The sequence below is a fragment of the Parendozoicomonas haliclonae genome (assembly GCF_900174585.1).
Classification (GTDB): Bacteria; Pseudomonadota; Gammaproteobacteria; order Pseudomonadales; family Endozoicomonadaceae; genus Sansalvadorimonas; species Sansalvadorimonas haliclonae.
Genome location: NZ_FWPT01000001.1, coordinates 345644 through 460986, shown reverse-complemented (window position 1 = coordinate 460986; position 115343 = coordinate 345644). Strand labels below are relative to the sequence as shown.

Annotated in this window: 105 protein-coding genes, 8 tRNA genes, 1 other RNA gene and 1 riboswitch (1 of these 115 cut by a window edge); of the genes, 52 read left to right on the top strand and 62 right to left on the bottom strand. The window is 51.7% G+C overall.

The annotated features are described in order from the left end of the window. A protein-coding gene (locus EHSB41UT_RS02255; protein ID WP_133060362.1) for an alpha/beta hydrolase crosses the window boundary here: on the top strand, positions 1–416 show its end. The gene continues 1861 nt to the left of window position 1, outside the view; the window shows 416 of its 2277 coding nt (coding positions 1862–2277); its start codon lies off the left edge, out of view; its stop codon occupies positions 414–416. 2 nt (positions 417–418) lie between these two features. Here the strand turns inward: EHSB41UT_RS02255 and gloA2 are convergent, their stop codons facing one another. Continuing rightward, positions 419–805 carry an SMU1112c/YaeR family gloxylase I-like metalloprotein gene (gene gloA2, locus EHSB41UT_RS02250; protein WP_087106460.1) on the bottom strand — a complete coding sequence of 129 codons (387 nt, stop codon included), beginning with the start codon at positions 803–805 and terminating at the stop codon, positions 419–421. A 303-nt stretch (positions 806–1108) separates the two neighbouring features. Here gloA2 and EHSB41UT_RS02245 point away from each other — a divergent pair, with 303 nt between their 5' ends. Continuing rightward, on the top strand, positions 1109–1543 hold the full coding sequence (locus EHSB41UT_RS02245) for a GNAT family N-acetyltransferase (RefSeq protein ID WP_087106458.1): 435 nt from the start codon (positions 1109–1111) through the stop codon (positions 1541–1543). A 36-nt stretch (positions 1544–1579) separates the two neighbouring features. Here EHSB41UT_RS02245 and EHSB41UT_RS02240 read toward each other — a convergent pair whose 3' ends face one another. Beyond that, positions 1580–2740, bottom strand: coding sequence for a hypothetical protein (locus EHSB41UT_RS02240; RefSeq protein WP_133060361.1), 1161 nt, complete (start codon positions 2738–2740; stop codon positions 1580–1582). 137 nt (positions 2741–2877) lie between these two features. On the opposite strand from EHSB41UT_RS02240, the gene EHSB41UT_RS02235 reads away from it, so the two are divergent. The 4 genes from EHSB41UT_RS02235 (at position 2878) to EHSB41UT_RS02220 (ending at position 5100) form a co-directional block, all read left to right on the top strand. Then, the gene (locus EHSB41UT_RS02235) at positions 2878–3216 is read left to right on the top strand and encodes an SH3 domain-containing protein (RefSeq protein ID WP_087106454.1); all 339 of its coding nucleotides are present in this window, start codon (positions 2878–2880) and stop codon (positions 3214–3216) included. A 57-nt stretch (positions 3217–3273) separates the two neighbouring features. Further along, positions 3274–3549 carry a superinfection immunity protein gene (locus tag EHSB41UT_RS02230; protein ID WP_207626539.1) on the top strand — a complete coding sequence of 92 codons (276 nt, stop codon included), beginning with the start codon at positions 3274–3276 and terminating at the stop codon, positions 3547–3549. Between the two features lie 119 nt (positions 3550–3668). Beyond that, positions 3669–4109, top strand: coding sequence for an NUDIX hydrolase (locus tag EHSB41UT_RS02225; protein ID WP_087106883.1), 441 nt, complete (start codon positions 3669–3671; stop codon positions 4107–4109). 100 nt (positions 4110–4209) lie between these two features. Further along, positions 4210–5100, top strand: a complete 891-nt coding sequence (locus EHSB41UT_RS02220) for a peptidoglycan DD-metalloendopeptidase family protein (protein ID WP_087106452.1) — start codon at positions 4210–4212, stop codon at positions 5098–5100. A gap of 6 nt (positions 5101–5106) precedes the next feature. Here EHSB41UT_RS02220 and EHSB41UT_RS02215 read toward each other — a convergent pair whose 3' ends face one another. Beyond that, complete coding sequence (locus tag EHSB41UT_RS02215; RefSeq protein ID WP_087106450.1) at positions 5107–5940, bottom strand: amidohydrolase family protein; 834 nt, start codon at positions 5938–5940, stop codon at positions 5107–5109. Positions 5941–6089: 149 nt separating this feature from the next. Between EHSB41UT_RS02215 and EHSB41UT_RS02210 the strand changes: the two genes are divergently transcribed. The 6 genes from EHSB41UT_RS02210 to EHSB41UT_RS02185 all read left to right on the top strand — a co-directional run bounded on the left by EHSB41UT_RS02210 (position 6090) and on the right by EHSB41UT_RS02185 (position 9779). Further along, complete coding sequence (locus EHSB41UT_RS02210) at positions 6090–6689, top strand: glutathione S-transferase family protein (protein WP_087106448.1); 600 nt, start codon at positions 6090–6092, stop codon at positions 6687–6689. A gap of 112 nt (positions 6690–6801) precedes the next feature. Next, entirely contained in the window at positions 6802–7599 is a 798-nt protein-coding gene (locus tag EHSB41UT_RS02205; protein ID WP_087106446.1) for a hypothetical protein, read from the top strand. Positions 7600–7612: 13 nt separating this feature from the next. After that, entirely contained in the window at positions 7613–8110 is a 498-nt protein-coding gene (locus tag EHSB41UT_RS02200) for a GNAT family N-acetyltransferase (protein ID WP_165767122.1), read from the top strand. Between the two features lie 119 nt (positions 8111–8229). Further along, positions 8230–8688 (top strand): hypothetical protein, encoded by a 459-nt coding sequence (locus tag EHSB41UT_RS02195; RefSeq protein WP_087106442.1) that lies wholly within the window; start codon positions 8230–8232, stop codon positions 8686–8688. 75 nt (positions 8689–8763) lie between these two features. Next, positions 8764–9252, top strand: a complete 489-nt coding sequence (locus tag EHSB41UT_RS02190) for a hypothetical protein (RefSeq protein WP_087106441.1) — start codon at positions 8764–8766, stop codon at positions 9250–9252. A 41-nt stretch (positions 9253–9293) separates the two neighbouring features. Next, entirely contained in the window at positions 9294–9779 is a 486-nt protein-coding gene (locus EHSB41UT_RS02185) for an NUDIX hydrolase (protein WP_087106439.1), read from the top strand. Between the two features lie 53 nt (positions 9780–9832). Here EHSB41UT_RS02185 and dgt read toward each other — a convergent pair whose 3' ends face one another. Then, the gene (gene dgt, locus EHSB41UT_RS02180; protein ID WP_133060360.1) at positions 9833–11314 is read right to left on the bottom strand and encodes a dGTPase; all 1482 of its coding nucleotides are present in this window, start codon (positions 11312–11314) and stop codon (positions 9833–9835) included. Between the two features lie 289 nt (positions 11315–11603). Between dgt and gad the strand changes: the two genes are divergently transcribed. The 3 genes from gad to glsA all read left to right on the top strand — a co-directional run bounded on the left by gad (position 11604) and on the right by glsA (position 15595). Next, positions 11604–12983 (top strand): glutamate decarboxylase, encoded by a 1380-nt coding sequence (gene gad / locus EHSB41UT_RS02175; RefSeq protein ID WP_087106435.1) that lies wholly within the window; start codon positions 11604–11606, stop codon positions 12981–12983. Positions 12984–13070: 87 nt separating this feature from the next. After that, positions 13071–14660, top strand: a complete 1590-nt coding sequence (gadC, locus tag EHSB41UT_RS02170) for a glutamine/gamma-aminobutyrate antiporter GadC (protein ID WP_087106433.1) — start codon at positions 13071–13073, stop codon at positions 14658–14660. Beyond that, a complete protein-coding gene (glsA, locus tag EHSB41UT_RS02165) occupies positions 14657–15595 on the top strand; it encodes a glutaminase A (protein ID WP_087106431.1) in 939 nt (312 codons plus the stop codon). Before gadC ends, glsA begins: the two co-directional genes overlap by 4 nt. A 9-nt stretch (positions 15596–15604) precedes the next feature. On the opposite strand, the gene modC is transcribed toward glsA, so the two are convergent. Genes modC through moaE form a run of 4 tightly spaced genes read right to left on the bottom strand, consistent with a single transcriptional unit; the run spans position 15605 to position 18708 of the window. Beyond that, a complete protein-coding gene (modC, locus tag EHSB41UT_RS02160; RefSeq protein WP_087106430.1) occupies positions 15605–16666 on the bottom strand; it encodes a molybdenum ABC transporter ATP-binding protein in 1062 nt (353 codons plus the stop codon). Beyond that, positions 16666–17349: a molybdate ABC transporter permease subunit gene (gene modB / locus EHSB41UT_RS02155; RefSeq protein WP_087106428.1), complete on the bottom strand. Its 684-nt coding sequence runs from the start codon at positions 17347–17349 to the stop codon at positions 16666–16668. Before modB ends, modC begins: the two co-directional genes overlap by 1 nt. Before the next feature lie 3 nt (positions 17350–17352). Continuing rightward, on the bottom strand, positions 17353–18216 hold the full coding sequence (gene modA, locus EHSB41UT_RS02150) for a molybdate ABC transporter substrate-binding protein (RefSeq protein ID WP_087106426.1): 864 nt from the start codon (positions 18214–18216) through the stop codon (positions 17353–17355). Positions 18217–18219: 3 nt separating this feature from the next. Next, positions 18220–18708, bottom strand: a complete 489-nt coding sequence (gene moaE / locus EHSB41UT_RS02145; RefSeq protein ID WP_207626538.1) for a molybdopterin synthase catalytic subunit MoaE — start codon at positions 18706–18708, stop codon at positions 18220–18222. Between the two features lie 162 nt (positions 18709–18870). Between moaE and EHSB41UT_RS02140 the strand changes: the two genes are divergently transcribed. The 4 genes from EHSB41UT_RS02140 to mobB all read left to right on the top strand — a co-directional run bounded on the left by EHSB41UT_RS02140 (position 18871) and on the right by mobB (position 23409). Continuing rightward, positions 18871–19878 carry a hypothetical protein gene (locus EHSB41UT_RS02140; RefSeq protein ID WP_133060359.1) on the top strand — a complete coding sequence of 336 codons (1008 nt, stop codon included), beginning with the start codon at positions 18871–18873 and terminating at the stop codon, positions 19876–19878. Positions 19879–19915: 37 nt separating this feature from the next. Next, positions 19916–21628 (top strand): SufS family cysteine desulfurase, encoded by a 1713-nt coding sequence (locus tag EHSB41UT_RS02135; RefSeq protein ID WP_087106422.1) that lies wholly within the window; start codon positions 19916–19918, stop codon positions 21626–21628. Between the two features lie 108 nt (positions 21629–21736). Next, positions 21737–21887, top strand: a riboswitch (molybdenum cofactor riboswitch). Next, positions 21876–22856, top strand: a complete 981-nt coding sequence (gene moaA, locus EHSB41UT_RS02130) for a GTP 3',8-cyclase MoaA (RefSeq protein ID WP_087106421.1) — start codon at positions 21876–21878, stop codon at positions 22854–22856. It overlaps the preceding riboswitch by 12 nt. Positions 22857–22863: 7 nt before the next feature. Beyond that, positions 22864–23409: a molybdopterin-guanine dinucleotide biosynthesis protein B gene (gene mobB / locus EHSB41UT_RS02125; protein ID WP_087106879.1), complete on the top strand. Its 546-nt coding sequence runs from the start codon at positions 22864–22866 to the stop codon at positions 23407–23409. Here the strand turns inward: mobB and EHSB41UT_RS02120 are convergent. Beyond that, on the bottom strand, positions 23374–24279 hold the full coding sequence (locus EHSB41UT_RS02120) for a TLC domain-containing protein (protein WP_133060358.1): 906 nt from the start codon (positions 24277–24279) through the stop codon (positions 23374–23376). The genes mobB and EHSB41UT_RS02120 overlap by 36 nt on opposite strands. Positions 24280–24386: 107 nt before the next feature. Here EHSB41UT_RS02120 and moeA point away from each other — a divergent pair, with 107 nt between their 5' ends. Continuing rightward, positions 24387–25622, top strand: a complete 1236-nt coding sequence (gene moeA / locus EHSB41UT_RS02115; protein WP_087106417.1) for a molybdopterin molybdotransferase MoeA — start codon at positions 24387–24389, stop codon at positions 25620–25622. Between the two features lie 59 nt (positions 25623–25681). On the opposite strand, the gene EHSB41UT_RS02110 is transcribed toward moeA, so the two are convergent. Next, entirely contained in the window at positions 25682–26311 is a 630-nt protein-coding gene (locus EHSB41UT_RS02110) for a GNAT family N-acetyltransferase (protein ID WP_087106414.1), read from the bottom strand. 337 nt (positions 26312–26648) lie between these two features. On the opposite strand from EHSB41UT_RS02110, the gene EHSB41UT_RS02105 reads away from it, so the two are divergent. After that, on the top strand, positions 26649–28403 hold the full coding sequence (locus tag EHSB41UT_RS02105; RefSeq protein ID WP_087106412.1) for a formate--tetrahydrofolate ligase: 1755 nt from the start codon (positions 26649–26651) through the stop codon (positions 28401–28403). A 57-nt stretch (positions 28404–28460) separates the two neighbouring features. Here EHSB41UT_RS02105 and EHSB41UT_RS02100 read toward each other — a convergent pair whose 3' ends face one another. After that, positions 28461–29444 carry a hypothetical protein gene (locus EHSB41UT_RS02100; RefSeq protein ID WP_133060357.1) on the bottom strand — a complete coding sequence of 328 codons (984 nt, stop codon included), beginning with the start codon at positions 29442–29444 and terminating at the stop codon, positions 28461–28463. 196 nt (positions 29445–29640) lie between these two features. On the opposite strand from EHSB41UT_RS02100, the gene EHSB41UT_RS02095 reads away from it, so the two are divergent. Then, entirely contained in the window at positions 29641–31554 is a 1914-nt protein-coding gene (locus tag EHSB41UT_RS02095) for a hypothetical protein (protein ID WP_087106408.1), read from the top strand. 8 nt (positions 31555–31562) lie between these two features. Here the strand turns inward: EHSB41UT_RS02095 and EHSB41UT_RS02090 are convergent, their stop codons facing one another. Further along, positions 31563–32051, bottom strand: a complete 489-nt coding sequence (locus EHSB41UT_RS02090; RefSeq protein ID WP_087106406.1) for a methylated-DNA--[protein]-cysteine S-methyltransferase — start codon at positions 32049–32051, stop codon at positions 31563–31565. A 54-nt stretch (positions 32052–32105) separates the two neighbouring features. Next, complete coding sequence (locus EHSB41UT_RS02085; RefSeq protein ID WP_087106404.1) at positions 32106–33893, bottom strand: glutamine amidotransferase-related protein; 1788 nt, start codon at positions 33891–33893, stop codon at positions 32106–32108. 223 nt (positions 33894–34116) lie between these two features. Between EHSB41UT_RS02085 and EHSB41UT_RS02080 the strand changes: the two genes are divergently transcribed. Further along, entirely contained in the window at positions 34117–34467 is a 351-nt protein-coding gene (locus EHSB41UT_RS02080) for an STAS domain-containing protein (RefSeq protein WP_087106401.1), read from the top strand. A gap of 24 nt (positions 34468–34491) precedes the next feature. After that, the gene (locus EHSB41UT_RS02075; RefSeq protein WP_133060356.1) at positions 34492–35295 is read left to right on the top strand and encodes a hypothetical protein; all 804 of its coding nucleotides are present in this window, start codon (positions 34492–34494) and stop codon (positions 35293–35295) included. Positions 35296–35364: 69 nt separating this feature from the next. Here EHSB41UT_RS02075 and upp read toward each other — a convergent pair whose 3' ends face one another. Next, a complete protein-coding gene (upp, locus tag EHSB41UT_RS02070) occupies positions 35365–35991 on the bottom strand; it encodes a uracil phosphoribosyltransferase (protein ID WP_087106397.1) in 627 nt (208 codons plus the stop codon). Positions 35992–36209: 218 nt separating this feature from the next. Between upp and EHSB41UT_RS02065 the strand changes: the two genes are divergently transcribed. Beyond that, positions 36210–36767: a hypoxanthine-guanine phosphoribosyltransferase gene (locus EHSB41UT_RS02065; protein WP_087106395.1), complete on the top strand. Its 558-nt coding sequence runs from the start codon at positions 36210–36212 to the stop codon at positions 36765–36767. A 49-nt stretch (positions 36768–36816) separates the two neighbouring features. On the opposite strand, the gene EHSB41UT_RS02060 is transcribed toward EHSB41UT_RS02065, so the two are convergent. Then, positions 36817–38526 carry a hypothetical protein gene (locus EHSB41UT_RS02060; RefSeq protein ID WP_087106392.1) on the bottom strand — a complete coding sequence of 570 codons (1710 nt, stop codon included), beginning with the start codon at positions 38524–38526 and terminating at the stop codon, positions 36817–36819. A 159-nt stretch (positions 38527–38685) separates the two neighbouring features. Here EHSB41UT_RS02060 and EHSB41UT_RS02055 point away from each other — a divergent pair, with 159 nt between their 5' ends. Next, positions 38686–38973, top strand: a complete 288-nt coding sequence (locus tag EHSB41UT_RS02055; protein ID WP_087106390.1) for a PA4642 family protein — start codon at positions 38686–38688, stop codon at positions 38971–38973. A gap of 27 nt (positions 38974–39000) precedes the next feature. Here EHSB41UT_RS02055 and EHSB41UT_RS02050 read toward each other — a convergent pair whose 3' ends face one another. From EHSB41UT_RS02050 to EHSB41UT_RS02030, 5 genes are all read right to left on the bottom strand, one after another. After that, positions 39001–40356, bottom strand: coding sequence for an FAD-dependent oxidoreductase (locus EHSB41UT_RS02050; protein WP_087106388.1), 1356 nt, complete (start codon positions 40354–40356; stop codon positions 39001–39003). 309 nt (positions 40357–40665) lie between these two features. Continuing rightward, a tRNA-Gln gene (locus EHSB41UT_RS02045) sits at positions 40666–40740 on the bottom strand. Positions 40741–40760: 20 nt separating this feature from the next. Continuing rightward, positions 40761–40837: transfer RNA gene (locus EHSB41UT_RS02040), tRNA-Met, on the bottom strand. 50 nt (positions 40838–40887) lie between these two features. Continuing rightward, a tRNA-Gln gene (locus tag EHSB41UT_RS02035) sits at positions 40888–40962 on the bottom strand. Between the two features lie 13 nt (positions 40963–40975). Further along, positions 40976–41052: transfer RNA gene (locus EHSB41UT_RS02030), tRNA-Met, on the bottom strand. Positions 41053–41522: 470 nt separating this feature from the next. Here EHSB41UT_RS02030 and EHSB41UT_RS02025 point away from each other — a divergent pair. Together EHSB41UT_RS02025 and EHSB41UT_RS02020 are read left to right on the top strand one after the other, a co-directional pair. Continuing rightward, positions 41523–42473 (top strand): hypothetical protein, encoded by a 951-nt coding sequence (locus EHSB41UT_RS02025; RefSeq protein ID WP_087106387.1) that lies wholly within the window; start codon positions 41523–41525, stop codon positions 42471–42473. 113 nt (positions 42474–42586) lie between these two features. Next, positions 42587–43768, top strand: a complete 1182-nt coding sequence (locus EHSB41UT_RS02020; RefSeq protein WP_087106385.1) for an acetyl-CoA C-acyltransferase — start codon at positions 42587–42589, stop codon at positions 43766–43768. A 54-nt stretch (positions 43769–43822) separates the two neighbouring features. On the opposite strand, the gene EHSB41UT_RS02015 is transcribed toward EHSB41UT_RS02020, so the two are convergent. Then, on the bottom strand, positions 43823–44116 hold the full coding sequence (locus tag EHSB41UT_RS02015) for a hypothetical protein (RefSeq protein WP_087106383.1): 294 nt from the start codon (positions 44114–44116) through the stop codon (positions 43823–43825). A gap of 36 nt (positions 44117–44152) precedes the next feature. Beyond that, positions 44153–44890 carry a class I SAM-dependent methyltransferase gene (locus EHSB41UT_RS02010; RefSeq protein WP_087106382.1) on the bottom strand — a complete coding sequence of 246 codons (738 nt, stop codon included), beginning with the start codon at positions 44888–44890 and terminating at the stop codon, positions 44153–44155. A gap of 147 nt (positions 44891–45037) precedes the next feature. On the opposite strand from EHSB41UT_RS02010, the gene EHSB41UT_RS02005 reads away from it, so the two are divergent. Next, positions 45038–45238, top strand: a complete 201-nt coding sequence (locus EHSB41UT_RS02005; RefSeq protein WP_087106380.1) for a DUF3094 family protein — start codon at positions 45038–45040, stop codon at positions 45236–45238. Between the two features lie 42 nt (positions 45239–45280). Continuing rightward, a complete protein-coding gene (locus EHSB41UT_RS02000; protein ID WP_087106378.1) occupies positions 45281–46597 on the top strand; it encodes an NAD(P)/FAD-dependent oxidoreductase in 1317 nt (438 codons plus the stop codon). Between the two features lie 68 nt (positions 46598–46665). On the opposite strand, the gene EHSB41UT_RS01995 is transcribed toward EHSB41UT_RS02000, so the two are convergent. From EHSB41UT_RS01995 to EHSB41UT_RS01980, 4 genes are all read right to left on the bottom strand, one after another. Then, positions 46666–46741, bottom strand: a tRNA-Lys gene (locus EHSB41UT_RS01995). Between the two features lie 38 nt (positions 46742–46779). Beyond that, positions 46780–46855: transfer RNA gene (locus EHSB41UT_RS01990), tRNA-Asn, on the bottom strand. Between the two features lie 30 nt (positions 46856–46885). Next, positions 46886–46961, bottom strand: a tRNA-Lys gene (locus EHSB41UT_RS01985). Positions 46962–47015: 54 nt separating this feature from the next. Continuing rightward, positions 47016–47091, bottom strand: a tRNA-Asn gene (locus EHSB41UT_RS01980). Between the two features lie 285 nt (positions 47092–47376). Between EHSB41UT_RS01980 and EHSB41UT_RS01975 the strand changes: the two genes are divergently transcribed. The 3 genes from EHSB41UT_RS01975 (at position 47377) to EHSB41UT_RS01965 (ending at position 55051) form a co-directional block, all read left to right on the top strand. Then, complete coding sequence (locus EHSB41UT_RS01975) at positions 47377–49617, top strand: DUF1631 family protein (protein WP_165767121.1); 2241 nt, start codon at positions 47377–47379, stop codon at positions 49615–49617. Next, on the top strand, positions 49614–49997 hold the full coding sequence (locus EHSB41UT_RS01970; RefSeq protein WP_087106374.1) for a PilZ domain-containing protein: 384 nt from the start codon (positions 49614–49616) through the stop codon (positions 49995–49997). Before EHSB41UT_RS01975 ends, EHSB41UT_RS01970 begins: the two co-directional genes overlap by 4 nt. Positions 49998–50071: 74 nt before the next feature. Continuing rightward, positions 50072–55051 (top strand): hypothetical protein, encoded by a 4980-nt coding sequence (locus EHSB41UT_RS01965; RefSeq protein WP_087106372.1) that lies wholly within the window; start codon positions 50072–50074, stop codon positions 55049–55051. Here EHSB41UT_RS01965 and clpB read toward each other — a convergent pair. Beyond that, positions 55048–57612, bottom strand: coding sequence for an ATP-dependent chaperone ClpB (gene clpB, locus EHSB41UT_RS01960; RefSeq protein WP_087106370.1), 2565 nt, complete (start codon positions 57610–57612; stop codon positions 55048–55050). The genes EHSB41UT_RS01965 and clpB overlap by 4 nt on opposite strands. Positions 57613–57709: 97 nt before the next feature. After that, entirely contained in the window at positions 57710–58624 is a 915-nt protein-coding gene (locus tag EHSB41UT_RS01955) for a LysR family transcriptional regulator (RefSeq protein ID WP_087106369.1), read from the bottom strand. 142 nt (positions 58625–58766) lie between these two features. On the opposite strand from EHSB41UT_RS01955, the gene EHSB41UT_RS01950 reads away from it, so the two are divergent. Next, positions 58767–59723 (top strand): NAD(P)H-dependent oxidoreductase, encoded by a 957-nt coding sequence (locus EHSB41UT_RS01950; protein WP_087106367.1) that lies wholly within the window; start codon positions 58767–58769, stop codon positions 59721–59723. 94 nt (positions 59724–59817) lie between these two features. Here the strand turns inward: EHSB41UT_RS01950 and pgeF are convergent, their stop codons facing one another. After that, positions 59818–60561, bottom strand: coding sequence for a peptidoglycan editing factor PgeF (gene pgeF, locus EHSB41UT_RS01945; protein ID WP_087106365.1), 744 nt, complete (start codon positions 60559–60561; stop codon positions 59818–59820). 32 nt (positions 60562–60593) lie between these two features. Beyond that, complete coding sequence (rluD, locus tag EHSB41UT_RS01940) at positions 60594–61565, bottom strand: 23S rRNA pseudouridine(1911/1915/1917) synthase RluD (protein ID WP_087106363.1); 972 nt, start codon at positions 61563–61565, stop codon at positions 60594–60596. A 290-nt stretch (positions 61566–61855) separates the two neighbouring features. On the opposite strand from rluD, the gene EHSB41UT_RS01935 reads away from it, so the two are divergent. After that, positions 61856–62833, top strand: a complete 978-nt coding sequence (locus EHSB41UT_RS01935) for an outer membrane protein assembly factor BamD (protein WP_087106360.1) — start codon at positions 61856–61858, stop codon at positions 62831–62833. A 100-nt stretch (positions 62834–62933) separates the two neighbouring features. After that, positions 62934–63122: a DNA gyrase inhibitor YacG gene (gene yacG, locus EHSB41UT_RS01930; RefSeq protein ID WP_087106358.1), complete on the top strand. Its 189-nt coding sequence runs from the start codon at positions 62934–62936 to the stop codon at positions 63120–63122. A gap of 27 nt (positions 63123–63149) precedes the next feature. Here the strand turns inward: yacG and EHSB41UT_RS01925 are convergent, their stop codons facing one another. Continuing rightward, entirely contained in the window at positions 63150–63725 is a 576-nt protein-coding gene (locus EHSB41UT_RS01925; RefSeq protein WP_087106356.1) for a cysteine hydrolase family protein, read from the bottom strand. 368 nt (positions 63726–64093) lie between these two features. On the opposite strand from EHSB41UT_RS01925, the gene EHSB41UT_RS01920 reads away from it, so the two are divergent. From EHSB41UT_RS01920 to EHSB41UT_RS01905, 4 genes are all read left to right on the top strand, one after another. Further along, a complete protein-coding gene (locus EHSB41UT_RS01920; protein ID WP_087106354.1) occupies positions 64094–66529 on the top strand; it encodes a DMSO/selenate family reductase complex A subunit in 2436 nt (811 codons plus the stop codon). A 27-nt stretch (positions 66530–66556) separates the two neighbouring features. Beyond that, a complete protein-coding gene (locus EHSB41UT_RS01915) occupies positions 66557–67183 on the top strand; it encodes a DMSO/selenate family reductase complex B subunit (RefSeq protein ID WP_087106352.1) in 627 nt (208 codons plus the stop codon). 21 nt (positions 67184–67204) lie between these two features. Continuing rightward, a complete protein-coding gene (locus EHSB41UT_RS01910) occupies positions 67205–68050 on the top strand; it encodes a dimethyl sulfoxide reductase anchor subunit family protein (RefSeq protein WP_087106350.1) in 846 nt (281 codons plus the stop codon). A gap of 142 nt (positions 68051–68192) precedes the next feature. Then, a complete protein-coding gene (locus tag EHSB41UT_RS01905; protein ID WP_087106348.1) occupies positions 68193–68885 on the top strand; it encodes a 16S rRNA pseudouridine(516) synthase in 693 nt (230 codons plus the stop codon). 7 nt (positions 68886–68892) lie between these two features. Here EHSB41UT_RS01905 and EHSB41UT_RS01900 read toward each other — a convergent pair whose 3' ends face one another. From EHSB41UT_RS01900 to rnpB, 21 genes are all read right to left on the bottom strand, one after another. Next, complete coding sequence (locus EHSB41UT_RS01900) at positions 68893–69852, bottom strand: Nudix family hydrolase (protein ID WP_087106346.1); 960 nt, start codon at positions 69850–69852, stop codon at positions 68893–68895. A gap of 20 nt (positions 69853–69872) precedes the next feature. Next, positions 69873–71090 (bottom strand): bifunctional glutamate N-acetyltransferase/amino-acid acetyltransferase ArgJ, encoded by a 1218-nt coding sequence (gene argJ / locus EHSB41UT_RS01895; protein ID WP_087106344.1) that lies wholly within the window; start codon positions 71088–71090, stop codon positions 69873–69875. Between the two features lie 163 nt (positions 71091–71253). Continuing rightward, positions 71254–73977 carry a preprotein translocase subunit SecA gene (gene secA, locus EHSB41UT_RS01890; RefSeq protein ID WP_087106342.1) on the bottom strand — a complete coding sequence of 908 codons (2724 nt, stop codon included), beginning with the start codon at positions 73975–73977 and terminating at the stop codon, positions 71254–71256. Between the two features lie 37 nt (positions 73978–74014). Beyond that, a complete protein-coding gene (locus EHSB41UT_RS01885; protein WP_087106340.1) occupies positions 74015–74950 on the bottom strand; it encodes a M23 family metallopeptidase in 936 nt (311 codons plus the stop codon). Positions 74951–75217: 267 nt separating this feature from the next. Further along, positions 75218–76132 (bottom strand): UDP-3-O-acyl-N-acetylglucosamine deacetylase, encoded by a 915-nt coding sequence (gene lpxC / locus EHSB41UT_RS01880; protein ID WP_087106338.1) that lies wholly within the window; start codon positions 76130–76132, stop codon positions 75218–75220. Between the two features lie 193 nt (positions 76133–76325). Further along, on the bottom strand, positions 76326–77531 hold the full coding sequence (gene ftsZ / locus EHSB41UT_RS01875; protein WP_087106336.1) for a cell division protein FtsZ: 1206 nt from the start codon (positions 77529–77531) through the stop codon (positions 76326–76328). Positions 77532–77587: 56 nt separating this feature from the next. Beyond that, complete coding sequence (gene ftsA, locus EHSB41UT_RS01870) at positions 77588–78838, bottom strand: cell division protein FtsA (protein WP_087106334.1); 1251 nt, start codon at positions 78836–78838, stop codon at positions 77588–77590. Positions 78839–78920: 82 nt separating this feature from the next. Then, positions 78921–79814 (bottom strand): cell division protein FtsQ/DivIB, encoded by an 894-nt coding sequence (locus EHSB41UT_RS01865; protein WP_087106332.1) that lies wholly within the window; start codon positions 79812–79814, stop codon positions 78921–78923. Continuing rightward, positions 79769–80773: a D-alanine--D-alanine ligase gene (locus EHSB41UT_RS01860; protein ID WP_087106330.1), complete on the bottom strand. Its 1005-nt coding sequence runs from the start codon at positions 80771–80773 to the stop codon at positions 79769–79771. The genes EHSB41UT_RS01865 and EHSB41UT_RS01860 overlap by 46 nt, the downstream gene beginning before the upstream one ends. A gap of 17 nt (positions 80774–80790) precedes the next feature. Continuing rightward, on the bottom strand, positions 80791–82260 hold the full coding sequence (gene murC / locus EHSB41UT_RS01855) for a UDP-N-acetylmuramate--L-alanine ligase (RefSeq protein ID WP_087106328.1): 1470 nt from the start codon (positions 82258–82260) through the stop codon (positions 80791–80793). Next, positions 82253–83365: an undecaprenyldiphospho-muramoylpentapeptide beta-N-acetylglucosaminyltransferase gene (gene murG, locus EHSB41UT_RS01850; protein ID WP_087106326.1), complete on the bottom strand. Its 1113-nt coding sequence runs from the start codon at positions 83363–83365 to the stop codon at positions 82253–82255. The genes murC and murG overlap by 8 nt, the downstream gene beginning before the upstream one ends. Further along, positions 83358–84557, bottom strand: a complete 1200-nt coding sequence (gene ftsW / locus EHSB41UT_RS01845) for a putative lipid II flippase FtsW (RefSeq protein WP_087106324.1) — start codon at positions 84555–84557, stop codon at positions 83358–83360. Before ftsW ends, murG begins: the two co-directional genes overlap by 8 nt. Next, a complete protein-coding gene (gene murD / locus EHSB41UT_RS01840) occupies positions 84550–85911 on the bottom strand; it encodes a UDP-N-acetylmuramoyl-L-alanine--D-glutamate ligase (protein ID WP_242667215.1) in 1362 nt (453 codons plus the stop codon). The genes ftsW and murD overlap by 8 nt, the downstream gene beginning before the upstream one ends. 13 nt (positions 85912–85924) lie before the next feature. Further along, positions 85925–87007: a phospho-N-acetylmuramoyl-pentapeptide-transferase gene (gene mraY, locus EHSB41UT_RS01835; RefSeq protein ID WP_087106322.1), complete on the bottom strand. Its 1083-nt coding sequence runs from the start codon at positions 87005–87007 to the stop codon at positions 85925–85927. After that, positions 87007–88452, bottom strand: a complete 1446-nt coding sequence (locus tag EHSB41UT_RS01830; RefSeq protein WP_087106320.1) for a UDP-N-acetylmuramoyl-tripeptide--D-alanyl-D-alanine ligase — start codon at positions 88450–88452, stop codon at positions 87007–87009. Before EHSB41UT_RS01830 ends, mraY begins: the two co-directional genes overlap by 1 nt. Next, positions 88449–89957, bottom strand: a complete 1509-nt coding sequence (locus tag EHSB41UT_RS01825; protein WP_087106318.1) for a UDP-N-acetylmuramoyl-L-alanyl-D-glutamate--2,6-diaminopimelate ligase — start codon at positions 89955–89957, stop codon at positions 88449–88451. The genes EHSB41UT_RS01830 and EHSB41UT_RS01825 overlap by 4 nt, the downstream gene beginning before the upstream one ends. After that, positions 89957–91717, bottom strand: coding sequence for a peptidoglycan D,D-transpeptidase FtsI family protein (locus EHSB41UT_RS01820; RefSeq protein ID WP_087106315.1), 1761 nt, complete (start codon positions 91715–91717; stop codon positions 89957–89959). The genes EHSB41UT_RS01825 and EHSB41UT_RS01820 overlap by 1 nt, the downstream gene beginning before the upstream one ends. After that, positions 91714–92031 carry a cell division protein FtsL gene (ftsL, locus tag EHSB41UT_RS01815; RefSeq protein WP_165767120.1) on the bottom strand — a complete coding sequence of 106 codons (318 nt, stop codon included), beginning with the start codon at positions 92029–92031 and terminating at the stop codon, positions 91714–91716. The genes EHSB41UT_RS01820 and ftsL overlap by 4 nt, the downstream gene beginning before the upstream one ends. A gap of 5 nt (positions 92032–92036) precedes the next feature. Then, positions 92037–92975 (bottom strand): 16S rRNA (cytosine(1402)-N(4))-methyltransferase RsmH, encoded by a 939-nt coding sequence (gene rsmH / locus EHSB41UT_RS01810; RefSeq protein WP_087106311.1) that lies wholly within the window; start codon positions 92973–92975, stop codon positions 92037–92039. A gap of 75 nt (positions 92976–93050) precedes the next feature. Next, positions 93051–93506 carry a division/cell wall cluster transcriptional repressor MraZ gene (gene mraZ / locus EHSB41UT_RS01805; RefSeq protein ID WP_087106309.1) on the bottom strand — a complete coding sequence of 152 codons (456 nt, stop codon included), beginning with the start codon at positions 93504–93506 and terminating at the stop codon, positions 93051–93053. A 405-nt stretch (positions 93507–93911) separates the two neighbouring features. Then, positions 93912–94292, bottom strand: an RNA gene (gene rnpB / locus EHSB41UT_RS01800) — RNase P RNA component class A. A gap of 94 nt (positions 94293–94386) precedes the next feature. Here rnpB and EHSB41UT_RS01795 point away from each other — a divergent pair. Continuing rightward, entirely contained in the window at positions 94387–95013 is a 627-nt protein-coding gene (locus EHSB41UT_RS01795; RefSeq protein ID WP_087106307.1) for a MarC family protein, read from the top strand. 15 nt (positions 95014–95028) lie between these two features. Here EHSB41UT_RS01795 and rsmI read toward each other — a convergent pair whose 3' ends face one another. Continuing rightward, complete coding sequence (gene rsmI, locus EHSB41UT_RS01790; protein WP_087106305.1) at positions 95029–95889, bottom strand: 16S rRNA (cytidine(1402)-2'-O)-methyltransferase; 861 nt, start codon at positions 95887–95889, stop codon at positions 95029–95031. Positions 95890–96032: 143 nt separating this feature from the next. On the opposite strand from rsmI, the gene EHSB41UT_RS01785 reads away from it, so the two are divergent. From EHSB41UT_RS01785 to EHSB41UT_RS01770, 4 genes are all read left to right on the top strand, one after another. Continuing rightward, complete coding sequence (locus tag EHSB41UT_RS01785) at positions 96033–97913, top strand: penicillin-binding protein activator (RefSeq protein WP_165767119.1); 1881 nt, start codon at positions 96033–96035, stop codon at positions 97911–97913. Continuing rightward, complete coding sequence (locus EHSB41UT_RS01780) at positions 97873–98256, top strand: YraN family protein (RefSeq protein ID WP_087106301.1); 384 nt, start codon at positions 97873–97875, stop codon at positions 98254–98256. Before EHSB41UT_RS01785 ends, EHSB41UT_RS01780 begins: the two co-directional genes overlap by 41 nt. A 100-nt stretch (positions 98257–98356) precedes the next feature. Further along, positions 98357–98944 carry a phosphoheptose isomerase gene (locus EHSB41UT_RS01775; protein WP_087106299.1) on the top strand — a complete coding sequence of 196 codons (588 nt, stop codon included), beginning with the start codon at positions 98357–98359 and terminating at the stop codon, positions 98942–98944. A gap of 34 nt (positions 98945–98978) precedes the next feature. Then, positions 98979–99548 (top strand): BON domain-containing protein, encoded by a 570-nt coding sequence (locus EHSB41UT_RS01770; RefSeq protein ID WP_087106297.1) that lies wholly within the window; start codon positions 98979–98981, stop codon positions 99546–99548. A 43-nt stretch (positions 99549–99591) separates the two neighbouring features. On the opposite strand, the gene EHSB41UT_RS01765 is transcribed toward EHSB41UT_RS01770, so the two are convergent. The 7 genes from EHSB41UT_RS01765 to rplM form a co-directional block, all read right to left on the bottom strand. Further along, entirely contained in the window at positions 99592–100068 is a 477-nt protein-coding gene (locus EHSB41UT_RS01765; protein ID WP_207626537.1) for a ClpXP protease specificity-enhancing factor, read from the bottom strand. A gap of 113 nt (positions 100069–100181) precedes the next feature. After that, a complete protein-coding gene (locus EHSB41UT_RS01760; RefSeq protein ID WP_087106295.1) occupies positions 100182–100811 on the bottom strand; it encodes a glutathione S-transferase N-terminal domain-containing protein in 630 nt (209 codons plus the stop codon). A gap of 181 nt (positions 100812–100992) precedes the next feature. Further along, the gene (locus tag EHSB41UT_RS01755; RefSeq protein ID WP_087106293.1) at positions 100993–101760 is read right to left on the bottom strand and encodes a cytochrome c1; all 768 of its coding nucleotides are present in this window, start codon (positions 101758–101760) and stop codon (positions 100993–100995) included. Further along, on the bottom strand, positions 101760–102974 hold the full coding sequence (locus EHSB41UT_RS01750; protein ID WP_087106291.1) for a cytochrome b: 1215 nt from the start codon (positions 102972–102974) through the stop codon (positions 101760–101762). Before EHSB41UT_RS01750 ends, EHSB41UT_RS01755 begins: the two co-directional genes overlap by 1 nt. Continuing rightward, positions 102974–103570: a ubiquinol-cytochrome c reductase iron-sulfur subunit gene (petA, locus tag EHSB41UT_RS01745; RefSeq protein ID WP_087106289.1), complete on the bottom strand. Its 597-nt coding sequence runs from the start codon at positions 103568–103570 to the stop codon at positions 102974–102976. The genes EHSB41UT_RS01750 and petA overlap by 1 nt, the downstream gene beginning before the upstream one ends. Positions 103571–103903: 333 nt before the next feature. Next, a complete protein-coding gene (rpsI, locus tag EHSB41UT_RS01740; protein ID WP_087106288.1) occupies positions 103904–104296 on the bottom strand; it encodes a 30S ribosomal protein S9 in 393 nt (130 codons plus the stop codon). An 11-nt stretch (positions 104297–104307) separates the two neighbouring features. After that, positions 104308–104736, bottom strand: a complete 429-nt coding sequence (gene rplM, locus EHSB41UT_RS01735; protein ID WP_087106286.1) for a 50S ribosomal protein L13 — start codon at positions 104734–104736, stop codon at positions 104308–104310. Positions 104737–105039: 303 nt separating this feature from the next. On the opposite strand from rplM, the gene EHSB41UT_RS01730 reads away from it, so the two are divergent. From EHSB41UT_RS01730 to EHSB41UT_RS01710, 5 genes are all read left to right on the top strand, one after another. Next, positions 105040–106071 carry an NADP(H)-dependent aldo-keto reductase gene (locus tag EHSB41UT_RS01730; protein ID WP_087106284.1) on the top strand — a complete coding sequence of 344 codons (1032 nt, stop codon included), beginning with the start codon at positions 105040–105042 and terminating at the stop codon, positions 106069–106071. A 146-nt stretch (positions 106072–106217) separates the two neighbouring features. Beyond that, the gene (gene glpT / locus EHSB41UT_RS01725; protein ID WP_087106282.1) at positions 106218–107585 is read left to right on the top strand and encodes a glycerol-3-phosphate transporter; all 1368 of its coding nucleotides are present in this window, start codon (positions 106218–106220) and stop codon (positions 107583–107585) included. Between the two features lie 82 nt (positions 107586–107667). After that, positions 107668–109050: a glycerol-3-phosphate transporter gene (gene glpT / locus EHSB41UT_RS01720; protein ID WP_087106280.1), complete on the top strand. Its 1383-nt coding sequence runs from the start codon at positions 107668–107670 to the stop codon at positions 109048–109050. 26 nt (positions 109051–109076) lie between these two features. Continuing rightward, on the top strand, positions 109077–109649 hold the full coding sequence (locus tag EHSB41UT_RS01715; protein ID WP_087106278.1) for a DJ-1 family glyoxalase III: 573 nt from the start codon (positions 109077–109079) through the stop codon (positions 109647–109649). A 171-nt stretch (positions 109650–109820) separates the two neighbouring features. After that, positions 109821–110231 (top strand): hypothetical protein, encoded by a 411-nt coding sequence (locus EHSB41UT_RS01710; protein WP_087106276.1) that lies wholly within the window; start codon positions 109821–109823, stop codon positions 110229–110231. Positions 110232–110238: 7 nt separating this feature from the next. Here EHSB41UT_RS01710 and EHSB41UT_RS01705 read toward each other — a convergent pair whose 3' ends face one another. Both EHSB41UT_RS01705 and EHSB41UT_RS01700 read right to left on the bottom strand, forming a co-directional pair. After that, positions 110239–110586 carry a hypothetical protein gene (locus tag EHSB41UT_RS01705; protein WP_133060355.1) on the bottom strand — a complete coding sequence of 116 codons (348 nt, stop codon included), beginning with the start codon at positions 110584–110586 and terminating at the stop codon, positions 110239–110241. Positions 110587–110734: 148 nt separating this feature from the next. Next, positions 110735–112444: an AMP-binding protein gene (locus EHSB41UT_RS01700; RefSeq protein WP_087106272.1), complete on the bottom strand. Its 1710-nt coding sequence runs from the start codon at positions 112442–112444 to the stop codon at positions 110735–110737. 373 nt (positions 112445–112817) lie between these two features. On the opposite strand from EHSB41UT_RS01700, the gene EHSB41UT_RS01695 reads away from it, so the two are divergent. Then, positions 112818–114119 carry an acyl-CoA dehydrogenase family protein gene (locus tag EHSB41UT_RS01695; RefSeq protein WP_087106271.1) on the top strand — a complete coding sequence of 434 codons (1302 nt, stop codon included), beginning with the start codon at positions 112818–112820 and terminating at the stop codon, positions 114117–114119. 23 nt (positions 114120–114142) lie between these two features. Next, positions 114143–115336, top strand: coding sequence for an acyl-CoA dehydrogenase family protein (locus EHSB41UT_RS01690; protein ID WP_087106269.1), 1194 nt, complete (start codon positions 114143–114145; stop codon positions 115334–115336). Positions 115337–115343 lie beyond the last annotated feature (7 nt).

The window sequence follows — 115343 nt, the reverse complement described above, 5'->3', positions numbered from 1 at the left end:
CAGACTATGACCGCATCAGTGTGATTGGCTACTCCATTGGCACAGGTGCAGCCAGCCACGTGGCGCATGTACGTGGAGAAGCTATTGAACGGTTGATTCTTCTGGCTCCGTTTCAGGAGCTTCGCGATGTCGGCAGGCAATTGATTGGTATCGTGCCACCCAACTGGTGTTTACGATTCAATATGAATAATCGGGCTGAGTTGATGAAAACAGAGATTCCTGTGCATATTTTTCATGGCAGTCGGGACCGCTTGATACCCGCCCGAAGCAGTCAGCACATGTTCGACTATCTAAGAGAGAACAGCACCAACAAAGCCCTGAACTATCACCTGATTGAAGGTCAGGGGCACAATAAAATTCTTACGGACCCGAGCCTGATGAGTCGAATCATGGATATCTTTTCTGCTCAAAGGTGAACTCAGGACTGCTCGTACAGCTCCAGAGGCAACCCATCCGGATCAGCAAAGAAGGTAAACCGGCAGCCGGTTAACTCGTCCACCCTGACCGGCTCACAGATCACTCCTCGTTTCGCAAGTGTAGCGATAAGCTGATCGATTTCTTCAACCTGAAAGGCCAGATGACGAAGCCCACAGGCTTCAGGATAACTGGGTCGTACAGGGCTATTGGGGAAAGAAAACAGTTCAATCTGCCGCCCATCCGGCAGTTCGAGATCCAGCTTCCAGGAATCCCGCTCAGCCCGATAGGTTTCTCGAATAATGGAAAGCCCGAGTGTGGAGACATAGAACGCACGGGAACGCTGATAGTCTGAGCAGATAATCGCAATATGATGTACGCCTTTCAGCATGGTGCTATTCCTGCCAGCCTGTTATGTAATCTGATTAGCGAATCTACATTTCTCAGTCAGATACGTACACTCTGAAAAAGGCATTTCATCAAGCAAATACCATAAACAAGCTGCTCTTGTGTTTTCATGGAAATACACGACGACACACTTACATAACGCTAAAAACCTCGGCATACTGACCAAACCAATTGAGCATCATTAACACATCGATCATTTGATGGCAGAAATCAAAGGGCGGTAGCGTTCTCTTCGTTTCGTAATGCCTGAAAATCTTCTAATTGAAAACAGCCCACTCTTGAAACAATGGTAATCAGAAAAATAACTCTCGATGAAATTCAGGGTGTTTTCCAATTGATTGGAGAGTTCAACCGTAAGCCCGCCCCTGATCCCTCGACAGAGAAGGTAGAACAGATTTTCCATCAGCTCACCCAGAGTGGAGGTTTTGTTGTCGGCGCATTTGATAATGACAGGATGATTGGCACCTGCACATTCAATCTGTGTCATAACTTCAGCTGGTCCGGAGCACCTTTTGCCATGCTGGAGAATATGGTCATCACTGAAGCTTACCGCAACAAAGGCATAGGCAAGGCGATGATGGCGTTTATCGATCAGGAGTGTCTTCGGTTGGGATGCTACAAGGTTATGGTAACAACCGGAGTGCAGCGTGAAGCTGCGATAAGGTTCTATCAATCGGCTGGATACCAAGCCAATAAAGCCGGACTGCAAAAGCGATTTTAGAACCGTAGGCCAAGTGTGCCTGACAAGCAGGAATGGTTACATCACACTGCAGCCATTGACTACGAGAAACTTTTCTTCATTGCTCATCATTTTATGATTATCTATTGCCTCCCAGTAAGAATCTCTCGACAGAAAGCAGCGCGTTCTTTTTCTTTCATAGGAAAGAAGCAGTGAGTCTGCACATAAAGCATCCTTGGCTAAGGGAAGCAGCTTGAGGCTAGACAACACATCAGCTGCCCTGCTGATTGGAAATTCAAGACATTTTTCAAGCGCATTACTCATATTTAAAAAATGAATTTGAGCATTCCAGGAACTCAGCACTCCGCTGAACGTGGATATTGAATGCTTGCTTAGAAGGTTGAGACACACAGGCACAACAACTGTTCTATTCAGCGAATCCTTAACCTGTTTCAGCCGGTCATCACTACTGAATGGGTGATAGTCTCCAAGAAATTGTTTGGATAATTGATACGCACTGACGAAGGCATTAATTTCTGTACCTATGGATGATCGCTTATTTTTACAATACGCCTTGGTTAATTGCTTCATTTCCTGAAGATACTTCCCTGCCTCTTTAATTGAGCTCACCCCTTTCAAGAAGTGCATTGTATACATCATGGAATGCAGGAGTATCGGATCGTAATCCGTTAGCAATACAACATCTATACCCTCCATTTCAGGCAGGATGGAAGTGAGGGATGACTCACCAACCACCATGGCAGCTTTGATACCGCTCCCGATAGAAAAGTTATGCGCCTTTATCTGTTCAATGGTGTTCCGGAAATCGAGATCAAATGTCCCACTGCCGCAATTGGGGAACTCATTACTAAACCAGAAATGACACTCAGATTTATGCCCCCCCGCACGTTGCATATCTGTAATGCTATGGATCATCGGCACAGGGAAGGTTTCGAGTAGCTTATGCGTCAGTCCGGTAAGAGCCTGCCTTTCACTCCGAGATTCCAAATTGCCATTACGGTCTGATGTTTGAGTGCTCAGCGCAGATGCTGCTTTGCGTGACTGGAGACTCTTTTCTGACACGTCTTTGCGGGGTGTGACGGCTTCTTCTAAGGGCAGGTATTTTGCACATTGGCTATCGGGCAACATAACAACCGGTGATGTTGTGTTGTGTGACGTATTTCCAGTTCCGAATCCAGTGGGATTAGGGTTTGAATTTAACTCGATTTGCCGTTCCATCGTTGCATGCTCTGAGTGAATGAAATAGTGATGACACGCGAGGGAAGTGACTGGTTCTTTAGTTAGTCAGATTTCCTGACAGGCTTGTTATTGCCCGAAAAGAGCAATAGTGTGAAGAAAAAACTGAAAGAAAATATATGAAGTACAAGGTAATTGAAGCCTACACCTCAGCCTACCCTGATCCTATTTCGTTCAAGGCTGGCGAAGAGTTAACCACTGGCAGGCTTGATGATGAATATCCAGGCTGGATTCGTATCACCACGCAGTGTGGCAACGAGGGCTGGGCGCCGGTGCAATATATTAATGCAACGGTAAAACCGGCCTTGGGGCTGTGTGATTACGAGGCCACCGAGCTGACCACTCAGACGGACCTGGTTCTTTCGGTTATGAAAACACTGAATGAGTGGGCCTGGGCTGAAACACCACAGGGAGAGAAAGGCTGGGTTCCGCTTTCAACACTTGCAGCGTTGGAGTAGGTAAGCCGTCCCACAAATAATCAAAGCCAAAAGAATAAAAACGAGTGTGAGAATTATATGGATTTTGATATTACCAATCTGATCAATGAATATATGACAGAACTGGAGTCGATGCCCTTACCGGTACTTCTCATCATTATTGCCGTTAGTATTGTTTTCGTTTTCATCCCTTCTCTTCTAGCTCTGTTATTTAATAGAAGACACTTCAAGCTGATTTTGGCAGCGAATATCCCGGCAGCATTTTCCACCGTTGCCTGGTTCGGCCTTATCGTCTGGGCAGTAACGGGCAAAGTCTGGGAACGAAAGCCAAAGCAGGCTGCACCAGAGAGTTGAAATATGACGTGTAACCATGGCATGGCTTTAACATGACAATGCCAATAAGCTGTTCAGGGGTTCAGGCCAGCAATAATGACAAGATATAAAATGGTATCGTGATCTTCTGCACCAATGTTATGAATAGTAGAAAGCCGCCCGTAAAAGTCTGTCCGGTTGTTATCCGCAAGAGAAACGACACTTTCGAGATACTGGCATTTAGGCATCCACTTGCTGGTACCCAGCTGGTTAAAGGCACTCTTGAGCCTAATGAGGACATCATCCCCGCCGCCTATCGTGAACTGTGGGAAGAGTCGGGCATCAACGAAGTTACCAACAGCAAGTACCTTGGCTCCTGTTATATGCCAGCAAAGGATCAGTTCTGGCACTTTATTCTTTGCCATGTTGCACCGCAGCCTAATCACTGGAATCACTACTGCCTTGATGATGGCGGCCATGATTTCGCCTTCTTCTGGCACCCTCTTGATCAGGCAGCAGATAACAGCTGGCATCCGGTTTTTATTCAGGCGCTGAGCTGGATACGCCAGCATATTCTCGCTACAGAACCAGAACTCAGTTAGCTCAAAAGGATAAGGCCATGGATTCAATCACCGCCGCTCAGGCTGATATGCGAAAAGCCTACGAACAAAGCACCAAGCCTGTTAATGCCGAGCCTGCAGCATGAACAGACTGTGCTTTGTTTCTTTATTGCTTATAGCTTTCACTCTGCCGACGACGGCGGGTGAAATATACAAATACAAGAATCCCGATGGTAGCTTTACCTTTACGGACAAAAAAGCCTCCGGAAAACTCTTGGAAACCCGCAAGGCTTCCGAACCAGAATCCCCCGAACATACGGTGAGAGCCTGGCGAACAACAACCGAGGCAGGCCATGGCCTCGCGGTGTACAACAGCTTTTACGCCCCCGTAAGCCTGACCATTACCAGCAAGGCCGGCTTGATTTTATACAGCGGAGTGATTGCCCCTCAGCAACAGGCGGTTGTTGAGGAAAGACCGGAACCGTATCCGTCTTTTCGCTACTACTGGATCATGGGGGATACCGATAGCGAACCAGACGGTACACTCTATGGCATCCCTTTCTCGTCCCCCTATAAACACAGAGTGTCGCAGGGTTTTAACGGCAGCTTTACCCACAACACGCCATCCTCACAGCATGCTATCGATATTGCTCTACCAATTGGCACCAATATTGTTGCTGCCAGAGAAGGCGTGGTTGTTTATACCCAGAACGATTATGTCTTTTCTGGGCAGAGCAGTTACTTTCTTGATAAGGCCAATCAGGTCGTCATTCTTCATCAAGATGGCACCCTCGCAACCTATGCTCATCTGCTGCAGGGTTCTCTGAAGGTGAAACCGGGTGATCTGGTGAAACAGGGGGAACTGCTTGGCCGCTCCGGCACCTCCGGCTATTCCACCGGCCCGCATCTGCACTTTGTGATCCGCCGGAACAAGGATGACCAACAAGTGTCGGTGCCATTCCAGTTTGCAGGAAAAGACGGAGCGCAATTTACGCCCCGTTATAAAAATATGCTCTGTTCTGTATGCGAGTGAGCGAAATTAGATGCCAAACACCCGCTTGGCATTGCCACTCAGGAACAGGGCTTTCCGCTCATCATCCAGCTCCAGCTTATCCAGGCTTTCCAGAGCCTTACCCGGCAGAATCATCGGGTAGTTGGTGCCAAACAACACCTTGTACTTCCCGTTAGTCTTCATATAACGAATGATCTCGGGCGGATAACGGTCCACGGTATACGCCGAAGTATCGATAAAGACATTCTCATGCTTGGTAGCAACGGCAATGGCTTCTTCCGTCCATGGGTAGCCGATATGTCCGGCGACAATTTTCAGTTCCGGGAAGTCCAGTGCCACCTGATCAAGATAGATTGGACGGCCAACCTCCGAAGGCATCAGCGGGCCAGTATGACCAATCTGGGTGCAGAACGGCACATCCAACTCACAACAGGCGGCATAGATCGGGTAAAACAGACAATCTGTAGGCGGCAGGCTCGCCAGCCAGGGCAGAACCCGAATACCTTTAAAACCCAGCTCCTGCACACAACGACGAATCTCCTTCACCGCCTGCATCGGTTTGGAGATATCGACAGAACCAATACCCACCAGACGATCAGGCGCCTGAGCGACAAAGCTGGCAACCTCATCATTGGTGATCAAATCCTTGCCCGGAGCCTGCCATGCTGAGATCAGGCTGCGGGAAACATTCCCAGCATCCATGGCCGCGATTGTGACCGGCACAGGAATCTCTGTGGTCGGTGTTACCATCTTGGTCCAGCGCTTCAGAGAATCAAATATGGGATCCGAGATATGACGCAGGGTGGGATGCTGCGCCCAGACATCAATAATTTCAGGCTGTGTTGCGGACTGCTCACTCATAAGCTGCACCTGGCTGATATTTTTATTGTTGATAGCAACGTTACCCTATCAACAACGTGGTGAAACCAACATTGTAAAAATAAACAGAATCACTGTTGTTTTCCGACACCTGTTACCATGGCCCAGTAAAGAATAAGAAGAGGCATATCATGAAGATTTACGGAGATATCCAGTCCGGCAACTGCTACAAAATCAAACTACTGCTGACTCTGCTTGATGTTGCCCATGAGTGGGTACACGTCGATATTCTGCAGGGCGATACCCGCACCGCTGCGTTTCTGGACAAAAATCCGAACGGCAAGATCCCGGTACTGGAGCTGGATGATGGCCGCTGCCTGACCGAGTCCAATGCCATTATTAACTATCTGGCGTCTGGCTCATCACTGATGCCAAAAGACGCTTTTGACTGTGCCAAGGTGCAGCAATGGCAGTTCTTTGAGCAATACAGCCACGAACCTTATATTGCCGTCGCCCGGTTTATTGCCAAATATCTTGGCCTTCCTGATGACCGTAAAGATGAGTACCAACAGAAGCAGACAGGAGGCCATAAAGCCCTGGCAGTGATGGAAGAACAGCTGAGCAGAACGCCTTATCTTACCGGCCAGCAGCTCACTACTGCTGATATATCCCTGTATGGTTACACCCATGTTGCTGATGAGGGCGGATTCGATTTGCAGGGCTATCCGGCAATTCAGCAATGGATTGATCGTATTCACTCTCAAAAAGGCTATATCGGTATGAGTGCCTGAAGGCACAATACACCCTGAAAAATAACAACAAAGGTAAAGCTTTATAGATACGCAGAAGTTTATTAATGCCGCCAGAGAGTCCATCTTCGCACTCGATGATTTCCCACAGCTGGTGGTAGAAGACCAGATCCGCACGGAGCTGGATGAGGTTCTGGAGCTCAACAATCCTGAAACCCTGCTCAGCCGTGCGACGCACTTTGGTACAGGTACACCCGATGGCTATCTGAACAGACAGATTGAAACCAGCGAAGGCGCAGTGATTGCCGGTATTCGTCACCTTGGCGGAGATAAAGACAAACCATTTATCTTTATCTGGCCCTCATTTGATACGCGGCTGATTAAAAACGTCATTGATGAGATCACGCCACACTTCAGCCTGTTTCAGCCGCTTTATTACAACTACTGGTGTAGACCGGAAAAGAACCTTAAAAACGAACAAGTCTTTCAACAGCGCTTTATCGGCTCCATTATTGAAATGACGAAGGCGGATACAACGCCTCTGGTGCCTGCTGATGACTACTGGAACTGGTACGAAGCTGAGTATCGGGACTTCCATCAGCAAAACCCGGAATACAAATATCGCATCCCCATTAATGATCGGGAAACCATGGAGCAAAGCCGGCAGGAAGGTCTGCTGTATTTCTTTATGCACAATAACCAGAAAGCAGGGCTGATTGCCGGTGAGCAGGAGATATTTCTGGGTAAACCATCGGTTTATCTCAATGAGATTCTGATCAGTAGCTCTTTCAAAGGGCAAGGGTTGGCTAACCGTATGCTGGCCAGCTTTGTTGCCACACTGGAAGCGGATTACTTCAACTGCAATATTGATGTGGAGAACATTCCCTCCACCCGTACCGCCTTGCGATCAGGGCAAAAGATATTCAGCCAGGAAGTTTTCGTGTCGTTCTAAGGCATTACACGTTATGAAAATAAGAAGAATCAAAAGCGCTGATAAAGAGAGTTTTATCAAGCTATGGGACACAATCTATGCGGAGGGCTGTTATCTCCAAAAGCCACCGCCTTCCGATGACATTATCGAACGTGTTATCCACAAAGTAGAAGAACGGACGCTGCCCAACTTTGTTGCGGTTGATAATCACAGGGTCGTTGCCAATGTTGAGGTTTTTCCTGGTTCCATGTCCGGAATTGAAAGAGAGCATGCTGACCAGATTGGCATTCTGGGAATCCAGATACACCAAAACTACCGCGAGCAGGGACTTGGTCGCAAACTGATGCGAATGGCTCTGGACGATAGTCGCCGCCATGGGTTCAAGGAGATCGAACTTCATGTTTTCTCCTCCAACCAAAGGGCTATCAACCTGTATCAAAGTCTGGGCTTCATCTATCAACACGACAGTGGTGAAGAACAGCTCCCCAATGGGGAGAAGGTTATATCGCAATGTATGCGGTTAAGCCTTTAGAAAATTATATTACGGAACAAAGGATAGTGAGGGGTAGCTTTTAGCAATCGTAAAATGTTTTCATACAATACGACACCTCTCATATTTTGACTTATAGAATAACCATAAGAGAAATAAGCATGCTTAGCCGTCTGATCTTATTGATAGCACTCTTTGTTACACCTCTCGCTTCGGCAAGCGATATCTTTATGATCGCCCGAGCCAAGGTTAATGATTCGACACTTACCTCCGTCGTTTTCTTTAACAGCCACGAAATTACAACTCTGAAGGAGTGTGAAACCGAACGCCGCTACGGCAGCCGCAATAACTGGCGCGTGTTTACCCATGTCCTGAATACCGGTGGCGTAAGTTATGGCACCCAGTACCGCTGCGCGACCAGCCCTCAAAAGGTCAGCAAGTGGTTTGATACTGACCCTTATACCCGCAAGTATCTGGTGCGCTATGACCAAAACAAAAATATGACCGTAACCCCTTACGACTCCATCGCTGATTGCCGACGTCAGGTAATGAAGGAACAGGATGAAGAGAATATCAATCTGTTCTGTGCCAGCAGTAATCAGGATTTGATTAAGTCCTGATTCAATAGCTATCACTACGGCAATAGTTTTACGTAAATCATCTCCCAAAACCAATAATAAGAATTGCAGTTATAAATGAGCACTAACAGAAAAATTCATAATATTCTGAGCAAACTGACCAGTGAAATTATTGCAGAAGGCTGGAAGCCAAAAGACGTTAATGCAAAGCTGAAATCTCGACTCTCTGAAGAGTTTCGAGATCTGAAGGACGAATACACTTACATGCCAAACTCTTCGGATGAAAAGGAAAGCTCACACAAAGAGTGGCTCTATGACCTCACCATCCGTCGCTACAAAAATGGACGATTCGTCGGCGTCGAAATTGCTGCAGAATTTGAACTCTCAAGCACCTGTGAAGGTGGTATTCGTCGAGACTTTTTTAAACTCTTGCAAGCAGATGCCGCAAACAAGCTCTTTATTTATAAGCACGACGAACGAGATAGTCTTAAAAATCTAGGCTCCATTATGAGGGATAGCGCCAACGTCTATGAAAATGATTATCCGCCAGAGAAGCTGATCATCGCCTCCTGGTCCACAACTGATCAGTGCTTCACCTTTTATTGAGGTTACTGCAGCAATTCTAAAGAGCCCTAAATAACATAACTATGTTGAACAAAGATCTGGAAATTGTGAAAGGTGACTGTCGCCTCAAAATTCGTTGTTGCGCCGTCATTATTCATAACAATGCGATTCTGCTGCATCAGTTCGAGAAAGATGGTTACTGGGCACTACCCGGTGGCAAGATGCATTTTGGAGAGCTATCCGAGGAAGGTGTCAGGAGGGAGGTTCAGGAAGAGATTGGCTATACCGTCGCCTCTGCCCGTCCTTTATGGATTGCCGAGCAACTTTACAAAGAAAGCCATCTGTTTCACGAGCTGGGGTTCTTTTACCTGATATCCGTTGAGAATCAGGATGAGCTCTACCGTAAGGGCGAGTTTACCGTTGAAGATGAAGGCGCAACTCTGCGCTTCAAATGGTTCCCGCTGGATCAGCTGTCCGAGACAGACGTAAGACCGGCGTTCCTCAAAGAAAGACTGCTTGCCATACCCAACCATCCTGAACTGATTCCCGCCAGAGAGTACAGCCTCTAAGCTATGGGGTTAGGAACTCTGTGCAGTGCTACACATCCTGCACAGAGTTCCGGTTAAATGGCAGACAAACACTGATACTCTTCCAGCACATAGTTATCAGTCATGCCCGACATATAATCGATCAGCAGCCTGACTCGATAATACCACTCCAGCGCAGCCTGCTCTTCAACACTGCCTTTCAGACCCGCCACCGCTTCACAATAAGCCTCTTTATGCTTGCCCGACATCCGGTGATAGAGTCGTTGGGCGATAAAGTGCCGGGTTGGGCGCTGTTCAACAATCTCCCTGAACTCGTCTCCCGGAATTTCCAGCAGTGGCTGGTAGATCACCATCAACCCCATCAACGCGGCATAACCGCGCAGCTCAGGTGTTTCCACTTCCGGCTGGCTGAACACATGCTTGCGGGCGACCCACTTCAGTGTCAACAAGGCAAGATGCTGCTCCGAGCCGCCATCAATAAGCGGCTCATCGAGAGAGCCATCAAAAATCGCCTGATGATGTTCGCTGTAACGGGCAGTGGCGTAGGCCACAAGATCTTTTACCAATCGTGTTCTCAACCGGGTGATAAACAAATGCGCTGTCGCATTGTTGCCAAGGGCGTTGGCGACAATATCAGGCAAGTACTCACTCTCACCAAAATCCTTTCTCTGGCACTGCTCCTGCCACTCTTCCTGCAAAAGCTGTTGTAGCTGCCTCAGGTTCAGAATGCCTTTATCCACAGCATCTTCGATATCGGCAATACAATAGGCAATATCATCTGCCGCCTCCATGATGTAAACCAATGGAAAACGATGGCCGGGGGCAATATCCAGATGCTGCCAGATCATATGGATCAGCGGCTCTTCGCTGTAATAACAGCCGGGCTTTTTATGGCGATAGCGGTAGCCTTCATCGGCTTCTGTCTGCCAGGCCGGACGCGTGTACTTCACCAATGCTGCGACCTGGGATGTGGTCAGGTTCAGCTTTTGCAGACTATGAATGATACGCAGCCCCTGTGCGTTTCCCTCAAAGTGCAGAAGATCCGGTAATAATTTATCGGTATACAAAGCCGGAATCGAAAACGACTCGCCGACCGTTTTCAGGAAGCAGGCATGACCATGTTTCTCCATCCAGTCATTAATGGCGGCTTCCCCAAAGTGACCAAATGGTGGGTTGCCAACATCGTGCATCAGGCATGCCATCTCGACCAGATTGGTAAAGGCTGTTTCAATCCCTTCCAACCCCAGCTCGGCCAACTGCCCCTGATCAGCAAAATGCTTCAAGATACTGCGGGAGATAAAGCGCCCGGTCTGCTGCACTTCCAGTGAGTGCGTCAGGCGGCTTCTTACGGCTGCGTTACTTTCCAGTGGGTACACCTGGGTTTTCTGCTGAAGCCGTCGTATGGCGGCCGATTGAATAATCCGCCCACGATTACTTTCCGTCTCTTCAACAATATCCCGCCCCTCGACAGTCGTCGGACGTTGTCGCCGGCAAGTGATCTTGGTCTTGTAATCCATGTTGATCTTACCCGGTAGATATTCTCTTACAGTAAGCACACGCTTACCGCCTGTAAACCTGAATACCGCTATTGCGCTGATAAATGTTCTGCATCTTCAAGCAGAATTCCAGACAAACGACCAACCAGCATGATTTTTTTTGATAGCTAACCAGAAAGCCTAAAAGAAAATTCAATACAGTAGGCGCCACGCCACTTGCAGCCCTCACCTCTGTAAACCGATCCCAGCAATATTCCCTTTTTTGCAGTGCTACTCAGCAGTATCCGGAGTCATCGACTATTTATTCAACAAACTGTCCGGCATTCACTGAGAAGAGGATAAAGCTGTTATGGCGCTTCATATCACGAAGTCTGATATACCCGATGCGGATATTTTCGAGCAGCCTATCTCTGAACTATCTCTGCCGAAATATCAGTTACCGGAAAAAAGCCACTCTCCTGATGTTATTCATCAGCTGTTAAAAGACGAACTTCTTCTTGATGGTAATGCACGACAGAATCTTGCCACCTTCTGCTCAACCTGGATGGAGCCTCAGGTTCATGACTTGATGGATACCTGTGTCGACAAGAACATGATCGACAAAGATGAATATCCTCAGACTGCAGAAATGGAATCCCGCTGCGTTCATATTCTGGCCAAACTCTGGAATAGCCCTTCCTCCAAACAAACCATTGGCTGCTCAACCACCGGCTCTTCAGAAGCCGCCATGCTGGGCGGACTGGCACTGAAGTGGCGGTGGCGCAAAAAGCGTGAAGCGGAGGGTAAAGACGCTTCCAAGCCGAATATTATTTTTGGCCCGGTACAGATCTGCTGGCATAAGTTTGCCCGCTACTTTGATGTAGAAGTGCGCCAGATCCCGCTGGATGGTGATGAGGTCGGCATGAACCCTGACAAGATCAAGGATTATGTCGATGAAAACACCATCGGTGTCGTCCCGACTCTGGGCATTACCTACACCTGTGCCTATGAAGATGTCTTGGCTGTGTCCAAGGCTTTAGACAAGATCCAGCAGGACACAGGCCTTGATATTCCCATTCATGTAGATGCTGCGTCAGGTGCGTTTATCGCTCCTTTTTTACAACCAGAACTTCTCTGGGATTTCCGCATCGAGCGGGTGAAATCCATTAACGCTTCCGGTCACAAATACGGCATGGCGCCACTTGGAGTGGGCTGGGTGGTCTGGAGAGAAAAAAGCGATCTGCCAGACGATTTGATCTTTTATGTCGATTATCTCGGCGGCAATATGCCGACCTTTGCGCTCAACTTCTCTCGCCCCGGCGGTCAGATTGTTGCCCAGTATTACAATCTTATGCGGCTGGGCTTTGAGGGGTATAAAGGTATCCAGCATGCCTGTATGGATACGGCTCAGTGGATTGCCAAACAGATTGAGGATATGGAACCGTTCAAGGTTCTGTACGACGGTGTTGGAGGATTACCCGGCCTTAGCTACACCCTGAAACCTGGAGACTGGGGCTTCACGCTTTACGATCTATCCGACCGTGTACGTATGCGTGGCTGGCAGATAGCATCCTACCCTCTGCCTGCGCATCGTGATGGCACAGTTATCCAGCGTATTATGATTCGCCACGGTGTCAGTCGGGATCTGGCCAGCCTGCTGGTGAACGACATCAAGCGCTCAGTGGAGTACCTCCAGAAACATCCGGTTGATACCACCATGTCTCATCAACCTGGGTTCAGTCATACCTGATATTGAAGAGGGAGCCGGTCTTATTAGCAGGGCTCCCCATTTCTTTTTTTATCTATCAGGGTCATTTCGCAGCAAGAGGTAAATGTTATGGCTGAAACACCCCAATCAAAAGGTGGTGTAGCAAAGCTGACAGTGTTCACTTTCGCCATTATGAATGTGGTGGCGGTCGTCAGCTTGCGAGGACTTCCTGCGGAGGCTGAATATGGGTTGAGTTCCATATTCTTTTATATTTTCGCGGCGGTCTTTTTCCTCATCCCCGTATCCCTTGTTGCTGCCGAGTTAGCCACGGGCTGGCCTGAGAAAGGTGGAGTCTTTCGCTGGGTTGGTGAAGCCTTTGGGCCAGAGTGGGCTTTTCTGGCTATGTTCATGCTGTTTACCGAGGTGAGTGTCTGGTTTCCCACAGCCCTGACTTTTGGTGCCGTCTCCCTTGCCTTTATCGGGCCTGATCAAACCTATGATCAGGCGTTGTCGTCCAATAAGATTTTTGTTCTGTGTATTGTGCTGGCTATCTACTGGCTGGCAACCATTATTGCCTTCAGAGGTGTTGAAGCCTTTTCAAAGGTATCGAAATGGGGCGGCATGATCGGGACGATTATCCCAGCCATTATTTTGATTATTCTTGGTTTCTGTTATCTCTTCAGTGGCCAACCTGTACATATAGAGTTGAGCTGGGGTGATGTGCTTCCGGACTTTACCAACTTCAGTAATATTGTTCTGGCCGCCAGTATTTTCCTGTTCTACGCCGGTATGGAGATGAATGCCATCCATGTGAAAGAGCTGGATAATGCCTCCAAATCCTACCCCATGGCGATTGCTATTGCTTCCATTGGAACCGTTGTTATTTTTGTACTGGGCACACTGGCGATAGGCTTTGTTATTCCCCAGTCAGAGATTAACCTGACTCAATCTCTCCTTGTCGCCTACTTCGATATGTTTGAATGGGCCGGTATCGGTTTCCTTGCTCCGGTCATGGCGATCTGTCTCGCGATTGGCGTACTCGCCGGTATTATTACCTGGGTTAGCGGACCATCGTCTGGTTTGCTGGTTGTCGCTAAAGCCGGTTACCTGCCTCGTTTCTGGCAGTACACCAACAAGCATGGCATGGCGACCCATATCATGCTGGTTCAGGGTGGCATAGTTACGGTTCTCTCGGTTCTGTTTGTGGTTATGCCCTCTGTGCAGGCAACCTACCAGATACTCAGCCAGTTGACTGTTATCCTCTATCTGATTATGTATCTGCTGATGTTCGCGGCAGGTATTTATCTGCGCTTCTCCCAACCCAATCGTCCACGCCCTTACCGTATACCCGGCGGAAAATACGGTATGTTTGTGGTGGCCGGGATTGGCTTTATCGGTTCACTTCTGGCGTTTTTATTCAGCTTTATTCCACCAGGCCAGATCGAAATTGGCAGCCCGACTGAATACGTGCTGATTTTGATTGCGCTGACGATCTTCTTCGTCATTCTCCCTTTTGTGATCTACCACAACCGCAAACCGCACTGGAAGGCTGACGATACGGATTTCGCGCCGTTTACCTGGGAACTTGAAAATACTCACCCCGGTATTCAAAACGATTCCGATACCCATACCCATAAACTGTCAACCAAACATTTCCAGTGGTTGCATAAGAAAAAAGCCGCCGATACCTCGACTCCACCAACTGAGGATAAGTCATGAACTATTCCATAGATCAGTTACAGACTCTGGCCGATGAGGCCGTGTCTATGGGGCGCAAATGTTCCGACGGTGCCAATGCCGACTACATCCCATTTCTCGCCAGTGTGCCCTCACACTTATGTGCCCTGTCGATAGTCACCTGTGATGGCAATGTCGTGCACAGTGGTGATGCCGACTATCGCTTTGCTATCGAGTCCATCAGCAAGGTACCTTCTCTTGCTCTGGCCATGGAGCAGAAAGGCGCCGAGATGGTGCGCACAAAGATTGGCGCAGAACCCACAGGTCTACCCTTTAATTCTGTTCTGGCTTTGGTAGCTCACAAAGACAAACCTCTCTCCCCGTTGGTAAATGCCGGAGCGATGGCCACTGTCAGCTTTCTCGATGCTCCCGACAAAGAAGCGCGCTGGCAGATGATTCTCGATTTCCAGCGTCGGATTATGTCGGCCAATGTCTCGCTATCGGATGACATCAACACCTCTGAACAGGACACCAACTTCCATAACCGGGGTATTGCCTGGCTACTTTATGCGGCTGGCAACTGCTTTAGTGACCCTATGGAAGCCTGCGAGGTTTATACCCGACAGTGTTCAACGCTGGTGACCTGCGATGATCTGGCCACACTGGCCGGAACACTGGCGAACAACGGCACCAATCCGGTCACCGGTGAAAAGATCATCAGCCCGCAAAATATTGCACCGATTCTGGCGGAGATGACCATGGAAGGGCTTTACGACTATTCCGGAGACTGGGCGTTTCTGGTGGGCCTGCCCGGTAAGAGTGGCGTTGGCGGTGGTGTACTCGCCGTGGTACCCGGACAGATGGCGATTGCCGGCTTTTCTCCGCCTCTGGATGAAGCCGGCAATAGTGTCAGGGCGCAGTTGATGATTCGCTATATTGCTAACAAGCTGAACCTGAACGTTTATGCACCGAAATAAATATTTCGGTTATTGCACTTCAAGGCGAGCAGCCTTGAAGTGCGCATAAACAATCATTCCCGTATTCAAGGCCAACTTATGTCTGGCCCTTTGTGTGATCAGTGCGAGTAATACCTGCTCTTTAAGGCGCAGCTGTAATAAACAGTGCTTGTCGTCCAGTTCCTGAATATCTTCGAGTGTGGTTCTTAAACGATTCTGAATACTGATACGCTGAACATCATCCAGCGCAATACTGATATCCGCCGCCTGTACGACCACACGCACCTTTTGCCCGGGTTCAAGATCATCCTGATCAACAACAATCTCACAACCATCCACATCCAGCTCACTGACGCCATAGTCACCGACTTTGCGCACCGTTCCATCCAGCACAGACAGCGCATGATCATCCGCCAGCAGTCCCTGCGCCTGACTTAGCAACCAGTGTACTGCACCTTTATCAGCAATCTGACCATTGCTCATCAACAGCATATCGTCGGCCAGCCGTGCCATCTCTTCCCGGTCATGGCTGACGAACAGGACGGGGAGGTGAAAGCGTCGATTCAACTCACGCAGGCGGGGAATGATTCTCACCTTGGCCGCCCAATCCAAAGCAGCCATCGGCTCGTCCATCATCAATAATTGCGGTGAACGCAGCAGGGCTCTCCCAATGGCTACTCTTTGCCTTTGGCCGCCAGACAGGCTCTGCACAGGGCGTGCAAGCAATGCCTCAATATCCAGCCAGTCAATCACTTCATCGGGTGTTAAGTGATTACTGCTCGGATGCCGGCGCTTCACCCCATAGGTGAGGTTGTCCCGTACATTCAGATGAGGGAATAGTCGTCCATCCTGAAAGATATAACCCACCTGTCGCTGATCCGCAGGCAGATACTGACGCTCCCTCTGCCAGATCACATCCCGAAACTGGATAGAACTGCCGGGTATTTTTTCCAAACCGGCCAGGCAGCGTAACAGCGTCGTCTTGCCACAACCGGAAGGCCCCATAATGCCGGTGATATCAACCAGCTGCAGTTGCTCATTGACGGAAAGGGTAAAGCCCGAACGTTCCAGATGAATATCAAAGCTCAACATCAGTGTGCCTCCTTCTTCCGGGAGGGACGACGATCCAGGGTATAAAGTGCGGTCAGCAATACCAGAGCAAAGCCGATCAGGCCTCCGGCAATGAGATGGGCACTGGCAAAGTCCTGGGTTTCCACAGCGTCATAAAGCGCAATTGAAAGCACCTGGGTTTCACCAGGAATATTGCCACCAATCATCAGCACAACACCAAACTCTCCCACGGTATGGGCAAAGCCAAGGCTGGCGGCCAGTAGCAGAGGACGGAAAGTTTGTGGCAATACGATTGAAAAGAAACGATCCAGTGGTGAAGCTCCCAATGTTGCAGCCGCTTCCAACAGACCTCGATCCAACTGCTCAAAAGCCCGTTGCAAAGGCTGAACAACAAATGGCAGTGAATAAAATACCGAAGCCAGCACCAGACCGGAGAAGCTGAACGCCAGCGTCGAGCCGGTGATATCCTGCCAAAGCTGGCCGGGAAGACTGTTGGGAGAAAAGGCCACCAGCAAATAAAAGCCCAGCACTGTTGGAGGCAGCACCATCGGCAAGGCAACCAAAGCCTCCAGTGCAGGCCGAACCCGACTGGTCATTGAAGACAACTTCCATGCCAGCGGCAGGCCAAGCACCATAAGAATTGCGGTGGTTACACCTGCCAGCTGCAGAGTAATAATTAAGGCCTGCCAGACCTGCTCTGTCATCCCTTACCCTTTATAAACTTGCGTATATGTTGACTCGATTTTACTTTCAGAGCCGGCATTTGGTTCCACAACCGGTTGAGCGTCTCTGGTCGGTTGAACATCTCTGACCGGATAATAACCCGCGTCCTGAATAAACGCCTGTTGCGCATTATCCAGCAGGAAGCGCACAAACTGTTCGGCCAAAGGCTGATTCTTGCTGCCTGCAATCACAGCAGCATCCTGACGAATCGGTGTGTAGAGTTCATCCCTCAACAGCAAATAGCCGCTGTCGATCTTATCCGCACGCAACTGGGCCAGAGCCACAAAACCTGCCCGAACATTGCCAGTGGCCACAAACTGCCAGGCCTGCTGAATATTCGCGCCCTGCAGAAGCTGAATTCGGCTGTCCCCCCAAAGATGGAAGTGCTCCAGTACCTGCTTGGCGGCCAGTCCGTAAGGCGCTGTTTCCGGGTTGGCAATCGCAATACGACCACGCCATTCAGTAATGGTCTGATAGTCGGGCTTGGCATTCAGAGGTTGCCAGAAAACCAGACGACCATAAGCGTAGGTTTGTGGCTTCCCAACCAGCTTGCCTTCCTTCTCCAGCATCGCCGGACGTTCACTGTCTGCAGACAGAAACACATCAAACGGCGCACCATGAACAATCTGGTTGTACAGCACACCACTGGAGGCTGAAGACAGCGTGACTCTATGTCCGGTCTGTCGGCTGAAAGAATCCGCCAGCTCCTGCACAACCGGCCGAAAGTTGGATGCCACGGCAACCCGCAACACATCAGCAGACACAGTTTGCACCGCCAGCAACGTACCAGTGAGGAACAATGCACAGTGGGATATTAGAGAAGTGATTCGCCCTTGCAGCATGCGCATCAATTACTCTCCGATCACTGGACTGTCTGCGGCCTGCCAGCGATCCGCCGCTTCGGAATCACTGTCCCGGGCTTCAATCCAACGTTCACCTTCAGTGGTCTGTTCCCGTTTCCAAAACGGTGCGCGGGTCTTCAGGTAATCCATCAGGAATTCACAGGCTTCAAACGCGGCCTGTCGATGAGCACTGGCCATACCGACAAATACAATCTGGTCTTTAATATCCAGCTGACCAACACGGTGAATCACCCGCCAGGCATCAATAGGCCAGCGTTCACAGGCTTCATCCACGATCGCCTGCAGGGATTTTTCGGTCATGCCCGGATAATGTTCCAGGTAAAGGCCACCCACGGTATCGCCAAGATTCATATCCCGAACCAGACCGCTGAACATGACGACAGCTCCGGTTCCGGAGTTCTCACGCAGGGCATCGTATTCGCGGGCTACATCAAAATCTGCTGTCTGTACACTGATCACGACAGGTATCCAGGCCATCTGTTATCGACGCCTGAAGGATACAACGTTCCCCGTCTGTGCAAAACAAAATCGAAAACTGCTCATATCAGCTCTGTTAGAGAGACTGTCTTCACCACGAAGCAAACAACGGCCAAATAGTGTCTGAACAGGATAAGAGAAGATGAGGGAGCCAACATTCTCATGTCCACGCCTGCCATACGCCGACTTTTACGGATGATCTGCCTGGTGGTTATCACTGCTTGCCTGTCTGTCAGTTACAGCAGCCGGGCTGTCAGCGTTATTCACGCCGAATACGACCCCGCCATAGCGATACCTATGCAGCCCGTCATTTATCGGGAAGGCGAAACCGATCTCATCATGCCGAATATTGTCGAGCTGCAGGAAGACTCGGAGGCATTCTTTGAGCCCAATACCGTTAAATTTCGTGCAAAAGCCAAGGAAATTGTTGAGCGCTGGTATCGCTACCTGCGAAGACAGCTCTGGACACCGCAACATGTTCCCGCAGACGATGTGATCTATCTCCTGTACCGAAAAGCCCCCAGCTCAGGCTCAGCAGCAGCAACAGCCAGCAAGAATTACATTTTTTTCTACGACTCCTATACCAATACCCCGGAAAAGGAAAAGACCTACGGCACGGTCATTCATGAAATCGTCCATCTGCTGCAGCACAACTACATGCACCATTGGGCCGAATGGATGTCCGAAGCTATCGCCTATTACATCCAGCACGCTTATTTTGAATCCTGGTCCGTCAATATCTTTATGGATATTACCCGCAAGGCGATGGTCGAACATCAGAACGGCAAAACCATAGAGACCCGCTTCCACAATATTTATTGTCGTAAAGAGCAAGTGGGCCACTGCCGGGGCTTCCGTGAGCGAGGCTATATCTACAAACAGGATGCCATTCATACGGCTGGCATGCTGAGGTTGATTGACTCTTACCACCCGGACAAGCGGGTTGTGGAAACGCTTCATCGTATCCTCTATGAGAAAGCCGCGTCTGGCACGATGAAATACTCCAATGAAGATTTCAGCAACACTCTGCTGGAACTGACCGGTGCCTCGCTGGACGAATACTGGTGTGATTATATGGCCCGGGTGACCGGTGAAGAGAGCAAGATACAAACCTGCTACCGCCCTCGTATTTATCAGTACCTCCCCAACTTCCTGCCACAAATCTGGTAACATTCAGGGTCAGTTTCCTACGCTTGATTCACAGCTCATGCCTGCTGACCTTCGTTTACATTTCCCGATTCTGGCTGAACAGGTTCACGGCCATCCACTGGTCTGGCTCGACAACGCCGCAACCACCCAGAAGCCACGCGTGGTCATTGATGCCATCAGTGATTACTACCTGCGGGCCAATGCCAATGTCCATCGTGCCTCACATGCCTTAAGCGCAAGATCCACCCATGCCTTTGAAGATGCCCGCGATACCGTCTGCCAGTTTCTGAATGCCCGACACAGCGATGAAATTATCTGGACCCGAGGGGCAACAGAGGCTCTGAACCTGCTGGCCTGGAGCTGGGGCAGCAGCACACTGAAAGCCGGTGATGAGATTCTGCTATCCGCCATGGAACACCATGCCAACATCGTGCCCTGGCAACTGGTCGCAGAACGCACCGGCGCAACGATCAAGGTGATCCCCATTACCGAGAGCGGTGAGCTGGATCTCGCCGCTTTTCAGCAGTTGCTCAACAGCAACACCAAAGTGCTGTCGGTCACCCATGTTTCCAATGCACTGGGCACCATCAACCCGGTGAAAGAGATGATTGCAGCGGCCAAGGCCGTAGGTGCACTCACTATTATTGATGGCGCTCAGGCGGTCGCGCACTTCCCAGTTGATATGCAGGATCTGGACTGCGACTTCTATGTATTCTCCGGCCACAAGGTTTACGGTCCAACCGGTATCGGTGTGCTCTATGGTCGCCGGGATCTACTGGAAGCCATGCCGCCCTGGCAGGGGGGCGGTGAGATGATCGACAGGGTCAGTTTTTCCGGCACCACCTTCCAGAAACCACCGTTCCGCTTTGAGGCAGGTACACCGAATATTGCTGGCGTGATTGGTCTGGCGGCTGCCATTAATTATCTCAATGCTCAGGACCGTACCCGACTGGCACAACACGAAACCATGTTGCGCCTGAAGCTGGAGCAGGCGCTGGATCAACTTCCGGGCATTCGTCGCATCGGTACGGCACAGGATAAGACAGCTGTCGTTTCCTTTGTTTGTGATCATATCCACAATCAGGACCTTGGCGTTCTGTTGGACCAGCAGGGCATTGCCGTACGTACCGGCCACCACTGCACCATGCCGCTGATGGAAACCCTGGGATTGAAGGGCACAGTGCGGGCGTCACTGGCCTGTTACAACACCGAAGCAGATATTGATCATTTCATCGCAGCACTGCATACCATTCTGAATGAAACGATCACAGCCGTGCAGGAACATGCTGAAACGGTAGTTGCCTTTGACAGCGAAAAGAGTGAACTGCCAGCAACATTTGCAGAAGCTCCTCACTTCACCGCTGACGGTCTTGAAACCCTGTGTCACCAGTTGCTGAAAACCAGAAACTGGCAGGACCGCTACCGCAGCATTATGCAGCTGGCCAACAAGCTTCCCACCTTGCCCGATGAGTTACGCCAGCAGGAAACCCAGCTTTCCGGTTGTGAAAGTACCGTCTGGATGCATCACTTTTACGATGAGAACAACCAGACCCTGCACTTTGCCATCGACAGCGATGCCCGTGTGATTCGTGGACTGGTCTATATACTGCAGACCGCACTTAATGGGCGTACACCAGCCAGCCTGCTGAGTTTTGATATGGATGATCTGTTTCAGCAGCTGGGGCTGATGAATCATCTGAGTCCATCACGAGGTAACGGACTGAAGGCCATTGTTAAAGAGATCGTCCAGACTGCGCATCGTTTCCTTTGACACAGCTCAACATTGGCCCCGATGCAATAAAGCCTTCGCTAATTGCCAAGTGTCGTGCGTTGAAACAGCTGGTAAGATGATCAAGTCAAAGGGGCTATTGAAACCCTGAATGACAGAGCGCCGAGCGGCCTTTCCTAAACCCGGTTACCAAATGGTACGGGCATGGGAGGGCAGCCGTGGTGAGTTATCACCACCGGGTTGCAGCGAGAAATCCTGTAGCCTCCCCTACCAATTGGAAAGGTGTTCAATGACAACATTACAGGACCTTCAGGGACGTACGTTCCCGTATTTGCGTCTGTCTGTGACAGACCTTTGCAATTTTCGCTGCCAGTATTGCTTACCGGACGGCTGCAAAGACACATCCCATAGAACTGCGATCAATCTCGATGAAATTCGTCGGATTGCGACTGCCTTTGCCTCACTTGGCACCAACAAGATTCGTATCAGTGGTGGCGAGCCCACCCTGCGCACCGATTTTGTCGATATTCTGAAAACCATCCGTGATGTGCCCGGCATCAAGACCGTGGCAGTAACCACCAACGGTTACAAGATGGATCAGCGGGTGGAAAGCTGGATTGATGCCGGCATGACCCACCTGAACGTCAGTATCGACAGCCTTGAACCGGCGATGTTTGAACGCATTACCGGCCACAACCGGCTGGATGAAATATTGCGTGGTATCGATATCGCCTTTGCCAAAGGCCTGCCCCGGGTGAAGGTCAATTCCGTGCTGCTGAAAGGCATGAATGACAAGGAACTGGATCGTTATCTGGACTGGATTAAAGACAAGCCAATCACAGTTCGCATGATCGAGCTGATGGAAACCGGCGATGCCGATACCTTCTTCCAGAATCATCACCTGTCTGGTCAGATTATCCAGAAGCAACTGCTGGAGCGGGGCTGGATTAAATCCCTGCGTCTGGAAAATGCCGGGCCGGCTCACGAGTTCTGTCATCCGGATTACCAGGGCCGTATCGGCCTGATCATGCCCTACTCCAAGGATTTCTGTGCTGACTGCAATCGCCTGCGAGTGAACAGTCAGGGTGAGTTGCAGCTTTGCCTGTTTGCCGAGCACGGCCACAGTCTGCGCCATCTGCTGCAAAGCGATGACCAGCAAGAGCTGCTGAACCAGCGTATCTGTGAGCTGCTCAACCTGAAGGAAGACAAGCACTTCCTGGATCAGGGGATGACCGGAAGTACACGTAACCTGTCCATTATTGGCGGATGAGGCCGTTATGCTGTTACAGCGTCCTATTCTTGGGTTTGCCGCCTTCAGTGGCACCGGGAAAACCACTCTTCTGGAACAGGTGATCCCACTGCTGAAACAGCAGGGGTTACGCATTGGGCTGATCAAGGCATCCCATCACATTATTGAACCGGATAAACCCGGCAAGGACAGCTACCGACTACGCCATGCCGGTTGCCTGCAGACGGTGCTGAGCACTCCGAATCGAGCCATCAGCATTACCGAATACGACGAGTGTGATCCGTCACTGGAAGACCAGCTCTCACTATTGGACCAGAGTCGTCTGGATCTGATTCTGGTAGAAGGCTTCCGGGATGCGAGCATTCCCAAAATTGAACTGCACCGCAGTGGCTTCGAGCGTCCGTTTCTGTTTCTGAAAGACAACAATATTATTGCCCTGTGCTGCGATGAGGCGACACAGCCTCCCGCCACTACGCTGCCAAGGCTGGATATTAACCAGCCCCAGCAGGTGGCAGAATTTGTACTGGCCTTTAGCGGACTAGAACAAATGCCGAACCAGCTTGCGGGCAATTAAGCTGCCCCAGTAAAGGTTCAGGGCATTAAAGACGCTGGTCGAAAGCATAATGCCCGGATGGAGATACTCGGCGTTTGGATAACGCACACCATCCCAGTACCAGGCTTTGACATACTCACCCAACATTTTCGGGAATACGCCCCAGCGGTAGAGATAGAAAGTCAGGGCAAAGCCATACAGGAAACGTTTGTCGAAGGCCTGCATGTGCAAAAAAATACTGGAGGTTTCCATCAGCAAGGCATCGGTGGCGAGGTGCATTTTATCCAGGCTCTTCAGTGTGCTCAGAATCAGAAAAATCGTGCCACCGTGCAAAAGGTACTGCGCTGAGCCTTTGGTCAAAGAGTCATAGAGCTCATACCCAGAATAGCCATAGGTCACATAGGGCAGCAGCTCTTCCATCAGGTTGTCAGGGCCGTCACCATCGACCACCCGCTGCCAGCTGGGCTTATCGCGCTGCCAGTAGATCCAGTTTGAACCGAAACCGGTGATCAGCGAATGAACCAGAGGCGCGCTATAAAGGTTGCCACTGTAATCCTGCAGCCACTGGAAGCCGATGCCGGTGGCTAAAGGGATCCAGTGTTTGTAATCGTTAAGATTGCGATGTATCCAGCTCTGATGTTCAACCGGAGTCAGCTTGTGCGGATCCTGCATCAGGTCGTCCAGACGGGATTCCGAAATTGCCAGCTCCTTAACCGGTATGTTGTACCAGCCAGGAGCCTGCTTGATTTCCCACTCGTTAAGCCGGGCGAGGGGAATCACCAGTGTTTCGGTGTTTGAATCTCGATGAACAGATTCAGCCAGGGCGTTACTGGCATAAGCCAGCACAAAGGGTAAAAGCAGAGCGTGTAAACTGCGTATCCATTGAATCACCGGCAGGCTCCCGGACTGAAAAGCCGGCAAGTATAGATAGAGAGGTGGCATAGCCCGCCTCAGCAATAGAAATTTTTCAGGTTAGTAACCAGATAAGGAGTTTCACCATGACTGACTGCTGCGCAAAACCGGGCCTGATGTCTCTGGAGCAGGCTTTACAGACACTGCTTGCCGGTGTGACCGCGGTTAGCGAAGTTGAATCCATTGCTCTGGCTGAGTGCGATGGTCGGGTACTGGCGCAACCGGTTATCTCACCGATGAACGTGCCGCCCCATGACAACTCTGCCATGGACGGTTATGCACTGCGGGCTGCTGACCTGGCGAGCCAAAAGCCTCTGCCGCTGGCCGGTGAATCCTTTGCCGGTCATCCTTATGAAGGTACCTGTCCGGAAGGTCACTGCATCCGTATTATGACCGGCGCTACGATTCCGGCCGGTACCGATACCGTCATCATGCAGGAACAGACCGAGCGCACCGAAGTTGGTATTCGTTTCCTGAAGCCTGCTGATGCCGGCAACAATATCCGCAAGGCGGGTGAAGATATTCAGGAAGGTTGTGACGTTCTTGCTCAGGGCCACCGCCTGCGCCCTCAGGACCTTGGCCTGCTGGCCTCACTCGGTGTGGCCAGTGTGCCGGTCTATCGCAAAGTGAAAGTGGCAGTATTCTCCACCGGAGACGAACTGAAGCTTCCCGGTGAAACACTGGGCCATGGCGATATTTACGACAGCAACCGCATTGTTGTTACCAGCATGCTGCATCGTCTGGGTATGGATGTTCTGGATCTGGGCAAGCTCCCGGATAATCGTGATACTATTCGCGAAGCATTGATTCGTGCCGATCGGGAAGCCGATGCCGTTATCACCTCCGGTGGTGTGTCTGTCGGTGAAGCCGATTACACCAAAGAGATTCTGGAAGAACTTGGCGAGACCAGTTTCTGGAAGCTGGCCATCAAACCGGGCAAGCCTTTCGCCTTTGGCAAGCTGCCTGACAGTGTGTTCTTCGGTCTACCCGGCAACCCGGTATCTGCCACCATCACTCTGCATATTCTGGCGATAGCTGCGCTGCGGATTATGTCTGGAGAGAACCATCAGCCTCCTACCACTTTTCTTGCTACTACACTGACTCGCTTGAAGAAAGCACCGGGGCGTCGTGAGTTCCAGCGCGGTATTCTCTCTGCAGACGACAGCGACAACCCAATTGTCGTCACTACCGGCAGCCAGGGCTCCGGCATTCTCCGGTCTATGAATATGGCTAACTGCTACATCATCCTTCCAGAAGAGAGTGAAGGCGCAGAACCTGGAGAGCAGGTTTTGGTCATGCCTTTCGATAATCTGCTTGCCTAATCCCCATCTTAGAGTCTCTAGAGGGAGAGGTGATAACTCTCCTCTCCCTCTATTTAACATCACAACGACTTTATCAACAGTTTGATACCCTTATGCCCCTGAACAGCGGCAAACGGTTGTGCATCATTCAAGGTAAATTCGCTGTAGGCGATAGCGTTTTTCTCAACAAAGCCAAACTTGTTCATAAACATATGCTGGGAAATATTGCCCGATGCTTCCGTATGGGCAAAGACAAAACCTTTTTCCTGAGCTATCTGCAATGACTGTTCGATCAAGTCGGTCACCATTCCCTGCCCAGTGAAATCTGCAGAGGCTGCAATAAATTTAATGCTGAAATACTGGCCACTTTCTGGAGAGGTTTGACCGAAATAGTCGCTATTCAGCTTCTCCACCATAACTTCTATCGGGTCAGCGTCTCCACCCTCATCTTCACCATGGTGAGCACCAGCCAGATCTGCACAAATGACTGCTCCAACAACTCTGTTGCTGAACCGACAGCGAGCCACAAGGCTCATACCTGTTTGCGCAGCCCGAGTTCCCAGGTTGGTCAGATAAACCTTGAACTCATTTCCATCAGAGGAATCCAGCATCGCCAGCGGTTCCCTCTCCATAAATACGGAAACAATCAGGCTGGCAACATCATCAACAGATGAAGAGTTCAGTTTCTCGACTATGTATTCTTTCAACATGACACAAGTGCTTGTGATAACAATAGATAAGGCATTCTATTGATTTACTACGAATCGATTTAACCCTTACTTGCACCATAAAACCAAGTAAAAAGGCCTAGAAGGAATTTCGCTTTTGCATCCGCAACCTACGTATAACAACGAAACTTATTGAAATTAATTACTATCCTCCAGAGTTAATTGGCTCTATCAATTTTCCGGGAACTCCCAAACAATTCACCATACTGCCTTCCCTTTCCAAACCCGCCATTTTTGATGCAAATCAATTTTTTGCGTTAAACACTCAGGCATGCTCCTTGGCAGTCAAACATCTAACAACGTGTAAAGGTATTGCTGCGTGAAGTCGGATATTGAAATCTCCAGGGACGCGAAACTGATGCCTGTTACCGAGCTGGCGGACCAGCTTGGACTGCAAACAGAGCATGTGGAGCCCTACGGCCACTACAAAGCCAAAATCAGCCTTGCCGCCGGTAAAGACCTTGCACATAAACCCGATGGCCGCATGGTGCTGGTTACTGCCACCACGCCAACCCCGTTTGGTGAAGGCAAGACCGTTAACACCATCGGCATTACCATGGGTCTGAACAAGATTGGTCGTAATGCCATCAGCTGTATTCGTCAGCCAAGTATGGGACCGGTGTTTGGTATCAAGGGCGGTGCCGCCGGTGGTGGTTATGCGCAAGTCGTTCCGATGGAAGACTTTAACCTGCACCTGACCGGTGATATCCACGCGATTACCAGTGCTCACAATCTGGGTTCCGCAGCACTGGACACCCGCGTCTTCCACGAAGAACGTGAAGGTTATGAAGCGTTTGAACAGCGCACTGGCCTAAAGGCTCTGCGTATTGACCCTGCTCGTATTGTCTGGCGCCGAGTGGTTGACCATAACGATCGCGCTTTGCGTCAGATCACAGTGGGCCAGAAAACCTGTGGTGCAAGCACCAATGAAAACGGCATCCCGCGCCCAGAAGGTTTTGATATTACCGTTGCGTCTGAACTGATGGCGATTCTGGCGCTGGCCACCAGCCTGCAAGATATGCGAGCCCGGTTTGGCAAAGTAATCATGGCCTATAACCATGATGGCGAACCTGTGACCGCAGAAGACCTGCAGGTTGCAGGCGCTATGGCGGCCATTATGAAGGAAGCCATCAAACCAACCCTGATGCAAAATCTGGAAGGCGGTGCCTGCTTTGTTCATGCCGGCCCATTTGCCAATATTGCCCACGGTAACTCATCTATCGTGGCGGATCAGCTGGCTCTCAAGCTGGCAGATTATGTGGTCACCGAAGCCGGCTTCGGCTCTGATATGGGTCTGGAGAAGTACTGCAATATCAAAGTGCGTGCCGGCGGTAAGTCTCCGGATGTTGTTGCTCTGGTTTGCTCTCTGCGTGGTTTGAAATCCCACTCCGGTGATTTTCAGGTAGTGGCTGGCCGTAAACTGGATCGCGGCATGATTGATCCAAACCTGCCAGCTCTGGAAAAAGGCATCAGCAACCTGCGCTTCCATATCAACAATGTGAAGAAGTACGGCCTGCCTTGTGTCGTAGCGATCAACCGTTTCCCGGAAGATACTCTCGATGAACTGGGCTGGCTGCTGGAGAAAGCCAAAGAGCTGGGTGCCGATGGTGCTGCCATCAGCGAAGGTTTTGCCCATGGCGGTGAAGGTTGCATGGCTGTTGCCAACGAGATTGAACGGGTCTGCAACGCCCAGAAACCTTACTTCCAGTATCTGTACAACTGTGAAGATACTATCACCACCAAACTCAACGATCTGGTCGTGAAAGGATATGGCGGCAGCAAGGTTGTAATCAGTGAGCAGGCCAAAGCACAGATCGCCGAACTGGAAGCCAAGGGCTATGATCATCTACCGGTATGTATGGCCAAGACCCAGCTTTCTATTTCCCACGACCCGAATCTGAAAGGTGAGCCAACCGGCTTTGAGGTTCCGGTTCGGGAAGTTCGCCTCTCTGCAGGTGCCGGGTTTGTGTATGCCCTTTGCGGTTCCGTTATGACCATGCCTGGGCTGGGTTCTCTGCCGGGTTATATGCAGATTGATATTGATGAAGACGGCAACATCATCAACCTGAGTTAATTGTTCTGTTTAGGGCTCAAGGTCTATAGACCTTGAGCCTCTTACACCTTGCGCTTATTACAGCAGCTGTGTCATCAAAGATTTCAGCAAGAATGGAATACTCCCGCCCTGAAGCGAAGACATATAAAGACTGTACGCTTCCTGCTGTGAGATTTCCTGACTCTGCAACCCTGCAATAGGGGCAGAGCCAAGATTAGAAATGTCACTGGTTGCATCACAATCCACTGCCGAGTAGTTCTGTGTACAACAAAGTGCCAGTTCATCCTGACTGACTTCCTCTTCAATCCCATTTGCCAGTTTTAAAACACAATCCAGATACTGCTGCATTTTCAATGCGCCCCGTCTATTCAGATCATATCGCTGAAATGGAACCGCCCCCTGCAAATCAAACTGTGGATAAAACTGCTCTAACGGAAAAGTATGCGTCAAGACATCTCTGCGTATGCCTATAGAAATATAGTGAAACAGCTCCCTGTCACTATCCGCTAACTGGACATCCAGATACACCTTGAAGAGGGTTACCAAAGCTCTTAGGTATTGCAGACGCGCTTTGGCCTGTGCACCCATCGTCATACTTGAATAAATATATATCACCCGACTCAGGGAGTGGTTAACCATGGTATGAACAGCATCGCCATGACGGACTGCATCAAAGCCTGTTAACAGCGCGCCTAACATAATACCGTTGGGGTGTCCCACCCAATCCTGGCTGTTCAGCTCTGACAAACTCACACGTGCGCCACCTTGCAGCACAGCAGCGGCGTAATCGACCGCCTTATCCCAGTTGCCAACCCGGACAGCCACCTGAAGCATTCTGACATTTTCACTCCGGCTATTACCAGACAGGTCTCGACTAAGAGGATAAGCATTCCGCTCCATTAATCGTCTGTCAGAGCATGGGGAGCGATCGCGGTAAGACACGCCTCTTTGCAGCTCACCTTCCTGAGACTGTTGAGCTGGAACATCATGATGCCGGCCTCGCGCATGCCGTTGATACTCACGATTCATGCCGCCGTTTGATGAAGAAAGATTCCTGAACATTCCTGTCACCTATTAAGATTTTCCCTAACATTATGTAAGACCTCCGATAACATTATTTAACGGGAACACCTAACAAGTTGGTTATCAGTCAGCCACTCTTACCAAACTGTTAGCCCTGCTGACACTCAGCCGGCTCCATGCACTCTTTCTCTGTAATCTCTTGTCACAAATAACAAGACGGTTAGGTAAGAGAGCAATGGATATGCTGACGACCCAACAACCAGCCACACAGCAAGCCGCCGCAAAACAGGCTGAAGCCCCTGTATTAGGACCTAAAGCAGATGCCGGTCGTTTCCAGCGCTGGAAGGCTCGCCACTTTGCCAACGGATTTATTCAAATACCACGTGCTCAATGGGCCAAGGGGCTGGGCAAAGGGAAAGGTGCGAAGTTCTTTATCAGCTCTTTCTCACGGCTGTTAATTATCCCGGCCAATTATCAGTATCCACACCTCAGTGCTTCGATGGGGCAGACCTTTATAGACCAGGATGCTGCCCATGTGCGCATCGACAGCCTCCACTACTCAGCTGCTCGCGATGCCGAGAGAGTTGTCTTTTATCGGCGTGATGAGCGCACCTACGAAACCGGCGCCCCCTTTGATGACGCACAGCTGAAAACAGCGCAATCCTGGATTGATAAATCCGGGCTGCCTTTTATTCTGGCGGTCAAACCTTGCCCCTCCATTCCACAGAGCTTTCTGACAAGTGATGATCTGGAACCTGACTCCCAGGATTCCGGTATAGATACAGACCGCTCCTCTCTGGACAGCTCATCTCAGGGCAGTGGTTCAGACACTCTGGAACAGGAGCTGGACACCTCAGTACAGGATCTGGCAACCGAAACAATTACCACCTCCAAAAGCACGCCAACAGCAAGCAAGGGGCGAGGCAGGGCTCGCAGCAAGAAAAAGGCACCACCAGCAACCAAAAAGAAAAAGAAGCCCGCAAGATCATCAGTCTCCCTGCCGCCCACCAGCAAGGCCGAGCCTCAGACGACTCACGAAGCCTCGCCTGTAGCCATGCAGAAGCCGCTACTGTGCACGCGGGATCACACATCGGATTGGGAAGCTTTTCTGGGTACGGATAGTCTGGAGCAGTATCTGAATGAAGATCTGAAAACACAGTCCGGCATCCAGCCGGATTCCAGATTACTTGAAAGCCTGATCGAGGCAGCAGCGGATGATTTCACTGCTTTCCATATCCGTATACAGGATGAACGCGTGAATGAGTCTTACCTGATCTCGACCGCGCGCATCATTGGCGATCGCTTCCAGAAGCTGATCTGCGCCAAGAAGCAGAACCGAGACAGGATCAGGAATCTGCTCGAAAGCAGCTTTAACGATCTCAAAAAATCATCGTCCCCATTTGTGGATTACAGTGCGCGGGCCGCATCACGGCAGCAGATCCAGCTCTCCCATATCAATCCGGGGGATCTACCCAAATTGCAGGCCGCTGTCACTGCGCTGCCTTCCCCGCGAACATCTCAACAGGAGCTGGCTCTTAATCTCACGCTACGCTTCTTTGCCTCATCCCTCACGCTCAACCGGGTCGATGCCTTTACCAGTGAAATGGAAGGCTTCAGTAATGCTATGGCCTCGGCCCTGCGTACCAGCTCACGTCCACATGCTCTGTTGATTGCCGGCATGGTTAATCGAATCACCGCCCTGCCCATTATCTATGGCAACCAATTGGCAGAGGATATTCAGCAGATGTCTGAGTCTGCAGACAGTCTGACGGAGTTAACCCGTTTGCAGGAAACCATGGATGGTCGATTACGAGAGCTGCAGGAGCTGACTACGGAATTTTTCACCTTCAGCTTTTACATGACCGATCTGCTGATCCAGATGGATGTTGCTGACCGCGGCAAAATCACACAGGTACTGGATGGGATTCCTGAATCGCTGCGTACAAGCTGCGAACGTCTGGCCACCAACATTACTGGCCAGATGAGCGGACAGCGCCTCAGCACTACGCTGGATACCCCGGCAGACCTAAGAGAAGATCAGAAAGATCTGGATCTTTCTGATGAAACCATTGGCAAGGCCACTATTGAAGCCAAACTGTGCATGCACTTCTTCCAGGAAATCTATGATCGTCTGGCAACGGGCAAGTAGAAAGATAACTAGATAAGACTGAGCTGCAACTGCGCTTCCAGACTAAGCAGCTTTTTCTTTTTTTCCAGACCAAAGGCATAGCCGGTCAGGGAACCATCAGCACCAATCACCCGGTGGCAGGGAATAATCAGAGCGATGGGATTTTTGCCATTAGCGGCACCAACAGCCCGTGCCGATGAAGGCTGACCAAGCTTGCCAGCCAACTCACCATAAGTGCTGGTTGTACCGTAGGGAATCGTCTGAAGAGCCTTCCAGACCTTTTGCTGAAAAGGGGTACCATCAGGCGCCAAAGGCAGATCAAACTCACGTCGGGATCCGGCAAACCATTCATCCAGCTGCTGGGTAGCGGCCGTCAGTACGGCATCAGAGCGTTTCTGGAACAGCTCATCCGGGGTAAAGTCCCGCACCGAGGCCAGAAAGGTCAGTTTCTTGAGTGCACTGCCATCGCTGAACAGCAACAACAATCCCAGAGGTGAGTGATACAGCTGATAATTCATGGCCGGATGATCCCATAATTATTCAGAATGCGTCCAGCAATCTTCATCTGTCGTTTATCCGGCAGGCTTCACCTCAATATGCTGTCGGTCATTGGCTGGTACTACTGTCAGGCTAGCACCGGTCTTCTGATCCTGAACAATGATCCTCTTGCCGAATCTTATCTCCTTGATGGTATCCGGGGTCATACCGGGCACAAGATATACCGTCAATGTGTCCAACTGCTCCGGAAGAACCAGCTCTTCCGACCGGGAGCCGTTGAACCAGTATTCTGGTTGATTGAGTGCTATATCTCTGTTTTCCAGGCAGTTCTGCAGTCGGGATAACATGACATTCATTCCGGGAGCATAACCGGACTCCGTACCGGCCTCTTTCATTGCCCGGTAGATCCGAAACTGCTCGAAATGGTTTGTGACGATCAAATGGTTCGGATCTTTAAGATTATGGGAGTCCACATATTCCGGATGAAACTGGTAGGTAGCGATATGACCACCATAGCTTGCTCCCATAATGAGTGGCCGATCAGAGCCCGCAAGATAACTGCCAACAGTAACATCTAAACCGGGCTCATCGACAATATAAGAGTGCATCAGAGTCGTGCTAAACGTCACGGGTGATAACCGGCATGCATTCAGTGCATCACTCTGCTGCGTGGAGGTCAGGCCAAAGAAATGATTCAGGGTACCGGGTACCAGCGTAACCTTTTTATTACCTTCAATGCTGTTGGCCATAAGGCTAACCCGACCGCCCTGTTTCAGGGCAAGGTGCTGGATTCCGGCACAGGTGCCCAGCGCTGGTATACCCTTCTCCATGATGTAGCCAAAAAGCAGTTGATACATCAATTCTTCGTCAGCGACTTTCTGGACATTCATATCCTGCCACTGGAAAGGTTTAAACGGCCCCTGTTTGTTGTAAAAAAAGGTGTCATCAGCGCCCGGAAAAATAAAACCATCGAATCGACTACGTATCCTTTCCTCCATAAAGACATCGTGGTTCAGGGAAACCAGAAGAAACTTTCCGGTGAAACCCAGCATCTTCCCTAAATTTTGGAATTTTTGGGAAAACTGACCATCGTAATTTGGCATTCCTACCAGCATATAATTTTTTAATAGCTCGCCGGAATCTGTCTTCTCCCCATCGTCAATACGTTTCAAAGCGTCAAGTATGGTGTCCTTACGGCCACTGGACAGTGCCAGGCGCATGCGCTCGTAGCTTACATCAAGATCAGCCCCCAGCTGAAAATCGATCTCCTCCAGTTCTGCCTCAAAAACCAGACGCTGCCCTTTGCTATCTCCGTTTTCCTTAAGATGAAGCAGATAGGAAGCCATAGAACAATTATTGCTCTGCATATATTCGTTCAGATATTGAGGGCTCTTAAAGGATTCCGGATAGGTGCAGGGCAAACGCCCTCGCGTGTAGACATACTCATCATTATCGTCATCGTTTGGATCCAAATCGATGATCGGGGGTTCCCTAAGAACTCCCTCCCACTCCAAACCCTGCCGCTGAACCTCTGAAAAAATGGCCATTTCTTCCAGCCCTTCTGTTTCTTCAAACAGATCGGCAGGGGATCTCAGGCTTTTCAGCAAATCAAACAGGCCTTTAATCAGGTCATTACCGTCATCCAGAGCCAATTGTTCATTATCGCTACGTTCCTTGTTTTCAGACGAGTTCAAAACCTGTGTGTAATTTTTCAGCAGGGTGTAACGGGTCGTACGAAACTGCTGAGTAAACAAGTTGTACTGTTCGATATACTCTCCATCGGCCCAGCTCTGCACAGGCAGCACAGTGGCCAGAAGCACATATAGGACCAAAGCCTTAAACCCTTTCCATTCATGAGCCATTACACTTTCTCCCTGTGAACCCGGCTTTCACTGTTTGAGTCCCACCGGCGGGAAAGGTTGCACCTTCTGGCTCCGACCTAAGTCTTAACCCTCTGAATTTACTCCCGAATTTCCAACCAAAGTCCCACAGACGGAACGGAACCCAACCCCTATCTTGAAGTCATGACATAACCAAACAGAACTGAAGAAGAACCCGGCAGCGGGCTTTGGAGGGAGGTGTACCATGGCTCTGGAACTCTATCTTGAGGAATACCATGAACTGGCAGTGATTACCCTGGAAGGTGCTCTGCTGGCCAGTAACGCTGATTACCTTCAAAACGCTGTCACCCTGCTGCTTGAGGATGGTTACTCCCGCATCGTTATTGATTGTGAGGATCTGATCTCCATGAACAGCGACGGGCTGGCTGTCCTCTCCGATCTGGTTCGGGAGCTGAGCAGCCGGGAAAGCGAAGGACGCCTGGTTCTGTGTAATGTCAGCACAAGAATACGGGGCCTGATCCACCTCAGCGGACTGGATCAGTTTCTGGAAACGGTATCCGGTAAAAATCATGCGATTGACCGGGTGATGCATTAACCAGCCAATAGAAGGAGGTATGCTATGAGTGGTTCAGTGAATGGATCCAACAGGATCGGCGCTCACCAGCTCTCTGCTGGGCAGATGCACCGGAAATCGTCCAAGAGAAAGAAAAGACGTCACGCTCGTGATGGCAGAGACGTTACTCGACACAATCGCCGTATGGCTCACACGCAGTCACAGTTGCAGGAACTGCTGTCAACACAGCACAGGCCATTATCCAGAGAGCCTTCTCTGCTGTCATCCAGGGCTCCGTCAACAGGATCAGACCTGAGCAAGCAGAGTTCGGCTCTGCTGAGAGAAGACAGGCTGGAAACAACGCGTCCACCTGCACTGCCTCAGCCAGAGACACAGGCAAGCAAGACTGCGCCTGAAGGGAAAATGGCACGTCAGGTGAAACCGCTTGATCCGGCAGAGATTGAACTACCATCGGTGAGTGAGTTCGCTACCGGTTTTATGGCCAACCTTAAAGCTGAGGTGACAAACCTTGCCAAGGGCCTGGCCTTAAGAGCCTGCGTTTGCCTGCAGTCGCCAACCCGCTCGATCCGGGCTGTGGTGAGCATGTTCCTTTATGCCGGCTCAACGGCCGTCATGGCAAGCGCCGCGCTGGGAACCATGGCAATGGTACTGCCAATACTGGGCGTAACAACCTTCCCCTTCTGGCTGGCAGCTTTGGCCATTGGAGGTGCGGCCGCAGCCGGTGCTGGTCTGGGATTGTACTACGCCAGCATGGATCGCCCGATCCTGCCGGAGAACAGCAACCACTGGATGGACAATATCTCCAGAACCCTTTACTGGAGCAAACTCCGCCCCGGCCAGTTGGCTTAACAAGGGCACAATAAAAAGCCGCATCCGGTTTCCCGGATGCGGCTTTTTCAAGTTCGGAACCAGTAAGGCTTACTTGGTACCGAAAATCTTGTCACCGGCATCACCCAGACCAGGCAGGATGTAACCGTGTTCGTTCAGACCGTCATCAACGGAAGCTGTGAAGATTTCCACTTCAGGATGGGCGTCCTGAACCTTCTTGATACCTTCCGGAGCAGCAACCAGAACCAAGACACGGATATTCGTGCAGCCGGCTTTTTTCAGCATATCGATAGTAGCGATCATGGTGCCGCCGGTGGCCAGCATCGGATCAACTACCAGAGCCATACGCTCATCAATCTGGCTGCACAGCTTCTCGAAGTAAGGAACGGCTTCCAGAGTCTCTTCATCACGGTAGAGACCAACAACACTGATACGGGCGCTTGGAATCAGATCCATCACACCATTCAGCATGCCCAGACCGGCACGCAGAATAGGTACGATGGTGATTTTTTTGCCCTTCAGACGCTTGACGGTGATATCGCCACACCAGCCATCAATAACAGCCTCTTCCATTTCGAGGTCTTTGGTGGCTTCGTAAGTCAGCAGAGAGCCGACTTCGCTGGCCAGCGTACGGAACTCCTGGGTGCTGATATCGCGCTGACGCATCAGGCCGAGTTTATGTTGAATCAGGGGGTGATTAATTTCGCGAACGCTCATTGAGTGCCTCAATAAGAATAGATAGCTGGGCAGCCCATTATTGTATTCGTCAAAGCGGCGGACTCCAAATGAAAAGCCTTTCCTGCCGAGAAATAATAGTCGTCAGGATGGATGTCATTGATTCACCTCCCTAAGCCATGTATGTTTCCAGCCTTGATTGATCTGCTGTCACCCAGTGTATAGCGCAGCAAACTGATCCTGAGGAGAGGCTCGTTCACATGTCCATCGATCTGGACCATATCCGGCAAGTATTTGATGAAGCTGACTGTCTGTTTACCCGTGAGCAGGTGGATTCAGCCATTGAGCATATGGCCGCAGACATTTCTGAAACGCTGGCTGAGAAGAACCCTCTGGTCTTTGCAGTAATGAACGGCGGCCTGGTGTTCGCAGGCAAGCTGCTGACACACCTGCACTTCCCGCTCGAATCCTCCTACATGCACGCTACCCGCTACCGCAACACCACCCGTGGCGGCGAGCTGGACTGGAAGGTTCCACCTGCACAGGATCTGAAGGACCGCCACGTACTGATCGTGGATGATATTCTCGATGAAGGCCACACTCTGTCGGCCATTGTTGAGCACTGCAAAGCGGCTGGCGCGGCTGAAGTTCTGACTGCCGTTCTGGTGGACAAAAAGCACGATCGTAAGGCTCATCCAGGTCAGAAGTGCGACTTCACCGGCCTGATCTGTGAGGATCGTTATATTTTCGGTTCCGGTATGGATTACCAGGGCTACTGGCGGAATGCGCCGGGCATCTACGCCCTGAAAGGTCACTGAGTTTCTGGACTGTAACAGGCCGCCACCCTCTGGTGGCCTGTCTCCTTCCTTATTTTATTTTCTTGATCGCGTTCTGATCGACACGCTGCTGCTGTTGAAGCTCTTTAATCGCCGCCGTATTGCGTTCTAAAGCCTGCTCGGCCTGTTCAAGCTGTTTGCGTAAATCTTCATGCCCGCCCTTGGATGATCCGATATCCGATAGCGTCTCTTTGTTACGGGTAATGCCGTCCTTAAGATCGGTTATGGTTGATAACTTCTGGGCAATACGCAGCTCGGAACCTTCTCTCTGATGGGCGATTTCATCGTTCAGGGATTGCACCTTCTGACTGGCGGCCTCAAAGCCCGCTGCAGCAGAGGTGTATTTGACTCCCTCTGCCTTATCCATCTTGGCCTGATATTTCTTCATCAACGCCTGACTTTCTTTCAACTCAGATTCGAGCCCTCTCAGTGATTCCTTTTCCTGCTTCTTCAAAGTTTTCAGCTCTGCGGAAAGCTCTTTCGCCAGCCGGGTGTCTGTTTTTATTTTCACCTTGAGTGGCTGCTTCAATTCTGTCGCTTCGCTTTTGTCACCTTTCAACGCCTCCTTAAGAGCCGCCTTGGCCTGAGACAGTTTCTCTTTCAGGGTTGTTCTTTGTCCTTTCAAAACACCAAGGTCATGCTTGTAACTCTCTTTAGCATTGGTAGAGAGCGTCTCACGAGCGCCCTGCATCTGCTTCTTGCTTTTGCTCTTCAGTTTCTTTTTATCTGACTTCAGGGTGCTGACTTCACCATCAATTGCATCAAGCCTATCCAGAATTTCACCCCGGTTCTCAAAAACGATATCCACGGCATCGCGAACCCCTTTCGCTCTTTCAGCCCCCGTCCCTTTAATGGTGACACTTTGCTCGCCCCAGCTGACCATCACTTCCTTATCGGTTTTGTAAAAAGCCGACGGATCGGTCATCAATTTGTCCAGCATCTTCAGATTGGCTTTTTCGGATTTGGCCGTTTCCAGACGGGTTTCAGTATTTTCCATCTTCGTGGACATCCGCTCACTCATCTTGCCAACAGTGGAGATACCCTGCTGTACACTTTGCGATGGTGGAACGGACTTGGCGGAACGACTGAAGATCGACTTTATATTTGGAAGGCTGCCCATCTTCGGGCGTGATGGCATTTTGGTTTTAATCGTTGAAGGCAGACTGACAGCTCGCTCCTTAAGTGAACGAGCCTTGCTGGCTAGACCAGACTTGCCGGCGGACAGTACACCTTTCGGATCGGCCTTGAAGGTAGAAAGACCTTCCCGCATCTTTGTTAATGCGGCTCCACCTTTATCCTTGGCCCCCTCATATTTTTCCTGGGCATAGGCTGCACCGGACAACATCGCCTCACCCGTTGAGCGCATAGGGTGATGGGCAAAGCCAACACCGCCCCGAACCGCTTTCTTGCCCAACTCCTTGCCAGATTCCAGCTTGCCTGCGGCATAATCCTTGAGCTGCGCACCTTTCTCTTTGGCTTTGGACTTCAGTCGGCCAAAAAAGCCCGGTTTCTCATCGGTGACGTTTTCAGTCTTGCGTTCAGAAAGGGAAGTATCCTTGGGTTCAGTGGTTTCTTCAGTTTCAGGGGTTTGAACAGTGGCATTGGGAGTCGTGACCGTCACTTCACGGTCAACGCCCATCCTCGCTTTGCCTTTCTCAACGTCACCGGATTTTGGAGTCTCACCACCCTGAAGCGGCTGGATTCCAATACTGCCCGTGCTCTGAACTCCCGGATTATCCATCCTGAACCTTTATAACCATACTTTGCTACTGGTTAGTAGGTATCGGCTGAACAAAAGCGTGAGTTTGCCGGTGACAGTTTCCTGTCCCCTTTGCCTGCCTTGATGAGGTCTATAGAATGCCTGTCAAAACAACGACACATCCTGACAGAGGGCCAACCCATGAAGAAAGATAAACAGAAGGTTATCGGCGAAGAGCTGAGTGATGAGCGTCTGCAATCATTGCTGGAGCTTGAAGCCGAGAAGGGTGTTGATCCGGATTACTTTATCCTGATGCGCGCCTACCGCGCTCTGCGCAGCCATGACTTTGAACGCTTCCTGACCTTCTTCATCGAGAAAGGCCTGAAGATCGATAACAAAGGGCCTGAGGGTAAAACTTTGGCTGAAGAGATCGCTGAACATCAGCATGGGGAAGAATATCTGACCGCCCTGCAGAACGTGGCGGCCTGATATTTATTAAGACAGGAAGAAAGCCGCTTATTGCGCGGCTTTCAGTTCAATACCTTCCAGATCTTTCTTGAACGCCGCTTCGTCGAAGCCGCAGCCAAAGAACTTCACGATCTCACGCAGATCGATCTCGGCATTACCCAGACAGCTGGTGCCACCAGGGGATGGGGTCATGTTAAAGATGATGCCGTTACCCGGGTTGATGCGGGCTTCACCCAGCAGCAGCTCCTTGTTGTCCTTGTCGATCAGCTGAGGACGAACGCCACCAAAACCTTCGGCAAACTTCACATCTTCCAACTTCAGGCCAGGAACGATCTTGCGTGCATCCTTGAGGAACAGGCGACGACGAACCCATGGCATTTCAAACAGGAAGTTCTTGAAGATGTAGTTGCGGATATCGGAAACCTTGAACAGATCCCAGAATACCTTGAACACCGAGCCATCCAGACGCAGAACCTTGAAGAACTCAGGAATGGTGCTCTTGTTGTAACGCTCCAGCATCGGTACCAGCAGTGCAGTTGGTCCGAAACGGGTCTTGCCGGGAACACGAACGTCCGGATCACCGTGGATAGCGGCAAACGGAAGCTTATCATTCTGTACGGTGTAAACCTTGCCGTTCAGCACTTGTGGCATGAAGTAGAAGCTTCCGCCCACCGGCAGGCAGGAGAAGTTCAGGCCATAGCCCATTTGCTGAGCCAGCAGCAGACTGTGGCCACCGGCGCTGACAACTACAAAGCGCGCCTTGAAGGTACCCTGGTTAGTCTGCACCTTGTAGAGATCGCCTTCTTTCTCAATGGCATCAACAGCGGTATTCAGATGAATATCCGGGTTACGGCCACTGGCTTTGGCTTCTTTTACAAAGGAGTGAGAGAGTGCCTTGTAATCAACTGCGGTGTATTCATCGCGAATCGCCAGAGCGACGACGTCTTCAGGGCGCATGCCCTTGTCGGTATTGACGACGTTCGGCTCGATATCGGCGATCTGCTCCTTCTCGAGCAGTTCCATGGTGGTGTAGTGCTGCTTGAACACTTCAAAGCGCTTACGGAGGAAATCACACTCCTCGTTGCCAACACCAATAACCATCTTTGGGTATTTGTAGATAATCTGGTCGCGCTCTTCGTCTGACAGGCTGCAGGCGTAGTTCACCAGCATTTCTGCTGTGCGCTTCACTTTGATGGCTTTTTCCAGCGTATAGTTGGTTTCTATATCGCCGCAATGGATGGTCTGGCTGTTATTGCTGCTTTTAGAATTGACTGTGGCGAAGTCATCGTACTTCTCGAGCAGGCCTATACGCTCGATATCCGTGTATTTTGTCAGTTCATACAGGAGAGCCGTTCCGGAAACCCCTCCCCCCACAATCAAAACATCATAGGTCTCTGCCGTCATTCTTCTTGCTCTCTGCTTGTCGCTTCCAGCAGGATCATCGGCTGACTCATTCCGTGAACACCTGGGTAAAGTGCCCATCTGCCCTGATCAAGTGCTGCTGAAGCGCTGCCCGTTATGCTTTCCCTGCTGTTTATTTTGGCAGTCCCCTTACCGCTTGCGCCGCATTATATAGAAAGAACGGAGATATTCACCTATCACGGTAGGTAAAAATACACAGAAAGGACATGCTCTAGACCAAAGTCTAAGCAAATTGTGAAATTCAGGTACAAAAAAAGCCCATTAGCTTTTGGCTAACGGGCTTTTTGAAAATGGCTGGGGTAGGAGGATTCGAACCTCCGCATGTCAGGATCAAAACCTGATGCCTTACCGCTTGGCGATACCCCAACAGTGAGAGTGTGAAAGCGTGGTAGCTAGGGGCAGATTCGAACTGCCGACCCCAGCATTATGAGTGCTGTGCTCTAACCAACTGAGCTACCTAGCCACGTTAACACTTTAACTCCCGAAGGACCGTTTTCAGAACTTACCAAGAAATGGCTGGGGTAGGAGGATTCGAACCTCCGCATGTCAGGATCAAAACCTGATGCCTTACCGCTTGGCGATACCCCAATCTCGAGAATCTTGGTAGCTAGGGGCAGATTCGAACTGCCGACCCCAGCATTATGAGTGCTGTGCTCTAACCAACTGAGCTACCTAGCCCCGAAAACTTGGTGCGCATTTTCATGATTAACCCCTTCCCTGTCAACACTTTACACAGCGAAACATAACGAAACCCTGTTTCGGCTTACCACAACCGCCACATTGACGAAACCTGATCACTGTCTAACCTTCCCCGACGCTCTCTGCGCACCAGCAAAGATTCCCCCAGCCAGAGGATCCAAAGCTAGGGTCTGTTGACGTTTTGTGATGCGGCTCAGTGAGTCTGGAAGCCGTTCATCGTTAGAAAGGCTTGTGAAAATCGTAGTTGCCCTACATTAAGCAAGCCTGACGCAGCGAGGAGCGGCTTCCAGCCTCACCCGGAGGGCTTTCCCGAGAGCTTCCATGGTGTCGTTACAGCGATTTGAAAGGCAAAAAGCATTCCTGCATCGCTGTACCTAACCCTGAAAGCTCTCGGGAAAGCTGAGCGCGATCACAAAACGTCAACAGCCCCTAACAGAGGACATCGGAACATGATTATGCAGCGCCTGCTCCCCAATACATGGCCCAAAACAGCAGCAGGAACAGCCTGTATCCTGATCGGATCACTATCCGGGCTCACTTTTGCAGATAATCAGAATTCAGAATTCCCATCCTCTTATACAGAAACCTACACGCACACTCCGGAAGATGAAGCTATCAACTACCGGCACATGTCGCTTTACACTCTGAAACAACAAGGACTGAATCGTAACGGTTATACACCAGCCAGCAATACACCGCAGGTTCATCACACCCATCATCATGATCACTGGGGCTGGGGTGGCGGCTGGAGCGGTTACTGCCACCACGGGCACTGCGGCAGCTCTCATAGCGGAGAAAGCTTTTCGGAGCGGGTCGCTAATGGCCTGACCGAAGTAGCATCCGTAGCGGCTATCGTGGCGGTTGCAGCAGCGGCAGGGTATGGCATCGCCCAGGCCGCTTTTACCCTGTGGCCTTATGATGGTGCCGCCAGCCTGACAGCTATTGAACTCCCAGCCAATTCTCCCTGGCGCATCACCGGCTACCGACTGGCCAGCGGCTACGCACTGAAAGACAAACACTTTGATGGCAGCGACGATGCCCAACAGGTTACCCGAGAAAACAAAATGTTTGATCGGGAAACCAATGATCACGGTCGCTTCCTGCTTCTGGATCAGGAGAACTGGTGGGGGCTTACCGACTACCCGCTGAATGCCGATGTGGAATTCACCCGCTTTGACGACGAACAGGCCAGTGAAAAGATTACTGTTAACTTCCAGCGCACGGTCACCAACGGTCTGAAACCGGGACGACTCAAAGCGAAAATCCTGGCCGCCAGAGACAGCAATGACACAACGGTCTACCGCCATCTGAAGCTGTCTCGACACTACCCGGGCTGGACGGAATTCTCGCGCTGGTACCATGAACCAACCAGAGCTGTCATTGATTTTGAATCATTCTGACAGAGCTGGCGCCTGAAATGCGCCATGACGAAGATCTGTTTCATCGGTAAACTGTTGCCTGCGGATCTCCATAAATTTAACGCATAAACATAACAACAGAAGTGGTACTCCCCATGAACCAGGACGATATCGTTATTGTTAGTGGCGCACGCACCCCGATGGGAGGCCTGCAGGGTTCCCTGAGCTCACTGACTGCACCAAAACTGGGCGCCATTGCCATCAAGGCTGCCGTTGAACGTTCCGGCATCAATGCTGACGATGTCGAAGAAGTGATTATGGGCTGTGTACTTCCAGCCGGCCTGAAGCAGGGCCCGGCTCGTCAGGCTGCCCGTCAGGCAGGTCTGCCCGATGCCACTGGCAGCACCACCATCAACAAACTGTGCGGCTCTGGCATGAAAGCCACCATGCTGGCTCACGATCTGATCAAGGCAGGCACCAACACCATCATGGTTGCCGGTGGCATGGAAAGCATGAGCAACGCTCCTTACGTGCTCGACAAAGCCCGTAGCGGCTACCGCATGGGTCATGGACAGGTGTCCGACCACATGTTCCTGGATGGACTCGAAGATGCAGAAACCGGTCGCCTGATGGGATCTTTCGCTCAGGATATGGCTGACGAATACAAGATGACCCGTGAAGCCATGGACGCATTTGCCATTGAATCTCTGTCCCGGGCCAACGCTGCGATTGAGAATGGCTGGCTGAAAGAGGAAATCACTCCGGTCACTATCTCATCCCGCAAGGGCGATACTGTCGTCAGCGAAGATGAGCAGCCTGGCAATGCTCGCATCGACAAAATCCCACAACTGCGTGCAGCCTTCAAAAAAGACGGCACCATCACTGCTGCCAACTCCAGCTCCATTTCCGATGGTTCTTCCGCTCTGGTACTGATGACGGCCGCTGAAGCCGAACGCAGAAACCTGAAGCCTCTGGCCCGCATTGCCGGTCACAGCACCAATTCCCGCCACCCATCCGAGTTCACAATTGCACCTGTTGGCGCAATCACCAAGCTGTTTGATAAGACCGGCTGGACCAAAGATGACGTTGATCTGTTTGAAATCAACGAAGCCTTTGCCATGGTAACCATGGCGGCGATTCAGGATCACGATCTGGACCCGGCCAAGGTCAACATTCACGGCGGTGCCTGCGCTCAGGGCCACCCGATTGGCTCTACTGGCTCACGGATTATTCTGTCTTTGATTCACGCACTGAAGCGTACCGGTGGTAAGAAAGGTGTTGCCGCATTGTGCATCGGCGGCGGTGAAGCGACAGCTATGGCTATCGAGCTGATCTAAACAGTCGCGCATGTCCGGCGGCGTTAACACCTGCCGGACATACTTTCTGACAAGTTACCAATACGCAGGAAAGAACGTCAGCACAGCCAGCACAACCCATCCCGCCACGATCAGCCAATACAGCACCGGGTTTTCAGACCGCTGAATCCTTTCAACCAGAAACGTGTCTTTGTTTTTAATATTCATCCAGGCCCAGTACAGGAACAACACGCCCCAGACCGGCATAAATTCGTAAAGAGTCGCAACGGTCATAACGATCAGAGCCAGAACCGTCTTCCAGCGAAATGTTCGGGCTGACCCTATTGGTGGAACAGTTGATCGTTCATCGCTTTTCGGAGCAAGCGCCATACCTTTCTTCGCCCAGCAAACAACAAAAGGCGCAGTTTATAAAACCAGCGCTTCATTAGCCTGATCAATATCAGCATTTTCAACGCCTGGAGGCCCAACCGAGAAAATCCTCACATCTGACCACCCCCAGATAAACAATCCGGGGAAAACTCTTTCGGTCTGGAATCGCTCCGGCATCAACTCACTCATATTTGCATTCACCGCCACCAGATACGCCCCATTGGGCATTCCGGCACACAAAAAAGCGACCTGCCGAATACAGGCTTCACTCATGGCTGTGCAGTCCACATAAACAATCTGTTGAGCGGACATATCCAGTGAAAACATATCCTCGCAACAAAACGTGACTTGCCCCTGCGGAAAGTAACGCGCATTCAATTTTTCAGCGATCGAGATATACTGCGGCACCTGCTCAACGCCCAGAGTTTTACACCCATAACGACTACTCAGCCACGCACAGTTTCTGCCGGTTCCACAGCCAAGCTCCAACACAGTGTCACTCTCAGAAAGCTGCAGGCGCTCAGCAACCGCTCCCAGAGTGACCAAAGGTGTCTCTCCATACCCCTGCGCATCCAACTCACCCCGCTGATCAAGAAACCGCCTGCTGATCGCCCAAGGGCTACAGAAGAAATAAATCCATCGCCGGTGCAATTCAAAAAACAGAAAAGGGAGAGTGAAACAGTAACGCAGCCCCACCAGTGACAGGAGCGCTTCAGTGAACAAAGCCCGGAACCAACCGACAAAAGCATTTTCACCTGCATTCTTCCAGTTCATCCATTAACCTCGTTCGCCCTGCAAATATTTTTCGGGCAGATTTGCGTCACTGCATGTTGCGCCATAACCTGTACACTCAGTACAAATCACCAACAACAATAAACACTCTCAAGAACATCTTTTGAGAATAGCTCTGGCAGGTATCTTATGGCACAGAAAGATCCGGAAGCCTTTATCACCCGACTGAATGATGATGATCAGCAACTGGTCAACGAGTACATTTCCAGCGGTGTAAACACTACAGAAAGAAAACCGTTCCGCCCCTGGATCATGATGATGTGGCTGAGCCTATCTATTATTGTTTTGGGCGTTGCTGCCCGAACTCTCGGATACTTTTTTGGGCACTGATATAGGCATTAGCCTTCAAACTGCAACCATGGCCAGATCTTCATGAACAACAACTCAAACAGCCATCGTATCGTTATTGTGGGTGGCGGAGCCGGCGGACTGGAACTTGCAACCCGTCTTGGTCGAAAGCTGGGTAAAAAGAATCTTGCCGAAGTTCTGCTGATTGATGCACGCATGACCCACATCTGGAAACCACTGTTTCACGAAGTGGCTGCCGGCTCTCTCAACTCCTATAGCGATGAACTCAACTATCTGGCTCAGGCCAAATGGAATCATTTTCGATTCCAGCCCGGTACGATGAGTGGTTTAAACCGCAACGAAAAAACCATCACTCTCGCCCCGGCATTCGACAATACCGACACCGAGCTTCTTCCAGAGCGCCAGATTCCCTACGACACGCTGGTGATTGCCGTGGGCAGCCACACCAATGACTTTGGTACTCCCGGCGCGCAGGAACACTGCCTGTTCCTTGATAGCCGCGAACAGGCCGAGCGCATTCACCACCACCTGATCAGCCGCTCCCTGCATTACATATCCGGCGAAGAAGGCCCTCAACACACCAGCATCGCCATTATTGGTGCCGGAGCAACCGGCGTAGAACTAGCTGCTGAACTGCACAGCGCCTCACACCTTATGGCTCGTTATGGGCTGGAAGAGAATGCCAGGGAAATCCAGCTGACCCTGATTGAAGGCGCTCCCAGAGTTGTGCCAGCACTACCTGAGCGCATCAGCAGAGGGGTGCAGCATCAACTGGAAAAACTGGGCATCAAAACCCTTTGCAACACCATTGTTGCCGAAGTGGGTGCCCACGGTCTGAAAACCAAAGAAGGTGAACAGATTCATGCTGATATGGTGATCTGGGCCGCCGGCATTAAAGGCCCCGAGTTTTTACAGGATCTTGATGGACTGGAAAGCACACGCACCAACCAGCTTGTAGTTGAGCAGACCCTGCAAACCACACTCGACAAAAATATTTTCGCCCTGGGAGACTGTGCCAGCTGCACCATCACCGGCAAGTCCGGCGAGCCCTTTAAAGTTCCACCTCGCGCCCAGGCCGCGCACCAGCAGGCCACCCTGCTGGCAAAAAATATAACCCACAAGCTAAAGGGTGAACCTCTGCAGAACTACACCTATCGCGATCATGGTTCACTGATTTCACTCAGCAGTCATTCTGCCGTGGGTAATCTGATGGGCAACCTGATGGGAGATGTAATGCTGGAAGGCTGGTTGGCAAGAATGTTCTATGTCTCACTCTATCGATTACACCAGATTACCCTCTACGGTTTCTGGCGAACCGGCATGCTGATGACCAAAGATTTGCTTGAGAAAGGCACCCGGCCCGGCCTGAAGTTGCACTAACTACACCATCCGCATAAATTTCAGACATAAAAAAAGCCCGCATCAACGATGCGGGCTTTTTTATAAGATGGTGGGTCGTGTAGGATTCGAACCTACGACCAATTGGTTAAAAGCCAACTGCTCTACCAACTGAGCTAACGACCCACAAACAAACAGCTACGCAAGCTATTCGCTTTTTAAAATGGCTCCCCGAGCAAGACTCGAACTTGCGACCCAATGATTAACAGTCATTTGCTCTACCGACTGAGCTATCGGGGAATCATGCTTTCAAACAAAAGCTTGAAATAATGGTGGGTCGTGTAGGATTCGAACCTACGACCAATTGGTTAAAAGCCAACTGCTCTACCAACTGAGCTAACGACCCACAGACAAACAGCTACACAAGCTATTCGCTTTTAAACTCTTCACCTTAGAAGAGTGGCTCCCCGAGCAAGACTCGAACTTGCGACCCAATGATTAACAGTCATTTGCTCTACCGACTGAGCTATCGGGGAATTACCTTGTTGAGCATTTCGATGTCCGTTCCGCAGTGCGTCTCCGTCATCACTCAACGGCGGCGAATGATAATGACTCTGAAATTTTCGTCAAGCTATTTTTACAAGGGCAAGCCTGCATTTGCGGTTACCCACACCCCGAATAGGTGTATACTGCCACCCTTAAATGTTCAAAAAACATCATAAACGCAGCACAGGCACGGATCTGGCCTGAGGCAGATAAATATTCATGGCTTCTTACCGCATGAGCTTTTACCGAGCAGGATGCTCAATGGAGTTTTCACTATGACCAGTGAAAACTCCGGCGCACCCACTAACCACAATGGTCGCAGCCATCAGGCATCCACATCCAAAGTTACTCATATCCACCAGCGGCCTGCTGATACCACTTCCGGCATCGGCGCCATTCCCAACAGTCGGCAACTGCTTGAACACTGTCGTCGCAAAGCACTGGATGCCCTCTCCGAGTGTCTGGATCAAACTCTGACCCTGACCGATGATGCCCTTTTCGCCCAGGCCGAAAACGCACAGAGCAATGTTGAGCAAACATTGTACTTCGATGCCATGCGGGACATTCGCCGAAATCGGTCCGTCATGACCCGTGCATTTCACAGTCGTCTTTCTGAAAAATTCCGCCAGTTCCCTTTTGGCCCCAACACCAGTCACAGCGAAGACGAGCCAGAGGTTGAACCAGACGAAGACAATATGACGTTGCTGAATACCGATGCGTATGAAGACACGCTGCAGATCACCAGCCTCAGCAGCCGTATCCACGGACACAGCCATGAAAACCTGTTTGGTTTGGAAAAACGGCTGGCGGTGCTGAACCATGGTTACCCGCTCAGTGAGCAGGACAATCCTCTGGAGCCGAAGCATATTGTCAGCGCCTTTGCCCTGGCACTGGAACCTGCGCATCTGCACAGCCGGATAAAACCCGACCTTTATCATTTGTTTGAAGAAGCCTCACTGGAGAAGCTTGAAGCACTGTACTCGTCTATCAACCAGTTTCTGATTGATCAAGGCATTCTTCCCAACCTGCGTTACACCGCCAAGATCCAGCAGGCTCCCCAGGCCGCTGCTCGAAAGGAACATAAAGCAGAGTCCGCTGATGAAGCTCGACAGACTGATCAAGCTTCTACAACTCAAGCTCCGGCAGATATTCACACCGAGAGCCAAGTTACCGATCCTGCTCTGTTCAGCGCGCTATTGCATCATTTTCGCCATAACACACAAATGCCAGCGCCTAAGCAAGCCTGGTCTCAGGAACAGCTGCTTTCCGCCCTGACCCGACTTCAGAAGAAAGCCCTGTCTGGTGACTACCATCCATTCACCGGACAAAGCGGTGCAAGCGCCTTTAGAAATGCTCTCAAACATGAGCTTGCCAAAGATGGGCAGCACAACAACCTGACGCCAGATGATGAGAGCAGCATTCATTTAATAGAAACACTGTTTGACCATATCACCCATGATCACTCACTGCCCGAGAGCTACCGCAGCATTATGGGACAGATGGCTTTGCCCTGGGCAAGGCTGACGTTAACCGACCAGAAGTTTCTACAGGCCGATTCCCATCCGGCTCGCGAACTGCTCGATACCATGGCCGAGGCCGCCGAACATTTCCGTGATGCCCACACCTTCTCCAGAGATCTTCTGAAACAGAGTCAGGCGGTTATTCACGCTTTAACAAAAGAAACCCAACTGCGTCGCCAGCGCTGTCAGGACCTGCTGACTTACCTTCAGCAACAGATTGGCCAGCTGCACAAAAAAGCAGACATCATTGAGAAACGTCAAATAGAAGCCAGCAAAGGTCAGGAGACACTGCACAATGCCCGCATCTGGGCCCGGGAAACCATTCATACCTGCCCAGGCTATGAAAGCCTGCCGGTCTTCAGTCAACGCTTTCTCGATACGCTCTGGCACGACACGCTGGTCTTTCAGTATTTGCGTTTTCAGGATGCCATTCGGCGCAAGGCCTGCCGGCAGCTGTCACTGCGCCTTGTTCAGGCCCTGAGCGATAACGATGTAAAGCAGCTGGATCTTCTCCATAACCCGGTCATGCACCTGCTCACACAAACAGACAGCCTTCAGCCCCAAGAATTGGAACGTCTCTTTGTGGAGCTAAAGCTGGAGACGTCCGGCAGTGTTGCCAGACTGGACAGACTCAGGCATCTTGAAGAAGCCAGAGTACACGACGACAGCATTCCACTTGAGGATGACCTGTTTGTCCCTCCAGCCACTGAAGCCATTATTTCGGGGTTGCAGCCGGGCATCTGGTGCTCTGCCCTCAACCAGAAAGGCGAGGAACGCCACTGGAAACTGGCCTGGCACAGTAAGAATGGTCTGCTGTTCCTGTTTGTTGATGGCGCCGGACAGAAAACCGCCCTGGTCGATAAGGGCAAGCTGGGAGCCTGGATTATGCAGGGGCGACTCACGCCACATCCGGATGGGCTTTCACCATTGGTTCAGAGAACCCTGCTGGCCATACAAAAAAGAGTGCAGAAGCGTACGCCGGGATCTGGCCAATGATTAAAGACCCAGTCAAATCATCAGAGCAGCATCAGGACAAACGTCGCGAGCCACGCCATACGCTCGAGATCGACCTCGAGCTCCACAATGCACTCTCTGGCGAACCCATTGGTAAACTGGTCAATCTCTCCGAAGGCGGCTTTATGCTGAGCAGCCGCACGCCCATCCCTGAAGGCATGGTGCTTCAGTGCCTGATCATTGCCCGCGACCAGCAAGCTACTCCTACCAACAGCGGCACAAGCACCATCAACCTCGGCGTAGAAGCCGTCTGGCAGAAAGAAGGTAACTGCCAAACCCAGTATTGGAGTGGCTTCCGCATTCTCGATATCAGCGAGGAAGATCACCAGCTGGTCAAAAAGATCCTTGCAGAACACACCTGAGGCCATCCAACCTGCACCAGACGGCTGGAAACTGCTTTACTTACTCCTAATGGAACAGGTGTGGATGAACGACTGTGGGAAAGGGAGTAACGGGCTCTAACGGACAGAAGCCGTCTGGCGTCACCATAGGCGTCGAGAATCTGACACCCAATACCCAACCGAAGCCAACAGCCAAACGCTTTACGCCAAAACCGGGCAACCAGCCTCACCCGCACGACAAGAAACTTTACGATCGCAACGCTTCACCAGCTCATGTCTCGCTACCCAGCTTTATTCCTCCTGAGTCCCGGGAGCTTCTGGAATACCCCAAAACTATTCCCACAGAAACCACAGACCGCCAGAAGCAACAACAGGCCCGACTCCAGCAGGGTGTAAATAAAACCAGAGCGACCGGCGTCAGAGGTACCGAGCATCTGGCCAAACTGAAACCTATCGATGTGATCTGCACCCCCACCCGCGGGGTTCTCGGAGCCAGAGCTGAGCAACAAACGCCTGGCTGGAAGGTTCAGGCCGGCTTTGGCAACCTGTCCCATTCCGGGGTTGAGATTCACTCCAGCAGCATCAATCTGGATGAACCTATTGCGGTCACCTGCCGCAACGTCAACGTCAACTCGCTGATCTCACTGTTTCAGGAAAAGGGCCCTTTTCTTCCCCTTCCTCTGACAGAGCATATCGACAGCCCAGCCCTGGCTCCCGAAGACGAACTTCTGGAACAGACCCATGAACTGGTTCAGCAGACCGACGAAGCCCTGAAACAGACCAAAGCCCTCCAGACAGAAACCCTCTCAACGACGAGCCATGTCAAAGGCAAAGCCAAAGAGGCCGAGCAACTGCGGCACAGTCTGTCTGAAACTTCGAGGGAAACCGGACAGCTTAAAAAGAGATCCCACAAGCTGCTCACCCAGGCTTCCGTCTCTTCATCCCAGATCCATCAGATCACCCAACACCCCCCTGAAAGCCCAAAGGCTGTTGAGCTTCTGCAAAAACGTTTGCTTCAACATGAAAGCACTATTGGCAGCCTGCTTAAGGAAAACGCTGCACTACAGGACCACCAGCAACAACTGACCAAAGACCTGAACACCAAAGCGTCTGCGATCAAAGCTCTTCACCATGAGCTGGAGCTGGCCAAACAGGCGAAGCAAAACCTTGAGGCTCAGCTTCAGCAACTCAAAAGCACAGATGTCGAGCTACGACTTCGCCAGCAGACTCTGGAACAAAACAGCAAACGTCTCGGCCAGAAAGTTGTCGCCCTGCAACAGGCATTGGATAAGAAAACCAATACTTTGGAAGTTGTCAGCCAGCAGCTGGCCAAAAGCAAAGTCCGTAGCCATCAGCTGCAAAACCAGATTAATGAACAGCTGCGCGATAATATTGCGCTGAAAAAAGCCAACGAAGATCTCACCAAAAATTACTCCCTCACCGCCAGCCAGCTCGACACGACAAAGGAAGCGATGGCTCAGGTGGTAGAAAAACTTAAAGACAGCCACACCCGTCTTGGCAAAGCCCAGTTTGAGCTCAAACAAACGCAGCAGGCACTGCTGACCAGCCAGAACAGCGAAACGGCGCTGAAAACCGAAATCAACAAACATCTGGAGCAGGACAAGCTCTCCAGACAAACCATAGGGGATTTAAGCACACAACTTGAAGAAGCCAAGTTGAGAGCCACAACTGCAGAACATGTGGCCGAGGACGCACTCGATTTGACCGAAGCCACCCAACAAGAGAATAAGGCGCTTAAACAATCACTATCGGACACAGAGAAGCAGGTCAAACAGGCCCAAAATCAACTCGACCTGCATAAGAAAAGCCTCGAAGAGCAAAAGCAATTTACCGTCCATATAAAAAAGCAGCACGAGCAGCAACTCGCGGAGATATCGAGAGAAAACAGTGGTTTGCGCAATCAGCTCTTTGATCATAAACAGGAAACGAAAAAGCTGGTTCAAACGATTCAGGGCGTGGTTCCACCATCCAGGCCAACCCACACAAGTCTCCACGCTGCCGTTGGCTCTCTGGTTATCAGCCACAGTTCGTTGAGCAAGGCTCTCACTCAGGAACGCACCCGCAATAATGAAGTGCAGCATGAACTTCATACCACCCAGCTGTCTCTGGAGCAGAAAAGCCGTGAGCTGGACAAAGAACGGGAACAGTTACTCAATACTCAAAAGCAGGTCACAACGCTGGGCCAGCAACTGGATCAGCAAAAGCTTGAGCATGGTGAGACTCTAAAGAAACTTGAAGACGCCTCACACAAGCTGGAAGTCAGTAAAAAAACAGAAACCGAATTGCAGAAACAAAACCAGTCTCTTCAAACTCAGCTGACAACAGCCACCACCCAAAAGGACCAGGAAGCTGCGGCATTAAGAGAACAACTGAACAGCGCCCTGAAAGAGATAGAGACATTAAAAACCAAAAACCAGACCCTGACGCAGGATCTCAGTAAAGAGAAAGAAAACTCTCAGGCAAATCTGGAAACCATCAAACAGCTGGAAGAACAGATAAGACTCTCATCCATTGAGAGCCTGAAAACCCAGAAGCTACTCACCCAACTGAAGACTGAGCTCCAAGACAGTAAGAAACAGATCAGTCTGCTGACGAAAAGAAATAACGATCAAGATCATACGCTGCAACAATCTGAGGAGGAGCTGCGCAAATCCAGCACAGAGCTGTCTGAAGCAAAAGCAAAGGTTTCCTCATTACAGGCAGAGATTGAGAAGCTGACTCAGCAGCTGCAGGCCAAGGAGTCGGTAGACAGAACCAATGCCCAGCTTATGGAGCAACTGACTCGTTCAGAAACCACCCGCAACTCACTGCTGGAAGAATTCACTGTGTTACAGGCCACTCACAAGGATGTCGTGAGCCAACGGGCATCCATTGTCGCAGAACTGGCCGGACTGAAAGAACTGCAGCACACCACACAAGAAGAAAACTCACGCCTGAAGAAACAGGAGCTTGAACTCCAGCAGCAGCTATCCGATAACAGCCGCTTATCAGAAGAAGGAAAGCAGCAACTTCAAACACGCATTAATGAACTACAAGACAATCTGAAAACCACAGAGCAGGCCAACGTACATTTCCAAAGTCAGATCCGGGAACTCAACGAAACTCTGAACAGCAAAGAAACGGCCTTAACCGAAAAGCAGCAACAGGTTAATCAGCTACAAAGCTCTCTTGATAAGATCTCCGGCGATGCTGCAACAACACAGGAGAAGCTCAACAATGAGCTTAAAATTCTGCGTCAGAGTGAGCAGACAGCCAGAGAGGAAACCGGGAAGGTCAATACAGCCCGCAGCGAGCAGGAACGAGTATTGGCCGAAACCCGTAAGCAGCTTTCTGAGCAATCAGACCTTGCTAAGAATTTGTCTGAACAGTTGCTGACAGCCCAAAAACAACAGGCAGAGCTCAACGCTCAGATGCTCAACCAAAAGCAGGCTTATGATCAGGAAACCAAAGCTCTGAAAGCCACTGCCTCGCAAAAACAAAAAGAATTTGCATCACTCTCCGCTGAACAGCAGGCATTGAAGAAAGCCAAGCAGGCTTTGGTAGAGCAAAATACCAAACTCTCCACTGCCATCGGAAAACTAAAAACAGTTAATGCCGGACAAAGCGAACAGATTACAACCCTGAACACCATGATGGAGAAAGCTCTAAAAGGGCTGGAAAAATCAGAAGAGAAAGTCAAAACACTGGAGACTGTTGTCAGTAAGGCACAGGCTATTGAGCAGCAAAACCACCAGTTAAGAACACAGTGGCTGACTCTACGTAAAGACTTGAGTGAGACCATCTCACAAATTACCTCCGAGTCCGATGCAAAACCGGAGACACCGAACTCCCTCCCTCCCGAACAGCTTGAGCTGGATGATCAATCCCTGAGAAACGCCATTGATGAGCTTAAGAGCAAATGGAAGGCTCTTATCCTCTCGAATGAGAAGCTGACAGCCAGTAACAGCCAGATACGGGATAAACTGAGTGAAGCTAAAGAAGAACTGTCCAAACAGACCAAACAGGTAGGCTACCTTTCTATTCAGCTCGGCGAGAGCGAAAAACACAAACTGGATGCAGAGCAAGCCCACAAAGATAGCCAAAAACAGTTATCCGATGAGATCAGCAAATCAAGAGCCCTTACCGAGCAGCTTGGGGAAAGTGATGAATTGAAAAGCTCTGTCGAGCAATCCTTACAACGAAGCATGAAAAAAGTTAAGGAACTCGAGAAGAAGCTGACAAGGGAAAAAGTTCGTACCGACTCCTGGGAACAAGACTGTCGCAAGTCCTGGAAAGAACTGGAAGCGGCCGAGAAAAAGCTGGCCATACTAGCCAAGCAGAAAGCACTGCCATCACCACCGGAGACATCCAAGCCCGACTCATCAGACTCTGCCGCAAAGGCTGACCTGCATAAAGAGATCACCCGACTCAACAAAGAGCTTACCGAGCTGAAAGATCTCTATCAGCAGGATGTCATGGTGACCGAAGAAGAAGTGGATCAACTCTCAAAAGACAAACTGGATCACGGAACCCAGATTGCCCGCAGAAATGAAGCACTACGGATGCTGGTCGAGATTCTGGCCACATCCCAACAGAATATTACCGAATTACAGGAACTTCTCCGCAAGGCCGAACCTGCGGGCAAGTACGATGCTATTGCCGATATGGTCAGTAGCCTTGGCCTGAACAGTCCTACAATCCCCCATGAGCTTGGTCCGATACTGTCACGGTTTAGCGAATGGAAGATTGTTCCCAAAGCTGCGAATCAGCAACTGGCCGCAGAGTATGCTGCCGGACTGATTCACAACATCCTTCCCACGGATGAATCAAAACAGCTTGAGGAAACTATCCGACTGACACCCCAAAGCTCTCAGGAGTACGACAGTGGTTTCAGCAGTAATACCAGTGACGATGAAGATGTGACAGAAGGTATAGGTGCAGGGCAGACCAGAATCACCAAGCCACTCTCACCCAGTAAACTGCGAAAGATCTCGCAAGAAAAAGGGAGCCCATCACGTATAAAAGCTCAGACTCCCCCAACACCAATCCTCGATCACCCACTTAGGGTGAATTAACTACTGAACACCATTTGGCCGTCTTTTTCATCAACCTTGATGGTGACACCCGGCGCAAACTGACCGCCAAGTATGGCCTGAGCCAAGGGGTTCTCAATTTCCCGCTGAATGGCACGCTTCAATGGACGGGCACCGTATACCGGGTCAAAGCCGGCCTCAACAATCATATTCATTGCCGCCTGCGATACATCAAGAGACAGATCACTCTCGGTCAAACGCTTACGCAGCGAATCCAGCTGAATAGAGGCAATGCCGGAGATCTGGTCTTTGGCCAGCGGATGGAACACCACCAGCTCATCAATCCGGTTCACAAATTCAGGGCGGAAGTGCTGACCGACAACATCCATCAGCGTGCTCTTCACAGTTTCAAACTCATCATCCTTCAGCCCCTGAATCAGATCAGAGCCCAGGTTCGAGGTCATCACCACCACAGTGTTACGGAAATCGACAGTTCGACCTTGCCCATCGGTCAAACGACCATCATCCAGCACCTGCAGCAAAATATTGAATACATCCGGGTGAGCCTTCTCGACTTCATCCAACAGCACAACACTATAAGGACGACGACGTACGGCTTCAGTCAGATAACCACCCTCTTCATAACCGACATACCCAGGAGGTGCACCCAGCAAACGTGCGACAGAGTGCTTCTCCATAAATTCGGACATATCGATCCGGACAACGGCTTCTTCGGTATCAAACAGGAATTCTGCCAGCGCCTTGCATAGCTCGGTTTTACCCACACCGGTTGGGCCGAGGAACATAAACGAGCCATTAGGGCGATTAGGATCCGACAACCCGGCGCGGCTGCGGCGCACGGCGTTGGAGACAGCCTTGACCGCTTCATCCTGACCGATAACCCGATCATGGAGCTCTTCTTCCATACGCAGGAGTTTTTCCCGCTCGCCTTCCAGCATCTTGTTCACCGGAATACCAGTCCAGCGACTGACCACTTCGGCAATCTCTTCATCCGTGACCTTGTTACGCAACAAGGTCATCCCAATGGTTTCCTGCTCCTGTGCCTGTTGAATCTGCTTCTCAACTTCCGGCAGCTTGCCGTATTGAATCTCTGACATTTTGGTCAGATCACCGGCACGGTTGGCAGCGTCCAGCTCCAGCAGAAGCTTTTCCTTCTCTTCCTTAAACTTCTGGGCGCCGGAAAGCACAGCTTTCTCGCGCATCCAGACTTCATCCAGATCGGAATACTGTTTATCGAGATCGGCGATCTCATCATCCAGCACCGCCAGACGCTTTTTGGAAGGCTCGTCTGTCTCTTTCTTCAGCGCCTCTTTCTCTATCTTCAGCTGAATCAAACGACGCTCGAGCTTATCCATGGATTCCGGCTTGGAGTCCATCTCCATACGGATACGGCTGGCCGCTTCATCCACAAGATCGATAGCCTTATCTGGCAGCTGACGATCGGTGATATAGCGATGGGACAGTTTGGCAGCGGCAATGATTGCCGAGTCAGTGATATCTACATGGTGGTGAACTTCATAACGTTCTTTCAAACCACGCAGTATGGCGATGGTGTCTTCGACAGAAGGCTCATCCACCAGCACCTTCTGGAAACGACGTTCAAGGGCTGCGTCCTTCTCGATATACTGACGGTATTCATCCAGTGTCGTAGCACCGACACAATGCAGCTCGCCACGAGCCAGCGCAGGCTTGAGCATATTACCGGCATCCATGGAACCTTCGGCCTTACCGGCGCCAACCATGGTGTGCAGCTCATCAATAAACAGGATGATCTGCCCTTCCTGCTTGGCCAGATCATTAAGAACAGCTTTCAGGCGCTCTTCAAAGTCACCCCGATACTTGGCACCAGCCAGCAATGCACCAAGATCAAGGGACAGAATACGTTTATGGCGAATCCCTTCCGGCACCTCACCATTAACGATGCGCAGAGCCAGACCTTCGATAATGGCAGTTTTACCAACACCCGGCTCACCAATTAAAACCGGGTTATTTTTGGTGCGGCGCTGCAGAACCTGAACCGTACGACGAATTTCATCATCACGGCCAATCACAGGATCCAGCTTGCCCTCTTCAGCACGGGTGGTCAGGTCTACGGTGTATTTGGAAAGGGCATTGCGGCTGTCTTCCGCATTGGGATCATTAACACTGGCACCGCCACGCAGATTCTTAATCGCAGTTTCCAGGGCTTTCTTGCTGACGCCCTGATCACGCAGCAGCTGACCAACATCACCACCGTCGTCCATCATAACAATCAGGACAGTTTCACTACTGATAAACTGATCGTTATTCTGCTGGGCAAGTTTGTCGGCGAGATTTAGAAGACGAATCAGGCTCTGTGACGGCTGGATATCACCTGTGGGATTCTGCACCACCGGGCACTTATCAATAATACCGGCAAGCCCTTGCTGCACAGTGGCAATATCAAAACCCACCTGCGCCAAAAGCGGTCGTACTGATCCACCCTGCTGCTCTATCATCACATGCAGCAGATGGGCTGGTTCAATGGAGGTGTTGTCTTTTCCGATGGCCAGTGATTGTGCATCGGAAAAGGCCGATTGCAGCTTGCTGGTAAACCCTTTCATCGCAGATCCTCACAGAGTCCGTCACCTTGGTTAATTCAAAATATGAGGGTGATCCTGTAATTTTCAAGTCGTGCCGGCCAGCTTATCGCAACAGTTCTTAACTAGCCCCATGATGCAGCCGCCCTTTCTCCACCAGATAATCGATCAAAACCCGAACCCGTGCAGCCTTCTGGCTGTTCTGGACAAAATAGAGATAGAGCCCCGACATAGGCATCCAGAAGCTTTCGAGTACAGGCACCAGCGTTCCATCCGAAAAACCCTGCTCAACCATAGGCGTCACCATTCGACCAATACCGAGCCCCGCGGCGGCGGCATCCAGCATGGCGTCCGTGTCGTTCACTATCATAGCCAGCGGCATCTGCACCAGTGTCGTTTGCCCATCGTTGTGCAAACTCAGGGGCGCCAACTGATTCGAGGCCATAAACCGATATTGAACCAGTCGGTGCTGTTGCAGTTCTTCCGGATTGTCTGGTATCCCATAACGTGTGAGATAGTCCGGTGAAGCAAACAACGCTTCACGCATAGGCGCAGTTAACTGCCGGGCAACCATTCCCGGTTCTACTCGATCGCCAAATCGGATACCAACGTCTATCCCCTTATTCAGAATATTGACGGCTTCATCCGAGACGGAAATCTCCAGCTGGACATCGGGATAACGCTGACAAAACTCGGCAAAAACCGGCTTGAGAAAAAACTGATAGGCAAACCGTGGCAAGGTAATACTGACTTTGCCAGATGGCCTCTCTGACAGGCCGCGAACACTTTCCAGAGCGAAATCCAATGTTGCTACAGCTCCGGTGATTTGCTGATAAAGCTGTTGTCCGGCTTCAGTCAGCTCAATCCGGCGAGTTGTCCGGTGAAACAGTGGAAGCCCCAAGTGCTGCTCTAGCTGCTTCAGGGTCTGGCTAACAGTCGGCGGCGTCAGTTCCAGCTTGCGGGCCGCACCACGAATAGTCCCCTGCTGAACAATCGCCTGAAATATCATCAGCTGATTAAAGGTCGCGCTTTTCACTGTTAGATCTTACCTAACAATTTATAAGAAATTTTGAGTCTAAACATAATTATCCTGCCTCGGTAGACTGCGTTCATTCTTTGATTGAACCACTGCCCGGCAGGCTTGAGACTGCTCAGGTCAGATATTTTCAGGAGCTTCCATGAGCCACGTTGTTGTAATCTCCGGCCACCCGGATCTTGAGCAGTCTTTCACGAACACCGTTATTCTCGATCAGCTGGCCTCCCGTCTGGACAGCGTTGACATCCGTCGTCTGGATACTCTGTACCCGGATTACAAAATTGATGTGGCAGCGGAACAGGCTGCCCTGATCAAAGCCGACATCATCGTTCTGCAGTACCCGTTCTACTGGTACACCATGCCGGGCCTGCTGAAGAAGTGGATGGATGATGTGATGACCTTCAACTTCGCCTATGGCCCGGAAGGTGACAAGCTGAAAGATAAAGAACTGATCGCGTCCTTCACCGTGGGCGGCCCGCAGGATGCTTATGATCCGCTGGGTTACAACCATTTCCCGATCGAGCAGTTCATGTACCCGATCCAGCAGACCGCCTACCTTGCTGGGCTGAAGTACAACAAACCGGTTTACACACACCAGATGGTTTACATTCCAGGTGTTTACAACAAACTGGAAGATGTACAGGCGCGAGCTCGCGACCATGGCAACCGTCTGTTATCTCTGATTCACACACTGAGCAATTCACCAGAGAATCGCATTAAGAGTTTTGTTGCTAACTGGTTCAGCGCTATGGATAAACTGGAGGAAGACACCAGCAGTTACACCACGGCCCTGGCTGAAGATTTGAATATGGTCATGCCAGAAGGTACGTTCACGGGGCACTCAGGTTTCCGTGACTGGTACGCCGGCGCTCGCAAAGTCTTTAAGCCTGACTGCGTGCACACCATTGAACAGATTGATATCAAAAACGAAGGGAGCGGCTACCATGTTGAACTGCGTATTCGTCTGATCGCCGATACTTTTGAAGACTCACATCTGAATGGCCAGTCTCTTAACCTGCTGGTGAATGAGGTCTGGAAGCTAAGTATGAGCGACAATGGTCAGATTACCATTCACGACTATCTGGTAACGCCAGTTTAATCCATATACCGCCCAAACAAGAAAACCCCAGACATTCATCAATATCTGGGGTTTCTGTGCAATGGGAGCAATTCAAAAGCCCAATTCTCATGGCTCAGCTCAGCCAGATAGCTGTCAGCATCCGCCCACTGGCCTGCCCATCCCTCCGATAGGAGTGACAAAGTTCTGAATCTTTAAACGTGCAGTACTGATCGCCACCCGAGACATCCGTAACGCCAACGGCATTCAGTCGTTGTCGTGCCAGCAGATAAATATCCGCAAACCAGCGGTCACCTTCACCGCTTACAAAAGCCTCGGCGGCTATCGGATCATGATCGATAAAAGCCTGACGAACTTCCGGGCCCACTTCAAAGCTGGCCTGACTGATCGCCGGCCCCATCCAGGCCATTAAACTGTCGGCCGGCTCATTCATGGCAGCGACAGTATTTTCCAAAACATCACCAGCCAGCCCGCGCCAGCCTGCATGAGCAGCGGCTACTTTGGTACCTTCACGATTGCAGAAGATCACCGGCAGACAGTCTGCTGTCATCACCGCACAGGGCACATTGACCTGACCTGTCCAGATAGCATCGGCATCGGTGCCATAGGCAGAATCAGCAGGAATAACATCAGCACCATGAACCTGTGTCGCCCAACAGGGCTGAGCAGACCAACCCCATTGCCTGACCAACTGATCACCCCAGAATGACAGCCACTCTTTCCGCTGTGACAGAAACGCAGCATCACGGGGACCGTTCATCACTGGTCCGGTAGGACTGTTAGCCTTGGTAGAGACAAACGCCCGCACATTGGCTGGCGCGTGCCACTCAGGGATCAGGTAGTCATCCTTAACGGGCATGAAGTATTCCTGTTGTTATGTTCAGGCTGAACTTACTGCTCTGTCGCCATGGCAGCCTGGGTATCTTCTTCCAGAACATCCAGCAGAGTCAGGAAGTCTTCCGGCAGTTCGCTTTCCCATTCCATATAGTCACCGGTCGCAGGGTGAACAAGACCCAGCTGGCGAGCATGCAGCGCCTGGCGGTCAAATGTTTTCAACATTTCCACCAATTCAGGAGATGCGCCACGGGGGAAGCGCGGTGGGCCTGCATACAGAGTGTCGCCTACCAGCGGATAACGCAGATGGCTCATATGTACACGAATCTGGTGAGTACGGCCGGTTTCCAGCTGTACACGAATATGGGTATGACCGCGATAGCGTTCCAGTACCCGGTAATGGGTAATGGATGGTTTGCCGCCGTGGGTCACAGCCATCTTCAAACGGTTGGTTGGGTGACGACCGATCGGCTGATTCACCTCACCACCCGCACTCATCACACCAGTCACTACGGCTTCGTATTCACGGCTGACAGATCGCTCCTGCAGCTGCTCAACCAGATCCGTCTGCGCCTGTAGGGTTTTGGCAACCACCATCAGGCCGGTGGTGTCTTTATCCAGACGATGAACAATACCGGCACGCGGTACGGAAGCGATGTCCGGGCAATGGTACAGCAGTGCGTTCAGCAGCGTGCCGGACCAGTTACCTGCGGCTGGGTGTACAACCAGATCGCGGGGCTTATTGATGACGATGATATGGTCATCTTCATACACGATATCGAGAGGAATATTTTCCGGTTCCCAGCGGCCATCATCTTCCAGCTCAGCATTCAGCACCAGCTGCTCGCCACCAAACAGCTTGTCCTTCGGACGTTTGGTTTTGCCGTTAACGGTCAATGCGCCAGACTTAATCCACTCCTGCAGAGTGGAACGGGAGTAATCCGGAAACACCTGTGATGCGATCTGGTCAAACCGCTTGCCACCCAGATCAGCAGGGACAGCAGCCTCCAGGTTTATCTGTTCAGCCATAAATTTGAACTAAAGGTCCTGATAAATTCCGTGCCGGCGATACACTTCGCCCAACACAAATACAAAATAGTCGTTACAATAGCCGGCTGATAGACGCGCGGCGGCTAAAGTTATTAAAGCTGTCAGCCCACCGTTTTTAAGTGTCCGGTTCAATGATCCGGCATCAAAAGGCGGTGTAGCCTTGGGATTCCCCAAGCGCTGTGATTAAATAGGCTGATTGAGAATTGTATCACAGCAAGTCTGGCTCAGGGCGGACGGAGTACACCGAACAGGCACTTCAGGGATAACTGATGCGACCAGCTAAACAACTTTATAAACACATCGGCATTCTGGCTTTGAGCGCCCTGCTCGCAGCCTGTTCCAGCAGTGAGGTCAAGGTTGATGAAAACCTGACCGAAGCCCAGCTCTATCAGCAGGCCAACAAACAGCTGGAAAACAGCAACTTTTCCGGTGCGGTTGATACCCTGCGGGCTCTGGAATCCCGCTACCCGTTCGGCCCGTTTGCCGAGCAGGCTCAGCTGGATCTGGTTTACGCCTACTACCGCAGCATGGAGCCGGAGGCTGCACGCGCTTCTGCAGAACGTTTTATCCGCCTGCACCCGAACAACCCGAATGTCGACTACGCCTATTACATGCGCGGTCTGGCATCCAACACTGCAGACCTCGGCCTGATCGAGCGTTATATTCCAGTGGATATGTCTGAGCGTGACCCGGGCCAGGCCCGTCAGTCCTTTACCGAGTTCGGCGAACTGCTGCGTCGCTTCCCGGACAGCCGTTACGCACCGGATGCCCGTCAGCGCATGATTTACCTGCGTAACCGCATGGCGCGCTACGAAATGCACGTGGCTGACTACTACATGAAGCGTAAAGCTTATGTCGCGGCAATCAATCGTGGCCGTTACGTGGTCGAGCACCTGCAGGGTACTCCTGTTGTCGAAGAAGCACTGGGCCTCATGATCGAGGGTTACCAGTATCTGGGCCTGAACACCCCGGCCAACGAAACTCTAGAAGTGCTGAAAGCCAACTTCCCGGACAGCAAAATGATCAATGCGGAAGGTGCCTTTGTTGGCCATCGCATTTACGGTGATGTCGACCCTGGTCTGCTAAGCACTGTCAGCTTCGGTCTACTGGGCGAAGACACTCCAGAGCCACCACAGGCTGAGGAGAACGAAGAAGACTCTTCCTTCCTCAGCACCATGACATTTGGCCTGTTTGGCGATGATGCTGCAGAGGCACCAGAAGCTCCGGAACCACCAGAGCAGCCATAAGCCGTATTGGCACGCCTGCTAAGCACAAGATAAAAAAGGCCTGAATCATCTCAGGCCTTTTTCTTTTATTGAATAGAACTGTTTTTTGAGGCTCAGCCCTATGCCGACCAAAGTAAAATGCCCTCAGTGTGGCAAGCCTGTTGAGTGGAAACCGGAAAACAAGCACCGTCCTTTTTGTTCAGACCGCTGTCGCCTGATTGATCTTGGTGCCTGGGCCGCTGAAGAACACAAGATTGCCGGCAACAGCCAGTTTGATGATGTGATGTCCGAGAATCTGAACGACCATTAACGGTCGTTCAGGTTCCCAGTCCTACTTCTACGCTCCTAAAAACTGCCTGCTGCTTTGCACACTGACCAGATGCCCAAGGCTTTCCAGTGCATGTTCGTGCGTTTCAGGCGTGGCAGCTGCACAGGCATCACCAACGATAACGGCCTCATAATCCCTGTCGTGTGCTTCCCGGGCACAGGACTGAATCACAAAATCCGTTGAGACACCCAGCATCACCAACCGCTGGATACTGTGGCCACGCAATACGGCTTCCAGCCCTGTGGCGTAAAACGGGCTGATACGGTGCTTGATCAAATGTATATCACCCTCTTTGATTTCCAGATCCGGGTGATATTCGGTTCCCCAGGTCCCAAGACGATATCCCTTATATTCCATAGCGCGGGCAAACAGTGACCAGTGTTTCTGTGAACACTCACTGTAATTGGCGGAAAAACCCACGCGAACGAAGATCACCGGATGCCCGCGTCGGCGAAACAGGTCGGTAATGGCATTGGCTTTACCCACCACATTATTCTCCAGAGCACAGGTTGCCGATGTGGCTATCGGACTATCCGGATGAATGATGTCGTTCATCAAATCCAGGATAAGAAGGGCAGTTTTCATGATTTTCAGTCCCACTCACTTTCGGGTTACTGAAATGTAGACGTGTCAGCAAAACATCCTCTTCAACAATTACCTACCTGAGCAGGAATACCCGATAAATTGACATTCACATACACGAAAAAAAGACTGATATATCACTAATAAATTACGTTTTTGCCAGTTAGGCAGAGAAAAACTGTAGCCAAAAAAACCAGAAATAAACCAATAGCAAAGATAAAAACCTAACATTCCAAACAACATCAACCATACAAAATCATTACGGCAAACTGTCGGTATATTTACTGATTATTGACCTTCAACCAGACGCGTATAAAGCACACCCCAAGGGCATTTTCATGCCACCTCCCTCTGGCTGAACGGATGAATGAATGAAAAACTGGCTGGACAAAACCATCCTTGCACCCGTTAAGCGGCGTAGCTTTATGAAGTGGAGTACTGCTGTCAGCGGTGCCGCCATGGCAAGCTCTGCGCTTCCTCTGAAAGCTATTGCTTCTGCCACTGCGGACAACAACGTTATCGCCTCCGACACCAAAACCACATGGTCCGCCTGCATGGTGAACTGTGGCAGTCGCTGCGCCCTGCAGGTTCACACCAAAGATGGCGTGATTACCTCCGTTGAATCCGACAACCGTGGCGACGACAAGGAATTTGGCCAGCACCAGATTCGCGCCTGTCTGCGTGGCCGTTCCATCAAGGGTCGCGTATACAACCCAGACCGTCTGAAATATCCAATGAAGCGCGTTGGCAAGCGTGGCGAAGGCCGCTTTGAGCGCATCAGCTGGGACGAAGCCATGGATCTGATGGCCGACAAGCTGAAATACACCATCAGCGAGTATGGCAACGACTCCATCTTCTTCACCTATGGTTCCGGTACCCAGGGTTACCGCACCGATGGCCAGCACGCCTTCAAGCGTCTGGTGAACATGATCGGTGGCTATCTGGGTTACCACGGCAACTACAGCTGGGGTCAGATTCAGTACGCTCTGCCGTTTACCTATGGCACCAAGAAGCCATCCGCATTCGGTAGCTACACCTCCGAAATCAAGAACGCCAAGCTGCTGGTAATGTTCGGCTACAACCCGGCCGAAACTCGTATGTCCGGCGGCGGTGAAATTTACGAATACACCCAGGCTCTGCGTGAAAGCGGCGTGCGTACGATCATTATCGATCCGCGTTACACCGACACCATGCTGGGCAAGGAAGACGAGTGGCTGTCTATCCGTCCAGGCACTGACGCGGCTCTGGTGGAAGCCATGGCTTACGTCATGATCACCGAGAATCTGGTCAACCAGGAGTTCCTGGATACCTACTGCCAGGGCTTCGATGAGAAGACCATGCCAGCCGGTGCTCCGGCTAATGGCCACTACAAGGCACACATTCTGGGTCAGGGCGCAGACAAGACCGCTAAGACTCCTGAGTGGGCAGCCAAGATTACTGGAATTCCAGCCAAGAAGATCATTCAGCTGGCCCGTGAAATCGGCACCACTAAGCCGGCTTACATCGTGCAGGGTACTGGCATCCAACGTCAGGCGAACGGTGAGCAGACTACGCGTGCGATCTGCATGCTGCCAATCCTGACCGGCAACATCGGCCTGCCAGGCACTCACACTGGTGATATGCCTGCCAACTTTGGTTATCCGGTACCGACTCTGCCTTCCGGCAGCAACCCGGTGAAGGTACAGATCCCATTCTTCCTGTGGACGGATGCGATCACCCGTGCCCACGAGATGACCGACAAGACCGATGGCCTGAAAGGTGGCACCAAGCTGGAAAACCCGATCAAGTTCATTATCAGCTATGCCGGTAATGCCCTGATCAACCAGCACTCCCAGATCAACAAGACCAAAGAGATCATCGCGGATGAATCTCTGGCCGAGTTCATCGTAGTTGTGGATAACCACATGACACCGAGTGCCCGTTACGCAGACCTGCTGCTGCCAGACGTGACCACTATCGAGAACACCGAAGTGAGCTCCGATGGTTACGCTTCCGGCTCCATGGGCGCGGTTGTCCCTCTGGTTCCGGCCATCAAGCCGCTGTACGAGTGCCGCAGTGCCTATGAAATGTGCACCATGCTGGCTCAGCGTTTTGGTATCGAAGAGAAGTACACTGAAGGCCGTACTCACGAGCAGTGGGTTGAACATCTGTACGCCGGCGCTCGTGCAAAAGATGCACGTCTTCCGACTCTGGAACAGCTCCGTGTACAAGGTCCGTTCCAGATTCTGGCTCCGGAAACCGGCCGCATTGCTCTGGAAGATTTCCGCAAGGATCCGATCAAGCATGCGCTGGGTACCCCATCCGGCAAGATCGAAATTTACTCCACCAAGCTGGCGGATATCGCCAACGAGTGGACACTGCGTGAAGGCGATGTGATTACTCCGCTGCCACAGTATGTCACCACTTGGGAAAGCCACCTGGACCCTAAGACCAGGGAGTTCCCTCTGCAGCTGGTTGGTTTCCATACCAAGGGCCGCGTGCACTCCACTTATCACAACGTACCGGTACTGCGTGAAGCGGTTATGGACGGTGTGTGGATCAACCCGATCGATGCTGCTGCCCGTGATATCAAGAACGGTGATGCGGTACGCATCTTCAATGATCGCGGAGAAACCCGGGTACTCGCCAAAGTGACGCCGCGTATCATGCCGGGCGTTATGGCTCTGGGCGAAGGTGCCTGGTACAAGCCTGGCAAGAATGGTGTAGATATGGGTGGTGCGATCAACTCGATCACATCCCAGCGGCCAACCCCGCTGTCCAAGGGTAACCCGCAGCACACTAACCTGGTGGAGATTGCCAAGGCTTAAGCCTTGGCATTGAGGAGACTTTATTTAATGGCTCAATACGGTTTCTATGTCGACACCAGCAAGTGTACCGGTTGCAAAACCTGTCAGGTGTCCTGCAAAGACGACAACGATCTTCCGATCGGTGTGAACTGGCGTCGTGTCTATGAATACGGCGGCGGTGACTGGGTGAAGCACGAAGATGGTACCTACACCAACGACGTGTTCACCTACTACATGTCCATCAGCTGTAACCACTGTGCGACTCCAGCCTGCACCAAGGCCTGCCCAACCGGCGCCATGCATAAGCGTGAGCAGGATGGTCTGGTGGTTGTAAACGGCGATGTCTGTGTAGGTTGTCGCTACTGTGAAATGGCCTGCCCATACGGCGCCCCTCAGTACAACCATGAGAAGAAGCACATGACCAAGTGTGATGGCTGCTTCGATCGCGTTGAGCAGGGCAAAAAGCCGATCTGTATCGAATCCTGCCCACTGCGTGCGCTGGACTTCGGTCCTATCGACGAACTGCGCGCCAAGTATGGCGACCGTGCCGATGTGGCTCCACTGCCTAATCCGTCTCTGACCAATCCGTCACTGATTATCGGCACCTGCCGTAACTCCCGCCTGACTGGCGACGAGACCGGCAAGATCCAGAACCCGACCGAAGTCGGTCTGTAAGCAAGCAGGGATATAAGCAATATGAGTCAACTGTCTCTTGTTTTCTTTACTGTACTGGCCCAGAGCGCGGTTGGTCTGTTTATCTCTCTCGGTCTGGTCCAGCTGCTGGCTCGCCCGAATGAGAAAGCCATGACCCGCGCCTTTATGGCGGTACTGGTTATGCTGGGTCTGGGTGCGATCTCTTCCGTGACCCACCTTGGCCAGCCATTCCGCATGTTTAACGTGATGTTTGGTCTGGAACACTTCTCCGCGCTGAGTCTGGAGATTGTTGGCCTGAGCCTGTTTGGCGGTGCAGCTGGCGCCTACGTTGGCATGCGCATGTTCAACATTCTGCCAAAACTGCAGAACCTGGTTCTGCTGGGCGGCATGGCAGCAGGCATTCTGTTTATCCTGCTGATTGCTCAGGTCTACACCCTGAAGACCGTTCCAACCTGGAACAGCGGCTGGACCAGCTTCCAGTTCCTGATGACCGCCTTTGTGGTTGGCCCGATTGCTGCCATCGCACTATTGCGCGCTCAGGCTAAAGAGCTGGGTGATCACGTGGTTAAGCTGAGTACCAATGGTCTGGCAGTGACCAACATGATTGCACTGGCCATCTCCATGACTGGCTATGTGGGCTATCTGTTCTGGCTGGGTCAGGTGAGCGTGTTCGGCAACCCGTTCGAGCATCTTGGCTATGGTCAGCTGCTGGGCATGCTTCGTACCGGCCTGATGATGTTCGCTGTAATGGCCCTGTCTATTTCCACTCTGCGTGGTGGCAAGAGCCCGGTATGCGGCATTGTAAGTCTGGTAGCTGTTCTGGCGGCTGAAATTGCCGGTCGTATGTTCTTCTACGATATCTACATGAGCGCCAGCGCTGGGATGTAACCCCCCCAACTCCAGCGACAAGCACCCACTTTTCCTTAATGAAGAGTGGGTGTTCCCCATCCCTTCTTAATACTCCATTATTAGCCTCGATTCATTCCATCAAAAAGAGCGTATCGCTCGACCTCTCAGCGAGAATTACGCCATGAGATTAGATCGGTTATTGGGGCAGCATCCCACATGGGGACGTCAACAGATCAAAGCCATGCTGGCCCAGCGTGAAGTTCTGGTCGATCATCAGGTCGTAACCGATGGCACCCTCGACATTAATCAGTTTCAGACAGTCACAGCTCGCAATGAAACCCTGCAACAGGGTAAGCCGGCCATCTATCTGATGATGAATAAACCGACAGGCTGGCTGAGTGCCACTTCCGACCCAGTACACACCACCGTTATGGAATTGCTGCCTGTTGAACTGAGGAAGGAGCTTCATATTGCCGGACGGCTGGATCGAGCCAGTTCCGGATTATTGATACTGACCAATGATGGTTTATGGTCACGGCGATTAACCGATCCAGACCTGCAGAAAGCCAAGGTTTATCACGTCACCACCGGGAATCTGATCGCCCCCGATACCCGACAACGCTTTGCCGAAGGTATTTATTTTCCTTACGAAAACATCACGACCAGCCCGGCACAGTTAGAGCAGTTAAGTGATAAAGAAGCGCGCCTGACGATTTATGAAGGTCGATACCATCAGATCAAGCGCATGTTTGGTCGCTTCCGTAATCCGGTGACAGGACTTCACCGTGAGAGTATGGGAGACATCACACTCGATGAATGTCTGGCTCCCGGAGAGTTTCGTCACTTATCGGCTGCAGAAATCGCATCCGTATAAGCAGCTCTTAAATATTCCACCAGTCACGAATACTGGCAACACCCTGAGCGCCTGCCTGCACACATTGATTTAGATTATTTTCGCCCAGCCCACCCAGGCAATACACGGGCACGGTCGCCCGCTCCAGCAAGGCATGTGTTGCCTCCCAACCCAGAGGTTTGGCATCAGGATGAGAATCCGTGGCTAAGACCGGAGAGAGTGTGGCGCAGGTCACGCCAATTCGGGCCGCCATTTCCAGCTGCGCCGAATTATGGCAGGAAGCGATGAGTATTTTGCCATCTGGTACCGCCTCTCGCTCTATGCGCCAGCCTTTACGATCAAGCTCTTCAAGCTGCGCAAAGGTTAGATGAAGGCCATCAATCCCATCTTCTTTTAGAAGCTCAAGGCTGCCTTTAACAATCAACTTAAGTGGCGTGCCCGAAAACAGGGGAATAAGGTATTCCAAGTGTTCCCGATACTCATCAGATGACAACCAGGGGGCACGAAAACAGATCATATCCATACCCTGATCCAGACCATTCGTTACACGACGGGCAAGCTCCTCCAGACCGTTATAGCTCCCGGTAATACCATAACGGTTGGGCAGCAGGGCAGCAGAAAGAATCGGCTTATTCGCCTCAGGAAACTCATAACTGGAAAGTTCGGACTTCGACACCCAACGCACCAGTTGCCCTTCCCGACCATGGGCATGGCCGGTAAAAGCGGTCACCGTCCACACATCCAGTAAAACGGTCTTGTCCGGGTAACTGTGATGAATGCGAATCAGCGGTTCCCAGGCTGTAGGCTGGATGCCAAGTTCTTCATCCAGCTCACGACTGAGCGCATCTGTCACCGGCTCTCCCGCTTCAACCTTGCCACCGGGAAACTCCCACAAGCCTCCCATATGCTTATCATCCGGCCGCCTCGCAATCAGCACATTGTCGTGTTCATCGAGGATCACAGCGGCAACAACATGGATAGACTTCATCACAACCCTATTTGATTATTTCATGTCCGGTATTCAGCATTGATAGTGACATAGTCATGGGAGAGATCGGAAGTCCAAACCTTTGCCTGCTTATCCCCAAGCCCCAAATCAATGCGGATGGTATAGGCGTCCCGATCCATCACAACCTGACCGGCCTCTTCCCGATAACTGCCCGCAACACCACCACGTTCAGCAATCAGCACATCATCCAGCCAGATACGAATCTTATCGGCATCCAGATTATCCACCGGTGCCCGACCTGCTGCAGCCAGTATGCGCCCCCAGTTCGGATCACAGGCAAACAACGCCGTTTTCACCAAGGGGGACAGAGCAACAGTATTGGCGACCGTATGAGCCTGTTCAATTGACTCCGCACCCTCAACAGCCATAGTGACAAAACGGGTCGCGCCCTCACCATCCATAACCAGCGCCTTAGCCAGCTTCTCTGCCACCTCAAAAATAGCGTTATAAACAGTCTGATAAAGAGGATTATCTTTCGCAGAAAATAACTGATTCCCGACACTACCCGTCGCAATCAAAATGGCAGAGTCATTGGTGGATGTATCACCATCAACAGTGATGCGATTGAAGGTTTGATCAACAACCTCCTTCCAGAGGTTGCGCAGCAACTCCTGCTCAATGGACGCATCGGTCACAATGTAAGTGAGCATGGTCGCCATATTGGGATGAATCATCCCTGAACCTTTAGCTATCCCCGTAACCGTGAACTCCTCGCCCTCATGCTGAAAGCGAACAGAGAAGCCTTTGGGATGAGTATCCGTGGTCATAATGCCTTCAGCGGCATCCCACCAGCCATCCGGTGAGAACTCTTCAACACAGCGGGGAACATTTTCAACAATGGTAGTAACAGGAAGGTACTCACCGATCACACCGGTCGAAAAGGAAAGCACCTGATTCGCTTCACAGCCCAGGACATCAGAAACAGCTGCGGTTGTGGATAAAGCATCCTCAACACCACGATCACCAGTACCGGCGTTGGCATTACCAGTATTCACTACCAGAGCGCAGGGTGCTTTATTGAGCCTGGAGCGGCTGAGCTGTACGGGAGCGGCACAAAATTTATTCAGGGTGAACAGCCCGGCAATACTTGCAGACTCAGGCCAGCGCATCACCACCAGATCTTTTCTATCCGGATAACGGACACCCGCTTTCACTGTGCCCAGCTCAAATCCCTTGACCGGATACAAGTCTCCTGAAGGTGGTAATCCTACAGCCATTTTTCACCCCGAAATTTATTGTTCTATTTCTGATCAACTCATTATGACAAGCCTGTGCGACTGCACACCTGTTTTTTTCTAATCCGCTATTAATGCTGATAAAGAAAAAGGCCTTTTACCCGCTCTCACGGATAAAAGGCCTTCTTTTGTACCAGAAAATTATCTAAACAATTTTACCGTGGCACTGTTTGAACTTCTTGCCGGAACCACATGGGCACGGCTCGTTACGGCCAACCTTACGCCCATCACGAACCATTGGTTCCTGAGCGGCTGGTTCACCTTCACTCTCCTCACCAGCCAGCTGAGCCTGAGCTTCCTGATGTTCAAACTGCATGCGACGGGCCAGCTCTTCGCGACGCTGACGCTCCAACTCTTCAGTCTGATCATCCTGCTGAACCTGTACGTGAGACAGCACACGGATCACTTCATGCTTGATGTCGTCCAGCATCTGGGAGAACAGCTCAAACGCTTCGCGCTTGTATTCTTGCTTAGGGTTCTTGGCAGCGTAACCACGCAGATGGATGCCCTGACGCAGATGATCCATAGTGGCCAGGTGCTCTTTCCACTTGTCATCCAGGATACGCAGCAGGATATGCTTCTCGAAAGCACGCAGTGACTCGGCGCCTGCCAGCTCTTCCTTCTCGCGGTAAGAGGTGGTCACCTTCTCCAGAATACGACGGCGCAGACCTTCTTCTTCCAGCGCGTCTTCGGTATCCAGCCAATGCTTGATCGGCAGCTGCTCATTCAGCTCAGCAGCAATACGCTTCTCAAGACCGTTGATATCCCACTGCTCAGCCATGCTCTGTGGTGGGATAAACTCGTCGATAACGGTGTTAATCACTTCCTCGCGAATGTTATCCACACTGTCGCTCACATCGTCGGCAGACAGCAGATCATTACGCTGGGTGTAAACCACCTTACGCTGATCGTTGGCAACATCATCATATTCGAGCAGGTTCTTACGAATATCGAAGTTACGGCCTTCAACCTTACGCTGGGCCTTTTCGATCGCGTTGGTCACCATACGATGCTCAATCGCTTCGCCCTTCTCCATACCCAGCGCTTTCATAAAGTTCTTCACCCGGTCAGAGGCGAAGATACGCATCAGGTTGTCTTCAAGGGACAGGTAGAAACGGGAAGAACCGGCATCACCCTGACGACCGGCACGACCACGGAGCTGGTTGTCGATACGACGAGATTCGTGGCGCTCGGTACCAATGATATGCAGACCACCGGCAGCCAGAACATTGTCGTGGCGCTGACGCTGCTCGGAGCGGAGGTTCTCCAGCTGCTCCTCAGTTGGGTTTTCCAGCTGAGCAGCTTCTGCTTCCCAGTTACCACCCAGGATAATATCGGTACCACGTCCAGCCATGTTGGTGGCGATGGTGATGGCACCCGGCTTACCGGCCTGGGCAATAATTTCTGCTTCTTTCTCGTGGAACTTGGCGTTCAGAACCTGGTGCTCAATGCCAGCCTTGTTCAGGGCATTGGACAACATTTCGGAAGAGTCGATGGATGCAGTACCTACCAGCACCGGACGACCAGCCGCTACAGTTTCACGGATATCCTGAATAATGGCCTCGTACTTCTCCTCAATGGTGAGGTAGACCAGGTCATTCATATCCTTACGCTGCATGTCCTTATGGGTTGGGATTACCACAACGTCCAGACCGTAGATCTGGCGGAATTCGTAAGCTTCAGTATCTGCAGTACCGGTCATACCGGACAGGTTGTCATACAGACGGAAGTAGTTCTGGAAGGTGGTAGAAGCCAGAGTCTGGCTTTCTGCCTGAATAGGCAGACCTTCTTTGGCTTCCAACGCCTGGTGCAGACCTTCGGAGAGACGACGACCCGGCATAGTACGGCCGGTGTGCTCATCAACCAGCATGATCTCACGACCGCTGACGATGTACTCGACGTTCTTCTGGAACAGGGTATGTGCTTTCAGAGCCGCCTGGGCGTGATGCAGCAGGTTCAGGTTCTGGGAAGCGTAGAGGCTTTCCCCTTCCGGCAGCATGCCTTCAGCGGTCAGCATATCTTCAACGAACTGGTGGCCAGCTTCAGTCAGTTCAACCTGACGGGTCTTCTCATCAACGATGTAGTGGCCTGTGGCTTCCTGACCTTCTTCCAGCTCTTCATGCTGACGCTCCAGACGTGGAGCCAGCTTGTTCATCACCATGTACAGCTCGGAGCTGTCTTCGGCCGGACCGGAGATGATCAGAGGGGTACGGGCTTCATCAATCAGAATGGAGTCAACTTCATCGACTACGGCAAAGTTCAGCTCACGCTGGAACTTGTCTTCCAGACGGAAGGCCATGTTGTCACGGAGGTAGTCAAAACCGAATTCGTTGTTGGTACCGTAGGTAATATCGGAGTTATAGGCTGCATGCTTCTCAGCAGGATCCTGCTGGGGAACAATAACACCAACAGTCAGCCCCAGAGCGTCGTAGAGAGGCTGCATCCAGGCCGCGTCACGACGAGCCAGGTATTCGTTCACGGTAACAACGTGCACACCTTTGCCGGACAGGGCATTCAGGTAGACCGCGAGGGTCGCCATCAGAGTCTTACCTTCACCGGTCCGCATCTCAGCGATACGACCTTCGTGAAGGGTCATGGCACCGATCAGCTGGACATCAAAGTGACGCATGCCCATAACACGCTGACTGGTCTCCCGACAGACAGCAAAGGCTTCAACCAGCAGATCATCCAGGGACTCACCGCCCTGGGCGCGTTCCTTGAGTTTCAGGCTTCGGGTCTTCAGCTCTTCATCGCTCAGCCCCTGCAGCTCGTTCTCCAGATCTCCGATCTGCTTGACCTTCTTGCCCATACGTTTGAGCTGGCGGTCATTTTTGCTACCAATAATTTTTTTGACGAGAGATGACAACATATTTGATCAAATGCCCGAATGATAATCCGTTGACTGGTTAACGGCTGGCCCTGTAAATGTAACGGGAGGGGTTCACCTGCCTGCCATTCACCAGCACTTCAAAATGCACATGCGGCCCGGTAGAACGCCCGGAGCTGCCGACCAGGCTTATGGCCTGTCCTTTGCTAACTATGTCCCCAACCTTTACCAGGTTGGACTTGTTATGGGAGTACCGGGTTACATACCCGTTACCATGGTTAATCTCAACTAACAGCCCGTAACCGCCCTTATAGCCGGACCAGGTCACAACGCCTGAGCCTACTGCGATAACGTCTGAGCCATCTTTGGCGGCAAAATCCACACCCTTGTGCCAGGACTGGCGGCCGGTAAACGGATCCGCCCGCTTGCCATACGCCGATGACATCCAGCCTTTTCTGACCGGACGCCCTGCCAGATAGACATCATCCTGCAGGTTTTTATCCAGCAATAACGATTCCAGTACTTCCAACTGCTCAGACCGCTGGTCTATTCGAGCCGTCAGGGCATCGATTTGTTCCGTAAAGGCCGGCATATGCAGTGAAGGTACGGTATCACCCGCTTCATCCGGCCCACCAAGGGCTGGAACCTCACCGAAGTTAAATTCATCACCGGAAAGATCGGCCATGGTCACCAACCGGTCTCCCAAAGCATCCAGACGCATAAGCTGCCCCTGTATCCGGGCAACCTGTACGGCCAGCGCATCCATCTCTATAGTGGTGGCGGATCTGATTTTTTCAACGTCCTGGCGTTGTTCTTCCAGTGCAGAGTTCCAGTTTTCCAACTCTGCGCGGGTTAACGTGCCGGTACTGTTAAGATTGATAAAGTACCAGCCAAGGAAAAAACCGGCGGCAAGAAGGAAGGCACAAACCAGGCCGGCGCCCCATACCACCCTGGCACCATCCATATAGAAGGTGCGGCTTTTGCCATGGGGATGTCGAACAACGATTACTTTCATCGCCAACCTGAAATCATTTACTGAAACCTGAGCCCGTCCTTAACGTCCTTATTGAACGGTGGAATAGCGTCAGAAACTGCAATACTGCGGCACACTCTAGCACTGTGTCATTCCCTCTCGCAACTTATCAGGTCAACAGTGCCCTTTTTCGAGAAATGCCTGACAGCCAAACCACGGACATAACAAAAAGGCCATCAAAATGATGGCCTTAATGAGAGAGTAGCTGAGTCGCTGATGTTTGATAACGGCTGCTATCAGGCAGACACGTCAGGCAATAACAGCTGTAGGTCGTGCGTAGGAGATTGGGGCAGTTGCCACATCATCAAAGGTCACCACTTCCCAGGCGCTTTCGTCAGCCAGTAGGGCACGCAGCAGCTTGTTATTGGTGGAGTGACCGGATTTCACACCGACGAATTCACCAATCAGGCTGTGGCCAAGCAGATACAGGTCGCCAATGGCATCCAGCATCTTGTGCTTAACGAACTCATCGTCATAGCGGAGGCCATCTTCGTTCAGGATGCGGTAGTCATCCACAACGATAGCGTTATCAACACTGCCGCCCAGAGCCAGGTTCTGGGAACGCATGAACTCGATGTCCTTCATAAAGCCAAAGGTACGAGCACGGCTGACTTCTTTCACAAAAGAAGTACTGGAGAAGTCGATGCTGGCCTGCTGCACCAGACCATTGAACACCGGGTGATCAAAGTCGATGGAGAAGCTGACCTTAAAGCCATCAAAAGGAACGAAAGTGGCGGAAACGCCATTCTCTTCAATGGTGACTTTCTTCTTGATACGAATAAAACGCTTGTGAGCTTCCTGCTCTTCAATACCAGCGGACTGAAGCAGGAATACGAAAGGACCCGCACTGCCGTCCATAATCGGAACTTCGTGAGCAGTTACGTCAACGAAAGCGTTGTCGATACCCAGACCCGCCATAGCGGAAAGCAGATGCTCAACGGTATCAACCCGCACACCATCCTTCTCGAGGGATGTGCAGAGTGTAGTCTGACCGACATTCAGGGCACGGGCTGGAATCTGAACTACAGGATCCAGATCCGTTCTACAGAAAACAATACCGGTATCCACAGGAGCAGGACGCAATGTCAGGTAAACCTTTTCACCTGAGTGCAGACCTACGCCAGTGGCTCGAATAACATTTTTAAGTGTGCGCTGTCTGATCATAATGCAGCAGTAAAGCCTTTATATCTTGCTATATGCCGGTCGACCCCGGCGTTCAGCCAAGCTGCAAGACATCCTGCCCAGCCTGAAATCTTGCAATAAACACGCAGTCTAGCAAAGTAACGCATCTGAACATAGTGTTACTTTCCCTCTAGCTCCACCTCCTCCATGGATTCTGCGTAAAACCAGACGGACTTTAGTCCGCCTGGCGTCTCAGGAATGCAGGAATATCCAGATAATCACCTGACTCTGAAATAGGTTGTGGCTCATTTGGTACCGTGTCAGTACCCACAGCAACCTGCTGACGGTTCTGGCGAATCACGGTTGGACGATCCAGCGAGGCATAATCAATCGTGCCATCGTTTTCCGGACGCGGAGCAGCCTTGGTCGCCGCTGCAGCAGCAGTACGGGTATCTTCTGCAGGCTTCTCAGCACGTGGATTCTCAGCCTGACCCAGACCAGTCGCAACCACGGTAACACGCAGTTCGTCGCTCATTTCCGGATCGATTACGGTACCGATAACCACCGTAGCGTTGTCGGATGCGTACTGACCGACAGCATCACCGACTTCTTCAAACTCACCGATGGAGAAATCCAGACCTGCGGTAATATTTACCAGAATGCCGCGGGCACCCTGCAGATCAATATCTTCCAGCAACGGGCTGCGGATAGCTGCTTCGGCAGCTTCAGCGGCACGATTCTCACCGGTGGAGGAACCAGTCCCCATCATCGCCTGACCCATTTCGGACATAACGGTACGTACGTCTGCAAAGTCGACGTTAATCATACCCGGACGAATGATCAGGTCGGCAATACCCTGTACCGCACCCAGCAGTACATCGTTGGCCGCACTGAAAGCAGACAGCAGGCTGGCATTTTTGCCCAGCACCGGCAGCAGCTTCTCGTTTGGAATGGTGATCAGGGAATCAACATGCTCGGAAAGCTCTTTCAGACCTTCCGTAGCAATCACGGTACGCTTGCGACCTTCAAACGGGAACGGACGAGTCACAACCGCTACGGTCAGAATACCCAGCTCCTTGGCCACCTGCGCAACCACAGGCGCAGCACCGGTTCCGGTACCACCGCCCATACCGGCAGTAATAAAGACCATGTCTGCACCGTTCAGAATTTCCGCGATACGCTCACGGTCTTCCAGTGCCGCCTCACGGCCCACTTCCGGGTTAGCCCCTGCACCCAAGCCCTTGGTAATCCCGGTTCCCAATTGCAGCAGGGTACGGGCATTCAGGTTCTTGAGTGCCTGAGCATCAGTGTTTGCAACAACAAAATCGACACCCTCAACCTGACTGTTGAGCATGTGATTAACGGCGTTACCACCACCTCCGCCGACACCGATAACCTTAATGACCGCATTCTGCGGTACATTATCTACCAGCTCGAACATGACACTCTCCTTTCTCTCTCTAAGTCCATTTTCTTGTATTGACTTCCAGTTAACAATCAAAAATTACTTTGAATCCACTTCTTTAACCGAGCCACAAAGCTTTCCTGCGGATTGTGCTTCTCGGAAGAAGGTGCAGAAGAGCTCACCTGCCCTTCCCGCATATTCTGTTGTGCATACTGCAACAAGCCGACACTGGTCGCATAAATCGGGTTGCGGACTACATCTGCGAGACCCTCAATGTTCTGGGGAACCCCCAGACGCACAGGCATATGGAAGATCTCTTCTGCCAGCTCAACGACCCCTTCCATCTTGGAGGTGCCGCCGGTCAGAACAATGCCTGCTGCCATCAGCTCTTCAAAACCACTGCGACGCAGTTCGGCCTGAATCAGGGTGAACAGCTCGTCATAGCGAGGCTCAACCACCTCCGCCAGAGCCTGACGGGAAAGATCCCGGGGAGGACGGTCACCAACACTTGGCACCTTGATAGTTTCATCGGCACCGGCCAGCTGAGTCAGAGCGCAGGCGTACTTGATCTTGATATCTTCCGCATGCTGATAAGGTGTGCGCAGAGCCTGGGCAATATCGTTGGTAACCTGATCACCGGCAATCGGGATCACGGCAGTATGACGAATAGCACCTTCTGTAAAGATAGCTATATCTGTTGTGCCACCGCCAATATCAACCACACAAACACCCAGCTCTTTTTCGTCTTCGGTCAGCACTGAGTAGCTGGAAGCCAGCTGCTCCAGAATGACATCATCAACACCCAGGTTGCAGCGGCGAATACACTTCTCGATGTTCTGTACGGCGTTGACAGCACAGGTCACCAGATGCACCTTCGCCTCCAGACGCACACCGGACATACCCAGCGGCTCTTTCACACCTTCCTGGGTATCGATCACATATTCCTGTGGCAGGATATGCAGAATCTTCTGGTCCGCCGGAATCGCTACCGCCTGAGCAGCATCAATAACCCGCTCCATATCTGCCGTTGTGACTTCCCGCTCACGGATAGCGACAATACCGTGAGAGTTCAGGCTGCGAATATGATTCCCGGCAATGCCGACATAGACCGAATCGATCTGATGGCCAGCCATCAGTTCCGCTTCTTCTACAGCCCGTTGAATCGACTGCACGGTGGACTCAATATTGACGACCACCCCTTTACGCATTCCCCGGGACGGGTGCGAGCCAATACCCACAACCTCGATCGTGCCGCGGTCAGTAATCTCCCCAACCAGCGCCACCACCTTGGATGTGCCAATATCCAGGCCGACAACTATTTTTCCATTACCAGAGCCAGTCATTCGCAAACCTACCTGTTGTCCTCGTACCTGACGCTGATCTGACCCAGGCTGAGTAACCAGCCACAGCTGCCTGCAGTCATCGTCATTTTGCTCTTATTGCACCATTATTTGTTATCGGGCTGGCCTTGGGGCTTTCATTCCATGCCACTGCCACACCATCCCGATAACGCAAATCTATACTGTCTACCTCGGCCCAGCGGGCCTGCAGTGAATCGTTGTACAGCCTTGAGAACCTCTGCATTCTGCTGATCAGATCCTCGTTACCCAGCTGCACACTCACATCATCGACTGCAAAGCTCCAGCTGCCCATCGCAGCCAGTTCAACACCTGTCACTTTCAGCCCCAGTAGTCGCAACTGATGGCTCAGGGTCAGGTATTGCTGCATCACTTCCTGCTCGCGCCCTTCCGGGCCAGCCAACTCAGGGAAGTCACGAAAGTCATGCCCCAGTCGGCTTTTCAGGATATCGCCATCAGCGTTGATCATATCCTGCCCTTGCCAGCGAGCGATTGGCACTTCCTCTTCCAGTACCACTTCGACACGGTCAGGCCAAACCTTCCGAACCTCGGCACTGCTGACCCAGGTTTCACTTTGCAGCTCAGCCTGTATCGCTCGCAAATCCAGACCGAAAAACGTGGTCTGGACATACGGCAGCATTCGCTGCTGCAGAGCATCCGCTCTTAAATAACGGATGTCACCGCCTACTCCAACACTCGCTACCGGCCGATCCAGCCAGGCCCAGAATACCGGGATGGACCAGATCAATGCGCCCAGCATGCCACCTGCAGTCAACCACTTCAGCGCCGTCAGACACTTCTTCCACCAGTAGCTGAAGCGCTCCTTGAAGCTGACTGCCGGCTTCTGCTCACTCCCGGCTATTGAACGCCGGCGCCACTCAGGAGCCGGCTCTTCCTGCCGGGGAGCGTTTCTATTTACCCGATCGCTGTCGTTCTGTCTGAGGTACCGACGGGCATCCATGGCCGCTCCTTACTCTCTGATATCTGCAGAATCTCCAGAATCAAATCCGCAAAATCCAGACCTACGGCTCTGGCGGCCATTGGCACCAGACTATGATCGGTCATGCCTGGCGCGGTATTCACTTCCAGCAGCCAGAATTTGCCAGCAGCATCCTGCATAACATCAACGCGGCCCCAGCCTTCACAGCCCAGGTTTTCAAAAGCCCGGACAGCCAGAGCCTGAATTTCCTGTTCTTTCTCTTCCGTCAAGCCGCTTGGCAGATGATAGCGGGTATCATCGGAAAGATACTTGGCTTCATAATCATAAAATGTGTTATCCGTCTCAAGACGTATAACCGGCAGAGCCTGACCATTCAGGATACCCACCGTAAATTCCGGGCCAGCAATCAGCTCTTCCACCAGAGCGTATCTGGCGTGCTCAAGCACCTTGACCACCGCCACTTCAAAATCGTCCCGACTGTAAACCGGGAAAGTGCAGATACTGGAACCATCGCCATTCGGCTTAACAAAGCACGGCATTGGCACGTCCAGCGTGCTGAGGTCAGTCTCCTTATCCACCAGATGGAACCCTGGAGTCGGCAGACCGACACTGTTCCAGATCAGCTTGCTGCGGCTCTTGTCCATAGCCAGCGCAGAGCCTTTTACACCACTGCCGGTGTAGGGAATACGCATATAGTCCAGCAAGCCCTGAACGGTTCCATCTTCACCTTCCCCACCGTGCAGCGCCAGGAACACGCTATCCGGCTTGGATGTATTCAGCTGACCGATCAGATCATCAGCTGCATCAATCAGTACCGCATCAACTCCACGACTCTGCAGAGCTTCAAAAACACGTTGCCCGGACTTCAGGGACACCTGACGCTCTGGAGAGGTACCGCCGAACAGAACCGCAACCCGACCAAAAGATGAGCCGTCGCGGATCTCTTTGCAGCCAACATCACTATGGCCAACCTTACTCATGTACGTATCCAGATTCTTCACTTCTTAAGCACCAGCTCTTGTTCAGCCAGTTCACTTGCCAGACCACCGATATCTCCGGCACCCTGGGTAATTAACAAATCGCCATCGGCCAGCACGTCGGCCAGAACAGCTTCCACCGACTCGCCTCTCTGAACGAATATCGGATCAAGCCGACCACGCTGACGAATACTCCGGCACAGGCTGCGGCTATCCGCTCCCGGGATTTCCGCTTCGCCGGCAGGATATACATCCATCAGCAGCAATACATCGACCTGCGACAGCACATCGACAAAATCTTCATACAGATCACGGGTACGGCTGTAACGGTGCGGCTGGTAAACCATGACCAGTCGCTTCTCCGGCCAGCCTTTGCGAATAGCGGCAATAGTTGCAGCAACTTCGCGAGGATGATGGCCATAGTCATCCACAAACATGACTTCGCCGACACCGGTCTGGTAGTTGCCATACACCTGGAAGCGACGACCGACACCATCAAAGCCAGCCAGACCGAGGCAAATATCCTCGTCACTGATTCCCTCTTCTGCAGCCACGGCAAATGTCGCCAGAGAGTTCAGGACATTATGCTCACCCGGAATATTCAGAGTGACCTTCACCGGCTCGGAGCCATTACGCAGCAACGTATAGGTGTTGTGCATACCTTGCTGATGCACATCAACAGCCCGGTAATCAGCATCTTCAGAGAAGCCATAGGTGATCACCTGACGTTTAATCTGTGGCAGCAGCTCCCGCACAACCGGGTCATCTATACAGACGACAGCCAGACCATAAAATGGCAGGTTGTGGAGAAAATCCAGGAAGGTCTGCTTCAAACGACCAAAGTCACCTTCATAGGTACTCATATGGTCGGCATCGATATTGGTAACGATGGAAACCATTGGCTGCAGATGCAGGAAGGAAGCATCGCTTTCATCCGCTTCCGCCACCAAATAACGGCTGCCACCCAGTCGGGCATTGGTACCAGCCGAATTCAGACGACCACCAATAATAAAGGTTGGATCAAGGCCACCCTGACCAAGAACAGACGCCAGCAGACTGGTGGTTGTGGTCTTACCATGGGTTCCGGCCACGGCGATACCGTGACGGTAGCGCATCAGCTCCGCCAGCATCTGGGCGCGGGGTACCACCGGAATACGCTTTTCGTTAGCCTCTACCAGCTCAGGGTTATCTTCCTTGACTGCAGAAGAGACAACGACAACATCAGCATGAGCGACATGAGATGCTTCATGACCGATAAAAATCTGCACACCAAAAGACTGCAGTCGTTCAGTCACCTTGGAAGCACGAATATCAGAGCCAGAGATATCGTAACCCTGGTTGCAGAGCACCTCGGCAATACCGCACATGCCGGAGCCACCAATACCAATAAAATGGATATTACGGATGCGGCGCATCTCCGGTATGGCAAATACCGGAGCCTGAATTGTCAGCTGCTGCTCTGATTTATTTTGCTTGTTCTTTTCAGACATGAGCTACCTCCCGGCAGTACTTCGCTACGGTCTGGGTAGCATTTGGATGTGCGCAGGCCTGAGCCTTGTTGGCCATATCAACCAGCTTCTGTCGATCATTCGCAAACGACAACAGCAATTCGCACAGAGAATCTTCAGTCATAGCTTTCTGTTCAAGGATGACGGCTGCACCATTGTCAGCGAGATAGCGACCGTTCTTCAGCTGCTGCTGATCCTTATGCCATGGATAAGGCACCAGTACCGCAGGCTTGCCGGCATTAGCAAGCTCAGCCACAGTCAGGGCGCCGGAGCGGCAGAGAACCAGATCAGCCCAGCCATAGGCCGCAGCCATATCATCAATAAAAGGATCAACGCGGCCGGTGACACCAAGCTGCTCATAATTCTTTTGGGTGGCTTCATGATTCGCCGCACCGGTCTGATGCCTAACCTCAACAACCGGCTTATCACCCTGCCCATTCAGTCGGGCCAGAGCCTTGGGCACAATCTCATTGATGGCCACAGCACCGCGACTGCCTCCCAGAACCAGCAGACGCAGAGCACCGTCAGTATTGCGATCTGAAGCCGGAACAATCATCTCTCTGACCGGGTTACCGGTACAGATCGCCTTATCTTTGGCCGGGAAAGCACCCGGGAAGGCTTCCAGCTTTTTCGTGGCGAACAGACTGGCTATCTTGTTGGTCAAACCAAGCACCGCATTCTGCTCATGAAGAACCAGTGGTTTTCTCAGCAACCATGCAGCAACACTGCCAGGACCAGATACAAAACCGCCCATTCCCAATACCGCGACCGCCTTCTCGCGCTTCATAACCCGAACGGCATGCCAAAGGGACAGTGCAACGCGAAACGGTGCCTGCACCAGAGCTTTCAGACCGTTACCACGAACACCTTTGACCGGCATAAAGGTAATGTCATAACCGTATTTAGGAACCAGATCCGCTTCCATACCATCGCGGGTGCCCAGCCAGTGGATGCGGAACCCCTGTTTCTTGAGTTCGTCCGCAACAGCCAGAGCCGGGAAGATATGACCGCCGGTACCACCAGCCATCACAATAAATAATGGTGCTTCTTTTGAAGGGGCGTCTGTTGAAAGGGCATGCTCAGCCATGGGCAACCTCCCCTTCAATATGCTTCTTCTTTACTGCACGCACGGCACCAGCCGTACGTCTTTCATAATCTATGCGCATCAATAATCCGATGGCCACACAGTTCATAATCAGGCTACTGCCGCCATAACTGAACAAAGGCAGAGCCAGCCCTTTTGTCGGCAGCAGTCCACTGCTGACACCGACATTAATAAAAACCTGACTGCCAAACAGCAGCCCGAGGCCATAAGCCATATAGCCGGAAAACAATTGCCCGGCCTTTTCCGCCAACTGACCAATCTCCATGGCCCGCCAGGCAATAAAGAACAGCAGGCAGACAATCATCACCGCGCCGATCAAACCGAACTCTTCTGCAACAACAGAAAAGATAAAATCGGTATGAGCTTCCGGCAGGAAGAACAGCTTCTGAATACTGTCACCCAAACCTTCGCCGGTAATTCCGCCGCGGCCAAAGCCGATCAGGGATTGGGTCAACTGATAACCGCTTCCAAACTGATCGGCCCAGGGGTCGGTATAGGACGTTAATCGTTTTACCCGGTAAGGTGCCAGCCAGATCAGCAAAGCGCCAAGAGCCACCACGCCCAGAGTCAAAACCACGAAGATGCGTTTTCTTACACCAGCCAGAAAAATCATCCCCATAATCGCGCCGGCGATCACAACCGTAGAACCAAAGTCCGGCTCCAGCAGCAGAAGCACACCGACAATCCCCAGAATCACAATTGGACGGGCAAAGCCCCAAAGGCCCTCACCGCGCACCTCATCAATCTTGCGCGAGAGCAGAGAGGCGATATAAATCACCACGCCCACCTTGGCCACTTCCGAAGGCTGTAGGTTAAAGAAACCCAGTGGCAGCCAGCGAATACTGCCATTTACCTCACGGCCAACAAAGAGTACGGCAATCAATAGAGTTACCGACACAACCAATGCCAGCGGTGCCAGCTTGAACCAGCTCTCGATAGAAATGGTCATGCAGATCAGCATGGCCACCAGGCCTATACCGATATAGATGCCCTGACGAATGGCGAAATAGAACGGATCACCGTTCATATCCATGGAGACACTGAGCGAAGCCGAAGAGACCATCACCAACCCAAGCGCCAGACAGCAGATAAAAACACCCAGCAGGACGGTGTCCAGCGGGCGATCACTGTTTTGCAGGCGATAGAAAAGGTCAGAGAAGGTACTGTCAGCCATGCAGCGCCTCCACCTGTTCACGGAACACCGCACCACGATGCTCAAAGCCATCAAACATATCAAAGCTGGCGCAGGCTGGAGCCAGCAGAACAATATCACCTTCCGTTGCCAGCGCCTTCGCCTTGGCAACGGCATCAGCCATATCCACAACCCGCTGCACAGGTGCAACACTGCCCACAGCTTCAGCAAGTCGAGGACCATCGACGCCCATTACCAGCACGTCTTTCACATAACGCTGGACCGAAGGTTTCAGCTCCGTGAAGTCTGCACCTTTGCCATCGCCACCGGCAATCAGAATAATTTTACCGGTGAGGCCTATACCCAGACCTTCAATAGCCGCAACGGTTGCGCCTTCATTGGTTGCTTTGGAATCGTTAAACCAGCCAACACCATTGATATCAGCCACCCACTCACAGCGGTGGGCAAGACCGGGAAACTCGCGCAGAGCGTCCAGCATGGCCATCATTGGTAAACCGGCCAATGAGCCTAGGGCCAAAGCTGCCATAGCGTTGGCGTAGTTATGCTGCCCGCGGATCTTCATTTCAGAAACTGGCAGCAGCTTTTCAAGCCCCTGCACCAGCCAGGTTTCACCGTCTTCTGTCAGCAGACCAAAGTCTTTCAAACCCGGCGGACGTCCGGTACCAAACGAAAGAACATTAACGGCTTCAGGAATCAGAGGCGTAGTTCGGGCATCATCACGGTTATAAACCGCGCCTTCGCAACCACGATAGATACGATGCTTGGCCTGATGATACTCAACCAGTGACGCGTACCGATCCATATGATCAGGAGTCACGTTCAGAACTGTGGCGGCTTTTGCTCGCAGGGAATGCGTGGTTTCCAGCTGGAAGCTGGACAGCTCCAGAACATAAAGGTCTTTTTCACCCTGTTCCAGCATCTCAAGAACCGGCAGGCCGATATTGCCGCCCACGCCAACGCGCACACCGGCCTTTTCTGCCATCAGTCCCACGAGAGTGGTCACTGTGCTTTTGCCGTTGGAACCGGTGATCGCAACGATTGGTGCAGTCACTTCCCGGCAGAACAGTTCAATATCACCAACCACTTTAGCGCCGGCTTCAATCGCAGCGGCTATAGCTGGCTCTTTCAGGGAAAGGCCCGGGCTGACAATCAACTCATCAGCGGTGGATAAAAGCTCTGCATCCAATGGGCTGCAAACAACCTCCACTCCGGGGCATTCACGTTGCAGCTCATCCAGACCCGGCGGGTTGGCACGGGTATCCACAACCCGGAAAGGTGTACCGGCCCGATACAGCCAGCGCGCACAGGCCAGTCCGGTCTTGCCAAGACCGACGACGATTCTCTGCCTGTCGCTACTGATCAAATGACCACTCACGCCTTTATCCTTTTTAACGCAGTTTCAGGGTTGCCAGACCAATCAGCACCAGAATCAGGCTGATAATCCAGAAACGTACAATCACTCGAGGTTCCGGCCAGCCTTTCAGCTCGAAGTGATGGTGAATCGGTGCCATCCGGAAAATACGACGACCGGTCAGCTTAAACGAAGCCACCTGCAAGATTACGGAGACGGTTTCCATAACGAACACACCGCCCATGATGAACAGCACAATCTCCTGACGAACGATAACCGCAATCACGCCCAGTGCAGCACCCAGTGCCAGCGCACCTACGTCGCCCATAAACACCTGAGCCGGATAGGTGTTAAACCAGAGGAAGCCGAGCCCCGCGCCAACAATTGCGGCGGTAAACACTACTAGCTCGCCGGAGCCTCGAATATGCGGAATATTCAGATAAGTCGAGAATTCACTGTGACCACTCAGGTAAGCAAAGATACCCAGTGCTGCCGCCACCATAACGGTTGGCATAATTGCCAGACCGTCCAGACCATCAGTCAGGTTCACCGCATTACTGGTACCGACAATGACCAGATAAGTCAGTACAACAAAGAAGGCACCGAGAGGAATCGCTACGTTTTTGAAGAAAGGAACAATCAGAGCCGTCTCAACAGGAGCCTGCGGTGTGAGATAAAGAACCAACGCAGCACCAAGACCAAACACGGATTGCCAGAAATACTTCCACTTGGCCGGCAGACCACGGGAGTTCTTCTCAACCACCTTCCGATAGTCATCCACCCAGCCGATGGCACCAAATGCCAGCGTTACGCCCAGAGTAATCCACACATAGAGGTTATTCAGGTTGGCCCACAGCAGGGTACTGATAGTAATCGCGGCAAGAATCAGCGCACCACCCATTGTTGGGGTGCCAGCCTTGCTCAGATGGGATTGCGGACCATCATCACGCACCGCCTGACCAATCTGGTAGAAGCTGAGTTTACGGATCATCACCGGACCGAACACCAGCGAGAACGCCAGTGCCGTCAGCACACCCAGAATTGCACGCAGGGTCAGATATTTAAAAACCCCAAAGCCGCTGTAATAGCTGCTTAGAATGTCCGCGAGCCAGTAGAGCATCAGGCTCCCTCCATGGTTCCGGCCGCACTGGCCGTCTGAGCTGAGTCAGAACTTAAATGAGAATGTATAGATGGTTCGGTTTTGGCGATACAGGCGGTCACGACATCATTCATGCCAGTCAGCATGGAGCCTTTAACCAGTACCACCACACCAGCATTCAGATGCGGCTTCAGCCAATCAATCAGGGCATTCTTCTCAGAGAAGTGCTGCCCCTCGCCGCTGAAAGTGTCATGCACATGTGCCGACAGTTCACCACAGGTCAGCACATGATCAATGCCGGCCTGACTGGCGTATTCACCCAGTTCGCGATGCATGCGGATGCCTTCATCACGATTCAGATAATGTTCAGCAGACAGTTCACCCAGAACCAGCATGCGGTAACCGCTGCAGTCCGCCAGGGCATCAATGGAGGCCTTGGTAGAATCCGGATTAGCGTTGTAGCTTTCATCAATAATCATCGCCCCGTTCTCAGAACGGAAACGCTGACCACGACGGGCGTAAGGGCGCGCTGCCCCAAGACCAGCAGCAATAGTCTCAATATCCAGACCGGCCGCATGGGCCATCACCGCTGCAGCACAGGCATTGGCAACCTGATGCTTACCCCAGAACTGCAGATTCACCTGGGTTTTCTTGCCTGCCAAATTGAGGGTGAAGTGCATACCCTCTTCATCGGTGGTGATATCCGATGGCCAGCTGGTTGCAGATTCGTTTTTCAGGCTGAAACTCAATACACGACAGCCGGCATTTTTCGCAATGCGTTCAATCCAGACACCGCAATGTGCGTCATCCAGATTCACAATGGCCGTACCTTCGGAAGTCAGGTGATCAAAGATCGCACCCTTTTCCTCAACAATGCCCATCAAACTGCCAAGACCCGCCACATGGGAAATACTGGCGTTATTCACAATGGCGATATGAGGACGAACAATCTCAGTCAGGTGAGCAATTTCACCCGGACTGTTGGTTCCCATCTCGATAACAGCAAACTGATGTTCGCTTGTGAGCCTGGAAAGCGTGACAGGCACGCCGTAATAATTATTCAGGTTACCGACAGTAGAAAGCGTTGGCGCAACCTGGCTGAAAATCGCTGCCAGCATCTCCTTCACAGAGGTTTTACCACTGCTGCCAGTCACCCCAAGAACCGTGCCCTGGAACGCATCGCGATTTAGAACGCCGGTCTGGCTTAAAGCCTTTTCTGTATCATTTACCAGCACCGCAGGGTGAGCACCACGATCTTCACTGACGATCACGCCAGCCGCACCTTTATCCAGGGCCGCCTGAACATAGTTGTGGCCGTCAAAGTTCGGGCCTTTGATCGCAACAAACAGCTGCCCCGGTTCAACGGTACGAGTATCAATGCTGATCGAGGTGATCGTTGCATCACTGCCAAGCAACTGCCCCGGAAGCGCGCCGGCCAGCTCAGATAGAGTCTTTGCTGCAATCATGCCTCACCTCCCGCGAGAGTCACTCCAGAAAGAACATTGCGAACTTCTTCAACGTCACTGAACGGGTAACGGACGCCCATAATTTCCTGATAGGTTTCGTGGCCCTTGCCGGCAATCAAAACAACATCACCAGCGGATGCATCAGTGATAGCCTGTCGAATGGCCTGGGCACGATCAACGACAACGGTCACCTTTTCCAGTTGATGCCCGTTCAGACCAGAGAGCGCATCATCAATAATCGCTTCGGGATTTTCAGAACGCGGATTATCTGTGGTGATGACCACCTTATCAGCGCCGGCACAGGCGGCCTGCGCCATCAAAAGACGCTTGCCACGATCACGATCACCGCCGCAGCCAAACACGCAGATCACATTCTTGCCACCGTGCTCTCGCAGAGCAGATAGCACACTCTTCAAAGCATCAGAGGTATGGGCGTAATCCACAGCCACCGTAGGTTGATCGCCACCACCAAAGCACTCCATGCGACCAGGAACACTGGTCAATGAAGGAACAGCCTTCAGCACATCATCCAGTGCAAAGCCCTGCAGTCCCATCACACCAATAACGCCCAACAGGTTGCTGAGGTTAAAACGCCCAAGCAGGCCACTTTCCAGATGCCCTTTGCCCCATGGAGAGACGATATCTGCGGCCATTCCCTGAGGGTGAAGCTGGATATTTTCCAGGTACATATCAGCGGAAGGGTTTTCCAGAGAGACTGCTAGGCACTGCACGCTCGCAGGCACACGGCTGCGAATCGTCTCTGCCCACTCATCGTCCAGATTGATCACCGCATACTTAAGACCGGGACGGTTAAACAAAAGCGCCTTGGCTTCAGCGTAAGCTTCCATGGAACCGTGGTAATCCAGATGATCGCGGGTCAGATTGGTGAAGACTGCCGTATCAAAGCTGATGCCATGGGTGCGCCCCTGATCCAGACCATGGGAGGAAACTTCCATCGCTACCCAGCCAACCTTCTGGTCACGCATATCCGCCATAAAGCGCTGGGTACTCAACAGGTCAGCCGTTGTGTTCCCCATATCCTGAAGCTCACCGACACGGCCCTGCCCAAGGGTTCCCATCAGTCCACAGCCGCTGCTGAGCTTATCCAGCAGGCAACCGAGGAAATGAACTGTGGAGGATTTGCCATTGGTTCCAGTGACACCGATTACCTTTACCTCACCGGTGGGATGACCAAACGCCTTATCCAGCAGATCACCAGCCTGGGTATGAAGGTTATCCACAGCCACAACCGGAATACCGGGCTCGGGCAACTCCCGCCCCCCTTCAGCAAGAATCGCGGCAGCTCCCTGAGCTGCGGCAGCTTCTATGTAATCACGCCCATCGGATGCCAGACCGGGCAGAGCAAGGAAAAGATCGCCACTGCGAACCCTGCGGCTGTCGGTGGCAATGCCCGACAACGCAGTATCAGCCGCTTGCGGCTGAAGTCCCAGCCAGGCCAGCAGCCGATTCAGGGTCAGACGATTTTCCTTTATGAAATCAGTCATTAACCTTCATTCCTGGAGTTTTTAACGTTGTCAGCCAGCATCTGCTTGATGCCTGCGCTGTCCGGGGGAACCCCAAGAACACGCAAGGCTTCTTCGACAACCCGGGAAAACACCGGAGCTGCCACAACGCCACCATAAAAAGCCCCCGCACTGGCGCCATCCACCATGATGACCGCCGCCACGCGGGGATTGTCTGCCGGCGCCACGCCAGCAAACAGGGAAATATAGTTGTCATCCGAGTAGCCACCGGCTTCCAGCTTCTTGGAAGTCCCGGTCTTGCCGGCTACTTTGTAACCTTTGATGCGTGCCCGGCGGGCCGTACCATCGCGGCTGGCGACCGTTTCCATCATATCCAGCACGGCATCAGCAATCTCAGGCGCCATCACCTGCTCGCCCACCTCCGGCACATCCTGCCGGATAATGCTGATCGGAACAGACACACCTTTATTCGCCAGCACTGCATAGGCCTGAGCCAACTGCAGCGTGGTTACGGTAATGCCGTAACCATACGAGATAGTGGCGGTCTCAATTGGCCGCCACTTGGGTCTCAGCGGAATAACCCCGAGACTTTCACCCGGAAACATCACCCCGGTGGACTGACCAAAACCAACCCGCTGATACATCGACACCAGCGGTTCGGCACCGATATCCAGTGCCATCTTGGTCATACCTACGTTACTGGACTTGGCCAAAATTCCTGCCAGATCCAGAGTACCGTAATCCCTTGGATCCTTAACCGTATCCCGTCCAACCCGCAGCCGTCCCGGAGACAGCTTGATCGTGCTGTTGGCATGATACCGACCAGACTCCAGCGCTGCCGCAATCGCAAATGGCTTGATAACAGAGCCAGGTTCAAACTGGTCGGTAATCGCCCGGTTACGCAGCGCAGCAATATTCATTGCGCCCCGGTTATTCGGGTTGAATGAAGGCTGATTCACCATGGCCAGCACTTCACCGGTTTTCACATCCAGCATCACCAGAGATGCCGCAGTGGCCTTGTGTTCCTGAACCGCCTTTAACAGTTCCCGGTACGCCAGATACTGGAGTCGCAGATCAATGCTGAGCTTGACCTCTTTGCCCGGTTCAGCGCTCTTCAGCACATCGGCTTCACGGATCACCTGACCTTTACGATCTTTGATAACCTGAACTTCTCCAGGGGTACCGGACAACCACTCATCCAGTGCCAGCTCAATGCCTTCCTGACCGTTATCATCAATATTGGTCAGACCAATCAGCTGAGAAGTCACTTCACCAGCCGGGTAAAAACGTTTGTACTCCGGCTGTCCATAAACACCGGGAACCTTTAGACCCAACACCGCTTTAGCTTCACGGGGTTTGAATTGCCGCCCCAGGTACACAAATCCGCGCTTGGCGCTGTTGGCCACCTTGGTTTTGAGCTCATCCTCCGGCATCCCAAGCGCTTTGGCCAAATCCGGCAACTTGGGCTCATCCTTTTTCAGGATGCGGCCATCAAACCAGAGTGAGATAACCGGAGTACTGACCGCCAGTGGCGTACCATTGCGATCAAAAATAATGCCGCGGTGTGCAGGCAAAACCTCTTCACGCACCGTGCGCTTATCGCCCTCACCTTTCAGGAACGAGCGATCTTCCGTATGCAGAAATGCAACACGGCCACAGGCAACCAGCAGCGCCAGCACCATAACGGCCTGAACAAGGCGAAAGCGGCCGGTATAAGAAACCGTCTGCGCGTCCTTTTTCACGGTTGCTTTGTCATCCTTTACCCTGGCGACAGCAGTCATGGCTGCACCACCAATACCCGGCTTTGCCCGGGCACATCCATGTTTAACTGATCACGGGCGATAGTCTCGACCCGTCCATGGGAGGTCAGCGTGCTGTGTTGCAAAAGCAGCTGTCCCCACTCTTCCTGCAAGGCATTTTTTTCCATCAATTGGGTTTGCAATTGATGAAATGCCTGCCGGTTCAGATAAGCCGTATAGGTCACCCCAACAGCCGACATCAGAACCAGTAAAAACAAAATCAAGACAGGCGCGCTGATCTGCTGCCGGAGCACCAGCAGCGGAGTGGCATCCAGCCAGCGCCTGATCTCATCCATGCTCATTACGCCAGACGCTCCGCAACCCGCATTACTGCACTGCGGGCCCGGGCGTTGGCGGAGACTTCCACAGGGCCGGGTTTTCTAGCTTTACCTACACTCTTCAGCTTGCGATTCAGCTGTTCATCGGTGAGAGGCACCCAGCTTGGTACCTCGTCACCTTTTTCGTGGCGACGGATAAAACGCTTAACCATGCGGTCTTCCAGTGAGTGGAAGCTGATGATGACCAGTCGGCCACCAGGCTTCAGCAACTCCAGACTGTCTTCCATTACCCGCTCCAGATCATCAAGCTCGCTGTTGATGAAAATCCGGATACCCTGAAATGCTTTGGTGGCCGGATGTATTTTCTTGGGCCAGACCGGATTGGCCTCCGCAATAATCTTGGCCAGTCGCGCGGTCGTGGTAATCGGTGTTACCTGACGCTCGGCAATAATGGCCTTGGCCATCCGGCGTCCGAACTTCTCCTCGCCAAAGCGTTTGATCACATCAGTGATCTCATCTTCTTCAGCGGTTGCCAGCCAATCAGCAGCACTCATGCCACGACTGGTATCCATCCGCATGTCCAGCGGACCATCATTCATAAAGCTGAAGCCGCGGCTGGCATCATCCAGCTGCGGGGATGAGACACCAAGATCCAGCAGAATACCGTCCACTTTCTCTTCGCCGGCAAACTCTTTAATGCGGGCAAAGGAGCCGTGGCAGATACGGAAACGCTGATCTTCCGCCATCAACTGTTCCGCCACTGCAATCGCTTCCGGGTCTTTATCAATACCCATCAAACGACCGCCTTCTCCTAGAGCGGACAAAATCAGACGACTATGGCCACCACGGCCAAAGGTGCCATCTACATAAAGACCGTTCTGATCACCGATCAGACATTCAACAGCCTCATCAAGCAGCACTGTCTTATGGCGAAACTGCTTGTCTTGTACTTCTTTGCTCATACTCTTTACGTCAATCTGTCGACGACACTCTCGCCACAAAACGAGCATCAGCGCCTGCGGGTTCCCCCAGAGGCGCTATAGCGAAAGCGTCTGTAACTCTTCAGGTGTTCCGCCTTCTCCATCACTTTCCTGGAGGTAGGCATCGCGCCGCTTATTCCAGCACTCTTCATCCCAGAGTTCGAATTTCTTCCCTTGTCCGAGCAACACGGTCTTTTTCTGCAGACCGGCATATTCGCGTAACAGGGGTGGAATCAATACCCGACCGTTTGCGTCCATTTCCAGATCAGTTGCATGTCCGATCAAAAGACGCTGAATACGGCGAGTCATAGGGTGAAAGCTTGGCAGGGATTCAATCTTGGCCTGAATCTGATCCCATTCATCGACGGGATAGATCAGAAGACACTTCTCTTCTGTATCGATCGTTGCGACCAAATGACCTTCACAGCGTTCGCTCAGGACAGACCGGTAGCGTGTCGGCACAGCTAACCGCCCTTTGGCATCCATATTGAGAGCATTTACGCCACGAAACACGAACGTTCCCCGCTGTTTAACCAGCTCAAGCCATTGACCTGCTCAAGACTGCTTACCCGCTCAGGGGTGCTTTGGCCCAGGCCTCCAAACTTTCCCACATTTATCCACTCTGACCCACTGTATCACACTATAGAAATACGCAAAACCCCGCCAAAACCGCAACAAACCAGACAAAAACCCAGCAAATCAGGCAGTTACAAATACATTAACGAGTGGGTAAAAATGGAAAACCTGAACAAAATGAAGCGCCTGCCCGTCGATGATGAGAATCTTCTTAACAAATAAAAAAAGATTCACAGAAGACAAACAGCATCAATCCGACAACAACAAACTGAAAAAGCAAAGAAGATAGCCATGAAACTGGCAGAAGGCAGATGTTTACCAAAACACCTGAAAGAAAAAAGGCCCGCAAGATGGCCTGTAAGCCGGGTTCTGTTCAGCTTCAAAGAAGCCTCGACAGCCATTCATCTGGGATGCACGTCGCCGTACACCTCAAGCAACCTACCCGTGTTCAGCGCGGACCACGCCAAAGAACACCTATTTGGTCTTGCTCCGAGTGGGGTTTACCCTGCCATGCGCTGTTACCAGCGATGCGGTGCGCTCTTACCGCACCCTTTCACCCTTACCGATCAGCAAAGCTGATTTAGGCGGTCTACTCTCTGCGGCACTTTCCGTAGGCTTTCGCCCCCCAGGCGTTACCTGGCACTCTGTCCTGTGGAGCCCGGACTTTCCTCCCTCCCCAACCATGTAAACACAATTGAGAACAGCGACTGTCCGGCCATCTTGCGGACGGCGGAGAATACCGGAACCCCCGATGCGCCTCAAGCCCGTATTTTGACTATTTTTCCCACTTCGGGTCGAAACGCGTAAATAACACCCCATGCTCTCAAACATTGCCCATGACTTTATTCTGCTGTTCGCAGTCATCGACCCAGTCGGAAGCCTGCCTCTTTTTCTCTCCGTAACCCGCCGCTATTCGCCAGAGAAAAAGGCCGCCATCGCCTTGCGGGCTGCGTTTTACAGCGCACTGATCATGTTGGGATTTTTACTGGTCGGGCAAATGCTGTTACACGCCATCGGTATTCGTCTTGGCGCATTTCAGATCGCTGGAGGAATCGTACTGTTTTTATTCGGCCTGCAAATGATCTTCAAACCCGAACAGGAAGAATATACAGGCGGACACAGCGAACCCGGTCACGATGTCGCTGTTTTTCCATTAGCGATTCCCTCACTGGCCAGCCCGGGCGCTTTAACAGCCATTATTATTTTAACGGACAACCGCCTCCACCCTCCGATCGAGCAAAGCATTACCGCCTTATTAATGTTGATGGTATTACTGTTTGCCTGGCTGCTTATGCGTGCAGCTGATCGAATTTTCAAACTATTGGGGGAGAACGGCACAGCAGTATTGGTTCGCGTTATGGGACTGCTGGTAACAGCACTGGCCGTCGAGATATGCATTGAGGGGCTGGCCAGCCTGCACTGGCTGACCTTGCCGCCAGACTAAGGTTGCTAAAAAACCTCAGTCGCCTTTTAATGCCAACCCTGCCTTATAAAGAGGCTTGGACTTAAGGCCGGTTAGTTTCGCTGCAATCTGGCTGGCCTGCTTCAACGGCAACTCTTCAACCAGCACCGTCATAATTCGCAAAGCTTCCTCAGTCACTTCCTCATCAAGAATGTCAGACTTAGGCGCCCCCTGCACCAGCACGACAAACTCACCACGCTGCTGATTGGTATCTTCTGCCAGAATCTTCTGCAACTCGGCAACCGTGCCCGACAAAACTGTTTCAAACGTTTTGGTCAGCTCCCGGGCCAGCACCAATCGACGATCGCCACCCAGAACGGTGAACATATCATCCAGCATATCGGTAATACGATGCGGAGACTCATACACGATCCAGGTATGAGCAAAATCTGCCAATTCCGTTATGCGCTTGCGCCGACCGGAACCCTTAGCCGGCAAAAAACCTTCAAAAAAGAAACGATCGGAAGGCAGGCCCGACACACTCAGCGCCGCCACCATCGCACAGGCACCCGGAACCGGCACAGCCTTCAACCCTGCTTCACGCACAGCATTGACGAGGTGATAACCCGGATCAGAGATCAGAGGCGTGCCAGCATCCGACACCAACGCAACCGATTCACCCGCCTGCAGACGCTTTACAATCTGCTCACTGCGCTCACGTTCGTTGTAATCATGGCAGGCCAATAACTGACGACGGATGCCAAAATGACCAAGCAGCTTGGATGTATGGCGGGTATCTTCCGCCGCAATCACATCCACACTCATCAGAATATCTTTCGCTCTTGGAGACAGGTCGGCCAGATTGCCAATCGGCGTCGCTACCACATAGAGCTCACCGGCTACCGCTTTATCACTCATACAAAAACCTTATTGCCAACCTTTCCAAATCCATTCCGGGCATTATCACCCAGGAAAACCTTGCGGAGACTGTGGAGCCCCTGAACCGTCTCAGTTAAAATCCAGTGCTAATCCACCCATTTTGCCAGAAGGGCCTCCACAACGTGAGTTCACAGCACTGGATCAAAATCTTATTACTCGCGCTGCCCCTGTCATTTCTGGCAGCCTGCTCGTCCCAGCCAAAGCCGGGCACACAGATCGACTCCGGCACAACTGCTGCCATAGAGAATAACAGTGAGCAGCTGATCAAAGCCGCCGAACAGGCACGCGAACCAAAACGCAGCGCACTTTACCTAAAAGCGGCCAACCTGCTTATTTCCAGCAATCCGCAAGAAGCTGTCAGCCTGTTAAGCATTGTTAACGAATCCCAGCTGACCGCCGCAGACAACAATCTGTTTCGCCTGCTGAACGCGCAAGGCTATATCAAGCTTAATCAGCCGACTACCGCCAAAGCCTGGCTGAATGCTGTCGATTACAACCGCCTGCCTTCCCAGCTGCAACGCAAATTCAACCTTTTGAGCGCCCAACTGGCTGGCCTGGAAGGTCAGTACCAGATTGCCATCAACATTCTTAGTCAGGCTCTGGATAACCCGTCCACACCGAAAGAAACCTACACCCAACTCTGGGACTACCTGCTGCAACTCCCGACAGAAGAACTTGAGCTGCTTCTTAGCAACAACACTAATCCGGCCATGCAACCCTGGCTGGAACTTGCCGACATCTACCGGACACCTTCCGAGCTGTCTCAGCAGCTGGCTGAAATTGCCAGCTGGCAGATGCGCTGGATTAACTCCCAGGCTAATAAAAACCTGCCAGCAAGTATCATTGCCCTGCAAACAACACCCGCCTACAAGCCGGCACACATCGCTGTGCTTTTGCCTCTAACCGGCCCACAAGGAGCTGCGGGAGGTGCGGTTCGTGACGGCCTGCTTGCCGCCTACTACAGCTCCTTCTCCCGCACGACCAACATAACGCAACCTGAACTGACCTTTTACGATACCGAAGGACAGAACCCTGCCGCACTGTTAACCCAGGCTCAGGCAGAAGGTGCGGAACTGATTATCGGCCCACTGCGCCGCAGCGTAGCCAGTGACGCTCTGGCAAGCCAGACCAGCGTAACCGTACCTTGGCTGATCCTGAACCAGGTTTCCGAAGCAGGCTTTGAAGCTCCTATTTACCAACTGGGACTCTCCTCAGAAAGCGAAGCCAAAACTTCCGCACAGCGCGCTTGGGAAGATGGCTATCGCAGCCCGATCATTCTGGCCGTGGATAGCGAATGGGGGCAACGTGTTGCAGAAAGCTTTAATGAGGAGTGGGTTCGCCTGGGTGGAGAAACCATCACCCCTTACAGCTACAAAAGCAATGGCGACTACAACAGCTCTACCAGTGAAGCTCTACTGGTCAACGGCAGCTTCAAACGCGCCAACAGCCTCAGCCGCCTGCTGGGACAAAAAGTGGAGTATACGCCAAGACGCCGTGAAGATATCGATATGATCTTTGTTGCTGGCAGCCCATCCCAGGGGCGTCAGCTCAAGCCGGCATTGGATTTTTACTTTGCCTACAACCTGCCTGTTTACACCATCTCCAGCATGTACAGCGGCCAGGTGGATAGCATTCAGGATCGCGATCTGAACGACATCCGAATCCCCCTGATGCCATGGTTTACCGAGCGCTCCAATCTCAAATCCAGCATCCAGTCCAGCTGGAGAGAGAGCCAGAGCGCGCTCGCTCCACTCTATGCTTTGGGTGCAGATGCCTGGCGCATTTATCCCCGTCTGGAACAGTTGGCTCAGTCCGATGGCGCCAAGATGTACGGACTCACCGGCATGCTGACTATCTCGCCGACCCGAGAGGTCAACCGTGAATTGAGCTGGCAATATTTCCGAAATGGTCGACCATCAACCCTGACCAAAGAAGCCAGCCTCAATCCGGACTTTAAAATCGATGTTCTGGACATCCAAAATCAGGAACAAGAAGGGATATGACGCAGAAAATCAGGCTCTCGCTCACCTGCTGAGTGAGGGCCTGAAACTTAGAGAGCGCAATTACGCCTGCAAACTGGGTGAACTCGATCTGGTTATGCAGGAGCAGGAAACCATTGTTTTTGTTGAAGTCCGTTACCGAAACGGTGAGAAATTTGGCTCAGCAGCGGAGTCCGTTCACCACCAAAAACAGAAGCGCCTCTGCAATACAGCTCAACATTACTTGCAAACTTTCAAACTCACTGACAGATTTCCCTGCCGTTTTGATACAATCACCATCCAGCCAGCATCACCACCTGACAAGGGAAATAAGGTAAGCTGGATAAAAAACGCCTTTGGAGCCTGAAAGCATCACACCTATATTTTTTGTGAAATGTTTTCATGGTAAACAATCTGTCTGAGAACATTATTTTCCGGACGAAAGCGGATCACCAGGACCCAGTGACATGCTTGACCACATAACCAGTCACTTCTCGGACAGCATTGATGCACAAATACGCGCCGCGGAAGAACTTCCCCCACTGATCGGCCAGGCGGCCGAGCTGATGGTTCATTCATTAATTAATGAAGGGAAGATCCTTGTCTGCGGCAATGGCAGCTCCGCTGCACTGGCACAGATTTTTTCCTCCAGCCTGCTTAACCGCTATGAGCGTGAACGTCCTGGGCTGCCAGCTATTGCCTTAAGTACCGACACTTCAACGCTGACATCCATCTCCAGCGACTACAGCTATCACGAAGTGTTCTCCAAGCAGATTCGTGCACTGGGCCAGCCCGGCGATGTGCTCCTGCTGATCTCCGCCAGCGGGCAATCCTCCAGTCTGGTTCAGGCCATTCAGTCAGCTCACGATCGTGAGCTTTCCGTTATCGCCCTGACCGGAATGGATGGTGGCAACTGCACACGACTATTGCAGAATGAAGATGTCGAGATTCGCGCCCCGGCACAAAGCGAGCCTCGCATCCACGAACTGCACATGGTGATCCTGCACTGCCTGTGCGACCTGATCGATGAATATCTTTTTGGCAGTGCTGAGTAAGCACGCAAAGCGGTAATTACAGGGACAAAACAATATGAAAATCTTACTGCCACTTGTGGCCTGTGCACTGCTTGTTTTGAATGGCTGCGCAACCACTGTATCCGCCGTAAAAGAAGGGCCAATACACGAAGACCAGGGCAGCCGCACCTGGGGCTCCTGGATGGATGACCAACGGATAGAAACCGTGGTCGCCGTCAATATCGACAAGGCCAATCCGGACCTTAAAAAAAGCCATATTGTAGTGGTCAGCTTTAATGGTTATGTCCTGCTGGCCGGACAGGTGCCAACCGCAGAGCTGAAACAGGAAGCCGGCTCGATTGCTAAACAGGCCCTGAAAGTTCGCAAAGTGATCAATGAACTGGAGATTGCCGGACCAACCACAAGCCTGGTGCGCTCCAGCGACACCTGGCTGACCACCAAAATCAAAGGCCGCATGGTTGCCGAAAAAGAGTTCCCATCCTCTCGCGTCAAAGTGATTACCGAGAATGGCATTGTCTATTTAATGGGGCTGGTTACATCTGGTGAAGCAGATCAGGCAGTTGCCCTTGTTCGCGATTCCTATGGCGTACAAAAAATCGTGAAAGTGTTTGAATACATCCGCTGATTTCAAACCCTTCAAATAAATAAGCCCGCTTTCGCGGGCTTATTTATTTCACAACCTTCAAAGATGGTCGACCACCACCTTTTGGCGGAGGCGGCGTCTTGTCATCATCAGAAGAATCAACAGACTTTAGAGCAGTAACCGGCTTCAACGCAGATTCCACTACAGGCGCATCCTCGACAATCACACCCTCTTCCTGCTCTGGGTAAGCATCCATCTCGAACACCATACCCTGACCATTCTCGCGGGCATAAATCGCCATCACACCATCCGACGGCACATACACGTGATAGGCCACACCACCAAAACGAGTCATAAAGGAGATTGCATCATTACCCAGCTCCAGCTCACGAACAGCCAAAGGTGAGACATTCAGCACCACCTGATCATCATCCGCAAAGCGATCCGGCAGATGCACTCCCGGCCAGTGGGAATCCACCAGAAGGTAAGGAGTACAATCGTTCTCCACAATCCAGTCATACAAAGCCCGGATAATATAAGGACGACTGCTCGTCATACTCATGAAACAACCTCTACCAGATAACTATCGCCAACCTAAACATGGCAGCCAAAAACAGTCAGCAACAAAAAAGGGAGTGTATAACCACTCCCTTCAGTGTAAATCAGAAATGAGCGTTAGACGCGCATTTCCTTTTCAACTTCGGACAGACTTTCGCGGAAGGATTCACGCTCAAACAGTCGGTCTGCATAAGCCAGAATATCCTTGGCCTGCTTTGGCAGCTCGATACCCATAATAGGAAGACGCCACAGCACTGGAGCCACACAGCAATCCACCAGTGTGAATTCTTCACTCATAAAGAACGGCTTTTCGGAGAAGATCGGAGAAATACCGATCAAACCTTCACGCAGCTCTTTACGGGCCTTGGTGACAGCAGCTTCTTTGCTGGCCGGATTCAGAATGGTATCAGCCAGTGCACACCAGTCCTTCTGGATGCGATGCATCATCAGACGGCTTTGCGCACGAGTAACCGGATAAACCGGCAGCAGCGGCGGATGAGGGAAACGCTCATCCAGATACTCCATCATTACGTTTGGCTCATACAGCACCAGATCGCGATCAACCAGGGTTGGAACGGTGTTGTATGGGTTGATATCTGCAAGTTCCTGAGGCAAGGCGTTAGGATCAACGTCCTGAATATCGACAGCAACTCCCTTCTCTGCCAGAACAATGCGAACCCGATGGCAGTAATGATCCGCCGGATCGGAGAAGAAGGTCATTGAGGAACGCTTGGCGACTACGCCCATCTATTTACCCCCGCCTGAGGTCTTTCGTGAAACGGTAAGCCCAGCCACACAAAACCACACTCTCATTCAATCCTGAAGATGATGATCTGGCATGGTGACTGATGCAAAGAATGAAACGCGCGTGCTTACCATTTTTAACGGTAAGCACGCGCCAATCCGGAATTGTACCAGATTATAGGAGTTAGTGAACGTCCTTCCAGTACTCCCGCTTCAGCAGATAGGCAGGAACAAAGAAAATGGCCAGGAAAATCAGTACATAGATCCCCAGGCGCTCACGCTCCATCTTCACAGGATCGGCACTGTAGGCCAGGAAGTTCACCAGATCATACATAGCCTGATCGAACTGCTCAGGGGTCATGCTGCCCTTGATCGACGGATCCGGCTCCAGACCACAGAGCTTCTCGCCGGTCAGAGTGTCACGCTCAGCAACCTGACCATTACAGGTATCAATCTGAGCACCCTGCAGCTCCAGCAGTACGTGTGGCATACCCACGTCCGGGAACACCTTGTTGTTCACACCCCATGGACGCTTTGGATCCATGTAGAAGGTGCGCAGGTAGGTGTACAGCCAATCCGGGTTACGAACACGGGCAACCATGGTCAGATCCAGAGGGGTAGTACCGAACCAGGCTTTAGACTCGGCCGGCTCCATACCATTCTTCATCAGATCGCCAATATTACCGCCAGCCGGCATCAGATTGGCTTTCATCAGATCATGAGGAATACCCAGATCATCCGCTACACGCTCATAACGCTGATAACTGGTTTCATGACAGGCAAAGCAGTAGTTCATGAAGACCTGAGCACCACGCTGAAGAGACGCCTTGTCTGCCGGGTTTGGCTCCATCTTATCGAGAGGATAGCCACTGCCACCGGCAGCAAACGCCCCCATCGGCACGCTCAGAGCCAATACCGCGATAACTTTTTTGAACAGAGTTATTTTTTTCATTATCCGGTCACCCTCTCCGGCACTGGCTTGGTTTTCTCCATAACTGAATAGAAAGGCATCAGCAGGAAGAAAGCGAAGTAGTAAACCGTACAGATACGAGCGATCAAGGTATAGGTTTCAGTCGCTGGCTTGGTACCCAACCAGGTCAGGATCATGAACACAATACCGAACACAATAATGTTGATACGGAAGAACGGACCCTTGTAGCGCCAGGATTTCACCGGACTCCGATCCAGCCATGGCAACACAAACAGAATCGCGATCGCACCACCCATACCGATAACACCCATCAGCTTGTCAGGGATAGCCCGCAGGATGGAGTAGAAGGCACCGAAGTACCATACTGGAGCGATATGATCAGGCGTCTTCAGACTGTTGGCCGGCTCAAAGTTCGCGTATTCCAGGAACATACCGTTCATTTCCGGGAAGAAGAACACCACGGTACAGAACACAAACAGGAACACCACCACACCAACGATATCTTTCACGGTGTAGTAAGGGTGGAAACCAATGCCGTCCAGCGGCTTACCGGTCTCATCCTTGAACTTCTTGATATCGACACCGTCCGGATTGTTAGAGCCCACTTCGTGCAGTGCCACCAAGTGCATAACCACCAGACCGAGAATCACAATCGGCAGGGCTATAACGTGCAGTGCAAAGAAACGGTTCAGGGTAATACCGGAAATCAGGTAATCACCTCGAATCCACTGCTGCAGATCAGCACCAATAACCGGAATCGCACCAAACAGAGAGATAATTACCTGTGCGCCCCAGTACGACATCTGCCCCCATGGCAACAGATAACCCATAAAGGCTTCTGCCATAAGCGCCAGATAGATGGCCATACCGAAGATCCAGATCAGCTCCCGCGGCTTACGGTAAGATCCGTAAAGCAGTGCACGAAACATATGCAGGTAGACAACAACAAAGAATGCCGATGCCCCGGTGGAATGGAGATAGCGCAGCAGCCAGCCGTATTCCACATCACGCATGATGTATTCAACGGAAGCAAATGCACCTTCTGCACTTGGCACATAACTCATGGTCAGCCAGATACCGGTCAGGATCTGGTTAACCAGAACCAACAGGGCCAGCGAGCCGAAGAAGTACCAGAAATTAAAGTTCTTGGGCGCATAATATTTGCTGAGATGCGCCTCCCAGGTGGACGTGAGCGGGAAACGCTCATCTATCCATGCAAGCAGTTTCGGTCCCATCAGGCGCTCTCCTCGTCAACACCGATTATCAGCACGTCATCGCCCTGGAAGGAGTAAGGGGGCACCTCCAGGTTGGAAGGAGCAGGAACCCCTTTGTAGACGCGGCCCGCCAGGTCAAACTTTGAACCATGACACGGACAGTGATAACCACCCTTCCAGGCCGGATCGAAGTCCATAGGAACGACCTCAGGAAGGAATTTCGGAGAACAACCCAGATGCGTGCAAAGACCCACCAGCACCAAAATATCCGGACGGATAGAGCGGTACTCATTCTTTGCATACTCAGGCTGCTGATCAGCATTGCTTGATTCAGGATCCAGGACGCTGGCGTCCAGAGCCTTAATATTGTTCAGCATCTCGTCAGAACGACGTGCTACGAAGACTGGCTTCCCCCGCCACTCCGCAACGATTTGCTGACCAATTTCAAGCTTGGCAATATTGACTTGCACCGGTGCACCGGCGGCTTTGGCCTTGGCACTTGGATTCCAGGACTTAACAAACGGTGTCGCGACCCCCACGGCTCCCGCCGCGCCGACAACCGATGTGGCTCCTATCAGGAAGCGGCGCCGACCCACATTTACGCCGTCTTGACTCATTCGGCTTTCTCCCCACCAGGGTTTATTGCTTGTACGGCATGCCTGCCGGATTGGAGCGGAGGGCATGGTAGTTAATTTCGTTTTTATCAACAAGCAACAGGCATTCACCTTATCGCCCTACGCGCTGCCCGAAATAATATAGGTTTTATTGCATAATGTTAATGCGCTAAGCCGGAAGAAATACCATATTTTTTGTATGTCTTCTTTTTCACGGGCATTTTCTTATCAGGGAAGCACCAATTTGGAGCATAAATTGCAGGCATAAAAAAACGCCCTGCCAGAGGCAGGGCGTTTTTGTACTCGATATACCCAGAGGGTATAAGCAAGCAGGTCTTAACGCTTGGAGTACTGCGGACGCTTACGCGCCTTGTGCAGACCAACCTTCTTACGTTCAACCATACGAGCGTCACGAGTAACGTAGCCAGCTTTACGCAGAGCACCACGCAGGGTCTCGTCGTATTCCATCAGGGCACGAGTGATACCATGACGGATAGCACCAGCTTGACCGGAGTCACCACCACCTTTAACGGTGATGTACAGATCGAACTTTTCAGTCATCTCAACCAGTTCCAGCGGCTGCATAACAACCATGCGGGAGGTTTCACGACCGAAGTACTCGTTCAGAGTACGACCGTTGATGCTGATGTTGCCGGTACCAGCGCGCAGGAATACACGTGCGGTGGAGTTTTTGCGGCGACCAGTTCCGTAGTTCTGAGTAACAGACATATTAATCCCCGTTAGATATCCAGTTGCTGAGGCTGCTGAGCAGTGTGCGGATGTTCAGTACCAGCGTACACTTTCAGCTTGCGCTGCATGGCGCGACCCAGAGGATTACGAGGCATCATGCCTTTAACAGCCAGCTCAATTACTTGCTCAGGCTTGTGGGCAATCAGCTTGTCGAAACTCATGGACTTGATGCCACCGATGAAGCCAGTGTGACGGTAGTACATCTTGTCAGATGCCTTGTTACCAGTTACACGTACTTTCTCGGCATTGATAACTACGATGTAGTCACCAGTGTCCACGTGTGGAGTGTATTCCGGCTTGTGCTTGCCGCGCAGACGGTGTGCAATCTCGGAAGCCAGACGGCCCAGAGTTTTGCCTTCCGCGTCTACGACGTACCAGTCACGCCGTGCGGTTTCTGCTTTAGCGCTAAAGGTTTTCATTTAATTCCTATCGCCTCAATGCTCGCCATGCGAGATGGTTTCTGTTCGCCTACCCTGTTGATCCGCACCAGGCTCGATAACGGCCCTCAGGCTCGGCAACAAACATTGGGCACTCATTCGCGGGAAACGAAGCCGGCTATTATAGCGAGTCAAATTTATATGGGAAGCCCTCTGGGCTACAGAAAAACAGGACTCTCCGCAACTACTCCTGCTGATTCCCCTTATCAGCCTGTGACCCTTCAGTAAAAACATCCATAATGGGATGTATTTTCCGGAAAACCCACAATTCAAAGAATCACTCCTATGAAATACCGAAAGCTTGGCCGTACCGATACAGAGGTTAGTCTGATTTGCCTGGGCACAATGACCTGGGGGGAACAAAACACTCAGGAGGAGGCCTTTTCCCAGCTGGATTATGCCTGGGAGCGGGGAGTGAACTTTCTGGATACCGCCGAAATGTATCCGGTCCCTCCTAAAGAGGAAACCTACACCCATACCGAAACTATTATCGGTAACTGGCTGAACAAACGCGGCAAGCGTGACGATGTCATTGTTGCCACAAAAATCTGTGGCCCCGGCTTCGCTTACATGGATGGCGGTCGCCGCTTTAATCGTAAGCACCTGACGGCCGCACTCGATGGCAGCCTGCGCCGCCTGCAGACTGATTACATTGACCTCTACCAGCTGCACTGGCCAGACCGTAACACCAATAACTTTGGTCAGCGTGGTTTTGTCTTTAATGAACAGGAGCAGGCTACCCCAATCGAGGAAACCCTTGAGGTTATTGATGAACTGGTGAAAGCCGGCAAGATCCGCCACATCGGTCTTTCCAACGAAACCCCTTGGGGAACCATGCAGTTTCTCAAGATCGCCGAAGAGCGTGGCTGGCCAAGAGCTGTGAGTGTGCAGAATCCTTATAGTCTGGTATTCAGAAGCTACGAAGTGGGCATGGCTGAAATCAGCCACCGTGAAGATATTGGCCTGCTGGCCTATTCTCCACTGGCCATGGGTGTACTGAGCGGCAAGTATTTGGATGGTGCCCGCCCGGAAGGCGCTCGCCTGACTCTTTATTCACGCTTCAAACGCTATAACTCACCCGGTGTGGAAAAGGCTACTAAAGCTTACGTTGAGCTGGCACGTGACAATAATCTCGACCCTGCCCAGATGGCACTCGCCTACGTTAACAGTCGCAGCTTTATGACCAGTAATATTATTGGTGCCACAACCATGGAACAGCTCAAGGATAATATTGATTCGGTCACCCTTGAGCTTTCTGATCAGGTTCTCGAAGACATTGAAGCGATTCATCGACAATACCCCGATCCCGCAGCCTGATTTAAATACTTCCCTTCCAATTCTGTGGTGTTTTAAACACCACAGAATCAACCCCACTCTTTTCCTATTAATTAAAACTTGCCCAATTCCCTTTCGTGGTCTGGACTAGCAGCTCTGCTGTTGCACGAAATGCGGGGTGAGTGCCTATGGCTTTGTTAAGGGACTTTTTAAAACCTCCAGCCCATATCCCACGATTGCCTCAACGGGATATTGATAACACCTATAAAAGAATGCGCTGGCAAATGATGATAGGGATTTTTATTGGCTATGCCGGCTACTATCTCATCCGAAAAAATTTCTCCCTCGCAATGCCCAATCTGATTGCTCTTGGTTATACCAAGGCGCAACTCGGATTTGCTCTTTCAGGCGTATCTCTCGCCTATGGCCTCAGTAAATTTTTAATGGGCAATGTCTCGGACCGCAGCGACGCCCGTAAATTTATTGTGCTAGGTCTCAGCATCAGCTCTTTGGTCACCATTTTTATGGGCACAGCGGATATTGCCACCAGCAGTATTACCAGCATGTTTGTTCTGCTATGTCTGAGCGGCTGGTTCCAGGGAATTGGCTATCCCAGCTGCGTAAGAGTAATGGCGCACTGGTTCACCATTCGTGAGCGCGGGGTCAAGATGGCCATCTGGAATACCGCACACAATGTGGGCGCCGGACTGGTCGGCCCCCTCGCCATACTTGCAGTGTTTTTATTCCATGACTGGCAGAGCAAAATCTTTCTCCACGGCTATGTCGCTCTGGCTTTCGCACTGGTCACCTGGTTTCTGGTCAGAGATACACCGCAATCCTGTGGATTACCAAGCGTGGAAGAGTGGACCGGTGAATACCATAAGTCCTACTCAGAAGATCATGAGCGGGAAATGACAGCTCGGGAAATATTCTTTGAGCATGTCTTCAATAACAAACTGCTCTGGTATCTCGCCTTCGCCAACATCTTCGTTTATCTGGTGCGCTATGGAGTGCTGGACTGGGCCCCCACCTACCTGGAGGAAGCCAAGAACTTCTCCATGAGCCAGACCGGCTGGGCCTACTTTGCCTATGAGTTTGCCGGCATCCCTGGAATCCTGATTACCGGCTGGCTGAGTGACAAGGTGTTCTATGGTCGCAGAGCCCCCATCAATATCATCTTTATGCTGCTCGTAGCCGTCGCCGTGTTTATCTACTGGCAGAACCCGGCTGGCAATCCAGCTATTGATATCGCCTGCCTGATTGTCGTTGGCTTTTTAATCTATGGTCCTGTCGTTCTGATCGGCGTACAGGCGCTTGATATGGCCCCGAAAAAAGCTGCGGGCACGGCGACAGGTCTGACTGGCCTGTTCGGTTATCTGGGCGGAGCCATGTTCGCCAATATTGCCATGGGCTTTATTGTGGACAGCTTCGATTGGAGCGGCGGTTTTATCGTACTGATCGCCTCTTGCATCATGGCGGCACTTTTGGTCGCCCTGACACTCAAAGAGGAGAAGACCGAAAAAGCCGAGCTCTACGGTCACGATGTGCCTGAATAGGGTTTCATAACCTTACACAACGAAACTGGTGGCAGTGGGACTGACGGTCTAATTTCAGTCTTTAATCTGGGATCGTCTTTCCATGCCAGCCAAAAACCATAGTGCCAACGTTTGCGCCAACAACAGGCCCGAGGCATGGTGGCAGGGTTTTCTCTCTCCACCGCCTGCAGCTGCACCACTGACCGCCAGCGATGTAGACCCCACCTATAAGCGCCTTCGCCTGCAGGTGTTTCTGGGCATATTTCTTGGTTATGCCGGTTATTACCTGGTCAGAAAAAATTTTAGCCTGGCGATTCCTGATCTTTTGGCCATGGGCTATTCCAAGACGGAGCTCGGCTTTGCCATGTCGGGCGTTGCTATCGCCTATGGCCTTAGCAAGTTTGTTATGGGCACCATCTCGGATCGCAGCAATGCCCAGCGCTTTCTTTCTCTTGGGCTTGCCCTCACCGCTGCCACCATGATTTTTATGGGCCTTGTTCCCTGGGCACTTTCCAGCATCCCTATTATGTTTGGCATCCTGATGATCAATGGCTGGTTTCAGGGTATGGGCTGGCCGGCCAGCGGACGGGTGATGGTGCATTGGTTTTCACCATCCGAACGCGGCTCCAAGATGGCGATCTGGAACCTTGCTCATAATGTAGGAGGCGGCCTGATCGGCCCCTTGGCTATTTGGGGTGTGGCTCTGACCGCGAGCTGGCAAAGTGCATTTTATATTCCCGGTATCTGCGCTCTGTTTCTGGCAGCCATTACGCTGGTTCTGGTCAAGGATACGCCACAATCCTGTGGCCTCCCTCCCATAGAACACCATCGCGATGACTATACCGCTCACTATAATCGCAGCCATGAGCAGGAGCTCTCTACACGGGAAATCCTTCTCAAGCATGTCCTGAACAACACCACACTCTGGTATATCGCACTGGCTAATGCCTTTGTCTATCTGGTGCGTTATGGCGTACTGGATTGGGCTCCCACCTTTCTGAACGAAGCCAAAGGCTTCCAGATTCAACAGTCAGGCTGGGCCTGGTTCGCCTTTGAGTTCGCCGCCATTCCCGGCACTCTCGCCTGTGGCTGGCTCAGTGATCACGTCTTTGGCGGACGAAGGGCACCAGCCAATATTGTGTTCATGCTGCTGGTTCTGGGAGCGGTGTTGGTTTACTGGCTTAATCCTGCCGGCAACCCTGCCATCGATAACATCGCCCTTATAACCATTGGTTTTTTAATTTACGGCCCGGTCATGCTGATCGGTGTACAGGCACTGGATCTGGTTCCCAAAAAGGCGGCAGGTACCGCTGCAGGTCTGACCGGGCTCTTTGGCTACCTCGGCGGCGCGATGCTGGCCAATGTCGCCATGGGCTTTATTGTCGACACGCTTGGCTGGGATGGTGGCTTCTGGCTGCTGATAGCCTCCTGCATTATGGCTATCCTGTTTATGCTGTTGAGCCTGCCAAGGGAGTTCAGCAGGTAGTCCAATCTGCAGTCAAAGGTTTTGCCATGTCGAAGCGCATTCTTATCCCTATAGCCGATGGCACTGAAGAGTTGGAAGCCGTCACTATCATTGATATTTTGCGCAGAGCAGAATGTGATGTGACTGTTGCCTCCTGTAGCCATAGCCCGAACATCACCGCCTCGAGAGGTGTTTCCCTTACCGCCGACAAGATGATTGCCGAATGTCTCAGCACATCATGGAATATGATTGCCCTTCCGGGAGGCATACCCGGAGCAGAGAATCTGAGGGACAGCACTTCACTGACACATCTTCTCAAAACACAAAAAAATGAGAACCGCTGGATTGCAGCCATCTGCGCTGCTCCTGCTGTCGTTTTAGCACACCACGGCCTGCTCGATAACGTGACGGCCACCAGCTATCCCAGCTTTCAGGATCAACTTCCCAATCCGGAACCGGATCAGTTGAAAACCGTCATCACCGATCCTGCTCAAAAGATTATTACCAGCCAGGGGCCTGGCACAGCCATGTCGTTTGCTCTGGCTCTGGTCACCGTATTGGCAAGCAGAGAGAAGGCCGATCTTATCGCTCGGCAGATGTGTGCCTGGCATCTTTTATAAGGCTTCCTGACGACACAGCAGCCTCCCAAGGCTTCTACTAATCTTGTAAAGACATTTCGTCAGCTGTCGAACTCATTTAATTAGCGTGCATTTAATTAACGAGAACCTTCTGCCACAAACATCACGGCATTCAGCCAAAGGCTGTGGTGAGCATTGCTGAACGAGGACACAATGGAGCTTGTATTTTTCGCCGCTGTCGGGGGCCTGGTCTTTATAGTTAATCGTTATGCTGACTTTCTCGCGGATCAGAGAGCCGGAGCAGCATTTGAGCAGGTGCATGAAGTGATTGCCAATGTCAGCTATTTCGGAAAGTCGTCCCATCCGGTCTGCAAGCAGCACTATTCCGAAACGATTATTCCCTTCTGCCCAGCGCTAACCCATGACTTCAAGGTTCTTAGCCTGACCGAATGCGGACACTGGTTCTGGTTTTCTGCCCGGGTTTATCTGTTCAGAGTAGAAACCATGGTCGTTAAGCCGATCTCTCTCGAAGAGGCACGGGAAGCACTGAAGGATGACCCGGAACGACTAAAACACTATTTCCCGGAATCATCCACCGACATGGATTCTAAAAAGAGCGCCTGATCTAAGGCTATGAGCTGGGCTTGGGAAGAAACTTCACATTCCAGGCTTCCAGATAATCCGTCCCTTCAATATTCGTACAGCCCTGTCGAAAACTGGTGAATTCGATCGGCAGCTTTTTGGTCATGGAATCATAAAGCGTAAGAAAAGCTGTTCTCTCCCAGCGCAGAATAATTGTTTTGGCCTGCGGGCAGTTGGACTTCGGCATAGGCGTCACATCCAAGTAGATAAAGGCCGGAGGGCGGGTCACGCTTTGATACATCGAATGAATATAAACCGGTTTGGCGACTGCCAAGCCAGCCCATAAACAAGCACTACCGAACGTAAGTGCAGACAGTTTCAAAGCTGATCGTCTCATTGTCTCTCCCTGATAATTTTGCTTTTACCAAGGTTAGAACACATCCTGAAAAGAATACGCTGAAAGCCGCACCCTTAAAGCAAACAAGCCCATCCGAATAACGGATGGGCTTGTCAGGTTTTACCAGAAATTTTTGGCTTTCAGACTATCAGCTTGCCTGCTTGGCCAGCTCTTCTGCCCGCAGATCTTTACGCAGGATCTTGCCAACAGGAGTCATTGGCAGTTCATCACGGAACTCAATCTGCTTGGGAACCTTGTAGGCGGTGAGATGCAGTTTGCAGTATTCACGCACAGCGTCTTCAGTCAAAGACTTGTCTGAAGGAATCACAAACAGCTTCACGGCTTCGCCAGTCTTCTTGTCCGGAATACCAATCACGGCACAGTTCTCAACACCGTCATGGCCAACCACAACATCTTCGATTTCATTCGGGTAAACATTAAAGCCGGAAACCAGAACCATATCCTTGATACGGTCAACGATCTTGACGAAGCCATCCTCTGCGATAACAGCCACGTCACCAGTCTTCAGCCAGCCGTCTTCATCAAAGATCTCAGCGGTTGCATCCGGACGCTTCCAGTAGCCCTTCATCACCTGCGGACCTTTCACGCACAGTTCACCAGGCTTGCCGATTGGGGTTTCATTACCTTCATCATCGACAGTTTTCAGTGCAGTGCTTGGTACTGGAACACCCACAGTGCCGGGCTGAGCCAGCTCCTGAACCGGGTTGATGGTTACAGCCGGGGAGCACTCTGTCAGACCATAGGCTTCAGAGATGGTCGTGCCGGTCGCTTCTTTCCAGCGCTTGCCGGTGTCGCCTTGCAAAGCCGTACCGCCAGACAGGGTCAGCTTCATTTTGCTGAAATCACAGGTTTTGAATTCCGGGTGATTCATCAGGCTGACAAACAGAGTATTCAAGCCAATAAAGCCGGTGAACTGCCACGGCTTGATCATCTTGATAAACATGCTGGTATCACGGGGGTTGGCAATCAGAATGTTGTGATTACCTTCCTCTACCATAGCCATCAGGTGCACGGTGAACGCGTAGATATGATACAGCGGCAGTGGTGCCACAATAATCTCTTCGCCTGGCTTGTTGATGCGGTTTCCATCTTTATCCAGCTGGGAGAGATGCGCCTTGGACTGCATCATGTTGGCAATAATGTTGCGGTGAGTCAGCATCGCGCCTTTGGCTACACCAGTGGTACCACCGGTGTATTGAAGTACCGCAATATCGTCACCTTTGGCTGACTCCGGACGCACATAGCTCTTGCCAGTGCCCAGTTTCAGAGCCTTACGGAAACGCACTGCGCTTGGCAGGTTGTAAGGCTGAACCATCTTCTTCACATACTTGGCGGCGAAGTTGATCAGCGGGCGTTTTGGCGCAGGTAGACAATCGGCAATACTGGTAACAATCAGATGTTCAACCGGCGTATCGGTAATAATTTCCTCAACCAGATGTCCAAACACATCCATAAATACCAGAGCGCGGGCACCGGAATCATTGAACTGGTGATGCATTTCCCGAGCGGTGTACAGAGGATTGGTATTCACAATGATCAAGCCTGCCTTCAGTGCCCCGTATACGGCTATCGGGAACTGAAGCAGGTTTGGCATTTGAATAGCAATCCGGTCTCCCGGCTTGAGATCGGTGTAATTTTGCAGATAGGTTGCGAACTGGGTACTGAGCTCGTCAATATCCCGGTAAGTCAGGGTATGGCCTATACCCGTGAAAGCGGCTTTATCAGCGTTTTTGCGGACTGACTCTTCAAAAACCTCAAGAATCGAAGCGTATTTATCAGGGTTAACGGTATCCTGAACGCCTGGAGCACGCTTACCATTCCAGAACTGAGCATCCATAAGCGAATCACTTTTTTTGTTATCAAATCATTTTCGCGGCAACATCACACTACCGGTGACCTTGCCTGTATTCAATACAGCCACAAAGCCATCCTTCTCCGGGCGATCATCACTCACATAAAAACATGTGAAATTGACACATACGCCACTTCCCCCATGCCCGGCAGTCAATGGTTACCCCCTGACTGTCTGCGAGCCTAAGCTCACAGAACGCGACCATAATAGCGAGAAATAAGTATTAATTCTAAGATTGTTGGTATTTTTCCCGAGAAAATGCACTTTTTTGGGTCCGAATGATCATACTTAAACACGCTACACAGAGCCGTTTCTGGAAACACAATAATAATTTCGCAACCCTGTGTAAGTACTCTGTATGAATGCTATCGGCATAGCTCTAAACCTTGCCAACCGCTTTGCGGGATCGGATTTCGCTGAGCGTACCCGCCTGAGAAAGCCGGCTGAGAAACTGGCTTATATTGTCACTCGCCGTGGGTTTTCTGCGGTTATAAAAAGCCAGGGTGCTCTCTCTAAACGCAAGGCCAAAACAAACAAAGACAAACAATCTCAAACCAGTCAAAAGCCCTCTTCATTATTTGATCTGAATCTCTCGGAAGAGCAAATGATGATCAAGGATAATGCGGCACGGCTGGCAGAACGCCTGCGGGAAGAAGCCGCTTCTTCAGCGATTGATCGCAAACCTTCCGAAGCTATCTGGAACGAGTTTGATGAGCTGGGTGCCGGTTATTTTATTCTGCCGGAAGATCTGGACGGTATGGATATGGCCCACGCATCTGAAACCTGGATGCTGCTGACTGAAGAGCTCGCCCGAGGCGATATGGGACAGGCTCTGGCTCTGCTCTCCCCGGTATCTGTGGCCTTGGCTATCAGCCGCTGGGGGCAATCTGGATTACAACACACCTGGCAGTCCAAACTCATTGAGAGCGGCCGCGTGCAGGCTTCCGTTGCTCACCAAGAAACCGGTGTGAACAGAAATGATGCCCAACCCTCCTGCACTGCCCAGAAAAAAGGCAACAGCTACCGGTTGAATGGTCATAAAACCATGGTGCCCATCAGCCAGAGCGCCGAGTTCTTTCTGGTTTCCGCCTCCCTGAAAGACAAGACCTTTCTGTTCCTGGTACCTCGCAACAGTAAAGGTGTAACTGTTTCCCAACTACCGTCCATGGGGCTGCACAGTGCCGATCTTGGCCAACTGCATTTAAAAAACGTCGATATCCCTCTCTACCATTGTCTGGATGCCGGAAACTTTGATGCCCAAGAGTGGCTTGCCCGCAGTCAGGTTGCAGCCGCGACGCTGGCAACAGGAACGGCACAAGCCATCCTTGATTACGTTGTGCCCTACTGCAATGACCGCAAAGCCTTTGGTGAGCCCATCACTCACCGTCAGTCTGTCGCCTTTATGATTGCCGATATGGCCACCGAGATTGAAGGGATGCGTCTGTTAAACAGCCGTGCGGCCAGCCGTGCCGAACGCAACATGGATTTCACCAAAGAAGCACGTCTGTCTTTCCTGCAAGCCACCAGCAAAGGTATGCAGGCAGGTACTGATGGTGTCCAGCTGTTGGGCGGCCATGGTTTTATCCAGGAACATCCGGTTGAACGCTGGTATCGGGATCTTCGCGCTACGCCACTTCTGGCTGGCAGCCTGATTATTTAACGAGAATTCAAAGAGGAAATTTTATGTATCTTGAAATTCCCGGAAAATTCAAAGGGCTGGTCGGTCAGGCGCATCAAGTCGCAAGGCAGGTTTTCCGCCCTATCTCCCGAAAATACGATCGGGCTGAACACGACTATCCCGTTGAGCTGGATATGCTCGCAGCTCTTCTGGATGCCATGAACGATGCCACCGGCGGCATTGCGGGTTCAGGCAAGCTGAGCCAGCAGAAGCATTCAGAAGGTGTTCGTAATGGCACCAATATGTCCACGGTGCTTGGCTTGATTGAACTCTGCTGGGGCGACACTGGTCTGGCTTTAAGCCTGCCACGGCAAGGTTTGGGCAACTCCGCTATCGCTGCCGTTGCCAATGATGAACAACTCCAGCGGTTTGGTCATAAGTGGGCAGCGATGGCAATTACCGAGCCGGAAGCCGGTTCGGACTCAGCGGCCATACGCACCACGGCTATTGCTGATGGTGATGACTACATCATCAATGGTGAAAAGATCTATGTAACCAGTGGCGAGCGCGCTGAGGCGGTTGTTGTCTGGGCATCACTCAACCCGAATATCGGTCGTGCTGCGATAAAGTCTTTTGTCGTGGAAAAAGGCACTCCGGGGATGGAAGTTGTACGGCTTGAGAAGAAGCTGGGCATCAAGGCTTCGGATACCGCCGCCATCACCTTTACCAACTGTCGCGTTCCCAAAGCCAATCTGCTGGGTAATCCCGAAGTAGATACCAAAAAAGGCTTTGGCGGTGTGATGCAGACCTTCGACAACACACGCCCGGTGGTAGCTGCCATGGCCATAGGTGTTGCCCGCGCATCGCTGGAACGAACCCAAGAGCTGTTACTGAACAAAGGCTTGAACTACACCAAGTCGGATCAGGATCTAACCGCACTGGAAGCCAGCCTGCTGGAAATGGAAGCCGACCTGGAAGCCGCTAGACTGCTAACTCTGAAAGCCGCTTGGATGGCAGATAACGGTCAGCCGAACTCGAAAGAAGCCTCTATGGCGAAAGCGAAGGCCGGACGGGTTGCCAATCATATTACTCTTGAGTGCACGCGACTGTGCGGTCCGGCTGGCTATCTCGAAGATGAGTTGCTGGAAAAGTGGGCTCGTGACTCGAAAATTCTGGATATTTTTGAAGGGACGCAACAGATACAGAAACTGATTATCGCTCGTCGAATACTGGGCAAATCATCTTCTGAATTGAAGTAACGGACTC

What these genes read in the sequence shown, in the direction of transcription:
- gloA2 (WP_087106460.1), bottom strand. Translation starts at nt 805, where the DNA reads ATGCTGAAAGGCGTACATCATATTGCGATTATCTGCTCAGACTATCAG.
- EHSB41UT_RS02245 (WP_087106458.1), top strand. Translation starts at nt 1,109, where the DNA reads ATGGTAATCAGAAAAATAACTCTCGATGAAATTCAGGGTGTTTTCCAA.
- EHSB41UT_RS02240 (WP_133060361.1), bottom strand. Translation starts at nt 2,740, where the DNA reads ATGGAACGGCAAATCGAGTTAAATTCAAACCCTAATCCCACTGGATTC.
- EHSB41UT_RS02235 (WP_087106454.1), top strand. Translation starts at nt 2,878, where the DNA reads ATGAAGTACAAGGTAATTGAAGCCTACACCTCAGCCTACCCTGATCCT.
- EHSB41UT_RS02230 (WP_207626539.1), top strand. Translation starts at nt 3,274, where the DNA reads ATGGATTTTGATATTACCAATCTGATCAATGAATATATGACAGAACTG.
- EHSB41UT_RS02225 (WP_087106883.1), top strand. Translation starts at nt 3,669, where the DNA reads ATGAATAGTAGAAAGCCGCCCGTAAAAGTCTGTCCGGTTGTTATCCGC.
- EHSB41UT_RS02220 (WP_087106452.1), top strand. Translation starts at nt 4,210, where the DNA reads ATGAACAGACTGTGCTTTGTTTCTTTATTGCTTATAGCTTTCACTCTG.
- EHSB41UT_RS02215 (WP_087106450.1), bottom strand. Translation starts at nt 5,940, where the DNA reads ATGAGTGAGCAGTCCGCAACACAGCCTGAAATTATTGATGTCTGGGCG.
- EHSB41UT_RS02210 (WP_087106448.1), top strand. Translation starts at nt 6,090, where the DNA reads ATGAAGATTTACGGAGATATCCAGTCCGGCAACTGCTACAAAATCAAA.
- EHSB41UT_RS02200 (WP_165767122.1), top strand. Translation starts at nt 7,613, where the DNA reads ATGAAAATAAGAAGAATCAAAAGCGCTGATAAAGAGAGTTTTATCAAG.
- EHSB41UT_RS02195 (WP_087106442.1), top strand. Translation starts at nt 8,230, where the DNA reads ATGCTTAGCCGTCTGATCTTATTGATAGCACTCTTTGTTACACCTCTC.
- EHSB41UT_RS02190 (WP_087106441.1), top strand. Translation starts at nt 8,764, where the DNA reads ATGAGCACTAACAGAAAAATTCATAATATTCTGAGCAAACTGACCAGT.
- EHSB41UT_RS02185 (WP_087106439.1), top strand. Translation starts at nt 9,294, where the DNA reads ATGTTGAACAAAGATCTGGAAATTGTGAAAGGTGACTGTCGCCTCAAA.
- gad (WP_087106435.1), top strand. Translation starts at nt 11,604, where the DNA reads ATGGCGCTTCATATCACGAAGTCTGATATACCCGATGCGGATATTTTC.
- gadC (WP_087106433.1), top strand. Translation starts at nt 13,071, where the DNA reads ATGGCTGAAACACCCCAATCAAAAGGTGGTGTAGCAAAGCTGACAGTG.
- glsA (WP_087106431.1), top strand. Translation starts at nt 14,657, where the DNA reads ATGAACTATTCCATAGATCAGTTACAGACTCTGGCCGATGAGGCCGTG.
- modC (WP_087106430.1), bottom strand. Translation starts at nt 16,666, where the DNA reads ATGTTGAGCTTTGATATTCATCTGGAACGTTCGGGCTTTACCCTTTCC.
- modB (WP_087106428.1), bottom strand. Translation starts at nt 17,349, where the DNA reads ATGACAGAGCAGGTCTGGCAGGCCTTAATTATTACTCTGCAGCTGGCA.
- modA (WP_087106426.1), bottom strand. Translation starts at nt 18,216, where the DNA reads ATGCGCATGCTGCAAGGGCGAATCACTTCTCTAATATCCCACTGTGCA.
- moaE (WP_207626538.1), bottom strand. Translation starts at nt 18,708, where the DNA reads ATGGCCTGGATACCTGTCGTGATCAGTGTACAGACAGCAGATTTTGAT.
- EHSB41UT_RS02140 (WP_133060359.1), top strand. Translation starts at nt 18,871, where the DNA reads ATGTCCACGCCTGCCATACGCCGACTTTTACGGATGATCTGCCTGGTG.
- EHSB41UT_RS02135 (WP_087106422.1), top strand. Translation starts at nt 19,916, where the DNA reads ATGCCTGCTGACCTTCGTTTACATTTCCCGATTCTGGCTGAACAGGTT.
- moaA (WP_087106421.1), top strand. Translation starts at nt 21,876, where the DNA reads ATGACAACATTACAGGACCTTCAGGGACGTACGTTCCCGTATTTGCGT.
- mobB (WP_087106879.1), top strand. Translation starts at nt 22,864, where the DNA reads ATGCTGTTACAGCGTCCTATTCTTGGGTTTGCCGCCTTCAGTGGCACC.
- moeA (WP_087106417.1), top strand. Translation starts at nt 24,387, where the DNA reads ATGACTGACTGCTGCGCAAAACCGGGCCTGATGTCTCTGGAGCAGGCT.
- EHSB41UT_RS02110 (WP_087106414.1), bottom strand. Translation starts at nt 26,311, where the DNA reads ATGTTGAAAGAATACATAGTCGAGAAACTGAACTCTTCATCTGTTGAT.
- EHSB41UT_RS02100 (WP_133060357.1), bottom strand. Translation starts at nt 29,444, where the DNA reads ATGTTCAGGAATCTTTCTTCATCAAACGGCGGCATGAATCGTGAGTAT.
- EHSB41UT_RS02095 (WP_087106408.1), top strand. Translation starts at nt 29,641, where the DNA reads ATGGATATGCTGACGACCCAACAACCAGCCACACAGCAAGCCGCCGCA.
- EHSB41UT_RS02090 (WP_087106406.1), bottom strand. Translation starts at nt 32,051, where the DNA reads ATGAATTATCAGCTGTATCACTCACCTCTGGGATTGTTGTTGCTGTTC.
- EHSB41UT_RS02085 (WP_087106404.1), bottom strand. Translation starts at nt 33,893, where the DNA reads ATGGCTCATGAATGGAAAGGGTTTAAGGCTTTGGTCCTATATGTGCTT.
- EHSB41UT_RS02080 (WP_087106401.1), top strand. Translation starts at nt 34,117, where the DNA reads ATGGCTCTGGAACTCTATCTTGAGGAATACCATGAACTGGCAGTGATT.
- EHSB41UT_RS02075 (WP_133060356.1), top strand. Translation starts at nt 34,492, where the DNA reads ATGAGTGGTTCAGTGAATGGATCCAACAGGATCGGCGCTCACCAGCTC.
- upp (WP_087106397.1), bottom strand. Translation starts at nt 35,991, where the DNA reads ATGAGCGTTCGCGAAATTAATCACCCCCTGATTCAACATAAACTCGGC.
- EHSB41UT_RS02065 (WP_087106395.1), top strand. Translation starts at nt 36,210, where the DNA reads ATGTCCATCGATCTGGACCATATCCGGCAAGTATTTGATGAAGCTGAC.
- EHSB41UT_RS02060 (WP_087106392.1), bottom strand. Translation starts at nt 38,526, where the DNA reads ATGGATAATCCGGGAGTTCAGAGCACGGGCAGTATTGGAATCCAGCCG.
- EHSB41UT_RS02055 (WP_087106390.1), top strand. Translation starts at nt 38,686, where the DNA reads ATGAAGAAAGATAAACAGAAGGTTATCGGCGAAGAGCTGAGTGATGAG.
- EHSB41UT_RS02050 (WP_087106388.1), bottom strand. Translation starts at nt 40,356, where the DNA reads ATGACGGCAGAGACCTATGATGTTTTGATTGTGGGGGGAGGGGTTTCC.
- EHSB41UT_RS02025 (WP_087106387.1), top strand. Translation starts at nt 41,523, where the DNA reads ATGATTATGCAGCGCCTGCTCCCCAATACATGGCCCAAAACAGCAGCA.
- EHSB41UT_RS02020 (WP_087106385.1), top strand. Translation starts at nt 42,587, where the DNA reads ATGAACCAGGACGATATCGTTATTGTTAGTGGCGCACGCACCCCGATG.
- EHSB41UT_RS02015 (WP_087106383.1), bottom strand. Translation starts at nt 44,116, where the DNA reads ATGGCGCTTGCTCCGAAAAGCGATGAACGATCAACTGTTCCACCAATA.
- EHSB41UT_RS02010 (WP_087106382.1), bottom strand. Translation starts at nt 44,890, where the DNA reads ATGAACTGGAAGAATGCAGGTGAAAATGCTTTTGTCGGTTGGTTCCGG.
- EHSB41UT_RS02005 (WP_087106380.1), top strand. Translation starts at nt 45,038, where the DNA reads ATGGCACAGAAAGATCCGGAAGCCTTTATCACCCGACTGAATGATGAT.
- EHSB41UT_RS02000 (WP_087106378.1), top strand. Translation starts at nt 45,281, where the DNA reads ATGAACAACAACTCAAACAGCCATCGTATCGTTATTGTGGGTGGCGGA.
- EHSB41UT_RS01975 (WP_165767121.1), top strand. Translation starts at nt 47,377, where the DNA reads ATGACCAGTGAAAACTCCGGCGCACCCACTAACCACAATGGTCGCAGC.
- EHSB41UT_RS01970 (WP_087106374.1), top strand. Translation starts at nt 49,614, where the DNA reads ATGATTAAAGACCCAGTCAAATCATCAGAGCAGCATCAGGACAAACGT.
- clpB (WP_087106370.1), bottom strand. Translation starts at nt 57,612, where the DNA reads ATGAAAGGGTTTACCAGCAAGCTGCAATCGGCCTTTTCCGATGCACAA.
- EHSB41UT_RS01950 (WP_087106367.1), top strand. Translation starts at nt 58,767, where the DNA reads ATGAGCCACGTTGTTGTAATCTCCGGCCACCCGGATCTTGAGCAGTCT.
- pgeF (WP_087106365.1), bottom strand. Translation starts at nt 60,561, where the DNA reads ATGCCCGTTAAGGATGACTACCTGATCCCTGAGTGGCACGCGCCAGCC.
- rluD (WP_087106363.1), bottom strand. Translation starts at nt 61,565, where the DNA reads ATGGCTGAACAGATAAACCTGGAGGCTGCTGTCCCTGCTGATCTGGGT.
- EHSB41UT_RS01935 (WP_087106360.1), top strand. Translation starts at nt 61,856, where the DNA reads ATGCGACCAGCTAAACAACTTTATAAACACATCGGCATTCTGGCTTTG.
- yacG (WP_087106358.1), top strand. Translation starts at nt 62,934, where the DNA reads ATGCCGACCAAAGTAAAATGCCCTCAGTGTGGCAAGCCTGTTGAGTGG.
- EHSB41UT_RS01925 (WP_087106356.1), bottom strand. Translation starts at nt 63,725, where the DNA reads ATGAAAACTGCCCTTCTTATCCTGGATTTGATGAACGACATCATTCAT.
- EHSB41UT_RS01920 (WP_087106354.1), top strand. Translation starts at nt 64,094, where the DNA reads ATGAAAAACTGGCTGGACAAAACCATCCTTGCACCCGTTAAGCGGCGT.
- EHSB41UT_RS01915 (WP_087106352.1), top strand. Translation starts at nt 66,557, where the DNA reads ATGGCTCAATACGGTTTCTATGTCGACACCAGCAAGTGTACCGGTTGC.
- EHSB41UT_RS01910 (WP_087106350.1), top strand. Translation starts at nt 67,205, where the DNA reads ATGAGTCAACTGTCTCTTGTTTTCTTTACTGTACTGGCCCAGAGCGCG.
- EHSB41UT_RS01905 (WP_087106348.1), top strand. Translation starts at nt 68,193, where the DNA reads ATGAGATTAGATCGGTTATTGGGGCAGCATCCCACATGGGGACGTCAA.
- EHSB41UT_RS01900 (WP_087106346.1), bottom strand. Translation starts at nt 69,852, where the DNA reads ATGAAGTCTATCCATGTTGTTGCCGCTGTGATCCTCGATGAACACGAC.
- argJ (WP_087106344.1), bottom strand. Translation starts at nt 71,090, where the DNA reads ATGGCTGTAGGATTACCACCTTCAGGAGACTTGTATCCGGTCAAGGGA.
- secA (WP_087106342.1), bottom strand. Translation starts at nt 73,977, where the DNA reads ATGTTGTCATCTCTCGTCAAAAAAATTATTGGTAGCAAAAATGACCGC.
- EHSB41UT_RS01885 (WP_087106340.1), bottom strand. Translation starts at nt 74,950, where the DNA reads ATGAAAGTAATCGTTGTTCGACATCCCCATGGCAAAAGCCGCACCTTC.
- lpxC (WP_087106338.1), bottom strand. Translation starts at nt 76,132, where the DNA reads ATGATCAGACAGCGCACACTTAAAAATGTTATTCGAGCCACTGGCGTA.
- ftsZ (WP_087106336.1), bottom strand. Translation starts at nt 77,531, where the DNA reads ATGTTCGAGCTGGTAGATAATGTACCGCAGAATGCGGTCATTAAGGTT.
- ftsA (WP_087106334.1), bottom strand. Translation starts at nt 78,838, where the DNA reads ATGACTGGCTCTGGTAATGGAAAAATAGTTGTCGGCCTGGATATTGGC.
- EHSB41UT_RS01865 (WP_087106332.1), bottom strand. Translation starts at nt 79,814, where the DNA reads ATGGATGCCCGTCGGTACCTCAGACAGAACGACAGCGATCGGGTAAAT.
- EHSB41UT_RS01860 (WP_087106330.1), bottom strand. Translation starts at nt 80,773, where the DNA reads ATGAGTAAGGTTGGCCATAGTGATGTTGGCTGCAAAGAGATCCGCGAC.
- murC (WP_087106328.1), bottom strand. Translation starts at nt 82,260, where the DNA reads ATGTCTGAAAAGAACAAGCAAAATAAATCAGAGCAGCAGCTGACAATT.
- murG (WP_087106326.1), bottom strand. Translation starts at nt 83,365, where the DNA reads ATGGCTGAGCATGCCCTTTCAACAGACGCCCCTTCAAAAGAAGCACCA.
- ftsW (WP_087106324.1), bottom strand. Translation starts at nt 84,557, where the DNA reads ATGGCTGACAGTACCTTCTCTGACCTTTTCTATCGCCTGCAAAACAGT.
- mraY (WP_087106322.1), bottom strand. Translation starts at nt 87,007, where the DNA reads ATGCTCTACTGGCTCGCGGACATTCTAAGCAGCTATTACAGCGGCTTT.
- EHSB41UT_RS01830 (WP_087106320.1), bottom strand. Translation starts at nt 88,452, where the DNA reads ATGATTGCAGCAAAGACTCTATCTGAGCTGGCCGGCGCGCTTCCGGGG.
- EHSB41UT_RS01825 (WP_087106318.1), bottom strand. Translation starts at nt 89,957, where the DNA reads ATGACTGATTTCATAAAGGAAAATCGTCTGACCCTGAATCGGCTGCTG.
- EHSB41UT_RS01820 (WP_087106315.1), bottom strand. Translation starts at nt 91,717, where the DNA reads ATGACTGCTGTCGCCAGGGTAAAGGATGACAAAGCAACCGTGAAAAAG.
- ftsL (WP_165767120.1), bottom strand. Translation starts at nt 92,031, where the DNA reads ATGGATGAGATCAGGCGCTGGCTGGATGCCACTCCGCTGCTGGTGCTC.
- rsmH (WP_087106311.1), bottom strand. Translation starts at nt 92,975, where the DNA reads ATGAGCAAAGAAGTACAAGACAAGCAGTTTCGCCATAAGACAGTGCTG.
- EHSB41UT_RS01795 (WP_087106307.1), top strand. Translation starts at nt 94,387, where the DNA reads ATGCTCTCAAACATTGCCCATGACTTTATTCTGCTGTTCGCAGTCATC.
- rsmI (WP_087106305.1), bottom strand. Translation starts at nt 95,889, where the DNA reads ATGAGTGATAAAGCGGTAGCCGGTGAGCTCTATGTGGTAGCGACGCCG.
- EHSB41UT_RS01780 (WP_087106301.1), top strand. Translation starts at nt 97,873, where the DNA reads ATGTTCTGGACATCCAAAATCAGGAACAAGAAGGGATATGACGCAGAA.
- EHSB41UT_RS01775 (WP_087106299.1), top strand. Translation starts at nt 98,357, where the DNA reads ATGCTTGACCACATAACCAGTCACTTCTCGGACAGCATTGATGCACAA.
- EHSB41UT_RS01770 (WP_087106297.1), top strand. Translation starts at nt 98,979, where the DNA reads ATGAAAATCTTACTGCCACTTGTGGCCTGTGCACTGCTTGTTTTGAAT.
- EHSB41UT_RS01765 (WP_207626537.1), bottom strand. Translation starts at nt 100,068, where the DNA reads ATGAGTATGACGAGCAGTCGTCCTTATATTATCCGGGCTTTGTATGAC.
- EHSB41UT_RS01760 (WP_087106295.1), bottom strand. Translation starts at nt 100,811, where the DNA reads ATGGGCGTAGTCGCCAAGCGTTCCTCAATGACCTTCTTCTCCGATCCG.
- EHSB41UT_RS01755 (WP_087106293.1), bottom strand. Translation starts at nt 101,760, where the DNA reads ATGAAAAAAATAACTCTGTTCAAAAAAGTTATCGCGGTATTGGCTCTG.
- EHSB41UT_RS01750 (WP_087106291.1), bottom strand. Translation starts at nt 102,974, where the DNA reads ATGGGACCGAAACTGCTTGCATGGATAGATGAGCGTTTCCCGCTCACG.
- petA (WP_087106289.1), bottom strand. Translation starts at nt 103,570, where the DNA reads ATGAGTCAAGACGGCGTAAATGTGGGTCGGCGCCGCTTCCTGATAGGA.
- rpsI (WP_087106288.1), bottom strand. Translation starts at nt 104,296, where the DNA reads ATGTCTGTTACTCAGAACTACGGAACTGGTCGCCGCAAAAACTCCACC.
- rplM (WP_087106286.1), bottom strand. Translation starts at nt 104,736, where the DNA reads ATGAAAACCTTTAGCGCTAAAGCAGAAACCGCACGGCGTGACTGGTAC.
- EHSB41UT_RS01730 (WP_087106284.1), top strand. Translation starts at nt 105,040, where the DNA reads ATGAAATACCGAAAGCTTGGCCGTACCGATACAGAGGTTAGTCTGATT.
- glpT (WP_087106282.1), top strand. Translation starts at nt 106,218, where the DNA reads ATGGCTTTGTTAAGGGACTTTTTAAAACCTCCAGCCCATATCCCACGA.
- glpT (WP_087106280.1), top strand. Translation starts at nt 107,668, where the DNA reads ATGCCAGCCAAAAACCATAGTGCCAACGTTTGCGCCAACAACAGGCCC.
- EHSB41UT_RS01715 (WP_087106278.1), top strand. Translation starts at nt 109,077, where the DNA reads ATGTCGAAGCGCATTCTTATCCCTATAGCCGATGGCACTGAAGAGTTG.
- EHSB41UT_RS01710 (WP_087106276.1), top strand. Translation starts at nt 109,821, where the DNA reads ATGGAGCTTGTATTTTTCGCCGCTGTCGGGGGCCTGGTCTTTATAGTT.
- EHSB41UT_RS01705 (WP_133060355.1), bottom strand. Translation starts at nt 110,586, where the DNA reads ATGAGACGATCAGCTTTGAAACTGTCTGCACTTACGTTCGGTAGTGCT.
- EHSB41UT_RS01700 (WP_087106272.1), bottom strand. Translation starts at nt 112,444, where the DNA reads ATGGATGCTCAGTTCTGGAATGGTAAGCGTGCTCCAGGCGTTCAGGAT.
- EHSB41UT_RS01695 (WP_087106271.1), top strand. Translation starts at nt 112,818, where the DNA reads ATGAATGCTATCGGCATAGCTCTAAACCTTGCCAACCGCTTTGCGGGA.
- EHSB41UT_RS01690 (WP_087106269.1), top strand. Translation starts at nt 114,143, where the DNA reads ATGTATCTTGAAATTCCCGGAAAATTCAAAGGGCTGGTCGGTCAGGCG.